The sequence below is a fragment of the Streptomyces sp. NPDC048483 genome (assembly GCF_040651455.1).
In the GTDB taxonomy this organism is placed as follows: Bacteria; Actinomycetota; Actinomycetes; order Streptomycetales; family Streptomycetaceae; genus Streptomyces.
The window spans coordinates 1-94,974 of the sequence record NZ_JBEZJZ010000025.1; the positions used below are offsets into that span (position 1 = coordinate 1).

The 94,974-nt window shown below is 70.2% G+C and carries 88 protein-coding genes, 1 tRNA gene, 6 pseudogenes and 1 riboswitch; of the genes and pseudogenes, 42 read left to right on the forward strand and 53 right to left on the reverse strand.

The genetic code is table 11. From position 1 onward, the window contains the following. Together AB0D04_RS15740 and AB0D04_RS15745 are read left to right on the forward strand one after the other, a co-directional pair. Positions 1-1,392, forward strand: a 1,392-nt coding sequence (locus AB0D04_RS15740; protein ID WP_362703181.1) for a SulP family inorganic anion transporter, incomplete at its 5' end; no start/stop codon positions are given. 209 nt (positions 1,393-1,601) lie between these two features. Next, complete coding sequence (locus AB0D04_RS15745) at positions 1,602-2,048, forward strand: nitroreductase family deazaflavin-dependent oxidoreductase (protein ID WP_362703183.1); 447 nt, start codon at positions 1,602-1,604, stop codon at positions 2,046-2,048. Positions 2,049-2,074: 26 nt separating this feature from the next. Here AB0D04_RS15745 and AB0D04_RS15750 read toward each other — a convergent pair whose 3' ends face one another. The 3 genes from AB0D04_RS15750 to AB0D04_RS15760 all read right to left on the reverse strand — a co-directional run bounded on the left by AB0D04_RS15750 (position 2,075) and on the right by AB0D04_RS15760 (position 5,570). Next, on the reverse strand, positions 2,075-4,039 hold the full coding sequence (locus AB0D04_RS15750; RefSeq protein ID WP_362703184.1) for an ABC transporter permease: 1,965 nt from the start codon (positions 4,037-4,039) through the stop codon (positions 2,075-2,077). A gap of 114 nt (positions 4,040-4,153) precedes the next feature. After that, positions 4,154-4,945, reverse strand: a complete 792-nt coding sequence (gene modA / locus AB0D04_RS15755; RefSeq protein ID WP_362703185.1) for a molybdate ABC transporter substrate-binding protein — start codon at positions 4,943-4,945, stop codon at positions 4,154-4,156. Between the two features lie 229 nt (positions 4,946-5,174). Further along, positions 5,175-5,570 carry a helix-turn-helix transcriptional regulator gene (locus AB0D04_RS15760; protein WP_362703187.1) on the reverse strand — a complete coding sequence of 132 codons (396 nt, stop codon included), beginning with the start codon at positions 5,568-5,570 and terminating at the stop codon, positions 5,175-5,177. 259 nt (positions 5,571-5,829) lie between these two features. Here AB0D04_RS15760 and AB0D04_RS15765 point away from each other — a divergent pair, with 259 nt between their 5' ends. Next, complete coding sequence (locus tag AB0D04_RS15765; protein ID WP_362703189.1) at positions 5,830-6,249, forward strand: TOBE domain-containing protein; 420 nt, start codon at positions 5,830-5,832, stop codon at positions 6,247-6,249. Positions 6,250-6,289: 40 nt separating this feature from the next. Here AB0D04_RS15765 and AB0D04_RS15770 read toward each other — a convergent pair whose 3' ends face one another. The 3 genes and pseudogenes from AB0D04_RS15770 to AB0D04_RS15780 form a co-directional block, all read right to left on the reverse strand. Beyond that, on the reverse strand, positions 6,290-6,853 hold the full coding sequence (locus AB0D04_RS15770; protein WP_362703190.1) for a molybdopterin-dependent oxidoreductase: 564 nt from the start codon (positions 6,851-6,853) through the stop codon (positions 6,290-6,292). A gap of 169 nt (positions 6,854-7,022) precedes the next feature. Then, positions 7,023-9,903 (reverse strand): annotated as a pseudogene (locus tag AB0D04_RS15775) (molybdopterin cofactor-binding domain-containing protein). After that, positions 9,900-10,751, reverse strand: a complete 852-nt coding sequence (locus AB0D04_RS15780; RefSeq protein WP_362703192.1) for an FAD binding domain-containing protein — start codon at positions 10,749-10,751, stop codon at positions 9,900-9,902. Before AB0D04_RS15780 ends, AB0D04_RS15775 begins: the two are co-directional and overlap by 4 nt. A gap of 218 nt (positions 10,752-10,969) precedes the next feature. Here AB0D04_RS15780 and AB0D04_RS15785 point away from each other — a divergent pair, with 218 nt between their 5' ends. Further along, complete coding sequence (locus AB0D04_RS15785; protein ID WP_362703194.1) at positions 10,970-12,556, forward strand: PucR family transcriptional regulator; 1,587 nt, start codon at positions 10,970-10,972, stop codon at positions 12,554-12,556. A gap of 57 nt (positions 12,557-12,613) precedes the next feature. Beyond that, complete coding sequence (locus AB0D04_RS15790; RefSeq protein WP_362703195.1) at positions 12,614-13,204, forward strand: alpha/beta hydrolase; 591 nt, start codon at positions 12,614-12,616, stop codon at positions 13,202-13,204. A 49-nt stretch (positions 13,205-13,253) separates the two neighbouring features. On the opposite strand, the gene AB0D04_RS15795 is transcribed toward AB0D04_RS15790, so the two are convergent. Continuing rightward, positions 13,254-13,664 (reverse strand): TOBE domain-containing protein, encoded by a 411-nt coding sequence (locus AB0D04_RS15795; protein ID WP_362703196.1) that lies wholly within the window; start codon positions 13,662-13,664, stop codon positions 13,254-13,256. Positions 13,665-14,024: 360 nt separating this feature from the next. Between AB0D04_RS15795 and AB0D04_RS15800 the strand changes: the two genes are divergently transcribed. The 5 genes from AB0D04_RS15800 to AB0D04_RS15820 are packed head-to-tail and all read left to right on the forward strand — an operon-like array spanning position 14,025 to position 17,933. After that, positions 14,025-14,210, forward strand: a complete 186-nt coding sequence (locus AB0D04_RS15800) for a hypothetical protein (RefSeq protein WP_362703197.1) — start codon at positions 14,025-14,027, stop codon at positions 14,208-14,210. A gap of 51 nt (positions 14,211-14,261) precedes the next feature. Next, positions 14,262-14,921 carry a hypothetical protein gene (locus tag AB0D04_RS15805; protein WP_362703198.1) on the forward strand — a complete coding sequence of 220 codons (660 nt, stop codon included), beginning with the start codon at positions 14,262-14,264 and terminating at the stop codon, positions 14,919-14,921. Beyond that, positions 14,918-15,931 (forward strand): hypothetical protein, encoded by a 1,014-nt coding sequence (locus AB0D04_RS15810; protein ID WP_362703199.1) that lies wholly within the window; start codon positions 14,918-14,920, stop codon positions 15,929-15,931. Before AB0D04_RS15805 ends, AB0D04_RS15810 begins: the two co-directional genes overlap by 4 nt. Then, the gene (locus AB0D04_RS15815) at positions 15,928-16,860 is read left to right on the forward strand and encodes a hypothetical protein (protein ID WP_362703200.1); all 933 of its coding nucleotides are present in this window, start codon (positions 15,928-15,930) and stop codon (positions 16,858-16,860) included. The genes AB0D04_RS15810 and AB0D04_RS15815 overlap by 4 nt, the downstream gene beginning before the upstream one ends. Then, positions 16,857-17,933, forward strand: coding sequence for a serine hydrolase domain-containing protein (locus tag AB0D04_RS15820; RefSeq protein ID WP_362703202.1), 1,077 nt, complete (start codon positions 16,857-16,859; stop codon positions 17,931-17,933). Before AB0D04_RS15815 ends, AB0D04_RS15820 begins: the two co-directional genes overlap by 4 nt. On the opposite strand, the gene AB0D04_RS15825 is transcribed toward AB0D04_RS15820, so the two are convergent. From AB0D04_RS15825 to AB0D04_RS15845, 5 genes are all read right to left on the reverse strand, one after another. Continuing rightward, positions 17,930-19,960: an NB-ARC domain-containing protein gene (locus tag AB0D04_RS15825; protein ID WP_362703203.1), complete on the reverse strand. Its 2,031-nt coding sequence runs from the start codon at positions 19,958-19,960 to the stop codon at positions 17,930-17,932. The two genes, AB0D04_RS15820 and AB0D04_RS15825, sit on opposite strands and share 4 nt — an antisense overlap. 471 nt (positions 19,961-20,431) lie before the next feature. Then, entirely contained in the window at positions 20,432-21,748 is a 1,317-nt protein-coding gene (locus AB0D04_RS15830) for a condensation domain-containing protein (protein WP_362703204.1), read from the reverse strand. A 50-nt stretch (positions 21,749-21,798) separates the two neighbouring features. Beyond that, complete coding sequence (locus AB0D04_RS15835) at positions 21,799-22,521, reverse strand: SDR family NAD(P)-dependent oxidoreductase (RefSeq protein WP_362703206.1); 723 nt, start codon at positions 22,519-22,521, stop codon at positions 21,799-21,801. 254 nt (positions 22,522-22,775) lie between these two features. Continuing rightward, positions 22,776-24,602, reverse strand: a complete 1,827-nt coding sequence (locus AB0D04_RS15840) for an alkyl sulfatase dimerization domain-containing protein (RefSeq protein ID WP_362703207.1) — start codon at positions 24,600-24,602, stop codon at positions 22,776-22,778. Between the two features lie 162 nt (positions 24,603-24,764). Then, complete coding sequence (locus tag AB0D04_RS15845; RefSeq protein ID WP_362703208.1) at positions 24,765-25,805, reverse strand: methyltransferase; 1,041 nt, start codon at positions 25,803-25,805, stop codon at positions 24,765-24,767. Positions 25,806-26,050: 245 nt separating this feature from the next. Between AB0D04_RS15845 and AB0D04_RS15850 the strand changes: the two genes are divergently transcribed. Next, the gene (locus tag AB0D04_RS15850) at positions 26,051-26,260 is read left to right on the forward strand and encodes a hypothetical protein (protein ID WP_362703209.1); all 210 of its coding nucleotides are present in this window, start codon (positions 26,051-26,053) and stop codon (positions 26,258-26,260) included. 47 nt (positions 26,261-26,307) lie between these two features. Here AB0D04_RS15850 and AB0D04_RS15855 read toward each other — a convergent pair whose 3' ends face one another. Together AB0D04_RS15855 and AB0D04_RS15860 are read right to left on the reverse strand one after the other, a co-directional pair. Further along, the gene (locus AB0D04_RS15855; protein ID WP_362703211.1) at positions 26,308-26,748 is read right to left on the reverse strand and encodes an SPW repeat protein; all 441 of its coding nucleotides are present in this window, start codon (positions 26,746-26,748) and stop codon (positions 26,308-26,310) included. Between the two features lie 126 nt (positions 26,749-26,874). Beyond that, complete coding sequence (locus AB0D04_RS15860; protein WP_362703213.1) at positions 26,875-27,438, reverse strand: histidine phosphatase family protein; 564 nt, start codon at positions 27,436-27,438, stop codon at positions 26,875-26,877. 115 nt (positions 27,439-27,553) lie between these two features. Next, positions 27,554-27,721, forward strand: a riboswitch (cobalamin riboswitch). Between the two features lie 44 nt (positions 27,722-27,765). On the opposite strand from AB0D04_RS15860, the gene AB0D04_RS15865 reads away from it, so the two are divergent. Continuing rightward, entirely contained in the window at positions 27,766-27,984 is a 219-nt protein-coding gene (locus AB0D04_RS15865; protein ID WP_362703214.1) for a CbtB-domain containing protein, read from the forward strand. A gap of 14 nt (positions 27,985-27,998) precedes the next feature. Then, the gene (locus AB0D04_RS15870; RefSeq protein ID WP_362703216.1) at positions 27,999-28,760 is read left to right on the forward strand and encodes a CbtA family protein; all 762 of its coding nucleotides are present in this window, start codon (positions 27,999-28,001) and stop codon (positions 28,758-28,760) included. Positions 28,761-28,812: 52 nt separating this feature from the next. On the opposite strand, the gene ribA is transcribed toward AB0D04_RS15870, so the two are convergent. After that, the gene (gene ribA / locus AB0D04_RS15875; RefSeq protein WP_362703218.1) at positions 28,813-29,466 is read right to left on the reverse strand and encodes a GTP cyclohydrolase II; all 654 of its coding nucleotides are present in this window, start codon (positions 29,464-29,466) and stop codon (positions 28,813-28,815) included. 112 nt (positions 29,467-29,578) lie between these two features. Here ribA and AB0D04_RS15880 point away from each other — a divergent pair, with 112 nt between their 5' ends. Further along, positions 29,579-30,361 carry a creatininase family protein gene (locus tag AB0D04_RS15880; RefSeq protein WP_362703219.1) on the forward strand — a complete coding sequence of 261 codons (783 nt, stop codon included), beginning with the start codon at positions 29,579-29,581 and terminating at the stop codon, positions 30,359-30,361. Continuing rightward, positions 30,354-31,196: a RibD family protein gene (locus AB0D04_RS15885; RefSeq protein ID WP_362703220.1), complete on the forward strand. Its 843-nt coding sequence runs from the start codon at positions 30,354-30,356 to the stop codon at positions 31,194-31,196. Before AB0D04_RS15880 ends, AB0D04_RS15885 begins: the two co-directional genes overlap by 8 nt. On the opposite strand, the gene AB0D04_RS15890 is transcribed toward AB0D04_RS15885, so the two are convergent. From AB0D04_RS15890 to AB0D04_RS15915, 6 genes are all read right to left on the reverse strand, one after another. Then, positions 31,077-32,072: a lysylphosphatidylglycerol synthase transmembrane domain-containing protein gene (locus AB0D04_RS15890; RefSeq protein WP_362703221.1), complete on the reverse strand. Its 996-nt coding sequence runs from the start codon at positions 32,070-32,072 to the stop codon at positions 31,077-31,079. The genes AB0D04_RS15885 and AB0D04_RS15890 overlap by 120 nt on opposite strands. Then, complete coding sequence (locus AB0D04_RS15895) at positions 32,069-32,959, reverse strand: class I SAM-dependent methyltransferase (protein ID WP_362703222.1); 891 nt, start codon at positions 32,957-32,959, stop codon at positions 32,069-32,071. Before AB0D04_RS15895 ends, AB0D04_RS15890 begins: the two co-directional genes overlap by 4 nt. Continuing rightward, complete coding sequence (locus AB0D04_RS15900) at positions 32,956-34,071, reverse strand: glycosyltransferase family 4 protein (protein WP_362703223.1); 1,116 nt, start codon at positions 34,069-34,071, stop codon at positions 32,956-32,958. Before AB0D04_RS15900 ends, AB0D04_RS15895 begins: the two co-directional genes overlap by 4 nt. Continuing rightward, positions 34,068-34,466: a 6-carboxytetrahydropterin synthase gene (locus tag AB0D04_RS15905; protein WP_362703224.1), complete on the reverse strand. Its 399-nt coding sequence runs from the start codon at positions 34,464-34,466 to the stop codon at positions 34,068-34,070. The genes AB0D04_RS15900 and AB0D04_RS15905 overlap by 4 nt, the downstream gene beginning before the upstream one ends. Positions 34,467-34,544: 78 nt before the next feature. Next, a complete protein-coding gene (locus tag AB0D04_RS15910) occupies positions 34,545-35,537 on the reverse strand; it encodes a zinc-binding alcohol dehydrogenase (protein ID WP_362703225.1) in 993 nt (330 codons plus the stop codon). A 17-nt stretch (positions 35,538-35,554) separates the two neighbouring features. Then, a complete protein-coding gene (locus tag AB0D04_RS15915) occupies positions 35,555-35,683 on the reverse strand; it encodes a hypothetical protein (protein WP_362703226.1) in 129 nt (42 codons plus the stop codon). 74 nt (positions 35,684-35,757) lie between these two features. On the opposite strand from AB0D04_RS15915, the gene AB0D04_RS15920 reads away from it, so the two are divergent. Continuing rightward, positions 35,758-36,435 (forward strand): CDP-alcohol phosphatidyltransferase family protein, encoded by a 678-nt coding sequence (locus AB0D04_RS15920; RefSeq protein ID WP_362703301.1) that lies wholly within the window; start codon positions 35,758-35,760, stop codon positions 36,433-36,435. A gap of 26 nt (positions 36,436-36,461) precedes the next feature. Here AB0D04_RS15920 and AB0D04_RS15925 read toward each other — a convergent pair whose 3' ends face one another. Genes AB0D04_RS15925 through AB0D04_RS15935 form a run of 3 tightly spaced genes read right to left on the reverse strand, consistent with a single transcriptional unit; the run spans position 36,462 to position 37,500 of the window. Continuing rightward, positions 36,462-36,848, reverse strand: coding sequence for a hypothetical protein (locus AB0D04_RS15925; RefSeq protein ID WP_362703227.1), 387 nt, complete (start codon positions 36,846-36,848; stop codon positions 36,462-36,464). A gap of 32 nt (positions 36,849-36,880) precedes the next feature. Next, on the reverse strand, positions 36,881-37,303 hold the full coding sequence (locus AB0D04_RS15930; protein WP_362703229.1) for a metalloregulator ArsR/SmtB family transcription factor: 423 nt from the start codon (positions 37,301-37,303) through the stop codon (positions 36,881-36,883). Further along, positions 37,300-37,500: a hypothetical protein gene (locus AB0D04_RS15935; RefSeq protein WP_362703230.1), complete on the reverse strand. Its 201-nt coding sequence runs from the start codon at positions 37,498-37,500 to the stop codon at positions 37,300-37,302. Before AB0D04_RS15935 ends, AB0D04_RS15930 begins: the two co-directional genes overlap by 4 nt. Before the next feature lie 239 nt (positions 37,501-37,739). On the opposite strand from AB0D04_RS15935, the gene AB0D04_RS15940 reads away from it, so the two are divergent. After that, positions 37,740-38,114, forward strand: coding sequence for a VOC family protein (locus AB0D04_RS15940; RefSeq protein ID WP_362703303.1), 375 nt, complete (start codon positions 37,740-37,742; stop codon positions 38,112-38,114). Positions 38,115-38,190: 76 nt separating this feature from the next. After that, entirely contained in the window at positions 38,191-38,484 is a 294-nt protein-coding gene (locus AB0D04_RS15945) for a hypothetical protein (RefSeq protein WP_362703231.1), read from the forward strand. Between the two features lie 177 nt (positions 38,485-38,661). On the opposite strand, the gene AB0D04_RS15950 is transcribed toward AB0D04_RS15945, so the two are convergent. Together AB0D04_RS15950 and AB0D04_RS15955 are read right to left on the reverse strand one after the other, a co-directional pair. Next, positions 38,662-39,552, reverse strand: coding sequence for a siderophore-interacting protein (locus tag AB0D04_RS15950; RefSeq protein WP_362703305.1), 891 nt, complete (start codon positions 39,550-39,552; stop codon positions 38,662-38,664). 2 nt (positions 39,553-39,554) lie between these two features. Then, positions 39,555-41,963, reverse strand: coding sequence for an excinuclease ABC subunit UvrA (locus AB0D04_RS15955; protein ID WP_362703232.1), 2,409 nt, complete (start codon positions 41,961-41,963; stop codon positions 39,555-39,557). 73 nt (positions 41,964-42,036) lie between these two features. Between AB0D04_RS15955 and AB0D04_RS15960 the strand changes: the two genes are divergently transcribed. The 4 genes from AB0D04_RS15960 to AB0D04_RS15975 all read left to right on the forward strand — a co-directional run bounded on the left by AB0D04_RS15960 (position 42,037) and on the right by AB0D04_RS15975 (position 45,127). Further along, positions 42,037-42,840 carry a TetR/AcrR family transcriptional regulator gene (locus tag AB0D04_RS15960; RefSeq protein ID WP_362703234.1) on the forward strand — a complete coding sequence of 268 codons (804 nt, stop codon included), beginning with the start codon at positions 42,037-42,039 and terminating at the stop codon, positions 42,838-42,840. Between the two features lie 172 nt (positions 42,841-43,012). Beyond that, positions 43,013-44,365 carry an SGNH/GDSL hydrolase family protein gene (locus AB0D04_RS15965; protein WP_362703235.1) on the forward strand — a complete coding sequence of 451 codons (1,353 nt, stop codon included), beginning with the start codon at positions 43,013-43,015 and terminating at the stop codon, positions 44,363-44,365. A gap of 8 nt (positions 44,366-44,373) precedes the next feature. Further along, the gene (locus AB0D04_RS15970) at positions 44,374-44,679 is read left to right on the forward strand and encodes a hypothetical protein (protein ID WP_362703236.1); all 306 of its coding nucleotides are present in this window, start codon (positions 44,374-44,376) and stop codon (positions 44,677-44,679) included. Continuing rightward, on the forward strand, positions 44,639-45,127 hold the full coding sequence (locus AB0D04_RS15975) for a glutathione peroxidase (protein ID WP_362703237.1): 489 nt from the start codon (positions 44,639-44,641) through the stop codon (positions 45,125-45,127). Before AB0D04_RS15970 ends, AB0D04_RS15975 begins: the two co-directional genes overlap by 41 nt. 109 nt (positions 45,128-45,236) lie before the next feature. Here the strand turns inward: AB0D04_RS15975 and AB0D04_RS15980 are convergent, their stop codons facing one another. Then, positions 45,237-45,620: an STAS domain-containing protein gene (locus AB0D04_RS15980; RefSeq protein WP_362703239.1), complete on the reverse strand. Its 384-nt coding sequence runs from the start codon at positions 45,618-45,620 to the stop codon at positions 45,237-45,239. A gap of 273 nt (positions 45,621-45,893) precedes the next feature. Continuing rightward, positions 45,894-46,661 carry a methyltransferase domain-containing protein gene (locus tag AB0D04_RS15985; protein ID WP_362703240.1) on the reverse strand — a complete coding sequence of 256 codons (768 nt, stop codon included), beginning with the start codon at positions 46,659-46,661 and terminating at the stop codon, positions 45,894-45,896. 111 nt (positions 46,662-46,772) lie between these two features. Here AB0D04_RS15985 and AB0D04_RS15990 point away from each other — a divergent pair, with 111 nt between their 5' ends. Then, the gene (locus AB0D04_RS15990) at positions 46,773-47,279 is read left to right on the forward strand and encodes a helix-turn-helix domain-containing protein (protein ID WP_362703242.1); all 507 of its coding nucleotides are present in this window, start codon (positions 46,773-46,775) and stop codon (positions 47,277-47,279) included. A gap of 31 nt (positions 47,280-47,310) precedes the next feature. Here AB0D04_RS15990 and AB0D04_RS15995 read toward each other — a convergent pair whose 3' ends face one another. After that, a complete protein-coding gene (locus AB0D04_RS15995) occupies positions 47,311-48,123 on the reverse strand; it encodes an ATP-grasp domain-containing protein (RefSeq protein ID WP_362703244.1) in 813 nt (270 codons plus the stop codon). Positions 48,124-48,360: 237 nt separating this feature from the next. Between AB0D04_RS15995 and AB0D04_RS16000 the strand changes: the two genes are divergently transcribed. The 3 genes from AB0D04_RS16000 (at position 48,361) to lnt (ending at position 52,461) form a co-directional block, all read left to right on the forward strand. Further along, positions 48,361-50,313, forward strand: a complete 1,953-nt coding sequence (locus tag AB0D04_RS16000; RefSeq protein WP_362703245.1) for an ABC transporter ATP-binding protein — start codon at positions 48,361-48,363, stop codon at positions 50,311-50,313. Between the two features lie 72 nt (positions 50,314-50,385). Next, a complete protein-coding gene (locus tag AB0D04_RS16005) occupies positions 50,386-50,898 on the forward strand; it encodes a nuclear transport factor 2 family protein (protein ID WP_362703247.1) in 513 nt (170 codons plus the stop codon). Between the two features lie 30 nt (positions 50,899-50,928). Further along, on the forward strand, positions 50,929-52,461 hold the full coding sequence (gene lnt, locus AB0D04_RS16010; protein WP_362703248.1) for an apolipoprotein N-acyltransferase: 1,533 nt from the start codon (positions 50,929-50,931) through the stop codon (positions 52,459-52,461). Here the strand turns inward: lnt and AB0D04_RS16015 are convergent. Beyond that, positions 52,430-53,338: a Gfo/Idh/MocA family oxidoreductase gene (locus tag AB0D04_RS16015; protein ID WP_362703249.1), complete on the reverse strand. Its 909-nt coding sequence runs from the start codon at positions 53,336-53,338 to the stop codon at positions 52,430-52,432. The genes lnt and AB0D04_RS16015 overlap by 32 nt on opposite strands. 51 nt (positions 53,339-53,389) lie before the next feature. After that, positions 53,390-54,610 (reverse strand): FAD-dependent monooxygenase, encoded by a 1,221-nt coding sequence (locus AB0D04_RS16020; RefSeq protein WP_362703250.1) that lies wholly within the window; start codon positions 54,608-54,610, stop codon positions 53,390-53,392. A gap of 80 nt (positions 54,611-54,690) precedes the next feature. On the opposite strand from AB0D04_RS16020, the gene AB0D04_RS16025 reads away from it, so the two are divergent. Beyond that, positions 54,691-55,284 (forward strand): TetR/AcrR family transcriptional regulator, encoded by a 594-nt coding sequence (locus AB0D04_RS16025; RefSeq protein WP_362703252.1) that lies wholly within the window; start codon positions 54,691-54,693, stop codon positions 55,282-55,284. Positions 55,285-55,337: 53 nt separating this feature from the next. Here AB0D04_RS16025 and AB0D04_RS16030 read toward each other — a convergent pair whose 3' ends face one another. The 9 genes and pseudogenes from AB0D04_RS16030 to AB0D04_RS16070 form a co-directional block, all read right to left on the reverse strand. After that, positions 55,338-55,808, reverse strand: coding sequence for a hypothetical protein (locus AB0D04_RS16030; protein ID WP_362703254.1), 471 nt, complete (start codon positions 55,806-55,808; stop codon positions 55,338-55,340). Positions 55,809-55,922: 114 nt separating this feature from the next. Further along, positions 55,923-56,642 (reverse strand): uracil-DNA glycosylase, encoded by a 720-nt coding sequence (locus AB0D04_RS16035; protein ID WP_362703255.1) that lies wholly within the window; start codon positions 56,640-56,642, stop codon positions 55,923-55,925. Between the two features lie 99 nt (positions 56,643-56,741). Next, positions 56,742-57,705 (reverse strand): annotated as a pseudogene (locus AB0D04_RS16040) (aldo/keto reductase). Positions 57,706-57,974: 269 nt separating this feature from the next. Further along, a complete protein-coding gene (locus AB0D04_RS16045; RefSeq protein ID WP_362703257.1) occupies positions 57,975-58,745 on the reverse strand; it encodes an SDR family oxidoreductase in 771 nt (256 codons plus the stop codon). 29 nt (positions 58,746-58,774) lie between these two features. Continuing rightward, a complete protein-coding gene (fabG, locus tag AB0D04_RS16050) occupies positions 58,775-59,536 on the reverse strand; it encodes a 3-oxoacyl-ACP reductase FabG (protein WP_362703258.1) in 762 nt (253 codons plus the stop codon). A gap of 204 nt (positions 59,537-59,740) precedes the next feature. Beyond that, positions 59,741-60,136: a DUF3037 domain-containing protein gene (locus tag AB0D04_RS16055; protein WP_362703260.1), complete on the reverse strand. Its 396-nt coding sequence runs from the start codon at positions 60,134-60,136 to the stop codon at positions 59,741-59,743. Next, a complete protein-coding gene (locus tag AB0D04_RS16060; protein ID WP_362703262.1) occupies positions 60,133-60,957 on the reverse strand; it encodes a HipA family kinase in 825 nt (274 codons plus the stop codon). The genes AB0D04_RS16055 and AB0D04_RS16060 overlap by 4 nt, the downstream gene beginning before the upstream one ends. Before the next feature lie 106 nt (positions 60,958-61,063). Further along, entirely contained in the window at positions 61,064-62,308 is a 1,245-nt protein-coding gene (locus AB0D04_RS16065; protein ID WP_362703264.1) for a tyrosine-type recombinase/integrase, read from the reverse strand. 49 nt (positions 62,309-62,357) lie between these two features. Beyond that, positions 62,358-62,699, reverse strand: coding sequence for a helix-turn-helix domain-containing protein (locus AB0D04_RS16070; RefSeq protein WP_362703265.1), 342 nt, complete (start codon positions 62,697-62,699; stop codon positions 62,358-62,360). Between the two features lie 1,223 nt (positions 62,700-63,922). On the opposite strand from AB0D04_RS16070, the gene AB0D04_RS16075 reads away from it, so the two are divergent. Then, positions 63,923-65,131 carry a tyrosine-type recombinase/integrase gene (locus AB0D04_RS16075; RefSeq protein ID WP_362703266.1) on the forward strand — a complete coding sequence of 403 codons (1,209 nt, stop codon included), beginning with the start codon at positions 63,923-63,925 and terminating at the stop codon, positions 65,129-65,131. Positions 65,132-65,144: 13 nt separating this feature from the next. Here the strand turns inward: AB0D04_RS16075 and AB0D04_RS16080 are convergent, their stop codons facing one another. From AB0D04_RS16080 to AB0D04_RS16095, 4 genes are all read right to left on the reverse strand, one after another. Continuing rightward, a complete protein-coding gene (locus AB0D04_RS16080) occupies positions 65,145-65,699 on the reverse strand; it encodes a GNAT family N-acetyltransferase (RefSeq protein ID WP_362703268.1) in 555 nt (184 codons plus the stop codon). Continuing rightward, positions 65,696-66,967, reverse strand: a complete 1,272-nt coding sequence (locus AB0D04_RS16085; protein ID WP_362703270.1) for a Tat pathway signal protein — start codon at positions 66,965-66,967, stop codon at positions 65,696-65,698. The genes AB0D04_RS16080 and AB0D04_RS16085 overlap by 4 nt, the downstream gene beginning before the upstream one ends. Positions 66,968-67,226: 259 nt before the next feature. Continuing rightward, entirely contained in the window at positions 67,227-68,393 is a 1,167-nt protein-coding gene (locus AB0D04_RS16090; protein ID WP_362703272.1) for a helix-turn-helix transcriptional regulator, read from the reverse strand. A gap of 6 nt (positions 68,394-68,399) precedes the next feature. Then, complete coding sequence (locus tag AB0D04_RS16095) at positions 68,400-68,834, reverse strand: NUDIX hydrolase (protein ID WP_362703273.1); 435 nt, start codon at positions 68,832-68,834, stop codon at positions 68,400-68,402. 171 nt (positions 68,835-69,005) lie between these two features. On the opposite strand from AB0D04_RS16095, the gene AB0D04_RS16100 reads away from it, so the two are divergent. The 6 genes and pseudogenes from AB0D04_RS16100 (at position 69,006) to dnaE (ending at position 75,546) form a co-directional block, all read left to right on the forward strand. Next, positions 69,006-69,800, forward strand: coding sequence for a TauD/TfdA family dioxygenase (locus AB0D04_RS16100; protein ID WP_362703274.1), 795 nt, complete (start codon positions 69,006-69,008; stop codon positions 69,798-69,800). Beyond that, the gene (locus AB0D04_RS16105; RefSeq protein ID WP_362703276.1) at positions 69,800-69,976 is read left to right on the forward strand and encodes a hypothetical protein; all 177 of its coding nucleotides are present in this window, start codon (positions 69,800-69,802) and stop codon (positions 69,974-69,976) included. The genes AB0D04_RS16100 and AB0D04_RS16105 overlap by 1 nt, the downstream gene beginning before the upstream one ends. Before the next feature lie 82 nt (positions 69,977-70,058). Next, entirely contained in the window at positions 70,059-70,319 is a 261-nt protein-coding gene (locus AB0D04_RS16110) for a hypothetical protein (protein ID WP_362703278.1), read from the forward strand. Beyond that, positions 70,316-70,534 carry a hypothetical protein gene (locus tag AB0D04_RS16115; protein ID WP_362703279.1) on the forward strand — a complete coding sequence of 73 codons (219 nt, stop codon included), beginning with the start codon at positions 70,316-70,318 and terminating at the stop codon, positions 70,532-70,534. Before AB0D04_RS16110 ends, AB0D04_RS16115 begins: the two co-directional genes overlap by 4 nt. Positions 70,535-70,742: 208 nt before the next feature. Further along, a complete protein-coding gene (locus AB0D04_RS16120; protein WP_362703281.1) occupies positions 70,743-71,462 on the forward strand; it encodes a DnaB-like helicase N-terminal domain-containing protein in 720 nt (239 codons plus the stop codon). Between the two features lie 536 nt (positions 71,463-71,998). Continuing rightward, a pseudogene (dnaE, locus tag AB0D04_RS16125) lies at positions 71,999-75,546 on the forward strand (DNA polymerase III subunit alpha). Between the two features lie 66 nt (positions 75,547-75,612). Here the strand turns inward: dnaE and AB0D04_RS16130 are convergent. The 4 genes from AB0D04_RS16130 to AB0D04_RS16145 form a co-directional block, all read right to left on the reverse strand. After that, positions 75,613-75,686: transfer RNA gene (locus AB0D04_RS16130), tRNA-Met, on the reverse strand. Between the two features lie 868 nt (positions 75,687-76,554). Beyond that, positions 76,555-77,409 carry an immunity 49 family protein gene (locus tag AB0D04_RS16135; protein WP_362703282.1) on the reverse strand — a complete coding sequence of 285 codons (855 nt, stop codon included), beginning with the start codon at positions 77,407-77,409 and terminating at the stop codon, positions 76,555-76,557. Next, positions 77,406-78,257 (reverse strand): immunity 49 family protein, encoded by an 852-nt coding sequence (locus AB0D04_RS16140; RefSeq protein WP_362703284.1) that lies wholly within the window; start codon positions 78,255-78,257, stop codon positions 77,406-77,408. The genes AB0D04_RS16135 and AB0D04_RS16140 overlap by 4 nt, the downstream gene beginning before the upstream one ends. A 12-nt stretch (positions 78,258-78,269) precedes the next feature. Continuing rightward, positions 78,270-79,865 (reverse strand): hypothetical protein, encoded by a 1,596-nt coding sequence (locus AB0D04_RS16145; RefSeq protein ID WP_362703285.1) that lies wholly within the window; start codon positions 79,863-79,865, stop codon positions 78,270-78,272. A gap of 136 nt (positions 79,866-80,001) precedes the next feature. On the opposite strand from AB0D04_RS16145, the pseudogene AB0D04_RS16150 reads away from it, so the two are divergent. Continuing rightward, a pseudogene (locus AB0D04_RS16150) lies at positions 80,002-80,151 on the forward strand (carboxypeptidase regulatory-like domain-containing protein); the annotation flags it as partial. Between the two features lie 65 nt (positions 80,152-80,216). On the opposite strand, the gene AB0D04_RS16155 reads toward AB0D04_RS16150, so the two are convergent. Further along, entirely contained in the window at positions 80,217-82,439 is a 2,223-nt protein-coding gene (locus tag AB0D04_RS16155) for a germacradienol/geosmin synthase (RefSeq protein ID WP_362703286.1), read from the reverse strand. 479 nt (positions 82,440-82,918) lie between these two features. After that, positions 82,919-83,437 (reverse strand): hypothetical protein, encoded by a 519-nt coding sequence (locus AB0D04_RS16160; protein ID WP_362703287.1) that lies wholly within the window; start codon positions 83,435-83,437, stop codon positions 82,919-82,921. A gap of 106 nt (positions 83,438-83,543) precedes the next feature. Here AB0D04_RS16160 and AB0D04_RS16165 point away from each other — a divergent pair, with 106 nt between their 5' ends. Together AB0D04_RS16165 and AB0D04_RS16170 are read left to right on the forward strand one after the other, a co-directional pair. Beyond that, positions 83,544-84,263: a DUF6333 family protein gene (locus AB0D04_RS16165; protein WP_362703288.1), complete on the forward strand. Its 720-nt coding sequence runs from the start codon at positions 83,544-83,546 to the stop codon at positions 84,261-84,263. 163 nt (positions 84,264-84,426) lie between these two features. After that, positions 84,427-86,832, forward strand: coding sequence for a hypothetical protein (locus AB0D04_RS16170; RefSeq protein WP_362703290.1), 2,406 nt, complete (start codon positions 84,427-84,429; stop codon positions 86,830-86,832). Positions 86,833-87,525: 693 nt separating this feature from the next. Here AB0D04_RS16170 and AB0D04_RS16175 read toward each other — a convergent pair. The 3 genes and pseudogenes from AB0D04_RS16175 to AB0D04_RS16185 all read right to left on the reverse strand — a co-directional run. Further along, positions 87,526-88,076 (reverse strand): annotated as a pseudogene (locus AB0D04_RS16175) (IS5 family transposase); the annotation flags it as partial. A gap of 225 nt (positions 88,077-88,301) precedes the next feature. Continuing rightward, positions 88,302-89,165, reverse strand: coding sequence for an NAD(P)-dependent oxidoreductase (locus tag AB0D04_RS16180; protein WP_362703292.1), 864 nt, complete (start codon positions 89,163-89,165; stop codon positions 88,302-88,304). Positions 89,166-89,361: 196 nt separating this feature from the next. Continuing rightward, positions 89,362-90,090, reverse strand: a complete 729-nt coding sequence (locus AB0D04_RS16185) for an HNH endonuclease signature motif containing protein (RefSeq protein WP_362703294.1) — start codon at positions 90,088-90,090, stop codon at positions 89,362-89,364. A gap of 378 nt (positions 90,091-90,468) precedes the next feature. Here AB0D04_RS16185 and AB0D04_RS16190 point away from each other — a divergent pair. The 5 genes and pseudogenes from AB0D04_RS16190 to AB0D04_RS16210 all read left to right on the forward strand — a co-directional run. Further along, positions 90,469-90,621, forward strand: a pseudogene (locus tag AB0D04_RS16190) (helix-turn-helix domain-containing protein); the annotation flags it as partial. Between the two features lie 206 nt (positions 90,622-90,827). Further along, positions 90,828-91,604 carry a hypothetical protein gene (locus AB0D04_RS16195; RefSeq protein ID WP_362703295.1) on the forward strand — a complete coding sequence of 259 codons (777 nt, stop codon included), beginning with the start codon at positions 90,828-90,830 and terminating at the stop codon, positions 91,602-91,604. 158 nt (positions 91,605-91,762) lie between these two features. Then, positions 91,763-92,641, forward strand: a complete 879-nt coding sequence (locus tag AB0D04_RS16200; RefSeq protein ID WP_362703296.1) for a polyprenyl synthetase family protein — start codon at positions 91,763-91,765, stop codon at positions 92,639-92,641. 344 nt (positions 92,642-92,985) lie between these two features. After that, positions 92,986-94,053, forward strand: a complete 1,068-nt coding sequence (locus AB0D04_RS16205) for a hypothetical protein (protein ID WP_362703298.1) — start codon at positions 92,986-92,988, stop codon at positions 94,051-94,053. 550 nt (positions 94,054-94,603) lie between these two features. After that, on the forward strand, positions 94,604-94,974 hold a 371-nt coding region (locus AB0D04_RS16210; protein ID WP_362703300.1), incomplete at its 3' end, for a cupin domain-containing protein.

The following is a 94,974-nucleotide window of genomic DNA, read 5'->3' on the forward strand; positions in this document are numbered from 1 at the left end:
GTCCCGCTGTGTGTCGGGGTGGCGGTCGCCTCCGGCGTACCGGCCGAGCTGGGGCTGGTCACCGGCATCGTCGGCGGACTGCTCACCGGTCTGCTGCCCGGCAGCAGCCTCCAGGTCAGCGGCCCGGCCGCCGGACTGACCGTGCTCGTCTTCGAAGCGGTCAAGGAATACGGCCTCGGCACGCTCGGTGCCCTGGTGCTGGCCGCCGGTGCCCTGCAACTGGCCATGGGCGCCCTCCGGCTCGGACGCTGGTTCCGGGCCATCTCGGTCGCCGTCGTCCAGGGCATGCTGGCCGGTATCGGCCTCGTCCTGATCGCCGGGCAGGTCTACGCCCTCACGGACGCCAAGGCACCGGGCAGCGGCCTCGCCAACATCGGCGCGCTGCCCGGTCTGGTCACCGCCACCGCGCGGTCCGGCCCGGCGCTGACCGCCCTCGCCATCGGTGCCGGCACCATCGCCGTCCTGGTGCTGTGGCCCCGCTGGCGGCGCGCGGCACGGGTCCTGCCGGCCCCGCTGGCCGCCGTGGCCCTGGCCACCACCGCGGTGGGGGTGCTGGATCTGCCGGTCACTCGCGTCAAGGTCAGCGGGCTGCTGGACGCGATTCAGCCGCCCGGCCTGGCCGATCTCGGCCATCTCACGGAGATCGGCGTCCTCGGCACGGTCCTGGCCTTCGCACTGATCGCCTCGGCGGAGTCGCTGTTCAGCGCGGCCGCGGTGGACCGGCTGCACGACGGGCCACGGACGGACTACGACAAGGAGCTGATGGCCCAAGGCGCCGGCAACGCGGTGTGCGGGCTGCTCGGGGCGCTGCCGATGACCGCGGTGATCGTCCGCAGCGCCGCCAACGTCCAGGCCGGGGCCAGGACCAAGGCCTCCCGTGTGCTGCACGGCTGCTGGCTGCTGCTCTTCGCGGCGGCGTTCCCGGCGGCCCTGGGGGTGGTCCCGGTGGCCGCGCTCGCCGGCATCCTCGTCTACTCGGGGTGGAAGCTGATCCCGCTGCGCGACCTGCGCCCCATGTGGCGCGAACACCGTGGCGAGGCCGTTGTCCTGCTCGTCACCGCGCTCGCCATCGTCACGGTCAATATGTTCGAGGGGGTCCTGATCGGCCTCCTGCTGGCCGTCGCCAAGACCGCGTGGGAGACCTCCCATGTCCACCTGGAAGTCGACACCCCGAAGGACGGCGGACCGATCCTCGTACGGGTCCTGGGCAACGCCACCTTCCTGCGGCTTCCCAAGCTCCTCGACCAGCTGGAGGCGCTCCCTGAGGACCGGGACGTCGAACTCGACCTCAGCGGCCTGCGCCACCTCGACCATGCGTGCGGCGCGGCGCTGACGAACTGGGCCGAGCAGCACCGGCGCAGCCGCGACCGTTCGGCCGAGCTGGTTTCCTGACCCTCGGGCGGTTTCTGATACCGCGTCGGTCCCCGGCCCGCCCGCTGTGCACGACAGTGGGCGGGCCGGGGCGCGTTCCCGACACGACGGTGCGGCCCGGAATGATTGCGTGGTCACGGTCGTTGAGCGAAGGTCAGGGCTACCGCGGGCCGCGCGGCGGCCGTCGTGCGGACGATGTCAGACGAGTCTTCGAGGATGGGACGCACAGCATGCCTCTTGAGGGTGAGTACGAGCCGAGTCCGGCGCAGTGGGTGCGCGATCAGGTCGAGTTGTACGAGAGCTCGGGCGGCAAGGAGGGCACGACGATGCGGGGCATGCCCGTGGTCATCCTGACGACGCGCGGCGCGAAGAGCGGCAAGATCCGCAAGAGCCCGCTGATGCGGGTGGCGCACAAGGGCACGTACGCCGTGGTGGCCTCCTTGGGTGGTGCCCCCAATCACCCGGTCTGGTACCACAACATGATCGCCGACCCCCACGTGGAACTCCAGGACGGCCCGGTCCGCCAGGACATGGCGGCCCGTGAGGTCACGGGGGAAGAGAAGGCACTGTGGTGGGACCGCGCCGTCGAGGCGTTCCCTGATTACGCCGGCTACCAGAAGAAGACGGAGCGCCGGATCCCGGTGTTCGTGCTGGAGCCGGTGGCCGCCGACCGCTGATCGACGCGCCCCGGGCGCGTCCTCGCTCACAGGCTGACGAGCGTCACCTCAGTGGCCTTGACGCTGGTCCAGATGGCGGCGCCGTCCGCCAGGCCGAGTTCGAGCGCGGCCTGCGGGGTGACCTCGGCCACCAGGTCGGGGGCCTCGTGGGAGGTGACCAGGATGCGCAGCCGGCTGCCGGCGGAGGTGATTTCGGCGACCGTGCCGGGCCAGACGTTCCGAGGGCTGCCCGCGGGCTTGTCGAGATGGACGGAGACCGCCTCGGGGGCGATGATCGCCAGCGCCTGGGCGCCGTCGGCGAGGCGGTCGGCGACGACGAGATGACCGCCGCCGACGAGCGCGATGCCGTCGGCGGTGGCGGTGCCGGGCCAGGCGTTACGGCCCAGCATCCGGGCGACCCAGGGTGAGCGGGGGTGGCGGGTGACCTCGGCGGGCGGGGCGTCCTGGAGGGCGCTGCCCTGGTCAAGTACGAGCACCCGGTCGGCCAGCGAGACCGCTTCGACGGGGTCGTGGGTGACGATGAGGCAGACCCCGCCGAAGCCCGCGAGATGACGGCGCAGGGTGTGCCGGACATGGGCGCGGGTGGTCTGGTCGAGGGCGGCGAGCGGCTCGTCCAGCAGCAGCAGTCGGGGCCGGGCGGCCAACGCCCGTGCCAGGGCGACGCGTTGGGCCTGGCCGCCGGAGAGCTGGGCCGGTTTGCGCTGGGCGAGGTGGCCGACGCCGAGCCGGTCGAGCCACTGCTGTGCGGCGCGCCGGGCGTCGGCGCGCGGGGTGCCGTGGGCGCGCAGCCCGTACGCGGTGTTGGCCAGGGCGCTCAGGTGCGGGAAGAGCGCGCCGTCCTGCGGGACCCAGGCGACGCCACGGCGGTGCGGGGGCAGCGCGCTGACGTCGGTGTCGCCGAGGCGCAGCGCGGCGCGGGCGCGCGGGGTGAGACCGAGGAGGGCGCGCAGCAGGGTGGTCTTGCCGGCGCCGTTGGGACCGACGACGGCAATGGTGGTGCCCGGTTCGGCGTCCAGGGTGAGCCGGTTGAAGCCGGTCACGTCGGCGTGCAGCGGCCAGCGTTCCTGGGGGGCGGTGGGCCGCTCGGGGCCGGTGATGGGCGACGACGGGAGGTCGTTGTCGTCGGTGCGTACGGGGCGGCGGGCCGGGCGGTCGGCCGTACCCCCGGTCCAGCGGCCGCGCAGGGCCACCAGCACGGCCATGGCGATGACGAGCAGCAGCAGGGAGACCGAGGTGGCGGCCTCCGGGGAGTCCTGGAGCAGCAGATAGACCTGGAGCGGGAGGGTCTGGGTGGTGCCGGGCAGGTTGCCGGCGAAGGTGATGGTGGCGCCGAATTCGCCGAGCGCGCGGGCCCAGGTCAGCGCGGCGCCGGCGGCGAGGCCGGGGGCGACCATGGGGAGGGTGACGGTGCAGAAGACCCGTGCCGGGGAGGCGCCGAGGGAGGCCGCCGTCTCCTCGTAGCGGGGGCGCAGTCCGGCGAGGGTGCCCTCCAGGCTGATGACCAGGAACGGCATCGCGACGAACGTGGCTGCGACCACCGCGCCGGAGGTGTGGAACGGCAGGGTGAGACCGAAAGTCTCCTCCAGCCAGGGGCCGAGCAGTCCGCGGCGGCCGAAGCCGAGGAGGAGGGCGACACCGCCGACGGTGGGCGGCAGCACCATCGGCAGCAGCACGAGCGAGCGCACCAGCGCCTTGCCGGGAAAGCTGACCCGGGCCAGCAGCCAGGCCAGCGGCACCCCGAGAAGCAAGGAGAGCCCCAGCGCACAGAAGGAGACCAGCAGCGAGAGGTGGAGCGCTTCGGTGACGCCGGGGAGGGTCAGATGGGTGGCGAGGTCGCCCCAGGTGGTGCGGGCGAGGATGCCGATCAACGGCATGAGCAGGAATGCGACCGCGAGCAGCGCGGGCACGCCCAGCGCGAGGGGCGTGCGGGCAGGGGGCTTCGCCGACCGGGACGCCGCCGGCGGCCAGGGAAGCAGGCGCAAACGTGTCATCGCGGTTCCAGGGATCGGGGCCGTCCGGGCAGGTCGGGCGGCATACGGCGCGGGCGCCGCACGGGGCCGTCCGCTCCCCCGAGCCGGACGGACCCCTGCGGCGCCATGGGGCGGTTACGGCTTCTGGAAGCCCGCGTCCCGCAGGATCTTCTGCGCCTCGGGGCTGCTCAGCCACTTCACGAACATGGCCGCGTCCTTGGCGTGCTCGGAGGTCTTCAGGGTCGCGGCCGGGTAGGAGGCGACGGCGTTCTGCGCGTCGGGGATGTCGATCGCGTCGACCTTCTTCGGCGCGGTGGCGGCGTCCGTCTTGTAGACGAGGCCGGCGTCGGCCTCGCCGAGCTCCACCTTGCTGAGCACGGCGCGGACGTTGGGCTCCTGCGAGACCGCCTTGACCGTGAGCTTCTGGGCGTCCAGGACCTGCTTGCTGTAACGGCCGACCGGAACCTCGGGGGCGGCGAGGACGACCTTCAGCTTGCTGTCGCTGAGGTCCTTGAGGTTCGCGATCTTCTTCGGGTTGCCCTCACCCGTGGCGATGACCAGGCGGTTCTTGGCGATGACGGTCGGGGTGCCGTGGTCCGCCTTGGACAGGCCGTCCATGGACTTGGTGTCGGCGGTGACCAGGGCGTCGGCGGGGACGCCCTCCCTGACCTGGGCGGTCAGTTCCTGCGAGCCGGCGAAGGAGAAGGTGACCTTCGTGCCCGGGTGCTCCTTCTCGTAGGCCTTGCCGGCCTTGTCGAAGACATCGGTCAGCGACGAGGCGGCCAGCACGGTGAGCTTCACCTTCGGGGTGTCGCTCGACTTCTCACCGCTGTCCTTCTTGTCGTTGCCGCAGGCGGCGAGGGGGACGAGGAGGGCGGCGGTGACGAGTGCGGCCGCGGTGCGGCGCGGGGTGACGACACGGGACATGAGGCGGGGACTCCTTGAGACGCGGGGCGGCAGATGCCGACCTGACGGATAGGAACAAGCCGCGCCGATTGGGGTCTCCCCCGCTCGAGGACGTTCGAGAGCCAGGGGAAGGGCGACGCCGCTGGAGTGAGGCGCCCGACCGGTGGGGGACGGTGGGTGCGGTGCGGGGAGAGCGGTTACCGCGGTGGGTCAAGAGCGATGGGTCAAGAGCGGGGTGTCCCGCGGCGGTTCAGGTGCGGTCGATGTGCACGCTGGTGGACTTCACGCGGGCGGTGGCCTGCATGCCGACCTCCAGTCCCAGTTCCTCGACGGCCTCCCGGGTCAGCAGGGACACCAGACGGTGCGGCCCTGCCTGGATCTCGACCTGCGCCGCCACATCGCCGAGTTTGACGGCGGTGACGATGCCCGGGAAGGCGTTCCGGGCCGAGGTGTACGAGGCGTCGTCCTCACCGGTGCCGTGCTGGGCGACCTCGATGGAGAACGCGGCCAGGTCCCGGCCGTCGATCAGGCGCCGGCCGCCCTCGTCGCGATGGGTCGCGACCTTGCCGGCATCCGCCCAGCGGCGGGCGGTGTCCGGGCTGACGCCCAGCAATCGCGCCGCCTGGCCGATTGTGTAGGACTGCATGTGCGACAAGATATGCGGCGTTGGCTGGCATTTGCAATTCTTTTGGCGCATGTATATAGCAGCCGCAAGGCGCATTGGAGGAAATGCCAAGGTCACCTTCTCGCCATTTCCTCGCCTCTGCTTTGCCAGGCGAAGGCGCCTGCCGCCCTGGCGCCTGCAATGCGTGTCCGGATCACTGCGCAGAGTGTGGTTAGAGTGCAAAGCGAAGCGACATGACAGGGCAAACCTATACATTCGACTCCGCAAATGAGGCGCCACCGTGAGCATGAGCATGCGCAATCAGATTCCCGGCATCGTCACCTCCGTCACCACCGGCGAGGTCATGGCGACCGTCAAGGTCCGTCTGGACGGCGGTCAGGACCTCACTGCCGCCATCACCCTGGAGGCCGCCCAGGAGCTGGGCCTCGCGGCCGGTTCGGCGGTCCGTACGCTGATCAAGTCCACCGAGATCGCCCTGGCCACCGGGCCGGTGGAGGGGCTGAGCATCCGTAACCAGGTCCCCGGCACCGTGGAGGGCGTCGCCACCGGTGGAGCGATGGCCAGCGTGAAGATCAGCGTCGCAGGGGGCGAGCTGACCGCGGCGATCACCAAGGATGCGGTCAACGATCTGGAGCTGACCGCCGGTTCACCGGTCATCGCGCTGATCAAGTCCACCGAGATCGCCCTCGCCACCGCCTGAGCGCGGTACGGATTTCCGGTACGGGTTTCGGATACAGGCTTCAGGTGCGGCTGTCCGGCACGGGTGCGGCGCGCTCCTCCGGCACCGCATACGTACCGACCCAGATCCCGGTGATCGCGCTGATGTACCGCGCCCCGCAGCGGTCCGACGGCACCACCAGCTGGCTGCCCGCCTCGTCCAGCCCGCGCCCGTCCATCGCCGTGGCCAGCAGAATCGGCGCATCCCCGAAGTCCTCGTCCAGCTCCGCCCAGGACAGCACCGTGTGATGCCCGTCCCCGCCGCTGACGGCCAGCAGGAAGCGGGAGCGGTCCTTGCGCCGCCGGGCGTCGAAGGCCGGGCCCGCCTCGCCGATGACCTCCCGCAGCAGCGGCCCTTCGAAGGTGTGGTGCTGCGGCCCGTTGGTGGCGCAGTCGAAGACCACCTCGGCGCGCCGCTGCGCCCATCGTTCCCGTAGATCCGCGACGGTCAGCGCGAGCGGACGGTGCAGCTGCCCCCGGATCACCAAGCGCCGGGGACCGGCGGATACGGCATCCGACGGCGCCGGGCGGACAGGAGGCTCCGGGCGTACGGCGATGGGGTGGGGCGGCGGGCTGAGTCGGCTCATTCGAGTCCCCCTTGATGCTGTTCGCGTGGCGACTGCCCCCTGTGATGCCCGGCCATTCCGCCTCTGAACCACGAATGCCACCCGCATCTTCCCCTTTACCTCGCTGGTGTGAGGCAAAAGGGGCCATGCAGGCGGCATGTCCGGGGCAGGCGTCAGGCCCTGGCCGCGCTCACACCGACCCTTCGCGCGACGGATGCGCCCCGGCCGGCCGGCCGTCGACCGCTCCCTGGGCCCGATGCTCCTCGAGGGCCAGCCACACCTTGTCGCGCAGCAGCGGCACCTCCGTGAAGCGCACCCCGGTGGCGTCGCGCAGCGCATTGGCGAAGGCGGGCGCGACCGGGTTGAACGGGCTCTCGCTCATCGACTTGGCGCCCAGCGGCCCGATCGCGTCGGAGGTCTCCATGAAGTGCACCTCGGTGCGCGGGACATCGGCGTAGGCCGGCAGCCGGTAGCGGCGGAATGCGGGGGTGACCACCTTGCCGCCGTCGTCGACGAGGACCTGCTCGAAGAGGGTCGCGCCGAGCGCCTGGGCGACGCCGCCCTCGACCTGGCCGCGGCACTGCATGGGGTTCATGACCTTGCCCGCGTCGGCCGAGTGCACGCTGCGCAGGATCTTCATCTCGCCGGTGCCGGGGTCCACGGCGATCCGGAACCACTGCGCGTTGAAGGCCACCGAGCGCGGCGAGCCGCCCCAGTGCCCGGCCGCCGCCAGTTCGACGTTCTTGCTGCGCGCGGCCTCGTGGAGCTCCTTGAGCGCCACCGGCCGCCCGTCGCACTCCACCGACTCCGCCGTCAGCCGGCACAGGCTGCGCGGCACCCTGACATGCTCCGCGGCGAACGTCAGGATCCGCTCGGCGAGGCCGTTGGCCGCCTTCATCACGGCCTTGCCCGCGACGACCGTCCCGGCGGAGCCGAACGCGCCGGTGTCGTGGCGTACGACGTCGGTGTCGGACTGCCGGATGGCGATCCGGTCCACCGTGGTGCCCAGTGCCCCCGCGGTGATCTGTTTGTGCACGGTGGTCGTTCCGTTGCCGAATTCCGCCGTGCCCACCGCGATGTCGTACGTGCCGTCCTCCAGCAGCGTCACCGTGGCGTCCGCGAAGTGCCCGCCGGGCGGGCCGGTGGCGATCATCGACATCGCCGTGCCCTGCCCGACGAGCCAGCCCTCCGGGGCGTCGGCGGCGCTGGTGTCCTCGGCGATGGCGTCCCGGACGACCTTCAGACACTGGTCGAGGCCATAGCTGGCGATATGCAGGTCCTCCTCCTCGCCACCGGGGCTGATCATGTGCTCGCCGGGGCCGATGATGTTGCGTTCCCGCAAGACCAGGGGATCGATGCCCAGCCGGCGGGCCAGCTCGTCCATCGCCGACTCCACGGCGAAGGTGACCTGCCCGAGTCCGTAGCCGCGGAAGGCGTCGGCGGGGACGCAGTTGGTGTAGACGGAGTATGCGTTGACCTTCTTGTGCGGGGCGCGGTAGACGGCCATCGACTCGCCCACGCTGTGGAACATCACGGCGGGGCCGTGGTTGCCGTACGCGCCCGTGTTGGAGACCACCCGGAGCTGGAGCGCGGTGAGCGTGCCGTCCTTCTTCGCCCCGGCCTTGATCCGGATGCGGAAGGGGTGCCGGGTGGTCGCGCCGAAGAACTGCTCGGCCCGGGTGAACTCCAGCTTCACCGGCCGCTTCAGCCGCATCGCGGCCAGCACGACGATGTCCTCGGTGAGCTCCCCCAGCTACCGCTGGGAGGTGCCCCCACCTGCTTGCCGCCGAACCCTCCCCCAGTCTCGGCTTCGCTCGACCAGGGGGACCCCCATCGACCCGGCCCGCGACCACCCGGACCTTGTCCTCCGGCAGGTCGTAGAGCGCGCAGAGGGCGCGGCGCGTCAGGAACGGGACCTGGGTGCTGGAGCGGACCACGATCCGCTCCTCCCCCTCGTCGCCTTCCTCGAAGTAGGCGACACAGCCGTGCGTCTCCAGGCTGGCGTGCTGCACCCGCTGGGTGCGGAAGCTCTCCTCGTAGACGATGTCGGTCTCGGCGAAGCCCTCCTCGACGCTGCCGATCTCGCCGTGCACCTCGCCGACGACGTTGTTCTCCGGGCGAGCGATCCGCGACGTGTCGGCGCCCTTGGGATGGATCACCGGGGCACCGGGCCGCATCGCCTCCTCCGGGTCGACGACATACGGCAGCTCCTCGTATTCCACGACGATGCGGCGGCAGCCCTCCTCGGCGGCCCCCTCGGTGTCGGCTATCACGGCCGCCACCCGCTGTCCCACGAAGCGGACCACATCGTCCAGCACCCGGGTGTCGTCGGGGTCCTCGGTGGGGTGTTCGTGCCGGGCCGAGGAAAACAGCCGCTCGGGGGCGTCGTAGTGGGTGAGGACGGCGTGCACGCCGGGGACACGGAGCGCGGCGGAGGTGTCGAGGGAGACGATCCGGGCGTGCGGGTGCGGGGAGCGCAGCAGCTTCATATGGAGCAGGCCGGGGACGTCGATGTCGAAGGTGTAGCGGGCGGTGCCGGTGACCACCTGCGGCCCGGCCGGGGCGCCCAGGTTGCGGCCGACCGCCTGCCCCGCGCACGGCTCCTCGACGTTCTTGACCCCGCGTACGGCGTCCTCGATCGCCCGGTAGCCGGTGCAGCGGCACAGGTTGCCCTTGAGGGCGCGCGGCAGATCGGCCAGCTTCCCGTCGTCGTGCTCGCTGCCCTGCTCGGCGACCAGTGCCGATGTCGTCATCAGGAATCCGGCGGTGCAGAAGCCGCACTGGAAGCCCTGGGCGTCGAGGAACTTCTGCTGCATGGGGTGGAGCTCGCCGTCGGTGCGGGCGAGGCCCTCGACGGTGGTGACGCGGCGGCCCCCGGCGCGGACGGCGGGGTAGATGCAGCTGTGTACGGGCTCGCCGTCGACATGGACGGTGCAGGCCCCGCAGTCGCCGGCGTCGCAGCCCTTCTTGACCCCGAACCAGCCGCGGTCGCGGAGGTAGGTGCGCAGGCACTGGCCGGGGCGCGGCTCCGCGTCGAACGGCCGCTCATGGACGTGTATGTCGAAGCTCATCGCCCGGCCTCCCGGCCCAGTTCCTGGCGGATCTCCTCGGAGAGCCGCAGCGTCATGTGCCGGCGCCAGGCCGACAGTCCGTGGATGTCGTCGAACCAGTCACCGTCGCCGACGGTCCACTCGATCGTGTCGCGCAGTTCCCTGGCGTCCGGCGCCGTCGGGAACCAGAGGCGGAACGGCCGTACGGTGGCGGCGGTCACGGTCACTGCCAGCGAGCCGTCCAGTGGGTCGAGGGCGCCGGTGACCAGCGCGCCGGAGCGGCCGAGTCCGTACAGGGACGCCTGGCGGAATGCCGTGCGCGCTGCCAGGGTGCGGGCGGGCAGGGTGACCGAGCGCAGCAGTTCGCCCTCGGCGAGGTCCTTGCGGCCGGCGCCGGTGATGAAGTCCGCGACCTTGGTGCGGCGCAGCGTGCCGTCCTGGGCCTGGAGCAGAGCGGTGCCGTCGAGGGCGGCGGTCAGCGAGATCATCGGGCCGGCAGGCAGGCCGTTGCAGAGGTTGCCGCCGACGGTCGCCATGTTCCAGATCTTGAATGAGGCGAGGAAGGCACGGCAGCACTGTTCGAACAGCGGCGCCGCCGGGGCCCGGAGGGTCCGCGCGAAGCGGGAGAGCTGGGCGATGGTGCAGGTCGCCGCGATCTCCAGCGAGCCGTCCGGCTGCCGGGTCAGTGGCTCCCAGCCCATCCGGCTCAGATCCACCAGGCGTCGTAGGTGCGGCTGCGGCTCGGAGAAGAGGTAGGTGCCGCCGCCCAGCCAGGCGTCGCCGGTGCGCCAGGGGGCGCTCCCCCAGCTAACGCTGGGAGGTACCCCCAGCCGGGCGTCTCGCACCTCGAGCACCGTGTTGAGATCCATGCGACCGAGTGAAGCAACGCGGCGGCGCCTCGCACGACTGGTGCGCAACACGGAAAAAGACGAGCGCGAGGCCCCCGAACTGGATGATCAACCAAGAGGCATACCGGCCGAGAAGGCTGGCATTTACCATGGCTGCACTCACATTCGCCTCGTGAATGTGAGATGCCGGGTCCCCTCTCCGTCCGTCCTCCCCCGGCAGCCGCCCAAGGAGCCAGCACATGCACGTCGAAGATCTCCTCCAGCTCGATTCCCTCGATCTGAACCTGCTGTGGGGCGAGAGCGCCCTGCTCGCCCGGGAAGTCAGCGGGGTGACCGCCACCGACCTGGGGGACCCGGCGCGGTTTCTGCAGCCGGGCGAGCTGGTGCTCAGTGGGCTGGTGTGGTGGACGCCCGGCGACGGCCGCGCCAAGGTCGACCGCTTCGTCTCCGCGCTGCGCTCGACCGGGGCGGCGGCGCTGTTCGCGGGCGAGGAGACCCATGGCGCGGTGCCCGAGGTCCTCGTCGAATCCTGCCGCGAACACCGCATCGCCCTGATAGCCGTCCCCGCGCACACCACCTTCCGCGCCATCACGGAGGCGGTGTATCTGCGCCAGTGGGGCGACCTGAGCCGACGCCCCACCGACCACTACGCGCTGCCCGAGAACGTCCGCACGGAACTGGCCGGCCTGCTCGCCGGGGACGCCGCGCCGGATGCGCTGCTGGACCGCGCGTTCGCCCACCTCGGCGGGCCCGCCTGCTATCTACTGACGGCGACCGGGCGGGTGATCGCCCGTACCCCGTCGGCCCCGTTCCTCTCCGCCCAGCAGGCCGCCCGCGATCTGGCCGGCGCGGTCGGCACCAGCCTGCGGATCGACGGGGACTTCGGCCCGTACGACAGCTGGCATCTGCATCTGCGGGGTGCGGCCGACGCCCCGCCGCGCGTCCTGCACGAAATCGCCGATGTGATCGCCCAGTACCGCCATCACGCCGACCGCCGGCAGGCGGCCTGGCGCCGGTCCGCCGACGAACTGATGGCGCTGGTCGGCGCCGCACAGGCCGACAGCGCGGCGCTGGACTCCGCCCTGCACGCCGCGGGCCTGCCCGCCTCCGGCCCGTACCGCGTGGTGGTGGCCTCCGTGGACGGTGACGACAGCGGCCGGGCGATCGGCGCTCTGACCGAGGCGCTACGGCACTTCCCCACCGAGCCGTTCGCGGCCGGCCGCCTCCCGGGCGGCGAGGCCGCCGCCGTGGTGTACGCCGACCCCGCAGCCCCGGCCGCCGACGGCCCGGCCCCGCCGGCCCCCGCCGGTCCCGACACCTCCGTCCTCGGCGCCCAGGCCGCCCTCACGGCGCTGAGCGACCTCTGGCCGACCCTCCACGCCTGCCACTCCGCGGCCCCGCTGCACGCCGGCATCAGCTCCCTCGCGGCCACCCCCGACGGCCTCAACTCCGCGCTCTCCCAGGCCCGTTACGCCCTGGCCGCGGCTCGGGCCGACACCCCCAAGGCCGCCGGGGTGACCTTTGTCGAGGACCTCACCACCCTCGGCACCCTGCTCGCCGGGGTCCCCGTCGAGGTCCGTGCGGCCTTCAGCACCCGCGTCCTGGGCCCGCTCGCCCGCGGCGGCAGCACCTCGCACCGGATGCTCCTGGAGACGCTGGAGGTCTTCCTCGCCCAGCACGGCTCCTGGGCCCGTACGGCCGAGACGCTGCATCTGCACGTCAACACGGTCCACTACCGCATCCAGCGCATCGAGGCGCTCACCGGCCGCGATCTGTCCCGCCTCGACCACAAACTGGACCTGCATGCGGCGCTGTTGTGCCGGTAGCTTCCGGCGCGCCAGGTGCAGCCCGCGGCGACGGCCTCGGTTTGTAGGGTGCGGGGCATGTGGAACCGTAGCTTTCTCCTCCTTCATGGCGTGGAGAACCGGCGTCCGGCCGGGCACTGGCAGTACGACCTTGCGCAGCGGCTGAGGGAACGCGGGGAGCGGGTCTTCTACCCGCAACTGCCCGATCCCGACCGGCCGGCGCTCGCCGACTGGACCGAGGCGATCGAGGCCGAGCTGGGGATGATGCGCGGGGAGCGGGTCGTGGTCTGCCACAGCCTGGCCTGTGCGGCGTGGTTCCATGTGGCGGCGGGGCGGGGTGGAGCGCCTGCCGCCGACCGCGTGCTCCTGGTGAGCCCGCCGGGGCCGGCGGCGTACTCATGGGACGTCATCGCCGGGTTCTCCCCCGCGTCCCTGGATCTGACCGGGCTGAAGCTTGCCGCGGCGACGCCTCGGCTGGTGTGCTCCGACAATGACCCGTACTGCCCGGAGGGCGCCGCCGAGGTCTACGGCCGGCCGCTCGGCTGCGAGGTGGATCTGCTGGCGGGCGCCGGACATGTGACCGTCGCGGACGGGTACGGGCCGTGGCCATCGGCGCTGGACTGGTGCCTGGATCCCCTGACGCGGCTGACGGTCAACTCGCCCGACTGACGGCCGACTCCTCCCCCGTCGTCGGGGGAGCCGGGCCGCCGCCGCCCGTTCATTGCCCGCGGTCGTCGGGCCGGTCGACGTGCACATTGGTGGACTTGACCCGGGCGGTGGCGGTGACGCCGACCTCGATGCCCAGCTCCTCGGCCGCCTCCCGGCTGACCATCGACACCAGCCGGTGCGGCCCCGACTGGATCTCCACCTGGGCGACGACATCGTCCAGGACGACCGCGGTGACGATACCGGCGAAGGAGTTCCGTACCGAGGTGCGGACCTCGCCGGGCACCGGATGCAGCCCGGCGGCACGGTCCTTGGCGAACGCCGCGAGACTCACACCGTCGATCACCCGGTTTCCCGAGCCGTCCCGGTCCATCCGTAGCTGACCGCCGTCGGCCCATCGGCGGACGGTCTCCGAACTCACTCCCAGCAGCCGGGCTGCCTGACCAATGCTGTACGACGGCACCCCCGCACTCTAGGGCAGCGCTCACCCCCGCCCGTCACCGCCTCGCGCGGTGGCGCCCGGAGGGGCGTGCCCTGGCCCGTACTTGCCGGTAGTAGCTCCCAATGGAGCAGCCCGATCCGGTGCCGGGCGAGGCCGTCCGGGCCGTTCCGTCCGCCGTCCGGGAGTGTGCAGGACTCCGTCAACAGCCCGATGCATCAAGGGAGTTGGGGTGTGGGGTGGGTGGACCGGCCAGGCAGCGGGCCACTTGTGGTGAGCACCCGGCCCGACACCGAGGAGGCGCGTGGACCACTGCTTCCCGATTGCGGGTGATTTGGGCGGATGTAAGGCTGGATTCCGTCCGCCGCACAAGGAGGAAAAACTATGGTTACGGATCGCACAGCTTCGACCAAGACGACCACCCTGGCCGCCGAAGTCGAAGGGCTCCTGGACTGCGCCGAACCCCACGGCGTGTTCCGCGACACCCGCGAGTGCGGAGCAGGCCTGCTGCTTCTGGCACTGCTGCTCATCTCGCCGCCCACTCCCCGTCCGAAGACGGACGCGCGGTAAAAGGGGCATGCGTTGGCTGAACAGGCGCAGGGCGCAGTACCACTGAGCGCTGTGATTGCCGATGCCGCAACCGGGGTCGCCCTCGCCCTTCGGGGTGAGGGCGACCCTTACGCCCTGTCGCACATTCTGCGGCAGGGGGATGCGGTATCGCTCGCGGCACTACGGGTACTGGGCGCCGACGCGCTCGCACCGTATGCACTGGACCACCGGGTATGCCCCGGTGGCGATGACGAGAGGGTGGTACGCGAGGCACTCGCGGCCTACCCGCCGGGAGCGGATGCCTCGGAGGTGTCGGTATGGAGCTACCGGGGCCTGGTCGAGGCCTCGCACTCGTATCTGCCCGGCGGCGCCGCGCACTGGCCGCAGCCGCCACCGGCCGGAGCCGACTGGGTGACGGCCGATCCCTGGCCCAAGCTCACCCACCGGGCATCGCAGCTGGCCGCGCTCGCCCTGCCGGGGCTGGCGCCGGGTCTCGCCGAAAGTCTCACGGCCCGTACGGATGACCTGGCGCGCGGCTTTGTGCGCGCGGTCCGCCGTCGGGACTGGCTGCAGGCGGCCGGCGTGGGCCGCTGGCTGGCCCGGATGCCCGAAGTGCCGCAGTCCCTGGGGCTGGATGCCGGGCTTGCTTTCGTACGGCAGATGAGCGGCGGTGACGCCCGGGTGGCGCTGCATGTGGTGGCCGCCCAGCGGTTCTACGGGCGGGGTTGGTGACCGGCGGCCGGGGCGCCCCGGGGCTGCTGGACCGGATGGTCGAGGACAGCCTGGGGTGGCTGGACCGGGCGCGGCCGTTCTTTCGCCTGCCCGCGAACGTGACCACGGACGCCGATCCGAACCTGACGCTCAAACCGCTCGGCGAACTGGCCGAACTGACGCATCTGATCGGCGAGTTGCACCCGATCGGGGACATCCGCCAAGTGGCGGACGGGCTGTTCACGTACGCCTGGGGTGAGACCCGTGACGGGGAGCTGTTCGCCGAGCTGATCCACGGTGAGCCGCATGCCACCTATCCGGTGGAGATCTATGGGGTCTTCGCCCAGGCCGGGTTGCGCAATCCGGCCGTCGACGCGCTGTTGTCGGCGACGACGCGGCTGCGGGGCTGGCGGGTGGCGCGCGAGGATCACACCCGTACGCTCGGTGTACTCAATGCCGAGCGGCGGATCGGCCTGCGGCAACACGCCGACTTCGACGTGGTGTTGGGGCATACGGGGCTGGGCCGGCTGCCGGAGCCCTGGACGCTGGACCGCAAGGCGGCCTACGGCGTGACCCATGACGTTTTCCACCTGACGGAGTGGGGGCGCAGGCCACAGCGGCTGTCCGCCGAACTCGCCGGTTATCTGCGGCTCTGGCTGCCCTCCTGGCTGGAGAGCTGGGCGGAGGAGCAACTCTGGGATCTGGTGGGCGAGTTGCTGGCCGTGAGCGCCTGCCTGCCCGAGGTTTCGTACGACGGCTCCCCGGCCCGGCACGGTGGCGTCGCTCCGTACGATGCCGCCGCCTGGCAGCGGCTGGCCGACGCGCAGGCCGCCGACGGCAGCGTGCCGGAGACCGGCGACCGGCCGCGCCCGGACGACCCCGCCGAAGCATTCACGGCCTGCTACCACTCCACCCTGGTGACCGCGTTCGCCGGCACCCTCGCCCGGATCGCCCCGGACAGGACGGCGACGACGGTTCAGCGGGCCCCCTACGACACCAGCGAAAGCTGCGAAAGCGAGGCAATCCCGTGACGGTGACGGCCGCACCCGCTCCCCCCGCACTGCTGCACGGCGTCGGGGACCAGGCCCTGACCTGGCTCGACAACCACCGCGACTTCTTCCGGCTGACCGACGAGGACCGCGCCACCGGCGGCACCCTGATCGAACGGCTCAAGCCGATCGGCGAGTTGGCGATCAATATGCAGGTGCTGTTCCGGGAGGGCGTGGCCGGTTCACGGCAGCACACGCGCGCCGGGCAGCTGCTGGACTTCGTCTGGCGGGAGCTGCTGGACGGCGGCAATGTACTGGCCTCGCTCCAGCACAAGGAGCCACTCTCCCCCGTACCCCTCGAGGTCTATGCGACCTTCCACGAACTGGGGCACCGCCATCCCGGGCTGGAGGCGGCCGTGGAGATCTGCCGGCACACCGCCACCTGGACGGCGCTGGAGATGGCGCCCAACCGGCGGCTCGGCGTCCTCAACGCCGAACGGAAGATGAAGCTGGCGCCCAGCGCCGACTTCGACGAAGCGCTGGGGGCCACCTGGCTGGGCCGCATGCCCGAGCCATGGACGGTGCAGTACCACATCGCGTACGACCTCACGCACACCGTCTTCCACCTCACCAACTGGGGCGAGGCACCGGACCGCGTCCCTCCGGCCGTTGCCGACTATCTCGCGCGGTATCTGCCCGTCTGGATGGACGACTGGGCGGACCTGGAGCACTGGGATCTGCTCGGCGAGCTGCTCGTCGTCGATGCCTGTCTGCCGCAGCCCTCTCTGGACGGTGCGATGTGGGAGCGGTACGCCGCCGCGCAGTCCGACTCCGGGGCGATGCCCGTTCAGCGCGGGTTGCCGGCCGGCGATCCGCAGGACGTCTTCGATATCGTCCACCACCCCACCCTGGTGGCGGCGTTCGCCTCCGCCATGGCCACCTCCCGCTCGCTGTCCGCCGACGCCGGATGAGCCTCGACCGCCCCGGTGGCGCCCTCGCTGACCGTCTCGCGGAGGCGGTCACCCTCATCGACGCCCCGGACATCGTGCTGGCCGTCACCCACCGGGGCCGGCGGACCGTCATCAGCGGGGGCACGGCGCTCGCGCCGGCCACGCCCCGGCACGCGCTGCGCTATGAACTCGGCTCACTGTCCAAGACGTTCACCGTGCTGCTGCTCGCGCAGCTGGCCCGGTCGGATGTGCTCTCCCTCGACGACCGGCTGGCCGACCATCTGCCCGCCCTGTATCTCCCGCACGCCGCCTCGCGCCGGATCACGCTGCGCCATCTGGCCACGCACACCTCCGGGCTGCCGCGGATCCCCGTCGACCTGGTGGCCGGCGCGCTGGTTCACCCGTACCGCAGCGGCTACGCCCGCTACGACACCGGCCGCCTCCTGGACACCTTCGCCCGGACCCGGCCGCGGTACCGGCCCGGCACCCGCTGGCGCTACTCCAACTTCGGGATGGCGCTGCTCGGTCCGGCCATGGAGTGCGCCGCGGGAGCCGACTACGGCACCCTGCTCACCGAGCGGGTGCTGCGGCCCCTCGGACTGACCGGCACCACACTCGGCGCCGGCACCACCGGCACCGACGCCATCGGGCACCGGACGAACGGCAGAACACCGGTCCCCAGCGCCGACATGGGCGGCTTCCGCGCCGCCGGAGCGGTGCACTCTCCCCCGGAGGACCTGCTCACCTACCTGGAGGCGCACCTCTCCCCCGGGGACACACCGCTGAGCGGGGCGCTGCGCGATGTCCAGGTCCCGCTGCTGCGCCGCGGCCGGCGGCACCGGCACACCCACACCCTGACCTGGTTCCAGCACCCCGCCCCGCGCGGACCGCTGCTCTTCCACGGCGGGGCGACCTTCGGCCAGCAGGCGTTCCTCGGCTTCCACCCGGTGTCCGGCACGGGCCTGGTGGCGGTCGCCACCCGGCGCGGGCGCACCTGCCACATGGTGGACACCGCTTACGAGCTGCTGTACGAGCTGACCGGCGAGCCCGGAGCCGACCCGGAGACCGAGCCCGACGCCCAGGGCGTGCCCTAGAGATCGCCCGCCAGCACCTTGGCGAGGGAGGCCTCGGGACGTGCCTCGGTGCCGCGGCGGAAGGCGGCCGCGTATGCCTTGTCGCCGATTGCCGCGCGGGCCCGCTGCTCGCACTGTTCGCGTACGGCGCGTAGTTCCGGTGTGCCGCGCTGCGGGTGGCCGACGGTGCGCCAGTAGGCCTGGCCGGTGCCGTAGACGACGGCGGCGCTTTCGCCGTTGCCCTGTGCGGCCACCGCGGCGGCCAGCAGGTCGAGGCCGAGGGCGATGCCGAAGTTGTCGCCGATGCCTTGTTTGGCGGTGAGCATGGCGCGGGCGTGGTCGGCGGAGTCCTTGGGTCGGCCCTGGAGGAGGGCGATCAGGGAGAGTTGGTAGTCGGCGTAGGAGCGGGCCCAGTATTCGCCGTGCGCGACACAGTCGCGGCGCAGTTCGGTGGCCTCGTCGCGTGCCTCGATGAGTTTGCCGAGACCGGTGAGGGCGAAGATCCGGATGATGTGGCAGCGCAGCCGGCTGGCGGAGTCGAAGGGGACGTCCGGCATGGGACCCAGCACGTGGTCGGCGACCGTGTACGCGGCCAGCGGCCGACCGGCCATCAGGTGGGTGAGGCCCACCAGGTAGCCGGCCGCGAGCAGCGCCTCCGCGTCGCCTGCCTCGCGGGCCGCGCGTGAGCACTGGCGGCCCAGTTCGTCGGCGGTTTCCAGGTCGCCCTGGAGCAGCAGGGCGACGCCGAGCATCCACAGCGCACGGGTGCGGGCCGGGCTGGGGGCCAGGTGGGCGGCGAGGGCGCGTTCCAGATAGCCGCGGGCCTCGTGCAGATGGCGGCAGCAGCTCCAGAAGAAGCCGACGCAGGCGCTGAGTTCCTGGGCGCGTTCGGGGTCGGTGACCAGGAGGTGGTCGAGGGCGGTGCACAGGTCCACATGCGCCTCGGCGACCCGTCCGTACCATCTGACCTGGTCGGGGCTCAGCCAGCCGGTCTCGGCGCGGCGGCCGAAGGCGAGGAAGTGCTCGGCGTGCCGGTCGGCGAGCTGCGTCACCTCGCCCAGTTCGGCCAGCCACATCCGGCCGTACTCGCGCAGCGTGTCGAGCATGCGGAAGCGCCGGCCCTCCCGGCTGACCACTGACTTGGCGGCGAGGGCGGCCAGCGCGGTGTGGACGCCCTGTGGGGTCAGCGGGCCGCCGGCGCAGACGGACCGCGCGGACTCCTCGTCGAAGGTCCCGCGGAAAACGGACAGCCGCGCCCACAGCAGGCGCTCGAGCGGCTCGCAGAGCTCGTGGCTCCAGCCGATGGCGGTGCGCAGGGTGCGGTGGCGCGGGGGCCGGGCCGGGCTGTCGCCGTCGAGGGCGTCGAAGCGGGAGTTGAGCCGTTCGGCGACGCGGGCGGCGGTGCTGTGGGCCAGTTGGGCACCGGCGAGCTCCAGGGCGAGCGGGATGCCTTCGAGGCGGTGGCAGATGGCGGCGGCGGCCGTGGCGTTCGCCGGGTCGGTGAGCCGGATGCCGGGGGCCGCCACCCCTGCCCGCTCGCTGAGCAGGGCCAGCGCGTCGCTGTCGCCCTCCACCGGCAGCGGTGCGATCTCGGTGACCCACTCGCCGACCACATCCAGCGGCTGCCGACTGGTGATCAGTACGGCGACCAGCGGCGCGGCCGTCAGCAGATCGCCGATCAGATCCCGGCAGGCGTCGACGAGATGCTCGCAGGAGTCCAGCACCAGCAGCATCCGTTTGTCGGAGAGCCAGTCACACAGTGCCGCCACGGGCATCCGTGCCGTGTGGTCGGAGAGCCCTACGGCATCGCAGACGGTGGCCGGCAGCAGCCGGTCGCCCTGCAGGGGCCACAGGTCGGTCCAGCGCACCCCGTCCGGATGGCGCGGCACCGCGGCGCTCGCGGCCCGCATCGCGATCCGGGTCTTGCCGACGCCGCCGGGGCCGGTGAGGGTGATCAGCCGGTGCTGCGCCAACTCGATGTTGAGTCGGCGCAGTTCGTCCCTACGCCCGACGAAACTGGTGGATTCTTCGGGAATGTTGCTCGCCACTGGCTCAGTTTGCCAGTCCGCTGCGCTTTGCCTGAGCCGACATCTTCGGGTTTCCCTCCGTGGGGGGGGCGCCGTTTCGCTGCGGTTTGCCTTGGCCCCACGTTGTCGGCATTCCCGCCGTGGGGGTTTGTCGCCGTCGCGCCTGCGGCGGGCGTGGTGTTGTCGGGTGCGGTGACGGCCCTACACGGCTTCGCCGCTACGGTCCGTCCCCTCCCGTGGGTGGGTGGTGAGAGGCCGGTGGGGGCGTGCGTGGTGCCTCCAGTGCCCCATGACTGGGTCCACGGACTGCACTTGACCACGGACGTACACCCCCACCGGTCTCCACCACCCCCAACGGGGAGGGGCCGGGCCGCAGGACGGAGTCCGGAGGCCCGGCGCCGCAGCCGAACAGCCCCGCGCAAGCGGTACCGCCCGCCGCTGGGGGGACCTCCCACGCCCTTTGGGCAGTGGGGGAGCAACGGAGAGAAACCCCTACGGCGGGAAAGCCGAAGACGTGGGGCCAAGGCAAAGCGCAGCGGAGACGTGTCCGAGCAGGTCCAGGAACCGGTCCTGGTGGGCGGCGAGTTCGTGCTCCGTGTAGAGGGCGGGATTGGCGTCGTGGTCGATCCGCAGGCCGTCGTCGGTGCGGGAGTGCAGGGTGAGGGTCAGGTCGTCGACGGCACCCGCGGAGAGGTGGTGGATCTCGGAGGGCGCCCCGGCGAAGGCGGGCGCGTCGTCGCAGAGCAGGAGGTTGACCTGGGGGCCGACCAGCGGGCATCCGGTGCTGGCCAGGCCGAGGTCGTGGCGGAGGTCCTCGTGGCGGTAGCGCTGGTGGCGGCGGGCGGCGCGGATGCCGACGACGACCTGGCGGGTGAGTTCGGCGAAGGTCGCCTCCGGGGGCGCGGCCAGGCGCAGCGGCAGGACATTGCGTACGGTGCCGGGGACGCGGAGCGCGGCGGCGCCCATCCGGCCGCGCAACGGGAGGCCGAGGACGACCTCGGGGCTGCGGGTGGCCTGCGCGACGTACCACGCCTGGGTGGCGATGAGGACGTCGGGCCAGGTGGCGCGGACGGCGCCGGCCAGCGCGTCGATCCGTTCGGTGAGTTCGGTGCCGAGCCAGGCGGTGGTGCGCAGCGCGGTGCGCGAGGCGGGGGCGGTGCGGCCGGCGAGGGTGGGGGCCTCGAGGCGGCCGGCGAGGGTGTGGCGCCAGTGGGTGCGGTCGGTGTCGTACGCCTCGCTCGCCCGGTACGCGGCCTCCTCGGCGGCGAGGTCCGCGAAGCGTCCGAAGGGGCTGGGCCCGGCCTCCTGGCCCGCGGCGAGGGTGGTGTAGGTATCGGCGACGCGGCGGATGACGAGCGCGCGGCCGTAGCCGTCGAGGGCGATGTGGTGGACCCGCTGGTACCAGAGCCAGCGGCGGTCGCCGACCCGGAACAGGGCGTTGCGGAAGAGCGGTCCGGCGGCGAGGTCGAAGGGGCGGGCGAGGTCGTCGCGCATCCAGGCGCCGGCCACCGCGTCGGGATCGCCCAGGTCGAGGAGGTCCGCGGCATGGAGCGCGAAGCCGTGTCCCGGTGGCTCGATCGCGAGCGGGAACTGCCGTGGCCCGTCGGGCGTTTCCTCGATACGTACGCGCAGCGCATCGGTCTCGCCGACGGTCCGGTGCAGCGCCTCGGCGAAGAGCACCGGGTCGAGCGGGCCGCGGATCTCGGTGCAGGCCGCGGTGTTGTGGGCCGGGCTGTCCGGGTCGCGGGCCTGCGCGTGCCACAGGGCCAGTTGGGCGGCGGTGAGCGGAGCGGAGAGGGGGCGCGGCATGACGGGGCCTTTCGCGGGGACGGGAGGCGAGGGGTGCGGGGACGGGCCGCTCAGGCGTACTGCGTCGCGCCGCCGTCGACGTAAAGGTCGTGCATGGTGATGTGGCGGGCGCGGTCCGAGACGAGAAAGGCGACGGCCTCGGCGATGTCGAGGGGTTCGGCGATCCGGCCGAGGGGGGTGTCGAGGTGCGGGGGCTGGAGGTCCCCGTAGGTGCAGCCGGGCGATACGACGTTGCAGCGCACGCCGCTGCCCGCCAGTTCCAGGCCGAGGGATTTGGTGAAGAGGGTGGCGGCCGCCTTGGAGGCGGCGTAGGCAGCCAGTCCGGACCGCGGTACGCCCGCCGCATGGGAGCCCACGGTGATGATGCTGCCGGACCGGCGGGCGGTCATGCCGCGGGCCACGGCGCGGGAGAGCCGGAAGACGCCGGTGGTGTTGACGGCGAAGGTGTCGTCCCAGTCCTGGTCGGTGAGGTCGACGACGGACGCGGTCCGCAGCACACCGGCCACATTGACGAGGATGTCCAGGGGGCCGACGGTGCGTTCGGCCTCGTCCACCAGGCCGTCGACGGCGGCGCGGTCGGTGATGTCCACGGCGCGGGCGGTGATCCGCGCGCGCCCGTACGCGGCCTCCAGGGCTGCTATGCCGTCGGCGTCCCGGTCGACGGCGATCACCCGCGCGCCCTCCTCGGCCAGCAGCCGCGCCACGGCCTCGCCGATGCCCCGTCCGGCGCCGGTGACCAGCGCCGTCCGCCCGGAAAGCTCGGAATCCCACACGCCACAATCCCCTCGCCTCGATTTACTTAGGCAAGCCTAACCTAATATGCGGCGCGGGTCTCCTCCCCCTCGATCCCCTCCTGAGCTTCCCTGGGAACCTCCCCCTGCGCCTTCACCAGCGCCTCCCCCGCATTCGTCCGGAAAGGGAGAACGGACGGCCCCGCGCGCCGCCGCCCTCGCCGGCCATGGCGGCGGCGCCGGTCACAGTGGCGTCCGGTCTGCCACCGGCCCCGTACCCGCCACCGACCTGCCCATCACGGCGTGACAATGGGGAAGTTGGGGTCCGGCTCGACGAGCAGCCCGAGGAGTTCGTTCAGCGCCCCGGTCTCGCCCTCCTGGGCGACGTCGGCCGCACCCCGGCCCGCAATGAGGTCGAGCAGCTGCGGCTTGGTGAGGGTGAGGGTCAGGTCCGGGTGGCACTTGGCGGAGGCGTTCGGGGGGCCGGGGGAACTGAGGTAGGTGAGCGCCCCGTTGGAGAGCGTGAGATGCCAGGTGCGGTCCTCGTCGGCGAGGTACCAGTCGAAGGAGCGGTCGGCCGCCCAGGCGCGGGGGCCGTCGATGCGGATGGCGAGCGAGTCGAGGAGCTGGTCGACGGTCAGCGCCCTGGCCATCTCGGGGTTGGCGGTGTCCACCCGGACCTCGGCCAGGGTGCCGCGCAGCTCCATGGCGCCGGTCAGATAGAAGTTGCGCCAGGTGCCGTTCTCGCAGCCGTGGCCCAGCCGGTCGTAGACGATGGCCAGTTCCTGGCGGGCGGCGGTGTGGCCGGGGTCGGCGAAGACGGCGTGGTTGAGGAGGGTGGCGGCGAAGCGGAGGTCGCCGTCCGCCGCGTACCGCCGGCCGGTCTCGACCGTGGCGTCCACGCCGCCCAGGGCCTCGACGTACCGCTTGGCCTGCTCGACGGGCGGGTGTTCCCACAGGTGCGCGGGGTTGCCGTCGAACCAGCCCATGTAGCGCTGGTAGACCGCCTTGACGTTGTGGCTGAGCGAGCCGTAGTAGCCGTGGCCGGACCAGGCCCGCTCGAGGCTCGGCGGCAACCGCAGCTCCTCGGCGATCTCGGCGCCGGTCAGGCCCTGGTTGAGCAGCCGCAGCGTCTGGTCGTGCAGATACGCGTACAGATCACGCTGGTTCGCCAGCAGGCTGCGGATCCGGTCGTTGCCCCAGGTCGGCCAGTGGTGCGAGGCGAAAGCGATCTCCGCGTCCGCGCCGAACAGGTCGAGCGCCTCGTTGAGGTAGCGCGCCCAGTTGCGGGCGTCGCGGACGACCGCACCGCGCAGGGTCAGGATGTTGTGCATGGTGTGGGTGGCGTTCTCGGCCGTGCACAGCGCCTGGTGGGCGGGGAAGTAGAAGTTCATCTCCGCCGGGGCCTCGGTTCCCGGAGTGAGCTGGAAGACGATACGGACCCCGTCGACGATCTCCTCCTGGCCGGTACGGGTGATGTCCACGGTCGGCGGGATGAGGGTGGGGGTGCCGGTGGACATGGTGGCGCCGAGACCGCAGCCGATCTGGCCGGCCGGGCCCTTGGGGAGCTCCGAGCCGTACATGTAGACCGCGCGCCGGGACATCGCCGTACCCGCGTAGACGTTCTCGCTGATCGCATGCTCCAGGAAGCCGGCGGGCGCGAGGACCGGCACGGTGTTGTGTCCGTGCGGCAGGACGCCGCGCCCGCCGCCGAAGTGATCCATGTGCGAGTGGGTGTAGATCAGCCCGGAGACCGGCCGGTCACCGCGGTGGTTGCGGTAGAGCTCGAGTGCGGCGGCAGCGGTCTCGGCGGAGATGAGCGGGTCGATGACGAGGACGCCCTGGTCACCCTCGACCAGCGTCATGTTGGACAGGTCCAGACCACGGACCTGATAGATACCGTCCGTGACCTCGTACAGGCCCTGTCGGCTGACCAGCCTGCCCTGCCGCCACAGGCTCTCGTTCGCGGTGTCGGGGCAGTTTCCGGCCAGGAAGCTGTACGCCTCGGCGTCCCAGGCCACGCGCCCGTCCGCCGTGGCGACCTGGGGCGGGTAGAGGGCGGCGATGAAGCCCCGGTCGGCATCGGCGAAGTCTGCGTGGTCGTCGACGGGCGGAACAGTCACCGGGCACCCCCTCTCCGAGCGGACGGGACGGCGGGACGGTCGTCCGGCGGGTCACGACCCACACCATCGATTTAACCCAATTTGGCCGCATACCGCATAAGCGGGCGTGTCCGCCGGCCCCGCCCGGCCCGGCGCCCGCCCCCCCGGGCGCCCGCCCGGGCGTCACACCGGCTCGGCCTCGATCAAGGAGAAGCGGTTGGGCCGGGGAAGCGGCGTGACGGACCGCAGCGCAAAGCCCGCGCCCTGGCACAGGCGCTCGAAGTCCTCCCGGGTGCGCTCCCGGCCCCCGACGTTGACCAGCATGTTCAGGTCGGAGATGTAGACGACGCCCGCGGTCGCGGGGTCCACGACGGGCGGCAGCACCGGCTCGATGATCAGCAGCCGGCCGTCGTCGGGGGTGACCCGGCGGCAGTGACGGAGGATGTCCGCGCACTGCTCGTCGTTCCAGTCGTGGAGCACGCTCTTGAGGAGATACAGGTCGGCGCCGTCGGGGGCGGTGCTGAAGAAGTCCCCGTTGACCAGGGAGCAGCGGCCGTCCAGCCCGTTCCGCGCCAGGGTGTCGGGGGCCTGGGCGAGGCCCTCTCCGAGGTCGAAGAGTATGCCGCGCAGCGCGGGATGCGCGGTCAGGATCGCGGCGAGCAGCGTGCCGTCGCCGCCCCCGATGTCGGCCACGGTCGCGAAACGGCCGAAATCGAAGGCCGCCGGGACCAGCGCCGCCGTATCGCGGGTGGCCTGCCCCATCGCGGCATGGAACAGGGCGGCGAGTTCCGGCCGTTCGGTGAGATGACCGAAGAAGTCGCTGCCGAAGACCGCGTCGAAGGCCGGCTCGCCGGTCCGCACACTGTCGTCCAGGCGCTCCCACGAGCGGAGCATGGCGGGCTCGGTGAACATCCGGACGAAGGAGTACAGCGAGTCGGGCCCCTCGCTGCGCAACAGGGCGCCGGCCGGGGTGACGGCGAACCGCCCCGGGGCGCTCTCGGCGAGCAGCCCCAGCCCGGCCAGTGCCCGCAGTAAGCGGCCCATCGCCTGGGGCCGGGCCGCGCACTTGGCCGCCAGTTCGTCCGCCGTGGACACGCCGTCGCCGATCAGATCGACGACACCGAGGCGGGCGGCGGCGCCCACGGCGTACGACGCCATGGCGCCGTAAGCGATCCGGGTCACTACCTCGCGGGCCTCGTCCACGGGCCGGTTCTCACGGGACATGGGGAACACCTCTCTGTTCAACGGCATTACGGGCAGGGCCCCTTGTGTTACGGGCAGGGTCACGGAGGGCACAACAACGCCTGTGGCGTGGCGGCCGCCCGTTCACCCACTCCCACCCCGGTTAGGCGACCCTAAATTCTTTTGGATCACCGGGGCAACGCCCCCTGCGATCCGCCGTACGACGCGACCCCGCCGGATCCCTCCGGCCCGTTGCGACATCACCCCTGGGAGAGGAGGGACGCCCCATGCCCCCCGACGACGACCGCCAACCCGGCCACCGCGCCAGGCGGTTCCGGCGGATCGCCGCCTGGCTGCTGCTGACCGCCGCACTCGGCGGCCTGGGCGCCGGTATCGCGCTCGGGCAGGGCCTGCCGATCGCGGGTGGGCTGGTGCTGGCCGGGATCTCCGGGCATCTCCTGGCCCCGGACGGCCGCCGGCCCACCCACCCCCGGTGAGGGCGGACGGGCCGGCGTTCTGTCACACGCCCCGACGGGGGCATGCCTCATGTTGTGCGGCGGCTCCTTGCGGCCGCACCGATGCACATCGCCCCCAGCAGGAACGTGAGGGCTCCGATGACGATGTTGTTCCAGATCACGCCCGCGTCCGGGCCACTGCCGACGATCCAGGGCGCCACGATCAGCCAGACGCCCATGGCGCACATCGCGCCGCTCAGGCCGTACATGCGGTCCGGGGTGACGGTGAACCCGATCGCCAGCAGGGAAATGGCGATGCCGAAGATCAGGTTGTGGGTCAACAGAGCGGGCTGTGAGGCCGCGTAGTGGACGATCCACGGCGACGCTGCGCAGTACAGGCCGACAAGGAACACCGGTCCGTCCACGAGGATCACGTCACGCCCGCCGAGCACACGCTCGTATCGCTCCTGCATCTCGGTCACATCGGGGTGACCTGCGAGATCGCCCCTGTGGTGTGAGACGTCGGCCATCCGACTCGCCTCCTTCACTCTGCGAAGCCTGGCCGTCTCGCGGCATAGGAACCGCGCTCCTTTATTCTGCGCTTATGTCGCCTTTATGTGTAGATGAGGGACGGGTCGAGTTTGCGGGCCCGACCGTCAGCCCTGCGGCAGCGCCCGCCCCAGCCCCAGGTTCCAGCGCCCGCCCCGGCCGCTGAGCTCGGTCACGGTGAGCGGCGGTACATCCAGCCGCCAGAACGCTTCCTCGGGCAGCCGCAGGGCGGCCACCACGGCGGCGCGCACGACATCCACCTCCACCACCGCGACGATGCGGCCGGAGGTCGCGGCCAGCCGCGTGAGCCAGTCCTCCGTCCGTCCGCAGAGCGCGCGCAGCGACTCCCCGCCGTGTCCCGCGAAGCCGGGGTCCGACAGCCAGGCGGACACCGCCTCGGCCTCGGCCGCTGCCACCTCGGCCAGGGGCCGCCCCCGCCAGCGGCCCATCGCACAGCCCGGCGGCCCCGGCTCGGGCGCGGGATCCGTCGGCAGCCCGAGTTCCTCGGCCGTACGGCGGCACCGGGCCGAGGGCGAGACGACAACCCGCCCCGCGGACGGCAGGTTTCCGGCCACGGCGCGGGCCCGCCGCAGACCGGCCTCGCTCAGCGGCCCGTCATCGTCGAAACGCACCTCGCGCTGCGCATCGCCGGCCGCCGGTGAGATCAACATCACTCGAGTTGTCATGCCCTCTGCTCTCAATCCGCATATACCACGCCAACAGCCGCCAAAGGAAAAGGAGTTGTCCGGAAAACGCGCCCCTCCTTGCCCCTCTCCGCCCCCTCTATGACCTTGGCCCGCCGGTCGGTTCGCGGTACCTTCCCGATGATATTGACGACGACATGACGGAAGCCGGTGGGATCCCGGCGCGGTCGCGCCACTGTATGTCCGGTTTTGACGCAGCCCCAGGGGGCCGGGACCGGGCGAGCCAGACCCGGCATGTCGTTAGCACTCCCGCAACTAGGGACGCGAGTTCCCCCTACCAGGAGGTCCCCTGCCATGGCTCAGACCATCGCACCCCCGGCCACCGGCACCATCACCCCGGCCCCGCTCCCCCTCAAGGCGATTGCCCCCTGGGCGCTGTTCGTCGGCGTCCTGATGCTCGTTCTGCTGTACTTCGTCGGCGCCGAGCAGGGCGCCACGTCGCTGCTCTCCGGTACGGACGTCCACGAGTGGGTCCACGACGGACGCCACCTGCTCGGCTTCCCCTGCCACTGATCGGGCGCCCTTCCATGAACTCCGTCACCATCAGAAATCTCCTGGTGCGCGGCATGCTCGCCGGTCTGGCAGCCGGTGCACTCGCCCTCGTCGTCGCCTATCTTCTGGGCGAGCCGCACGTGGACGCCGCCATCGGGTTCGAGGAAAGCCACAGCCACAGCCACGGCCACGGCCACGAGGAGGTGGAGGTCGTCAGCCGCGCGATGCAGTCCACGGCGGGCCTGGCGACCGGTGTGCTGGTCTACGGCGTGGCGCTGGGCGGGATCGCCGCCCTGGTCTTCTGCTTCGCGCTGGGCCGGATCGGCCGCTTCAACGCCCGTACCACCGCCGCACTGCTGTCCGGCGCGGCGCTGGTGGTCTACCTCGTACCGTTCCTGAAGTACCCGGCCAACCCGCCGGCCGTCGGTAACCCTGACACCATCGGCCAGCGCACCGCCCTGTACTTCCTGATGATGCTGCTGGGCATCCTGCTGGCCGTCGGCGCGACGATCCTCGGCCGGCGCCTGGTTCCCCGGCTGGGCACGTGGTACGCCACGGTGGCAGGCGGCACCGCGTTTGTGGTCGCCGTCGGCATCGCGTATGCCTTCCTGCCGTCCTACGACAATGTGCCGCACGGATTCCCCGGCACGCTGCTCTGGGAGTTCCGGCTGTCGACGCTCGCCGTCCAGGCGGTGCTGTGGGCCGGCTTCGGCCTGCTCTTCGGCCATCTCGCGGAGCGTGTCGTCGCACCGGCCCGCGAGGCCGTGGCCGCCGAGGCGGCGCCTGTGGCGACCTGACGGTCATCTCAAGGGGCCCGCGACGTCTTCGGCGTCGCGGGCCCTGCCGTATTCAGGACAGGCCGGGAATGCCGTCCAGGTGGGGCAGGTCATGGTCGAGCCGTTCCCGTTTCGCGCGCAGATAGCGGATGTTCTCCACGCCCGGCGGCATCAGCAGCGGGACCTGTTCGGCGACGGCGATGCCGTGCCGCAGCAGCGCCGCCCGCTTCCGCGGATTGTTCGACAGCAGCCTGACGGACCGGACCTCCAGGTCCCGCAGCATTCCGGCCGCGACACCGTATTCGCGGGCATCGACCGGCAGTCCGAGCGCGATATTGGCATCGACGGTGTCCAGCCCGGCCTCCTGTAGTTTCATCGCCCGGAGCTTGGCGAGGAGCCCTATTCCCCGCCCCTCATGGCCCTGCAGATAGACGAGAACTCCGCGCCCGGCCGCCACGATCGCGGCCAGCGCCGCGGACAATTGATCGCCGCATTCGCAGTGCGCCGACGCAAACACATCGCCGGTCAGACACTCCGAATGCACCCGGGTCAGTACCGTCTCCCCCGCCACATCGCCGTGAACCAGGGCCACCTGCTCGGTCCCGGTGCGGATGTCGCGATAGCCGACGGCGAGGAATTCGCCGTGCGCCGTAGGGAGACGGACCTCCACCACCCGTTCGACCAGGCCGTCGTCAGCAATATGGGTCTCGGCATCGAGGTCCGTCATGGCGCGATGGTACGTGAACGTCTTGGCGCGGGCAGGAAGTTGGCACGGAATATCAAAATGCCTAAGCTGCGACGGCCCGGCGAGTGAGCGCGACGAAAGGCCGCACCCCACCATGACCCCATCGGCACACCGGTTTCCGGCCCACGGACTCCTCCCGGCGGACACCACCGAGGAGGTGCGGGCCCGGCGGCCGCAATGGGCCCTGTTGCCCATCGGCAGCTTCGAACAGCACGGCCCCTTCCTGCCGTTGACCACCGATACCGTCATCGCCTGCACTCTCGCCGAACAGATCGCCGCCGCCCATCCCGTACACCTTTTGCCGCCCCTGACGCTCTCCTGTTCCCACGAACACGCCGCCTGGCCGGGAACGGTCAGCATTTCGGCCCGGACCCTGCACGCCGTGGTGACGGACATCGCCGATTCACTGCGGCGGTCGGGCATCCACACCCTGATTCTCGTCAACGGCCACGGCGGAAATTACGTACTGCGCAACGTGGTTCAGGAATCCGCCGGAACGGGGATGCGTATGGCGCTCTTCCCCGGCTCGGCCGACTGGGACGCGGCGCGCAGGCGGGCGGGGGCGGAGACGTCGACGCACAGCGATATGCACGCGGGAGAGGTGGAAACCTCCATCCTTCTGCATGCTCATCCCGATTTGGTGCGGCCCGGTTATGAATCGACGGAATCAGAGGAATCGGCGGAATCAGCGGATTGGATAGCCGATGAGCGGAAGCATCTGCTCACGCTCGGCATGTCGGCCTATACGGAATCCGGGATCATCGGGCGCCCCTCCCTGGCCTCCGCACGGAAGGGCCAGGAATTGCTGGCCGGGCTGGTCGAGGCATTCGGCGAGTATGCGGCGCTGTTCGGGACGCGGACGGAATCCCATGGCTGAGGCACTCGACGCGGCGGCGGTCTGGGACCGGCTGCGCCGCATCCGTACGGCGGAGGACGCCGAGGCCGCCGGGCTGGTGCCGGGCTCCGCATCCGGATACGCCTCGCCCGGGGCGACGCAGCTGGCCGAGCGCTATCTGCCGCTCTGCCTGGCCGGGGCCCATGTCGCGTGTGCGCAGCTCGGACAGAGTCTGGACGGGTTCATCGCCACCCGTACCGGCGATGCGGACTTTGTCACCGGGGAGGAGGACCGACGCCATCTGCACCGGCTGCGCGCGCTGTCCGACGCGGTGATCGTCGGGGCCGGGACCGCCGTGGCGGACGATCCGCGGCTGACCGTGCGCGCCTGTGCGGGCGACAACCCGGTGCGTGTGGTGCTCGATCCGCGCGGCCGGGTGCCGCGGCGGCGGCAGGTGTTCACGGACGGGGCGGCGCCGACGCTGTGGGTGGTGGGCCCGGAGGCGGCCGTCGCCGAAGGGGCCGGCCTCGACGTCCTGGTGCTGCCGGACGCCGAGGCGTTCGCGCCGCACCGTGTCCTGGCGGCCCTGGCGCGGCGCGGCCTCGGCCGGGTGCTGGTCGAGGGCGGCGGCGTCACCGTGTCGCGGTTTCTGCAGGCGGGGGCGCTGCACCGGCTGTATGTCACCGTTGCGCCGGTGCTGCTCGGCGACGGCGTGCCGGGGCTGCGGTTCCCCGGTACGCCGGTGATGCGGGACGCGCTACGTCCGCCGGTGCGGCGCACTCTGCTCGGCGAGGACACGCTCTTCGAGTTCGCGCTGGGGACGCCCGGCGCGCGGCCCGGCGGCCCAGCGGACGATGAGCACACCGGCGCCCGGTAGGCCGGCGGCGAAGGCGAGGACCCCGTAGACGACGGCGGTGGTGAGCCCCTGCGCCGCGCCAAGCCCGGCCGCGCCGAAGGCCCAGGCCGCGACGCCTTCCCGGGGGCCCCACCCGCCGACGTTCAGCGGCAGCGCCATCGCCAGCAGCGCCAGCACGACCAGCGGCACCAGCTCGGCCAGTGACGCCGTGACTCCCGCCACGCGGGCGGCCAGCAGAAACATCCCGAGATATCCCGCGAGGACGACCACGGAGGAGAGCGCCACCCCGGGCCAGCTGCCGCGGGCGAGCAGGGCCGTCCGCGCCTCGGCCAGCATGGCGCGGACGGCCCGCGCGCCACGTGAGGCGCCCCGGCTCCAGCGGGCGACGCCGACAGCCACTACGCCCACCACGGCCACCGCGACCAGCGCGCCGGGGGCGCTCAGGAGGCGGCCTGCCTGCGCGAGGACCGGGGACGGCCGGACCAGCAGCACCACGGCGCCGGCCACGCACAGGACGAGCTGGCCCGCGGCCCGTTCCAGGACCACGGCGCGGACGCCCCGCCCGAGGTCGCGGGCGCTCTGGCCGTGCCGTACCGCGCGGTGTACGTCACCGAGCACGCCTCCGGGCAGCGCGGCGTTGAGGAACAGGGCGCGGTAGTAGTCCGCGACGGCCCGGCCGAGCGGCAGGTGCAGGCCGAGGCCGCGGGCCACCAGACACCAGCGCCAGGCGCTGAACACGGTGGTGAGCAGGCCGATGCCGAGCGCGGCGAGCAGCGTGCCGGCGTCGATCCGGCGCAGCCCCTCCAGGAAGGCGCCGGACCCCAGATGCCACACCAGCACCACGAGGATGCCCAGCCCGCCGAGCATCCTCAGCCACGCCCAGAGGGACCGTTTCATCGCACGGCCCCTCCGGGCGTGGATTCGGCACCGGGGCGCGGCCCGGGCAGCGCCAGCAGATCCGTGTGCTGCACGGTGACGCTCAGCTCCCCCGCCGCGCAGGCCGCCAGCCGCCGTCCCAGATACGCGTCCGCGCGGGCCCCCAGCGCCGGCCGCTGCTCCCGCGCGGCGCCCACCCAACCGCGCAGCCAGGCGGCGGTGAGCGGGGCCTCCGGGCCACCGAGCCGCCAGGGGCTGGGCCGCGTCATGACGGTCGCGCCCCGCCGCGCGAACGCCGCCGTGGCCACCGCGACCGCATCCGGCCCGAGCAGGCGCCGGCCACCGTCCGTCCGTCGCTGATGGTCGTTGAAGGCGGCGCCGATCTCGTCGTCGAGCGGATCGTACGGAGCGAGTTCGACGTGCCCCGCGACGGAGAGTGCCAGCAGCGCGGGGCAGCCCGCGCCGGTACAGGCCCCGGCGAGCCCCTCCACCTCCTCGCGGGTGAGCAGGTCCAGCAGCGCGGAGGCGGTGACCAAAGACGTTCCTGCGAGCGCAGCGGCGGTCAGCCGGGCGAGGTCTCCGCGCTCCGTGGTGGCCGTGACGCCGCTTCCGTCGGCGGCCGCCGCGGGCATCCGCTCCTGCGCCCGGGCGAGCAGCGCGGGGTCGAGGTCGTACAGGATCCAGTGCTGCGGGCCGGGCAGCCGAGGGGCGAGCCAGCGCCCCATGGAGCCGGTGCCGCAGCCCAGATCGCGGATCACCGTCCGGTGCGGGCCCCCGGCCGGGGCGGCGGCCGGCGCCGCGCGCAGGGGGTGCAGCAGTTCCGGCGCACGGGCGGCGCCATCGGCGGGCTCCCGCAACTCCAGCCACTCCGGAGCGAATCGGGGTCGCTCGGCCCCGGCCGCGCTCACCGCGCGGTCCCGGGCTCGCGCCGAAGCCGTTCCAGCACCCCGGCCAGACTGTGCGACGTCGTCTCCCATCCCGTCAGCATGGCACGCCGCCCGCGCGCCGAAATCTTCAACCGGTGCCGCAACGCCGGACTCCCGAGCCAGTCCCGCAGCGCGCCGGAGAGCGCCGCCGCGTCGTCGGACGGTACGAGGAGACCCGGCACGCTGCCGTCCGGGGCGCGCCCGACGGCCTCCGGGACGCCGTCCACCGCCGTCGCCAGTACGGGAATCCCCCGCGCCAGCGCCTCGGTGACGACCATCCCGTAGGTCTCGGCATACGACGCGAGCACCAGCAGATCGGCGGCCGCATACCGCTCCTCCAGCTCCGCACCCGCCCGCGGCCCGGCAAGGCACACCCGGCCGCCGAGCCCCCACTCATCGACCTTTCGCCGCAGTTGGGCGACATAGCCGGGATCGCCGCGCATTCCTCCCACACACTCGCAGCTCCAGGGCAGGTCGGCGACGGTGGCGAGGGCGTCCACCAGGCGGTGCTGGCCCTTGCGCGGGGTGACCGCGGCGACGCACAGCAGCCGGGTGGCGCCGTCCGTTCCGTGCGCGAGCGGCGCGGGATCGGCTCCGGGCATGGCCACCTGGACCCGGTCCGGGGCGAGCCCGTGCTGTGCCACGAGCCGCCGGGCGGCCCACCGGCTCGTGGCCACCACCGCCCGTACGCCGTGCAGGACCCGGCGCTCCCGGGCGTCCAGGTCCCGGGCCAGGTCTGGGGCGAGCCCGGTCTCGTCGGCCAGCGGCAGATGCACCAGGACCGCCATCCGCAGCCGTCCGGCCTCGGGGGCGATGATCTCCGGGACGCCGCAGGCCACCAGCCCGTCCAGGAGGACGACGGCCCCGTCCGGCAACGCGCCCAGACACCGCGCCAGTTCCCCGCGGGCTCCCGGATCCGGCCGCGGCCAGCTCCCGCGTACGGCATACGGGCGCACCTGCCAGCCGGCCGCCGGGAGGCCTTGGCGCACCAGGCGGTCGTAGGTGTTCCCGCCGCTGGGCGCGGCCGGGTCGTCGACATCACCGGGCAGGACGAAGTGCACCACGCGCGGCGCTCCGGGCCCGGTGTCGGTCACAGGGCGCGCTCGTAGGTCGCCCAGGCGATGTGTGACTCGTGCAAGGTGACCGATATGCCGGCCAGCTCGCGGGCGCTCTCGCCGAGGTTTCCGGCCTGGATGCGGTCGGCGAGCCGGTCGGCGATCACCTTGGCCAGGGCCTCCGTCGAGGTGTTGATGCCGGCGAACGCGGGCTCGTCGTCGAGGTTGCGGTAGTTCAACTCGCCGATCAGCCCGCCGAGTTCCTGTCCGGCCAGACCGATGTCGACGACGATGTTGTCCGCGTCGAGCTCGGCGCGGCGGAAGGTGGCATCCACCACGAACGTCGCGCCGTGCAGGCGCTGCGCGGGCCCGAAGACCGCGCCGCGGAAACTGTGGGCGACCATCAGGTGATCGCGGACGGTGATGCTGAACAAGGCGGTCCTCCAGTGTGGTGACGGAGTGGGGGGTGGAGGGCTGGGGGCGGGGCGGTGCGGTGCGGCCCGCGGTACGGGCTACTCGCGGGCCGCCGCGTCCCCGTACCGGATGCGATGGCACAGCGCCGGAAGCTCACCCGTGGTGAGGCGGGGCAGTACCTGTGGCAGGTCCTCGAAGGCGGATTCGCCGGTGATCAGCGCATCGAAGGCGGGGTCGGCGAGGAGGTCGAGGGCGAGCGCGAGCCGGTCGGCGAAGGTGCGGCGGGCGCGCCGGGCCGGCGAGACCGCGCCCACCTGGCTGCTGCGCACCACGAGGCGGCGGGAGTGGAAGGCTTCCCCCAGTGGCACGCTGACCGGCCGGTCGCCGTACCAGCTCAGCTCGATGACCGTGCCCTCCGGGGCGAGCAGTTCGAGCGAGCGGGCCAGCCCGGCTCCGGTGGCGCTGGCGTGCACGACCAGGTCGCAGTCCCCCAGCGCATCCTCGGGCAGCGCGAAGGCCACCCCCAGCGCCTCGGCCGTCCGGGCCCGTACCGGGTCCGCGTCGACCAACTGCACCCGGACCGCCGGATAGCGGGCGAGTACGGCGGCGACGCTGCACCCGACCATCCCCGCACCGACCACCGCAATCCGGTCCCCCACCAGCGGCGCCGCGTCCCACAGGGCGTTCACCGCGGTCTCCACCGTCCCGGCCAGCACGGCCCGCGCCGCGGGGACCGCATCCGGCACGGGGACGACGGCGCTCGCCGGGACGACATAGTGCGACTGATGCGGATAGAGGCAGAAGACCGTACGGCCGAGCAGCGCGGCGGGCCCCTCCTCGACGACGCCGACGCTGAGATAGCCGTACTTGACGGGCCCCGGGAACGCGCCGTCCTGGAACGGCGCCCGCATCACGCCGTACTGGCTCTCGGGCACCCCGCCCCGGAAGACCAGGCACTCCGTCCCCCGGCTCACACCGGAGCACACCGCACGCACCAGCACCTCGTCCTCGCCGGGCCTGGGCAGTGCGACCTCACGGATCTCACCGCGGCCGGGAGAGTCGACCCAAAAGGCCCGGGCGACGCGCGACATCAGAACCCTCCTGGACGCTACGGCGATGGTTCATGAATGCTGGGGACGTGCACGGTGGGGCGGAACTTCATGGTGGGGAACTGCCTGCCGATGATCACCGGCCTGCCGGCGATCATGACGACGCCGTCACGATACGCGGCGGCCATCGACTCCGCCAGACATCCCAGGAGGCCGGGTGACCGTACAAAACCCGTACGACACAAGGCCATTCGGCCAGGACATGACGGCCGGTCTCGGCGTGCAGCTGCTGGTGCTCGAAATCCTGTGCCGGGCGGCCGGCCTGGGAACCGCGGGCTGGCTGACGGGCTCCACGTTCGCCGTGGTCACCTGGGCCGTGCTGATCATGGCGCTGCGCCGGTCCTGGACGGGTCCGTTCGGCCCGGCGAACCGCGTCACGCTGGCCCGTACGATCCTCGTCGGCGGCGTGACGGCACTGGTGGCCGACTCCTTCGCCCACCGGGCCCCGGTGGCGGTGCTGGTCGCCCTGGCCACCGTGGCACTGATCCTGGACGCCGTCGACGGCCATGTGGCCCGGCGCACCGGAACGGCAACGACTCTCGGCGCCCGCTTCGACATGGAGGTGGACGCCTTCCTCATCCTGGTGCTGTCCATCTATGTCGCGATGCCCTTGGGCGCCTGGGTCCTGGCCATCGGCCTGATGCGCTACGCCTTCGTCGCGGCGTCCTGGGCGCTGCCGTGGCTACGCGGTGCCCTGCCACCGAGCATGGCCCGTAAGGCCGTTGCCGCGCTCCAGGGCATCGTCCTGGTGGTGGCCGGCGCCGGGATCGTGCCGGGGGTGTGGGCGTTCGTCGCCGTGGCGGGGGCCCTGGCGCTGTTGATGTGGTCGTTCGGGCGGGACGTCGCCTGGCTGTGGCGGACCCGCGGCGCCGCCGTATAACGCCGGCCGGCCGCACCGCGCAGCCGCTACGTCCCCGCGTGCCGCCCCAAGTACACGACCAGCGCCAGGAAGACGATCAGCAGCTGGCTGATGAGGATGGTGAGCAGCACCCGTCGCCACACGCTGTGTTGCATCGTGCGATGCGGTACATGGACCGCGCCGGGCAGCCGCGCCAGCTGGCGGCCGGGGCGGACGGCGGTGGTGCCGCCCCGCCTGCCGCCGCAGCGCGAGGACGTGCGGCGACGGGAGGCGAATTCCGGGCAGCCGTGGCCGGGGGCGGTTCTTACGGAGCCTCGTTCCTGGCGGCGGCCGCGGCAGGGACGGGCGGTGCCCGGCCCGGTGGCCGACGGTATGCAGGTGCGGGAGCGGACCGCCCGCCAGGGCGGCGGCCCTTTGCGTCTCGCCGGAGCCATGTGCGATCACCCCTCGGAGCGGCGCGCGTACGTCACGACGCCGCCCCCACGCTGTCGCCGGCGGCCACACTGCCCGCTGCCGCCACACTGCCGGCCGCCGCCACTCCTCCGGCGCCGGCTTCGGCCTCCCGCAGCTCGGCGAGGAGCGCATGCCGGCCGGTGAGCACATCGGTCAGCACCCGGCGGGCGGCGCGCAGCAGCTCCGCGACATCGCCGCCGGCCAGCTCATAGACGACGGTGGAGCCGCAGCGGGTGGCCGTCACGATGCCCGAGCGGCGCAGGATCGCCAGCTGCTGGGAGAGCGCGGACGGCTCCACCTCGATCGCGGAGAGCAGGCTGCGCACCGGCAGCGGCCCGTCCTGGAGCAGTTCCAGCACCCGGATACGGACCGGGTGTCCCAGCATCCGGAAGAATTCCGCCTTCGCCTGACAGAGCGGGACCCACGCGCCGTTCACTGCGGCGCCCCACTCCCCGGCCCGGCCGCGGTCCCGCCGTCCGGGTCGATGCCGACGTTGCGCGCCACCCGCAGCGCATCGTCCAGCTCGTCCTCCGCCACGGCGAGCGCATAGGCGTCGTCCGCCGTCCGTGCCGCCTCGACGGCGGCGCGCGCAGCATGTACCCGTTCCCGTACCGACTCGGCGAAACCGCCCACGCATGCCCTCCGCGTCCAGGCCGACCGGCCGTCGCGTCATCTGTTGAATTGCGGAATTCTGCAACTGTAGACGACGGGGGCGGGCCGCCCCTATGGGTGGGGCGAACAAGAATGCATCGAGGGCGAGCGGCGGGGCGGCGTCTGGAGTGGCTCACCGCTGGGCGCGCCGCGGCGGGCGAGGGCCACCGGCACGGGGAACCCGGTGGACTCCCGCAGCCGTCAACCGCATAGTGACGCGCATGGCTTCCCTCGTACGTCACATCACGGTCGACTGCACCGATCCCTGTCGTCTGGCGCAATTCTGGGCGGAGGTGCTGGACGGATCCCTCGCCGAGGACGATTTCCCGGGCGATCCGGAGGCCTCGGTGATCACCGGGGGAAGCGGGCTGCTGTTTATCGCGGTGCCGGAGAAGAAAACCGGGAAGAACCGGCTGCATCTGGATCTGCAGCCGCAGGACCGCAGCCGGGACGAGGAGGTCGCGAGGCTGCTGGCACTGGGCGCGAGCCTGGTGGCCGATCACCGGCGGCCGGACGGCACGGGGTGGGCGACGCTGGCCGATCCCGAAGGCAATGAGTTCTGTGTGGAGCGCAGCGCGGCCGAGCGGGTGGGCTGAGGGCGGACCGCTCGATGAGGGCCAGGGACTGCCGTGTGGATCGGCTCATGAGGTGATCGACCGCGTGGAGTGCTTCATGTACGACGTCGTGGGCGGGACGATCGACAGCCCCGATGCGGAGACGATGCGGCGGGTTCTGGACGGGCTCGCGGAGGCGGACGACGAGCATCCTGATGTGTCGTTGTCGCATGAGAGCGGGTGGTGCCTCAGCGCCTACGCGAGCGGCCTTCTGGTCTGGGAGAACGCCGAGGACAACACGGTGCACCCGGGCGAGATGCATGAGGTCGGCCGCGACGAGATCCTGCGGCTCTTCGGGCTTCTTGCGGCCGGCGACATCGGCGCACTCGACGGGCTGCCTTGGCGCAGATAGCCGGCGGCGGTCGCACGGCCGCATCCACGGGAAGATCACTGCGACGTGGAGCGGCGCGGGGGCACTCCCGGCCGCTCGCCGAGAGCACGCGGCTGCGGCGCCTGGTCGCGGACCTGGCGCCGCTCGGCCGCTCCCGGTCGGCCGAACGGCATCTGACGCCGGCTCGGCCCGGCGCCGCTACTGGGTGTATGCCTGGGCCGCGGCTATCTTTTCCTGCGCCTCGGCCAGGTCCTCGTCCGTCGGGGCGTCGTCCTGGGTGAGCTTGCGGCGCCAGTAGCCGGTGAAGTCGATCCGGGACTTGGCCAGGCCACGCTCCTCGACGAGGTGGCGCCGTAGTGCGCGGACCGCGCCCGCCTCACCGGCCAGCCAGGCGAACGGCGTACCGGGCGGGAACGAGGCGTCGCGGACAGCGCTCAGCAGAGCATCGCAACGCGCGGCGGCGCCGGTGCGGTGCACCCAGTGGACGGTGAGGTCGGCCGGGGTCGAGAAGGGCTGTTCCTCCGCGGCGTCGGCCACCTCGATGTACGCCAGCGCGCGGGCGCCCTCGGGCAGCGATTCCACCAGCGAGCCGATGGCCGGCAGCGCCGTCTCGTCGCCGGCCAGCAGCAGCCAGTCGGCGGTGTCGAGGGGCAGCGGTCTGGCGTATATGGCTGCCGGGCCGTAGCGGGCGAGGGTGTCGCCCACCCGGGCGTGGGCCGCCCAGCGGGTGGCCGGACCGGCGTCCGCGTCGTCCTGCGGCGTGGCCGCCGCTGCGTGCAGGACGAAGTCGACGCTGATCCGGTGGCGTTCGGCGTCGTAGGACCGCACCGTGTAGCTGCGCATCCACGGCCGTTCGTCCTCGGGGAGGGCGAGGAACGCCTCGTACCAGCGCATCGCATCGCCGTCCGCGCCGGTCCCGGGGAGCCGGGGCGCGGGCTGTCCCGGTCTGGGGAAGAGGAGTTTGAGCTGCTGGTCGGGCCAGGTGGGGAAGTCGTCGAGGCCGTCTCCGTCGAAGGTGACGCGGACCATGTGCGGGGTGATCCGCCGGACGTCGGTGACCTGGATGAGCGCGACGGGCACGTCCGTCATGGTCATGGGTTCCTCCATCGGGTGGGGGGTGGGGTCGGGTGCGGGGCCTCGACGGCAGCCGTGGCGTCCATCAGCTCCATGGGCCGTTGTGCCGCGGGTGGTTGGAGGTATGTCCGCAGGTGACGCGCCGTCAGTGAATCGCTGTGGGCGACGAGGTCGGCCGGGGTGCCGGTGAACACCACGCGGCCGCCGTCGTGGCCCGCGCCGGGGCCGAGGTCTATCAGCCAGTCGGCGTGGGCCATCACGGCCTGGTGGTGCTCGATGACGATGACGGTGTTGCCGTCGTCCACCAGCCGGTCGAGCAGGCCCAGGAGCTGGTCCACATCGGCGAGATGCAGGCCGGTGGTCGGCTCGTCCAGGACGTAGACGGCGGCCTTCTCGGCCATGTGGAGAGCGAGTTTGAGGCGCTGACGTTCGCCGCCGGAGAGGGTGGTGAGCGGCTGGCCGAGGCCGAGGTAGCCCAGGCCCACGTCCATCAGGCGGTCGAGGATGGTGCGGGCCTGCCCGGTGGGGAAGAACTCGCGGGCCTCGGCCACCGGCATGGCCAGCACCTCGCCGATGTTCTTACCGCGCAGGGTGTAGGTGAGCACCTTCGGCCTGAACCGCCTGCCCTCGCACTCCTCGCAGACCGAGGCCACGCCCGCCATCATCGCGAGGTCGGTGTAGACCAGCCCGATGCCCTTGCAGTGCGGGCAGGCTCCCTCGGAATTGGCGCTGAACAGCGCGGCCTTGACGCCGTTGGCCTTGGCGAAGGCCGTACGGATCGGGGTGAGCAGCCCGGTGTAGGTGGCCGGATTGCTGCGGCGGGAGCCGCGGATGGCGGACTGGTCGGCGACGATCACGCCGTCCCGCTGAGGCAACGAGCCATGGATCAGGGAGCTTTTGCCGGAGCCCGCGACACCGGTGACGACGGTGAGCACGCCGAGCGGGATGTCGACGCTGACGTCCTTGAGGTTGTGCCGGTTGGCACCGGTGACGGAGATCCGGCCGCTGGGCTGCCGGACCGTATCGCGCAACCGGGCACGGTGGTCGAGATGGCGCCCCGTCAGGGTGCCGGAGCCGCGCAGGGCGGCGACATCACCGGTGAAGCAGATCTGCCCGCCGGCGGTGCCGGCTCCGGGGCCGAGGTCGACGACATGGTCGGCGATCTGGATCGTCTCCGGTTTGTGCTCGACGACCAGGACGGTGTTTCCCTTGTCACGCAGCCGCAGCAGGAGGTCGTTCATCCGCTGGATGTCGTGCGGGTGCAGTCCGACGGTCGGCTCGTCGAAGACATAGGTGACATCGGTCAGGCTGGAGCCGAGATGGCGGACCATCTTCACCCGCTGGGCCTCGCCACCGGACAGGGTGCCGGACTCGCGGTCCAGGCTCAGATAGCCCAGTCCGATCTCGACCAGCGAATCCAGGGTGTGGCAGAGGGCGTTGCACAGCGGCGCCACCTGGGGGCACCCGGGGCCGGAGGCTGAAGGGTCGTCGATGCTCCGGACGAATGCCGCCAGGTCGCTGATCTGGAGGGCGGAGCATTCGGCGATATTGCGACCGGCGATACGGGAGCCGAGGGCTGCGGGGTTGAGCCGCGTACCTCCGCAGTCGCCGCAGGCGGTGAAGGTCACCGCGCGGTCGACAAAGGAGCGGATGTGCGGCTGCACGGACTCGCGGTCCTTGGCGAGATACAGCCGTTGCACCTTCACCAGCAGGCCCTCACAGGTGATGTTGAAGGTGCCCTGTCTGGTCTTGGTGGCGGGCTTGTGCAGGAACTCGTCCCACTTCTCGGGGGTGTAGTCCTTCAGCTTGACGTCGGGGTCGAAGAAGCCGGAGTGGGCGAGGGTCTGCCAGTAGAACGAACCGACGGTGAAGCCGGGTGCGGTGATCGCGCCTTCGTTGAGGGAGAGTTCGGTGTCCACCAGCTCGTCGACATCGACCGTCGAGACCCGCCCCAGCCCCTCGCAGGTTGGGCACATCCCCTCGGCGCTGTTGAAGCTGAAGGCCGTCGAGGTGCCGACATGAGGCGCGCCGAGGCGGCTGAAGATGATCCGCAGCATGGTGTAGGCGTCGGTCGCGGTGCCCACCGTGGAACGGGAGTTGGCCCCCATCCGCTCCTGGTCGACGACGATCGCGGCGCTGAGATTGCGCAGCGCATCGACATCGGGCCGCGCCTGGCTCGGCATGAAGGACTGGACGAAGGCCGTATAGGTCTCGTTGATCAGCCGCTGCGACTCCGCGGCGATGGTGCCGAAGACCAGGGAGGACTTCCCGGATCCGGAGACGCCGGTGAAGACCGTGAGTCGGCGTTTGGGGATGTCGAGGGACACGTCCCTGAGGTTGTTCTCCCGCGCGCCGCGGACCTCAATCACGTCGTGACTGTCGGCCGCGGAGCCTGCAGACCGCTCGCCGGATCCCTGGAACCCCATCCCGCCCCCTGATATCTTTACGTCGTAAAGAGTTCTCCCGACGAGATTACTTTATGCCGTAAGGAGATGGCAAGTGGTTCTCTTCGCCGGCCAGGGCGACGCCCGCCGTTCGATGTCCCTGCTGTGGCGCGCCAAGGACAAGGAAGCGGCCGGGAAGCGCTCGGCGCCCGGCCCCAAACCGGCGCTGAGCGTGGACGCGATCGTGGACGCGGCGATCGAGGTCGCCGACGCCGAGGGCCTGGCCGCGCTGTCCATGCGCGCGGTCGGCGAGCGCCTCGGGCGGACCGCGATGGCGCTGTACACCTACGTCCCCAGCAAGAGCGAGCTGGTGGACCTGATGTACGACCGGGCGCTGGCCGAACTGCCCGCCGACTACGACCTCGCGCCGGGCTGGCGATCCGCCGTGACGTCCTGGGCGGAGGACACCTGGGAGTTCTATCTGCGCCACCCCTGGGTGCTCCAGGTCTCCCAGGTCCGGCCGGTGCTCGGGCCGAACGAATACGGCGCGCTGGAGACGCTGGTACGGCTGCTGTACGCCACCGAGCTGGACTCCGCCGTACTGCGCCGCATCGTCGGCGCCCTCTTCCACTTCGTCCGCGGCGCCGCGCAGACCGTCACCGAATCGCGGCTGGCCGCGGCGGCGACGGGAGTGTCCGACGAGGAGTGGTGGCAGTCCCGCTCCACCGTGCTGGGCGAGGTCGTGCCCGACTTCCAGCACCGCTTCCCGCTCCTGGTCCGCCTCGAGACCGAGGGCGCCACACCGCACTCGGGCAGCGCGGAGCCGTACATGGAGCGCGAGGCGAAGACCACCTTCGAGGTCGGCCTGGCCGTCATCCTGGACGGGATCGCGGCGACGATGGAGAAGACCGGCCGGTGACGGCGGCCTGACGCCGCGCCGGCCGCGTCCCGCTCCTCCCGCGCGCCCTGCCGACAGCCACTCGGGTGCCGCCAGAAGGACGAGAACGGCGTGTACGAAGCCGGCCGGGCCCCCGTCCGTGGACCATGACCAAGCGCCGGCCCGCGAAGTGACGGACAACAGGAGGCACGCTGTGCGTGGACGGTCCCTGCCCCGCAGATCACTCCTGGCCGGCACGGCATCACTCGGCATCCTGGGAGCCACCGCGACACCGGCGTCACCCGCGGCCGCGACCCGCCACTGGGTCGGCGGGTGGGCCACCGCCCTCACCCCGCCCGCCCGCAGGGGCCGGTCCGTCCACGGATTCGCCCACCGCACCCTCCGCCTGGTCGTGCACCTCTCGGTCGGTGGCGACCAGGTCCGGCTGCGCCTGTCCAACCTGTACGGCACCCGGCCGCTGGACCTGGGCGCGGTGACGGTCGCGCGACGCGCCAAGGGCGCGGCCACCGTGCCGGGGACGCGGCGCCGGGTGACCTTCGCCGGGCACCGCTCGGCCACCGTCCCGGTGGGCGCGGAGGTCGTCAGCGATCCCGTACGGCTGACCGTCCACGCCGACCGCGACCTGGTGGTGAGCATCCATCTGCCGATCCCGACCGGACCCACCACCTGGCACGGCATGGCGAAGCAGACCAGCTACCTGTCCACACGGGGCGATCACACCGCCGACGACAGCGGCTCGGCCTTCCACCACCGGACGCTGTCCTGGTTCTTCCTGGAAGGCGTGGACGTCGCCGCGGCGACCGCGGACCGTACGGTGGTAGCTTTCGGCGACTCCATCACCGAGGGCGACAAAATCCCCGACGACATCAATCTGCGCTGGCCGGACGTGCTGGCCCGGCGGCTGGCCGCGGCCGCACAGGACGGCCACGGGCTCTCCGTCGTCAACGCGGGCATCGGCGGCAACCGGTTGCTGAGCGACGTAGGGACCGGGGCCGACGGGCGGATCCACCTCGGGGTCAACGGCGAGGCCCGGTTCGCCCGCGATGTGCTGCGGCAGACGGCCGTTTCCGACGCGATCGTGCTTCTTGGCACCAACGACCTGGGGGCGGGCGCCGGGGTGCACCGGGGCTCCCGGGTGACCGCCGGCCAAGTGATCGCGGGGCTGGCCTCGCTGGCCCACCGGGCGCACGCCGCCGGGATCGCGCTGCACGCCGGCACCATCACCCCGAACGCCCTCCTGGGCCCGGCGGGCGAACGGATGCGGACGCAGGTCAACCACTGGATCCGTACCGGACGGGCCTTTGACGGCGTGGTCGACTTCGATGCGGCCCTGCGCGATCCGGCCGCGCCCCGGCGGCTGCGGCGCACCTACAACAGCGGCGACGGGGTGCATCCGAACACCGCCGGCATGCACGCCATGGCCCATGCGGTGGACCTGTCGGCACTGGGCCGCGCGGGAACGTATCTTCTGCCCGTCACCGGCTCAGGCACATCTCGCGGCCGTCCCGCGTGCGCACCGCAACCAGGGCAGCGCTCTCCCGGTTGAGTCCGGACATGGACACCAAAAAGACTACGGGTCATATTTTTCAGCGCCTCTCCCTCTCGCCCCCGTATGCCCGCCGGTCCCCCGAAGAGCCGACGCCGATCTTCGACCAGCTGCTCAGGGAGTGGCGCGCGGGCGCGCTCCAGCCGGTGGTGTCGTGGCCGGTCGACGATTCCGGGAAGATCAAGCCGGGCGCCGCTGTGGGAAGCGAAGATGGCCGTCACTATCCGCGGAACCGCAGGGACGATCCGCGAAACCGCATTGAGGAGCTTGACCGTGAACCTGTACGACATTCCGCTGCGCACCCTGACCGGTGAGCCCGCTTCGCTCGACGACTACCGCGGCCGCGCACTGCTGGTGGTCAATGTGGCGTCCAAATGCGGGCTGACCCCGCAGTACTCGGGCCTGGAGCGGCTCCAGGAGCGCTACGCCGACCGCGGCTTCAGCGTGCTGGGCTTCCCCAGCAACCAGTTCGCCGGCCAGGAGCCGGGCACCGCCGAGGAGATCGCCACGTTCTGCTCGACGACCTACGGTGTCAGCTTCCCGCTGTTCGAGAAGACCGATGTCAAGGGCGCCGACCGGCATCCGCTGTACGCCGAGCTGACCGGCACCGAGGACGCGGAGGGCGCGGCCGGGGACGTGCAGTGGAACTTCGAGAAGTTCCTGATCGACCATCAGGGCGAGGTCGTGGGCCGGTTCCGGCCACGCACCGAGCCGGAGGCCGATGAGCTGGTCGCGGCCATCGAGGCGGCCCTGCCGGCCTGATCCACCACGGCCCCGCCCCGGGCCGGCCGGCACCAGCGGCCCGGCCCGGCGGCGTACGGCCCTCCGCCGCCTCCATCGCCCTTCCCACCATCCGTCGGTCCTGCACCGGTCAGACGGCCACGCAGTCGGCCAGGCAGGTGGCCCCCGCGATCGCCTCGGCCACCACCTCGAACTCGCCGGCCATCGAGGCCATCCGCAGCAGTCGCGCGACCCACCCGTCGTCCGTGACCCCGGTCAGCCGCAGCCGCCCGCCCCGGCGCCGCGCCCGGTACCGGGCGCGGCAGAGCAGGCCCAGCCCGGCGCAGTCCATGAAGGTCACCCCGCTCACGTCGAGGACGAGATCGGGGCGCTGCGAGCCGGTCAGCGCGTCCAGCCGCTCGGCGACCACCGACACGGCGAGAATGTCCCACTCCCCGCGGAGCTCGAGCACGATCGTGCCGCCCGCCTCGCGGATGTGGCCGACGAATTCTTGGTAGTTGTGGCTCTCGGCCATCAGCCCGACCCACTTTCATGCCAGGGAGCGAACAGCGCCACGCAGGTGGCGAAGGCATACAGGAAAAGAGGGAGGCGCCCGGCGCGATCCGGGCGGACGCATCCGTATCCGGTCGTCGGCTGTGCCCTGACGTCGCTGCTGTGCGTGACGTTCTACGGCTTACCCGCCTGTCATGGTGTCAAGTCCTGGTCAGAGCCACGTAATGAGGTTGTCTCAATTGCGGCGGGCCTGTTCACAGGGCTGCTCGGCGCCCGGCCGCCGGGCCGGCCGCACTCACGCGGTCCGCGCGTAACCGAGATAGGTCACCAACGGGTGGGTTCCCGGGGCGAGTTCGAAGCCGACCACGCCCGCGATCTCGTCGTCGGTGATCCGGCCGCGGCGGCGCCCGAGGACCGCCGCCAGCAGACTCCGTACGCTGCGTGGCTTGAAATGGCAGATGTCGTCGTTGCGCAGACCGTGGCGCGCCAGGAGGGCGACGACCTCCGCCGGGGTGCGGAGCCGGCGGGCGGCGTAGCGGCCGGCGGGTACGACGCGGGTCATCGGCAGGCGCTGGAAGGCCACCAGATAGACCAGGCGGGAGACCGGGGTGCGGTTGACGGTGTCGTAGACGAGGACGCCGTCGGGCTTGAGGGCGCGGGCGGCCTGCTCGATCACCCGGTCGGGGTCGGCGGTGATCTCCAGCGTGTCGGCGAGGTAGATCAGATCGAACGCGGCGGCGGAGAGGCCGGGGTCCTCCGCGGGCGCGGTGCGGTGCGCGATCTCGAGGCCGTCCCGTTCGGCGGCGGTGCGCGCCATCGTGGTCGCGGTGGGGGACGGGTCCACGGCGGTGACGTCGAAGCCGAGCCGGGCCAGGCCGCGCGCCAGCAGGCCGCGGCCGCTGCCCACGACGAGGGCCCGCCCGGAGGCGGCGCGGCCGAGGCCCTCGAGGACGGTGGCGGTGTAGGCGAGCCGTACGTCCTGGAAGGCAGCGGCGCGGATCTGGCGGCCGTCGACGGCCTCCGGGTCGGTGGAGTCCAGTGCGATCAGTGGGGCGCTGCCCATGGCGTTTCTCCTCTGTCGGACCGCCCGCGCCGGCGTCCCCGGAGCGGCCGAGTTCCCTCAGGGAACCTAGCATCGCCGGGTCTCCTGAGGGAACTCGGATAGCCTCGAAGGGTGACCCGCACTCCCCTCTCCGACGTGGCCTGCTCGATCGCCCGCGCCACCGATCTGTTCGGCGACGCCTGGACGGCGCTGATCATGCGGGACGTCCTGACCGGGATCGGCAGGTTCGACGCACTCGCCGAGGACCTCGGCATCTCCCGCAAGGTCCTCACCGCCCGGCTGTCGCGGCTGGTCGAGGAGGGCGTACTGACCCGCGAGCGCTATCAGGAGCGGCCGCCGCGCGAGCACTATGTCGCGACGACCAAGGGCAAGGAGCTCTATCCGGTGCTGCTGGCGCTCACGGCCTGGGGCGACCGCTGGTACGCGGGCGAGGCGGGCCCGCCGGCCCGCATCCATCACCTGACCTGCGACCGGGACACCACGATGGTGGCCACCTGCGCGCACTGCGGCGAGCCGCTCACCGTGGACAACACCACCGCGCTCCCCGGGCCCGGCGGCCGGGTCGGCCCCGGAACGCGGCTGATCGGCCCGCTGATCGCAGCGCGGCAGGCCCCCTGAGCGGCCGCGGCTCACGGCGGGGCGGTGCGCGTCACCGTGCCGCCGCCCTGACGAACGGCAGATCGCGCGCCGGCACCCGCTCCACCGGGCCCGCGGCCCGCAGCACCGTGTCCAGGGCCAGGTCCGGGTCGCTGGTGTAGCGGCCGCTCGCCCAGGCCGCATTGGCCTCGATGACCGCCCAGTGGCCGTCGAGGCGGCCGATGTCGACGACGATCGCGGAGGGCAGGCCGGCGCCGCGGCGCCCGAGGAGTTCGGCGCCGAAGGCGGCCGCGTCCGGGATGAGCGGGCCGGGGCTCAGGCGCCCGTCCTCGGCGTAGCGGCTGCCGGTGCGTACCTCGCCGTCCAGGAGATAGAGGCGGTATTCGACGGCGAAGGTCACGACGTCGGAGACCAGTACGAGCGTGTCGGGGTCGACGGCGTCGGGGCCGGGCAGCCGGGAGCCGTCGGCGTAGACCATGGCGCGGATGCCCTTGTCGTTGGGTGACTTGACGAAGACGGGCCGGCGCAGGGCGTACGCCTCACGGACCGGGAGGGCGCGGATCTCGCGCCGTACGAGGTCGCGGGGCAGGTCGGCGAGCCAGTGTGCGGGGGCTTCGAGCGGGGCGATGCCGAGCGGGGCGGCCACCGCGTCGGCGAACGCCGGACCGGCGTGCACATGCGAGGCACGCAGCCCGTGCGGGAGGGTGAAGGTGGGCAGCTGGACGGTGTGCAGTCCGCGCCGGCGGGCGGTGTCGCGCAGTTCGGTGGCCGATGCGGTGAGGCGCGGCGGCAGGAGGAGCGTCGCGGCCGAGCCGTCGTCCGTCCGTGCCGTCTGCGTGGCCGCCGCCGCTCCCCCGTGTCGCATGCCGGTCAGCCTAGGGCCTGTCCGGCCCTGACCCATCGGGCAGGCCCTGGCCACGGCCGCGGCGGATTCCCGATGGTTTTCCGGCCCGGCAGGCGTCCTTAGAGGGGTCCGCACGGGCCCTTGAGGGTGACCGTACGGGAATCCCTTGACCTCAATATTGGTTGAGGTCCTAGGTTCCTTTTATGTCGCCGGTCCTCACGGCGATCCCGTGACGACCCCGACAGACAGGAGTCCACCATGGACATGGAAGTCACCGCCTGGCATGCGCTGCACAGTTCGATGACCGCCCAGCAGGGCAACGGGCGCTTCTCCCGCGGGACCCTGCGCCGTATCGCGGCCTTCGCCCGGCCGCACCGGCGGCGCCTGGTGTGGTTCCTGGTGCTGAGCACCGTGACCGCGATGCTCGCGGTGGCCACCCCGCTGCTCGCGGGCCGGGTCGTCGACGCGATCTGGAACCACGATTCCGCCACCGTCGTGCTCGCCCTGTCCGGGCTGATCGCCGTCATCGCGGTTGCCGAGGCGGGGCTGGGCCTGCTGACCCGGTGGCTGTCGGCGAGCCTCGGCGAGGGGCTGATCCTGGATCTGCGGACGACCGTGTACGACCACGTCCAGCGGATGCCGATCGCGTTCTTCACCCGCACCCGCACCGGAGCGCTGGTCAGCCGCCTGAACAACGATGTGATCGGCGCACAGCGGGCCTTCAGCGACACTCTCTCCGGGGTCGTCAGCAATATCGCGACGCTGCTGCTGACCCTCGTGGTGATGCTGAGCCTGTCCTGGCAGATCACCCTGATCGCGCTCGTCCTGCTGCCGGTGTTCGTGCTGCCCGCCCGGCGGGTCGGCCGACGGCTGGCGGCGCTGCGGCGCGAGGGTGCCGACCACAACGCCACCATGGGCACGCAGATGACGGAACGGTTCTCCGCGCCGGGCGCCACCCTGGTGAAGCTGATGGGCCGGCCGTCCCACGAATCCGCCGAATTCGCCACCCGCGCCCGTCGGGTGCGCGACATCGGGGTGCGTTCGGCGATGGTGCAGACGTACTTCGTCACCGCCCTCACCCTGGTCTCCGCGCTGGCACTGGCCGTGGTCTACGGGCTCGGCGGCTTCCTCGCGCTGCGCGGCCACCTGGAGCCCGGGGCAATCGTCTCGCTCGCCCTGCTGCTCACCCGGCTCTACGCCCCGCTGACCGCCCTGTCCGGCGCGCACATCGAGGTGATGAGCGCGCTGGTCAGCTTCGAGCGGGTCTTCGAGGTGCTGGACCTCAAGCCGCTGATCACCGAGAAGCCGGACGCCCGCGGGGTGCCCGAGGGCCCGGTGTCGGTGGAGTTCGACTCCGTACGCTTCGGCTACCCGTCCGCCGACAAGGTCTCCCTCGCCTCCCTGGAGGAGGTCGCCACCCTGGACACCCGGGGCGGCGAGCAGGTCCTGCACGGCATCTCCTTCCGTGCCGAGCCGGGCCAGATGGTCGCCCTGGTCGGCTCCTCGGGCGCGGGCAAGTCGACCATCGCGCAGCTGCTGCCGCGGCTGTACGACGCCGATGGCGGCGCGGTCCGGCTGGCCGGTGTGGACGTCCGCGATCTGACCGCCGCCTCGCTGCGCGAAGCGCTCGGCATGGTCACCCAGGACGGGCACCTCTTCCACGACACGATCCGCGAGAACCTGCTGCTGGCCAGGCCGGAGGCGGCCGAGGAGGAACTGTGGGGCGCGCTGCGACGGGCCCGCCTGGAGGAGCTGATCCGCAGCCTGCCCGACGGCCTGGACACCGTCGTCGGTGAGCGCGGCTACCGGCTCTCCGGCGGCGAACGCCAGCGCCTGACGATCGCCAGGCTGCTGCTCGCCCACCCCCGCGTCGTCATCCTGGACGAGGCCACCGCCCACCTGGACAACACCTCCGAGGCCGCCGTCCAGGAGGCGCTCACCGAGGCCTTGGACGGCCGGACCGCGCTGGTGATCGCCCACCGGCTGTCGACCGTACGGGCCGCCGACCTGATCCTCGTCGTGGAGGGCGGCCGCATCGTCGAGCGCGGCACCCACGAGACGCTGCTGGCGGCCGACGGACGGTATGCCGAGCTGTACCGGACGCAGTTCGCCTCGGAGGGCGACCGGGCGGATGCCGAAACGGCCACCGGGGCGGATTCCGGCCAGGATGCGGGCGAGGGGTCCGACGAGGACACGGTGCTGGTGGGGTGATCGTGGGGTGAGACCTCGCCGCATGGCCCCCGCTCTCTTGGCGGGGGCCTCCGTATGCCGAAAACTGAGGCAATGACGCAGCGCGCGGAACACTCGACTGTCATGGACCGCCTCGCGATCGACGATCTGGTCACCGGGTACGCGATCGCCCTCGACGACGGGGACTGGCCCGGCTACCGGGCCCTGTTCACCAACGACGGCCGGGCCGACTACCGCTCCGCGGGCGGCATCGAAGGCAGCACCGCGGAGATCGCGGACTGGCTCACCGAGGTGCTGCGCCACTTCTCGATACGACAGCACCTGATCGTCAACCGCCGGATCACTCTCGCCCGGCGGGACGGCGCACCGGGCGACACGGCCACCGTCCAGGCGGACTACCTCAACCCGATGCGGCTCGACGACGGCGTCTCGGGCGCAGCCGAGGGCTCAGGGGAGGCCGCGGAGTCCGGTGACGCCGCCACCACCCCCAATTACACCTGTGCCGGCCGGTACGCCTTCGCCGCCCGCCGCACCCCCGACGGCTGGCGGCTGACCGAGGTCGTCGTCCACGAGAAATGGCGCGAGGTGGTGTCGGCCGGGGAATGATCCACTCAGGTGCCTGCGGAGGGAGACGGGATGCACGGACCGCTCGGCGACCGGGCGCGATGGCTCGGCTCCCCCTGGTGGCGGGGCCTGGCGGCCGCGCTGGCCGGGGCACTGCCGGTGCTCGTCTTTCCGGCGCCGTCCTGGTGGTGGGCGGCGTATGCCGCGCTCGTCCCCTGGCTGCTGCTGGTGCGCTCGGCGCCGACCGTACGGCGTGCGGCCCTGGACGGGTGGCTGGGCGGCGCCGGATTCATGCTGGCCGTCCATCAGTGGCTGCTGCCGAACCTGCACGTCTTCATTCTGGTGCTGGCGCTGCTGCTGGGTGCGCTGTGGGCGCCGTGGGGGATCCTGGTGCGCGCGTTGCTGGGGGGTGCGCCGGGTGCCGGGCGCTGCGCCGCCGCGCTGGTGCTGGTGCCGTCGGGCTGGCTGATGGTGGAACTGGTCCGTTCCTGGGAGTACTTGGGCGGCCCCTGGGGGCTGCTCGGCGCCAGCCAGTGGCAGGTGCCGCCCGCCTTGCGGCTGGCGTCGATCGGCGGGGTGTGGCTGCTGAGCCTGCTGATCGTGGCGGTGAACACCGCCCTGGCCGAGCTGATCGCCCGGCCCGCGGCATGGCGGCCGGCCGTCACCGGGCTGCTGGTGTGCGCCCTGGCGGGTAGCGCGGCCTGGTTCTGGGCGCCGGTGCCCAGACCCGCCGGCACGGTACGTATCGCCGTCGTCCAGCCGGGCCTCACCGGCACGCCCACGGAGCGGCTGGCCCGGAGCGAGTCGCTGACCCGGTCGCTGGCGGGCCGCGGCGTACGCCTCGTCGTCTGGGGCGAGAGCAGCCTCTACCAGGATCCGGCCGAGCATCCCGCGCTCGCCGCCCGGCTCGCCGCGCTGTCCCGGCAGACCGGCGCGGACCTGCTGGTCAACGCGGATGCACGGCGCAACGGCCGGCCGGGTATCGAGAAGAGTGCGGTACTGATCGGGCCGCACGGGCCGACCGGCGACCGCTACGCCAAGATGCGGCTGGTGCCCTTCGGCGAGTACATACCGGCCAGGTCCGTCCTGGGCTGGGCGACGCGGGTGGGCAGGGCCGCGACCACCGACCGGATCCGCGGCACCCACCAGGTGGTGATGCCGGTCGCCACCGCGGGCGGCCTCCGCATCGGCCCGCTCGTCTGCTTCGAGACCGCCTTTCCCGACATGAGCCGCCACCTGGCGCACGACGGTGCCCGGGTACTGGTCGCCCAGTCCTCCACCTCGACCTTCCAGGAGAGCTGGGCACCGGCCCAGCACGCCTCGCTGGCCGCGCTGCGCGCCGCGGAGAACTGGCGCCCGATGGTGCACGCCACGCTCACCGGGATCAGCGCGGTGTACGGCCCCCGGGGCGAGCCGGTCGGCGAGCGGCTGGGCACCGGGCGCAGCGCGGCGGCCGTCTACGCGCTCCCGTTGGCCCGGGGCACCAGCCCGTACACCCGGCTGGGCGACTGGGCACTGTACGGGGCGATGGGCGCGCTGGTGCTCGCCGGTGCGTACACGGGTCTGCGGGCGCTCAGCCTGCGGCCTGCGCGAGAGCCTCGGTGACCACCCGTTCGCACAGCTCATGGGTGCGCAGCGCGTCCGCGGCCGACGGCTGCCGCCCGGCCCGTACGTCGTCCAGGAACGCCAGCACGATCTGCTCGATGCCGCGCTGCCGGGCGACCGGCACCCAGTCGCCGCGTCGCCGCACGCTCGGCTGCCCCTTGTGGTCGATGATCTCGGCGAGGTTCACGACCTGACGCTTGGTGTCCTGGCCGGAGACCTCCAGGATCTCCTCCGCGGAGCCGCTGAGCCGGTTCATGGTGCCGATGGCCGTGAAGCCGTCGCCGGAGAGCTGGAGCACGACATGTTCCATCAGCCCGTCGCGCATCCTGGCCCGTACGTCGATGTGGTCGATCTCGCGGGGAACGAGGAACCGCAGGGTGTCGACGACATGGATGAAGTCGTCCAGCACCAGGGTGCGCGGGTCCTCGGGCAGGCCGACGCGGTTCTTCTGCATCAGGATCAGATCGCGGGCATGCTCCCGGCACTGGGCGTAGGCGGGCGCGTAGCGGCGGTTGAAGCCGACGGTCAGCCCGACGCCCCGGTCCTCGGCGAGCCGCACGATGCGTTCCGACTCGGCGAGTTCATAGGAAATCGGCTTGTCGACATAGGTCGGTACGCCGGCCTCGATGAGCCGGGTCACGATCTCGGGGTGCACGGCCGTCGGCGCATGCACAAAGGCCGCGTCCAGGCCCACGGAGAGCAGCGAGTCCAGGTCCGTGTGCAGTTCCCGGCCGGTCAACCGGTAGGTGCCGCCGACCCGTTGGAGGGTGGCCGGAGTGCGGGTCTGCAGGTGCAGCTCGACGCCGGGCTGCGCGCCCAGTACGGGGAGATACGCCTTCTGGGCGATGTCGCCGAGTCCGATGCAGCCGACCTTCACACGTACTCCTTGGTCTTCCCCGGTTGTTCTTCCTGGGCCTTCTCCGGAAGCTTACGTGGCGGCCGGGGGACGCCAGTCGGCGATGCCGTCCAGGGAGCGCAGCGCGAGATCCGGCGCGGTGGGGGTCCCCCCTGGACGGAGTCGTCGGAGTCCTTGGGGGAAGGCGGTGGCGGCCATCAGCGCCGCGCGGAGCGCGCACGCGGGCCGGGCCCGCCACGTCGTCAGCCGGCCGATCCGCTGCGCCCGGCGCACCACCTCCATGGTGCGCGGCAGCCGCTGCCGGGTGTACAGGGCGAGCGCGGCGCCGAGGTCGCCGTCCGGGGCGGCCTCGTGGGCGAGCACGACGGCGTCCTCGATGGCCTGGCAGCCGCCCTGGCCGAGGTTGGGTGTCATGGGGTGAACGGCGTCGCCGAGCAGGGCGACCCGTCCCTGGTGGAAGGCGGGCGGCGGGGCGGCCGCGGTACGGACGTCGTTACGGAGGACGGCGGCCGGGTCGGCGGCGGCGAGCAGCGCGGGCACCGGGTGGTGCCAGTCGCCGAAACGGCGCAGCAGTTCGGCCCGTTCGTCACCGTCGGCGGCCCGCCCGCCGGGCGGCAGGGCCGCGGTGGCATACGCGTACACCCGCCCGTCGTGCAACGGCTGCGAGCCCCATAGGCCTCCGGGTCCCCATGTCTCGTGCGGCGTGAAGGGTGCGTCGGGCGCGGGCACCACGAAGCGCCAGGCGGTGAATCCGGCGTAGCGGGGCTCGGGGTGGCCCGGGAAGAGGGCGCGGCGGACCGCGGAGTGGATGCCATCGGCGCCGACGACGAGGTCCGCGGCGCACTCCTCCGCGCCGATCCGCACCCGCGCGGGGCGGCCGCCCGGGGCCGGGTCGCCCTCGTCGACGAGCGTGGCGGCGGCACCGGTGCGTACGGCGCCCGCGGGCAGCCGGGCCGCGAGCAGGGCGACGAAATCGGCGCGGTGGGCGACGACGACCGGGCCGCCGAAGCGCCGGACGGCCGCGGCGCTGTCCGTACGGGCCAGCCGGCGGCCGCTGGGGAGGCGGAGTGCGCCGACGGTCTGGCCGGCCGCGATGGCGCGCACGGCGTCGCCCGCGCCGAGGGTGTCCAGGGCGCGCTGGGCGTTGGGGGCCAGCCCGATACCCGCGCCGACGGGTTCCAGCGCGGCGGCGCGCTCGAGGACGGTGACCGCCCAGCCGCGGCGGTGCAGCGCCACCGCGGCGGTGAGTCCCCCGATCCCTCCACCGATCACGATTGCGGTGTGCTCGCTCATGGCCCGCTCCCCTCACCCTCCAACTACACCTGTAGTGCGAGGCTACTACACCTGTAGTCGACGCGATAGGCTCACCTGCCATGAACGCCCGCAGCGCCGCCCCGCGTCATGAGCTGATCGCCGACACCGCCCTGGCCCTGCTCGCCGAACGCGGGATGCGGGGCCTGACCCACCGGGCCGTCGACGAGGCGGCGGGGCTGCCGCAGGGCTCCACATCGAATCTCGCGCGCACCCGCGCGGCATTGCTGGAGACGGCGGTACGGCGGCTGACCGAGCGTGAGGCGGCGGTTCTCACACCGCGCGAGATGCCGCAGGCCACCGGCGGTGCGGAGCCGTCGGCGATCGCCGACGCGCTCTCCCTGGCCCTGCACCGCTACCTCACCCGCCACCGGCAGCTGCTCGTCGCCCGCTACGAACTGGCCCTGGAGGCGACCCGCCGGCCCGAGCTGCGGGCCCTCTACGACCGGGCCGGTGCGGCCTTCCGGGCACCGATGACCGCGATGCTGACGGCGGCCGGCTCCACCGCCCCCGAGCGGCACACGCTCGGCCTGATCGCCTGGTGCGACGGGGTGCTGTTCTCCTGTACGGCGGGGCAGTTCCACACCGCCGTACCCACCCGGGCCGCGCTGCGCACCTCCTGCGCGGAACTGCTGGACGGGATGCTGAGGGGATGACTCCCGGGGACGGCTCCTGAGCGCGGCTCCCGGGCGCGGCGTCCAGGAGGGCGCTATTGCTCCAGCCGGACCGCCAGCCGGTCGATGGCCTCCCGCAGCCCCTGGCGGTATTCGCCGTCGGCCAGCCCATGGGTCGAGGCGCGGGCCCGTAGCAGCTGGGCGCGGGCGTCGGCCGGGCGGTTCAGGGCGACATAGTCGGCGGCGAGGTTGAGGTGCAGGGAGGGGAAGAAGGCGCGCAGGGCGCCGGTGTCCGTGTCGTCGGCCCGTTCGGTGACACAGCCCTCGGCCGCGTCGAGGGCGCGAAGGTCCCAGTCGAGTTCGTCCCGCGGGTCGTCCTGGGTGTCCGCCATGTAGTGGGCGAGGGCACAGCGGTGGTAGGCGTCCCCGTACGGCCCGATCTCGTGCCACAGCTCGGAGAGACGGTTGCGCGCCTCTTCCCGGTCGCCGGCACGATGCAACATGATCGCCTGACCGATCCGGATGAGCACGCCGTCCAGGGGCGCCTCCTCCCGCTGGTCCTCCACCGCACTCACCCCGCATCGCTCGCCACCCCAGGGCGTGGCCGCCCCGGCCCTTCCCCCGACGCTAACCGCCGGGGGAAGCCTCCGCGCGGCGTGGGCGGCGCGCGGAGGGCCGGCTCAGCCCTGCTTCAGGTCGGGGATGCGCCAGTCGATCGGGGCGTGGCCCTGGGCGGCGATCGCCTCATTGATCTGGGTGAAGGGGCGGGACCCGAAGAACTTCTTCGCCGACAGCGGGGAGGGGTGCGCCCCCTGCACCACCGCATGCCGCTCCTCGTCGATCAGCGGCAGCTTCTTCTTGGCGTAATTCCCCCAGAGCACGAACACCGCCGGGTCGGGACGGGCGGCCACGGCTCGGATCACCGCGTCGGTGACCTTCTCCCACCCCTTGCCCTTGTGGGAGTTGGCCTCGGCCTCGCGGACCGTGAGCACGGCGTTCAGCAGCAGCACGCCCTGCTTGGCCCACGGCATCAGATAGCCGTTGTCCGGAACCGGGTGGCCCAGCTCCTCCTTCATCTCCTTGTAGATGTTGCGCAGCGACGGCGGCGTCTTGACACCGGGCTGCACGGAGAAGCACAGGCCATGGCCCTGGCCCGCGCCGTGATACGGGTCCTGCCCGAGGACCAGCACCTTCACCTGGTCGTACGGCGTGGCCTCCAGCGCCGCGAAGACCTCCTCACGCGGCGGGTACACCGGGCCGTTGGCCCGCTCCTCCTCGACGAAGTCGGTCAGCTCCTTGAAGTAGGGCTTTTCCAACTCCTCGCCGAGGACCCCGCGCCAGGACTCGGGCAGCATGTCGGTCACCACGTCAACAACCTCCGTTGTGCGTTCCGTTCTCATCATGAGAACTTACCGGCGACCTCTGACAACGCGGCCCGCGGGCGGTGGATCTCGGCCCCGGTGCGGGGCAGTGGGCGGCAAAAGTGGGGCGACGGCCCCTCAGGCGGTGTCGAGCCGGGCCCGCTGGTACGGATCCAGCGGGAGATCGAGCGCCGCCAGGCACTCGTCCAGCTGCCCCACCGTACTCACCCCGAGCACCGGCACCACCGGCACCGGCCCGCCCATCAGCCACCAGCACCACCTGGTTGTCGGTGGCCCCGCACTCCGCCGCGACCTCCGCCAGCACCCGCAGCCGCGCCACCGACCCCGGATGGTCGTATCGCTCCGGCAGCGGCTTGTCGGCGCGGGTGTAGGCGCCCGCCATCAGGGTCGAGTAGCCGAGCAGGGTGAGATCGGGATGCGCGGCCGCGTAGTCGAGGAGCTCCTCGTCGGTCTCCCTCTGGAGGCCGTCCGGCAGGCCGCGGCGCGGTCGCAGATAGGTGTGCCGCTGTTGTACGGCCCGGAAGCCGGGCAGCCCGCGCCCGGCGGCGGCCTGCCGGGCCTCGGCGAGCCGCCAGGTCGGGTGATTGCTGATGCCGACGGTGCCCACCCGGCCGTCCCGGACGAGCCCGGCCAGCGCCTCGACGGTCTCCTCCAGCGGGACACGGCGGTCCTCGATGTGCGCGTAATAGAGATCCACCCGGCCGGTGCCCAGGCGGCGCAGGCTGCCCTCGAGCGCGGCCCGGAGGACGGGCCCGGCCAGCCCCTCGGCGTTGGCGGGCCACTCGGCACCGCGGGCCGGGTCGGGGCGGGCGCCCGCCTTGGTCGCCACGACCGTACGGCCGGCCGCGCCCCGGCTGCGCAGCCAGCGGCCGAGTAGCAGCTCGCTCTCGTCGCCGGTGGCGCCGGGCACCCAGCAGGCGTAGTGGTTCGCGGTGTCGAGGAAGGTGCCGCCGGCCTCGGCGAAGCGGTCCAGGATGGCGTACGAGGTCCGCTCGTCGACCATGGTGCCGAACGGCAGCGTCCCCAGGCACGCGGCGCTGATCCGAGGCCCCTGATCACCGCCGAGGGTGCGGTAGTGCATGGCATGCCTCCGTGGCAGGTCCGCTGATGCCGGCCCCGGTAGGGACCGGCGCCACGGACTCTGCCTCTTGGAGCGCACGCAAAGGCAAGGCTTTCAGGGGCCCGCCGGCCACCCATCTATGGGCCGGCTGGCCACCCGCTATGGCCCGCCGCCCACCCACCGTTATTTTTTCCCCGCCGCCCACCCCCCTTCGGGGGGGTGGGCGGGTGTATGTCAGCGGGTGCCGTCGCGCACGTCGGCGGGTGCCGTCGCGCACGCCGTCGCGTACGTCAGACCCCGGCGTTGAGGAACAACCCGCCGTCGACCACCAGCGTCTGCCCGGTGATCCACCCCGAGGCGTCGGACAGCAGGAAGGCCGCGGCGCCGCCGATGTCCGCCGGGACGCCGAGCCGCGCCATCGGATAGCCGGCCGCCGCCTCCTCCTCACGGTCCTCGTACAGCGCGGCCGCGAACTTGGTCTTGATCACCGCGGGCGCAATGGAGTTGACCCGGGCCACCGGCGCGAACTCGTGGGCGAGCTGCTGCGTCAGGTTCACCATCGCGGCCTTGCTCATGCCGTACGCGCCGATGAAGGGCGAGGCGTTGAGGCCGGCGATGGAGGCGATGTTGACGATCGCGCCGCCGTTGTCCTTCTGCCAGGCGTGCCAGGTGCGCTGCGCAAATCCCAGCGCCGAGACGACGTTGGTCTCGAACACCTTGCGCGCGACACCCAGGTCAAGGTCGGCGATGGGGCCGAACACCGGGTTCGTACCGGCATTGTTGACGAGGTAGTCGACCCGGCCGAAGGCCTCCATCGCGCGCTCGACGGCGACGGCCTGGTGGGCCTCGTCGTGCGCCTTGCCGGCGACGCCGATCACCCTGTCCGCGCCCAGCTTCTCGGCGGCCTCCTTGAGGGCGTCCTCATTGCGTCCGGTGATGACGACCCGGTCGCCGCGGGCGATCAGGGCCTCGGCGATGCCGTAACCGATGCCGCGGCTGGCGCCGGTGACCAGCGCCACCTTGCCCGAGAGCTCGGGGAACCCGCTGTCCTGCTCAGTCATGTCTCGTACTCCTGGAGTCGGTGGGGCGGTCAGTTGAGCGGGCCGCCGGCGACATACATGACCTGGCCGGAGACGAACCCGGCCGCCTCGCCCGTGAAGAAGGCGATGGCGTTGGCGATGTCCTCGGGCCGGCCGACGCGCTGCACCGGGATCTGGGTGGCGGCCGCGGCCTGGAAGTCCTCGAAGCCCATGCCGACGCGCTCGGCGGTGGAAGCCGTCATGTCGGTGACGATGAAGCCGGGGGCGACGGCGTTGGCAGTGACGCCGAACTTGCCGAGCTCGATGGCCAGGGTCTTGGTGAAGCCCTGCAGTCCGGCCTTGGCGGCGGAGTAGTTGACCTGGCCGCGGTTGCCGAGCGCCGAGCTGGAGGAGAGGTTGACGATCCGGCCGAACTTGGCGTCGACCATGTGCTTCTGACAGGCGCGCGACATCAGGAACGCGCCCCGCAGATGCACGTTCATGACCGTGTCCCAGTCGGTCTCGCTCATCTTGAACAGCAGGTTGTCGCGGAGCACGCCCGCATTGTTGACGAGCACGGTCGGCGCACCGAGCTCGGCCGCGACCCGTGCGACCGCCGCCTCCACCTGCTCCGCGTCCGAGACGTCGCAGCCGACGGCGATGGCCTTGCCGCCCGCCGCGGTGATCTTCTCGACGGTGTCCTTGCAGGCCGCCTCGTCGAGGTCGAGTACGGCGACGGCGCGGCCTTCGGCGGCCAGGCGTACGGCGGTGGCCGCGCCGATACCGCGGGCCGCGCCCGTCACGATGGCGACGCGCTGCTCGGTGGTGGACATGCGGGTTCTCCTCACCTCGAAACCTCGAAAGCGGCTCGCCGCACCGGCCGAACAGGTGAGCAACCGCTTAGTAGGGCTGACGCTAGAAGCCCGGCCACCCGCTGTCAACGCCCCGCCGCCGCGCCGTAACCCACCTCACCTGACACAACGGAGCCGGGCCCGTCCCAAGGACCGCCCCGGCGCCTGTAGTGATGTTCCGGCGGCTCAGCGCACCAGCAGCTCCAGCAGCCGCTTCGCCTCGGCGGCGGGGTCGGTGGTCAGACCGGTGTGCACCGGGCCGGGCTGGACGATCGTGCTGCGCGGTGCGATCAGCCAGCGGAAGCGGCGCCCCGCGTCGTCCCCGGCGGCCTGTCCGGCCGCCGCGCCGCCCTGGCAGATGCCCTCGACGGCGGCCAGCGCGGCCCGTACCCCCTCGACGTCGCACGAGGGGTCCAGGGCCAGCAGCCGGGCCTCGTCCAGATAGGTGCGGGCCTCGACAAAGCGCCGGGCGCGGCAGTACACGATCACGCCGGCGTTGATCATCTCGCCCCGCTCGACCCGCGGCACGACCTTCAGCAGGGCGTACTCGAAGACATCGCGCCCGTTGTGCAGACCGCTCACTTCACTACCTTCCGCGGCGGCTTTCCCGCCAGCCATTCCGGTGCCTGCGAGGGGTGGTCCTTGGTGCGGTCCCCGATGGTGATGTGGTCGCTGATCATCTCGGCACGGGCCAGCAGCGTCCGGACATAGGCCCGGCGCACGTCGTCCGGCGCGTCGAAGCCGGGCTCGTCGACGAGCCATTCGTCCGGGACCTCGGCCGCTATCCCGGTGAGCAGTTCCTCGGTGATACGGGGCGCGAACTCGGCGGCGGCCGCGGCGATGTCCGGCGCAAAACCGGCCAGCACATGGTCGGAGGCATTGAAGGGCTTGACCGCGGCCTTCTCGGCGCTGGGCCAGTTGTGGTGCCAGATCATTGTGGCGCCGTGGTCGATCAGCCACAGTTCGCCGTGCCAGACCAGCATGTTGGGGTTGCGCCAGGACCGGTCGACATTGTTGATCAGCGCGTCGAACCACACGACGCGGCCCGCCTCGCGGGAGCTCACCTCGAAGGCGAGCGGGTCGAAGCCGAGCGATCCGGGGAGGTAGTCCATCCCGAGGTTCAGTCCGCCGCTGGCCTTGAGGAGCTCCTGGACCTCCTGGTCGGGCTCGCTCAGCCCGATCACCGGATCGAGCTGCATCTGCACCAGATCCGGCACCCGCAGGCCCAGCCGGCGCCCCAGCAGCCCGCAGATGATCTCGGCCACCAGGGTCTTACGGCCCTGGCCTGCACCGGTGAACTTCATGATGTAGGTACCGAGATCGTCGGCCTCGACAATTCCCGGGAGCGAGCCGCCCTCACGCAAGGGCGTGACATAGCGGGTCGCCGTGACTTCTGTCAGCATTTCCCCAGGCTATCCGACCCAGTGGCCTTACAATCCATGATTAAGTCCAGACGCGCACAAGTGGGGAATCCGCCGCGATCAGCCCTGGGGAGAATCTGGGGAGTTTCTACCGGCACGGTGGATCCCCCTTCCTCTCGAGCAGCCCGTCAATGGCGGTGCGCCCCTTGCTTCCGGCCTCTGGCATGAAGTGAGCATAGTAACCGAGCGTGACAGCCGGCGAGGAGTGCCCGAGCCACCGCGCCACAGTCACCACGGACTCCCCCGCCTCCAGCATCATCGAGGCGTAGGTGTGCCGCAGAGCGTGGAATCCGTCCTTCGGTGCCGCCTCCCACTGCCACGGCTTCGCCCCTTCGGGGCGCGGCGGAATAATGTCGGCCTTGGCCAGCGCGGGTTTCCACGTGTAGGTGTTCCACGTGTTCGCGGCCACGGCGTTGCCGAATCGCGTGGTAAGCAGAAGGGAGAACTTCCTTCGCGGTGTGTCCGCCCCCGGCTTCCCCCACGGGAGCTCAACCTCTATCGGTGGGAACGCATTGTCATGGCGCTTCAGCTCCTGGGCCACCGAGCGGGGCATGTCGACGGTACGCGTCTTCGCCCCCTTTGGCAGGGCGAAGTACAATCTTCCGTCGATCGCCTGAACTTGGCGGCGAACGTGGAGTATGCCTCTCGCATAGTCGATGTCCTCCGGGCTCAGCCCGAACACTTCGCCCTGACGAAGCCCGCATCCCAGACCAAGTACGACGGCTACTCGATGCCGAGGGCTGATCACGTCACGAACTCGGAGCGCGGTGTCCAGGGACCACGCCTCTCGGCGCTCCCGCGATGCCTTGGGCCACCGCACGGATTTCGCGTGCATGGGATTCCTGGCGAGCCGCTTGTCGTCAACGGCCCCTTCCAAGATGCTGGACAACTCGGACAAGATTCCGCGCCGGTAGTCGACCGAGGAGACCGTGGCCTCCAACCTCGCCGTGTACGCTCGCAATTCCGCCGCCGTGATGCTCCTTAGCGGGAGTTGGCCCAGATGCGGAATGATGTGAAGCCGCGCTCTCCGTTCCTGGTTCTGCTGGGTCTTCGGAGTACCTCCTCTGCCCGGAGCCCAGTGCATCGCGATGTAGTCGGCCAGGGTGACGGACCCGTCACGCGGGTCCGTGAACTCCCCGCGCTCCTCGTCCGTGGCAGCCCGACGAAGCCACGCTTTGGCGTCCTCCAGGGTGTCGAAGGAACGAGCCCGGATCCCGGGGATACCAGCGACCTTGTATCGCTTCCCCTCCCCGTAGCGAGCAGTTCTTTCTCTTTTGCCCGTTGCCGGATCCTTCTTCTTCTTGATCCAGCGATCTTCTATGTAGCCGGCCAAATGGTCTCCTTGTCGAAGGGGGAAACGGCGCTCTACGACATATGGCGCGTCAGATGCCGACTGTGCGGCCGGACCGATACTGCGGAGCGGCGCTCAGCGGGCTCAGGGTCGTGTTGGAGCGGGAGTCGGCCTGTTCTTGTTCACGGATCCAGGCATCCAGAGCTTCCTTCCGGTACATGACGCGACCGCGTGGGCCCATACGGAAGCTCGGCGGTCCCTGCCGCCGATGCCGCCAGACGTAGAGCGTGTGGGGCGATAGGCCGAGGTACTCCGCAGCGTCTTTAACGGTTAGGAAAGCTGAGAGTGCCGCACGGGGAGGCTCAGACGGCGTTACAGGTGGGCCTAGCGAGCCGGACTGAATGAGGGCATGAGGCACCGGGGATCGGCACATGAATGGGGAGTTCCTTGCTCAGAAGACGAAGAGCGACAGAGCGGGATCGACAGCACCGACACCACACACGGCACGTGCAGGGATTGCCACCTATCACCCAGACGGGGCTGGCCATGACAAAAGCACAGGCCAGGGCCGCGCTATGCCTCCTCTCGAAACGCAGCGCTGCCCTGCGTCCGTATACCACTCCACCGCCAAGCGCAGTCGAATGCGAACACCCTCGATGGTCGCGACGATCGCCGGTTTGGCCAACCGGCGATCGTGGTCTATGTTTCGCTCGCGTCCGACTGGGAGGCTCCCTTGGACGCCGGCCACGGCATCAGCGGATACGACCTCTAGTGCTCGATCCCCTTCTGGCTGCGAGCAGTAGCTCCGCCTCGCAGAGGTGCTGGAGCCTGGCAGCAACAACACGTTCCTTCCTACCAACCTGCTCTGCGATCAATCGGCTTGCCCACCCGGGTTTCCTGGCCACATAGGAAAGAATGCGGCGATCGAGGCGATACCCACGCTGCACCAAGTTCCATCCGAAAGGGTCAGCCGCACAGACGCACAAACAGACGGCCGTGGAGAGCGCCCTCGTAGTCAGATTGGACGTGCGCAGTCCACACATTAAGTACGCCCAATATGAAGAGGACAGGTTCAGTAAGTTGGACAGATCGGAAGTGCATCGGCAGAAGAGACTCCTCATCGGGTCACTCGGCAGGCCACTCACCGGCCTTGATTTTCCGTGGTGTTGTACGTTGACATAGCCGCGGAGTGGGTTCCAGTCTTTCGAGATTCATTCTCGTCTGCCGTGGGCGAATGCCGAGACGGCGACCGCATGCGGACGGTGATCCACCAAGGCGGAGCCGCGCACCCGACTGGCTCCGCTCCCGGCGCCGGGCCGCTCAACGCCCGTCTCGCAGGACTCCGTTAGGTCCGGCTGGACCTTGGTGGCCTGTGGGCGTGTCTGGTGGTTGGCAGAGTTCGGTCGCAGGTGGTGCAGACGCCGGTCCAGCACCTCAGTACGCCCTCGACGGCTGACGGAGTCAGTGGCCCGATCGAGCGACGCTCTGGCGCCCCGCTCGCCTCGTACTGACCGGCTCTCGTGCGGTGACGGGCAGGGCGCCGAGCCACGCGCCCCATCGGACAGGTCCTGCAGATGAGTTACCTGGGGGTAGCCGACGATAATCAACATTGTCGTCGGTAATGTGTGATCCACATTGCGATGACCAGGGGGATTGATGAGCGCGGGGGTTGAACTCGCTGAGATGGTGGACGCCGAACTCGTTGTCGACAGCGCGGCCTTGACGTCCGCCAACGCGACCGGACGGCCGCTCGTCGACCACAACACCGTGCTCCGGCCCGGTGAGAAGATCCCGACCGCGGCGAACGGGCCCCGCTACACCGAACGGGACCTGTACGTCTCCGAAGAGACCGCCCAAGCGCTGGACGAGGCCGGCGACGACGAGTCCGGGCCACGAGGGACGGCGATGCACGGCTTCCGGAAGTGGTGCGCCAAGGAGGGGCGCATCGCCGTCCCCTGCACCACAGCCACGTACACCGAGTACAGCCGGCACCTGATGGCCCGGAAGCTCAAGGTCACCACGATCCGCAACTACATGTCGCTGATCCGCACGTCTATGCCGGTGGGCAAGCAGCCCGACAACAGCCTCTACCTGCATCTCCTCAAGGACTACCGGGCCAAGAACAAACGGGCGTCGCGCAAGAAGCAGGCGTTCCCTATCACCTTGCCGTACCTCGTCGCGATGATGTCGGCCGCAGAAGCCGACGACAGGCCGATCGGCTGGCGCGACAGCGCCATGTTCGCCTTCGGTTACCGCTTCCTCGGTCGCCGGATAGAGGACGCCGACCTGGATATTGAAGACCTCACGGTCCTCGACGACCGGATCGTGGTGTGGCTGCTGAAGGACAAGACGCACCAGGAGGAGGAACAGACCCTGATCCTCCACGACCGCCTAGACCTGCGCCTGGTCGCCAGGATGCGCCGTTGGCTCGGCCACCTCGCAGCCCAAGGCATCGCGAGCGGTCCCCTCTTCCGTCATCTGCTCAAGGACGGCACTGTCGCCTCCACGGAAACCCGGCAGAAAACGGCCACCGTCCGGGGCGACTATCTGCGCGGCCACACCGTCAACGAACGGGTGCAGTTCTGGTTCCAGAAAGCGGGCCTGGTCACCGATGGGCGACCCGTCTCCGCGCAGGGCCTACGTGCCGGCGGCGCTACTGACCTCGCCGAAAACGGCGCCACCGACGAGGAGTTGGAAGAGGCCGGGCGTTGGGCGAAAGGATCCCCCATTCCCCGCCGCGTGTACGTACGGCCCGCGCAGAAGAAGAAGCGGGACCCCTTCGCGAAGGTGCCGATGTACGGACGGACCCCCACCAACCAAGGCGAAGCCCAGGCCGTGAGCCAAGTTGCCCTTCTCTTGGAGTGAAGGGATAGCAGCTCTACGCCTGCTTCACGGCCCGCAGCATGACGGCGTAGACCGGGGAGTCGGGGAATGGCCTCTGCTGCCCGACTTCCCTATAGCCCCATGCCTCGTACACGGCCTGTACGGCGCCGTCACCGTTGGCCGGATTCACCAGCAGCGTCACCCGCTCCTCCGACCGATGAGTCAGCCATGCCTCATGCAGCTGCCACGCGATGCTCCGACCGCGCCAGGGCTTACGGACCACGATCTCGTTCAAGGCGACAGTGCGGGTGCCGTCCTCCGTGGTCATCTCCTCGGGAAGCGGCGACGTCATATCGTCCCACCACTGGGTGTTCACGCCGAGGCTCGTCCCGAAGCAGAAGCCAACGGGCCGTCCTTCCTCGAATCCAACCACCGCGGTCCAGCCGGGTCGAGAAGAGTAGGCGGATAGCCGCTCGTCGAAACGCTCGACCTCGTAGAAAGGCCCCGTGAGCCCGAAGTCGCGATGCCTGACCTCGACATGAATGTCGAGGATCTGCTGTCGGATCTCGGAGAGGTCCGCGGCAACGTAGTGCTTGACGTCAACCGTCACAGTTCCTTCTTTCCTTCGGCGTAGCAGTCCGCCCACTCGACTGCGGAACGGGTTCCGGGAGCCACCTGTTTCAGCATGCGGTCGAACTGCCGCAGAAGGTCGCTGGTACGCCCTCCCAAGGGCTCCTCTCCCGGTACAGGGAGAAGAGAAATTGCGGTTGCGACAGCCTGCTCCGCCTCTCCCTGGGCGAGCTGAGCAAGTGCTAGGTGCACGCTGTAGTAGATCCGGTTACGCCGGTAGTCCGGCCTGAGTCGCGCCAGGGTGCGGTGCAGGTGAGCCTCGGCCTCATCGTGCCGGCCTAGGTCAGACATGACGAGTGCGGACAGCCCGTCCAGTTCGGCGCGATCATAGAAGGACACCCATGCTGGCCGTTCCTGCTGGAGGTCCGCACGCTCATAGGCCCTCTCGGCGCTCTCCAGGCTTCGCAATGCCGCCAAGTCGTCCCCCACGGCAGACAGGACTCCGGCCACCCGAGCATTGGCGAGCGATCGGAACAGTGCATCATGCCGACTGACGCGAGTCCGTCGCCCTGCCTCTGCCGCGGCCTGGGCGTCGCTCGTGTGTTTCTGCTGGAACAAGAGGATCGCCGCGTGTCCCCATAGGCGCATCTTCATTTCGCTGCTGTCCGCCAATCCGGCCAGTGTCATGGCGCGATGGAGATGCCCATGCGCTCGTTCGGGTTCGTGGGCCTCGATGGCTGTCCAGAGAGCCGTCCCAGTGAATGCGGCGGCAAGGTAGTACAGACGGGAGCGGACGCGCGAACTGGCATGTCCGATGGCCTGCAGATCCAGGGCGTGCTGCGCGTGGGCCAGGGCGCGGGTCTCCAGCCTGATTCCGGACTTGCCCTTGTTGTCATCGTCAACCAAGGAGGCGAAGTTTCGTTCGAGGCGGTCGGCATCGCTCATGCCGACGTGTGATGAGCCACTTGACGGGGTCGAGGGCAGCAGCGCGGCTGCCGTGATGGATGCGGTCGCGCTGGTGAAGGTACGTCGCAGCACTCGGTCCTCCGATGGTTCTCGCTCTCGTGAAGCGGGAGCGACGAAGCCAAGGCTCACCGCTGTGGTGCCGAATTCTGCTTCGAGAACGACGCGCTGTCTCTTCTGGGGCCAGCGAGTTTTTCCGGTTAGCCAGTTGCGGACGTGCCGGTCAGTGAGCTTGCCGGGCTGGCCAGTTAAGGCGCCGATCCGTCTGTTGAGCCGGCCTGCAAGCTCAGCTTGGCTGAGGCCCCTGCGGTCCATCCAAGCTGCCAGGTGTGGGTTCCCCGTCATGTATTCCAAGGTAGAGACGATTGCCTCGCCTCTCACCCCCGAAGGTAAAAATTTCCGGGGTTACGCACCCAGACTCCTCGCGGAATTGCCTGTCCAGCGTTGGTAGTTCAGCGGTTACCTGAGTGCGGCGTCACTCACGTGATGCAGCTCAACAGTTGGGCTGTCGCCGCCCCCGTCGGGACGACATCCCTTCGCCCCTCCGATCAAGCCGAGGCCGCTCATGACGACGAGCCAGAGCATCACCCCCCGACCCGGATGGCTAAGCAGCCATCTCCTGTCGCATCCGGTTGAGCGCCTCTTCAGCAGCGCCCCGGACCTCCGGCAGCCCCTCTCCGGCGGCGCGCACTACGCGTTGGAGCTGGTGCGGAAGGCGCTGCCTGACCGCTTCTTGGACTGCGGTGTTCAGCGACTCACGGGCCCCGCCACGGTCCTGGGCGAGCAGCCGGACGTGTGCGACCGTCACCCGTTCGATGACTCGCCACTGCGGTGCGACAGCTGTGGTAGGGGCTGGGCTGCTCTCCGCGAGCCTTATGGCGAGGTTGAGGCGCTCGGTGTCGATCAAGCCGCGCAGCCGGATCTCGTGCAGGGCGAATGGGTTGAACAGGCTGGTGTGCTCGGCACGTTCGAGCAAACGGTCAGTCTCGCTCATCACCCGGTCGAACAACGGGCCGTTACCGAGCGAACCGGCAGCACGTGCGAGGAGCGGCAGCACCGCAGCACGAGCATCACTATCCGGAGCCAATGCGGCGGCACGGGACAGGCGCTCGACGGCGGCTCCGCGAAGACGCGCTTTGCGCAGTTCATTGCCGTGCATCCGCAGGACGTAGGAAGTGAAGCCCGGTTCCTCGAACACCTCGGTGATTTCCAGGCTCTTGGCCGTCCAGTGCGCTGCCGTACTCAGCCGCTCCTCCGGGAGAACGTTGCCGAGAGCGACACCGAGGCAGACCCGGGCGCGGGCGAGCAGGCGCAGTACCTCGCGTTCGGCATTCCCGTCCTCTGCGCGGGCTTCCAGGCGTGCGACGAGTGGCCACAGCTCCGCGACCGCTTCGGAAGCGTGGCCGGACTGGCGAGCGATCTCGGCGAGGCGAACCGTGGACTCGCCGAACTGCAGCATGGCGCGGTGATCAGCGTCCGCGACGTCGGTGACGCCAAGGATATGTGCCGGCAGGTGAAGCGTCTCGCACAGGCGACGCCGGGATCCGATGTCGTCGACGGTGCGCTTGTGCAGTTCCAGGGCGGAGACGTAGGTCTTGTCGTAGCCGAGCAGGGCTCCGAGCTGGGTCTGGTTCAGGCCGTGGACGGCGCGGTAGAAGCGCAAGATCGCGCCGAGGTCGCGGGTGGCCAGGATCGTCTGCGCCTGGGGGGTCGCCCAGCGCCAGGCGACATGGCTGCTCGCCGGGCGAAGTGCGACGTGACCGACGCCCATGGTCGGCTACTTCCGCCCGTACCACGCTGCGATCGAGTGCTTGTAGCCGTCGGGCATGGCCAGGCCCGGCACCTCTTGTGCGGTGAACAGTCCGATTTTCTTGTGCTCGTGGCTGAGCACCGGCTCCTGCTCGGGGTTGAGCACCGTGCAACCGTAGGTGACGATCAGAACCCGCCGGCCGGGGATCGGCTCGTAGACCCACACCCCACCGTCAATGAGAGCGCCGGTTTTGACCTTCCAGCCGGTCTCCTCCAGCAACTCGCGCTCGACGGCGCTCTCCGGACTCTCGTCGGCTGGCTGGCCGGATTGGGCGACGATCTCCAGTCGCCCGCCCGGGAGCTCCCACTCTCCGCGCTCGTTCTCCAGCAGCAGGACGCGCTCCTGGACATCGCAGGCGACGCCCTTGACAGAAACGGGCCACAGCGGCGGCGTGTACGACATGACGGTCCTCTTGCAACGGACGACGACCCGGACCCTCGGAACGTAGCACGCAGCGATCGGCCAGCGGCCGCGATGGGCGAAATGCCCGAGTCGACAATCCGTCGCTTTACGCAGCCACCAGCATCTCTCGACAGTGAGGACATCGGCCGTCCGTATCAAGGGAGTTCGGCTATGCGATGTGTCAGCGCGACCTCAGCCCGCGACCTCTTCAGGGCCTGCTACCTCGACGTGCGTGACCACGACGGTGCGCGTGCCGTCGAGGAGCAGATCAGCGAAGTCGGCCTCGTGACCTTCGACGGCCTCGATTCTCGCGATGCCGTGCTGGATATCGCTACCCGGTACCTGAACATCAGCACGCACCGCGACAGCGACCCAGACGGACTGACCGTCATCCGTGACACCGGCCGACACACACACCGAGCTGGATTCGGAGGACTCGGTCGCGGCGAACTGGCACCGCACACCGATCGCTCCAGCCTCCCTGCGCCCCCGCGCTTGATGCTGTTCGTCTGCGCTCGGCCCGCTGAACAAGGCGGCATCTGCTTGCTGACCGATGGGCAAGCAGTGCACTCAGACCTGCAAGCAAACCAGCCGGATGCCCTGGCCACACTCATCGAGCAGCGGGCCGCCTTCTTCGGGCGCGCCGACGGCGTCTTCGCACCGGTTTTCGACCACCTCCCAGGCGGTCGGCTCTCGATACGGCTGCGGCAAGACGACCTTGTGCGCTGGCACCCGTTCACGCGCGCTTACGTGCCCCATCTCCGCACCGCCGCCGTCCGGCACCAGCAACCGCTGGAGCTCGATGCCGGCGAGGGCTACCTACTGGACAACCACCGATGGCTCCACGCGCGCACGGCCTTCCTCGGTCCGCGCCGCTGCTACCGGGCCCTGGGCAACCCCCGCTTCCGCCTACCCCGCGGATTCGCACCTCACGGTGCGACCGCAATCCCCCTGGAGACCCGCTGATGACTACACAGAACCAGGAGCAACGCCGTACGAATACCACCAGGACCGCCCCGCCCCCGGTCACCACCGGGCCGATAGACGCGGCAGCCCGCGCCTACCGCGCCTCCAACGGTGACCCATCCCGGTGGACCGCTCGGCAGCACGAGGTATATGCGGAGTTGGGAGGCATCCAGTGAGGATTCCCGCCACTGCACCGTCCCCACGCCCCCGAGGGGGACGGGGTCACACTCCCACCCGCCACGAGCGATGGGGGCCGAGATGACCACACACAGCACCTTCCAGGACCAGCAGATCGCCATCACCTACCCGCCGGGTACCGTCGTCTACGACGTCGTTGCGCAAGCGGTCGGCCGGGTGGCTGATCCTGAGGCATACCCGCCCGGATGCCTGGGGTGCTCCTGTGTCTTGGTGGTGCCTCTCGCCGGCAGCGACCCGGCGTGGCAGGCCGAGCCGGGCGCCTTGCGCCGGGCGGTCCGTGACGAGATCGAGGCCGCGCTCACCGACGAGGCCGCGCGGTGAACAGCACGCGCCCGGAGGTCGGCGACCTGGTCGCCGAGGTGGGAACCAATGAGAAGTGGGTGTGCACGGACATCGTCGGTGCGTCCAGCAAGCGCCCGGTGTGGGTACTGCGTCCGGTGCACGCGTCTTTCGGGTATGGGACGGTGAAGGTGGATCACCACGACATCGTCGGGTACTCGGTGACCGCACGCCGCGGCTCCTGGAGGTTCCCGTGAGTGGCGCCCACGCCCGCCCCCGGCCCGAACCACCCTGCCGCCGGCCTGAGTCGCCCCTCTGGCGGCCCTTCCTCTTCCTCGCGCTCGTCGGCATCGGACCGCCCCTGGCGATCGTCGGTGACACCCTGGATGCCCGTGCGGCCCCCGCTGCGGCCAGCGTCCCAGACAGCGTCACGCCCGCCGGACACTGCGTGAACACGCCGATCGGATGTGCCAGTCCGCCACCGACGCGACGCTGCCGAACCCGGCCGTGACCGTCCTCACGCAAGCCGACGCCCTGAGCCGCTACCTCGACGAACTCGCCACCCAGTTCGCCCCGCACCCCGGCTCCCTGCCCCGCACCCCCCTACCGCCGGCACCACCCCCGGAGACCGGAGAAGAAGCCCTCGACGAGGAACGCCTGCTGCTCGCCACCGCGACCGCGCACCCACAGGACCTCAACGCCATGCGGTGGCTGCAGCCAGACGACTTCGCGCTGCTGCTGCACGGACAGCTGTACCGGTGCCTGACAGCCCTCGCCCGCCGCGGCGATCCCGTCGATGCCGTGACGGTGTTGTGGGAGGCCCAGCACCGAGCGCTGCTCACCGCGGACATCGCACCGGCCGATCTGATGGCCCTGGTATCCACTCCGGTCGGCTCACCCGAGTACTGGGGCGAGCGAATCCTGCGACGAGCACTGCTCAGCCACGCCCACACCGTCGGCCTCCGTCTGCACGCGTTCACCAACGACCCCACCAACACCCCACACCAGCTCATCACCGGAAGCCGCCGCGCCCTGGCCGACCTCACCGCCCTACGCACCCGCTGGCAGAGCGCCACCGTGCAACCACAAGCGCTGAACACCCCTCGTGCCGCCCGGACACCGGCCCTCACCCGCGCCGGCCCTCCTCCCCTCACCACCACCCCCGGCGCCCGCGCAGCCCGATAGACACCACACCCCCGCTCCGGCCGGGCCTCACGCCCGGCCGGAACCGGAATCGAAGCCCCTTTGCCCCACCCGGCTACCGACGCCCACGTCCACCTCGCAGGCCGCCCGAACACTCCTCCGCGGGCATCGCCACCATCACCGGCTCCGGCACCCACACCGCCCGCTCCCTGCGGACCCGCCCCGTAGGCGCAGCCCGGAAGGCGGGCAGGCGTCCCCACAGCGTGCGGCACCGGCCAGGTTTCCGTCACGTCTGCCCGCAGGGGACGCGCCCTGCGAGCGGTGCGCTTGCGCTCGCCTACTCAAGGTTCGCGATCGGAGTGGCGTGACCAAATTTGCCGAAGAGATTCATCGGCCCTCTGACCTTGCCCTTCCTGCTAGAGAGGCCATCTGACCTGCGCAGACGTGGCCAGAGGCGTGCTGCGAGGGGTGCGTGCATCGCGGCGGTGGCGGTCTAAGGTCAAGGCAGACCGCAGCTCCAGCACCCCTCCCGCAGGGGTGCTTGGCATGCCCGTATGCCCTCTCCGAAAGGCCCGCCGGTGACCGAGAAGCCGTTCACGCACCTTCACGTCCACACGCAGTACTCCCTGCTCGATGGTGCGGCCCGGCTCAAGGACATGTTCAAGGCGTGCGACGAGATGGGCATGACGCACGTGGCGATCACCGACCACGGCAACCTGCACGGCTCCTACGACTTCTTCCACCAGGCCCAGGCCGCCGGCATCACCCCCGTCATGGGCATCGAGGCATACCTCGCGCCGGAGTCCCGCCGCTTCACCCGGCCGGTCAAGTGGGGCGCGCCGCACCAAAAGCGCGACGATATCTCCGGTGCCGGCGCCTACACCCACATGACGATGTGGGCCCGCAACGCCACCGGCCTGCACAACCTCTTCCGGGCCCAGTCCCGCGCCAGTTTGGAGGGCTTCTTCCGCAAGCCCCGCATGGACCGCGAACTGCTCACCGAGCACGCCGAGGGCATGATGGCCTCCACCGGCTGCCCCTCGGGCGAGGTCTCCACCCGCATCCGGCTCGGGCAGATGGACGAGGCGCTGAAGGCCGCCGGTGAGTACCAGGACATCTTCGGCAAGGAGAACTTCTTCGTCGAGCTGATGGACCACGACATCGACATCGACCGCCGCGCCCGCGATGGCCTGATGGAGGTAGCGCAGAAGATCGGCGCGCCGTTCGTGGTCACCAATGACTCGCACTACACCTACGAGCACGAGGCCGCGGCCCACGACACGTTGTTGTGCATCCAGACCGGCTCGAACCTCAGCGATACGGACCGGTTCAAGTTCGACGGGGCGGGCTATTACCTGAAGTCGGCCGCCGAGATGTACGCGATCGACTCCTCGGACGCGTGGCAGGAGGGATGCCGCAACAGTCAGCTGCTGATCGCCGACCGGGTCGACACGGCCGGGATGTTCGAAAAGCGCGACCTGATGCCGAAGTTCGACGTGCCCGAGGGGTTCACGGAGATCTCCTGGTTCCAGGAGGAGGTCAAGCGCGGCATGGCCCGCCGCTACCCGGGCGGTGTCCCCCAGGACCGTCAGGACCTCGTCGAGTACGAGATGGGCATCATCATCCAGATGGGGTTCCCGGGCTACTTCCTCGTGGTCGCCGACTTCATCATGTGGGCGAAGAACAACGGCATCGCGGTGGGCCCCGGCCGAGGCTCCGCGGCCGGTTCAATCGTGGCGTACGCGATGGGCATCACCGACCTCGACCCGATCACGCACGGCCTGATCTTCGAGCGGTTCCTCAACCCCGAGCGCATCTCGATGCCGGATGTCGACATCGACTTCGACGAGCGCAGGCGCGCCGAAGTCATCCGCTACGTGACGGAGAAGTACGGCGCCGACAGGTCGCCATGATCGGCACCTACGGCACCATCAAGGCCAAGAACGCGATCAAGGACTCCTCCCGGGTCCTGGGCTACCCCTACGCGATGGGCGACCGCATCACCAAGGCCATGCCGGCCGAGGTGATGGGCAAAGGTATCGACCTCAAGGGCATCACCGACCCCAGCCACCCCCGCTACAGCGAGGCCGGCGAGGTGCGTGGGATGTACGAGAACGAACCAGACGTGAAGAAGGTCATCGACACCGCCCGCGGCATCGAGGGCCTGGTGCGGCAGATGGGCGTCCACGCCGCCGGTGTCATCATGTCCAGCGAACCCGTCACCGACCACGCCCCCGTCTTCTCGCCCAAGAACGACGGCCAGGTGGTGACGCAATGGGACTACCCGAGCTGCGAGTCTCTCGGCCTGCTCAAGATGGACTTCCTGGGCCTGCGCAACCTCACGATCATGGACGACGCCGTCAAGGCCGTGAAGAAGAACAAGGACACCGACCTCGTCCTCCTCGACCTCACCCTGGATGACTCCAAGACCTACGACCTGCTGCGCCGCGGTGACACGCTGGGTGTCTTCCAGTTCGACGGCGGCCCGATGCGCTCGCTGTTGCGGCTGATGAAGCCCGACAACTTCGAGGACATCTCCGCCGTCGGCGCCCTCTACCGGCCCGGCCCCATGGGCATGGACTCCCATACCAATTACGCGCTGCGCAAGAACGGCCTCCAGGAGATCACCCCGATCCACCCGGAGCTGGAGGAGCCCCTCAAGGACGTCCTCGGCCTCACCTACGGCCTGATCGTCTACCAGGAGCAGGTCCAAAAAGCCGCCCAGGTCCTCGCCGGCTACACCCTCGGCCAGGCCGACCTCCTGCGCCGCGCGATGGGCAAAAAGAAGAAGGAGGTCCTGGAGAAGGAGTTCGTGCCCTTCCAAAAGGGCTGCCGCGAACGCGGCTACTCCGACGCGGCGATCCAGGCCGTCTGGGACGTTCTGGTCCCCTTCTCCGGCTACGCCTTCAACAAGGCGCACTCCTCCGCCTACGGCCTGGTCACCTACTGGACCGCCTACCTCAAGGCCAACTACCCGGCCGAGTACATGGCCGCGCTCCTGACGTCCGTCCGGGACGACAAGGACAAGATGGCCCTCTACCTCAACGAGTGCCGGCGCATGGGCATCAAGGTCCTGCCCCCCGACGTCAACGAATCCGACGCCAACTTCACGCCCCGCGGCGACACCGAAATCGTCTTCGGCCTCACCGCAGTGCGCAACGTCGGCCAGAACGTCGTCGACGGCATCATCCGCTCCCGCAAATCCAAGGGAAAGTTCTCCTCGTTCACCGACTACCTCGACAAGGTCGAAGCGGTCGTCTGCAACAAGCGCACCACCGAGTCCCTGATCAAGGCCGGCGCCTTCGACGAAATGGGCCACACCCGCAAGGGCCTCTCCGCCGTCTTCGAGCCGGTGATCGAAAACGTCGTCCAGGTCAAACGCAAAGAAGCAGAGGGCCAGTTCGACCTCTTCGGCGACCTCGGCGACACCGGCCCCGACGCCGGCCCGGGATTCGGGATGGACGCGCCGATCGGAGAGGTGGAGTGGGACAAGCAGTTCCTCCTCGCCCAGGAGCGCGAGATGCTCGGCCTCTACGTCTCCGACCACCCGCTCTTCGGCATCGAGCACGTCCTGGCCGAGAGAGCCGACGTCGGCATCTCCCAGCTCACCGGCGGCGAGCACTCCGACGGCTCCATCGTCACCGTCGGCGGCCTCATCACCGGCCTGCAGCGCAAGATGACCAAACAGGGCAACGCCTGGGCCATCGCCACCGTCGAGGACCTAGCCGGCTCCATCGACTGCATGTTCTTCCCCGCCACCTACCAACTCGTCTCCACCCAACTCGTCGAAGACTCAGTCGTCTTCATCAAGGGAAGGCTCGACAAGCGCGAAGACATCCCCCGATTGGTCGCGATGGAGCTCATGGTGCCCGACGTATCCAACGCCCACACCGACGCACCCGTCGTGCTGACCATTCCCACGGTGAAAGTCACCCCGCCACTGGTGACCAAGCTCGGCGAAGTCCTCACACACCACCGCGGCAGCTCCGAAGTCCGCATCCGCCTCGAAGGCCCCCGCAAAACCACCGTCCTGCGCCTGGACCGACACCGCGTCAAACCCGACCCCGCGCTCTTCGGCGACCTCAAGGCACTGCTGGGGCCGGCCTGCCTCCAGACCACTGCATGACCGAGCGAGTGTCAGCGGGCCCGGACGCAGTGAAGGCCCGGCGGATGCCGGGCCTTCACATGTGAGTAGCGGGGACAGGATTTGAACCTGCGACCTCTGGGTTATGAGCCCAGCGAGCTACCGAGCTGCTCCACCCCGCGTCGGTACTGTGAACTGTACGGCACCGCCCCGCCTATGCCGAATCGACTTTCGCCTGGAGGCAGGGCCGCCTCTGTGAGCACTGTCGATCGATCACGAGCACCATCCGAGTCTCGCCCCAGGCCAGTAGACGCGACACTGGGACCTTCAGGCGGGCCATCAACCAGTTGGTGCGGGCGTGTACGCGGACCTGGGACGGGAATCCCTCACCCGAATGCTCATGATCGACCGACACGGCCACTGCTCGCCCAGTCCGGATTCTGGCGTTCCCGCAGGAACCAGTGCTCACAGAAACGCAGACCCTGCAGCGAGCACGGGTGACGGCCAGGAGTGGTGCGTCACCTGCGACCGACGCAACACGTCTGTAATCGGTGCCCTTATCTCCCCCACCACACAGGCGGACTCGGTTTCCTGTTCAACGCTGGGCGCGTTCGGTCCGACGGCTCCGGCACTGGGTTCGCATCGTCACGTCCAGCTCAGACACGCACGCCCTGGCCTCACCGTCCAGGACCCGCTGACCGCGACGGTGCAGTCTGTTCGGCTCGTCCTCGAAACGAGCACATAAGAAACCTGAGGCACCGCGAGGGCGTCCACAGGTCGTCGGAGCCTAGTTGCCACGGCATCCCGTCGCCGTCGATCAGACAGGCTCTAGTGTTCATCAACGGTGCAGCGACCGGCGCCGACCGGGCGGAACGCCACTGGTGCGAACACCACGGTCGGCGCGAGGTACGGCACCGCTCCCGGAAGGCCGAGGTGTCGTCAGCCGCGCCTGAGCCGGGAGAGTTTCGTCCGTGTGCCCGCCGGCGCCGGGGATGGTTGTCGACCGTGGAGCCGTCCGAGAGACCGTTCCGCCGCTGATGGCCTGCCTGCTTACGTGGGGAACTCACCGCACCAGTTGCGCCCCAGGAGGGTGGCGGGCAGGTACTCGGACTCGACCTCGATGGAGATGCCCGCGTCGTGGGCGAAACAGGCGATGGCGAGCGGCGCGAGCGCGACGAGGCCCGGAATAGTGGCGGCTCGGTCCTCCTCGCTCCAGTACTCCTTGTGCCACTGGAGGGCGGCGACGAGCGCACGGTTGAAGCCGGCGTGGTCCTTGCGGACGATCCGGTGGAACATCTCCATCGGCGGGTACATTAGCTTGCCCACCGCCTCCGGGTCGGTGACGGCTTCCCGGTCCGTGCCATCCACCGCGGCCACCAGCTTCTGGCCGAGGTCGGGGCCGCCGAGCCAGTAGGTCTGGAGGGTGTCGATCCAGGCGAACTGGAACTCGTCGAAGCGCGAGCCGTTCTCACGCAGCAGGGACAGCGGCACCTGGCACAGGGCCGTGATCCGGTCCCGTTCCCGGCACACCACTGCCAGGTAGAAGGCGGTGAGCCAGGTGTTCGGGTGCACATACCACTGCGGGCCGGTGGCCTGGAGTATCCGATCTTTGTGCGCAATGCGGCACTGAACTCGTGCCTCGGTTGTGGTCGCGGCAGCGAACACGGCGGAGCCGACCTGCATCGCGTTAACCCAGGCATCCCACGTGGGGAAGATCGAAGCCCTCGGGTCCATCAGGCAGTGCGCCTTGGCCAGGGTGAGCGTGGTGCCCACGGCATCGCCCAGCCTGGTGGAGCGAGCCTCCAGGCCGTCGATCAGCTCCTGCGCGTTCTCCTGGAGAACAGCGAGGCCCGCTTCTGCGTTCCCTGTGGGGAAGGGATGGCGGGACACGCTCGTGCGTCTCACGTGTCGAACTCACCCAGCCAGGAACGATCCAGGAGCCGGATGGGCAGGTACTCGGATTCGACCTCGATCGGGATTCCAGCATCGTAGGCGAGGCATGCCATGGCCAGTGGTCCCAGGGCGAGGTAGCCGGCGATGTCGTCGGAGCGGTCCTCCCGGCTCCAGTACGCCTTATGGAGTTCGAGCGCCTCGGCGAGCGCTTGGTTGAAGCCCTCGTGATCCTTGCGCATGAACTGGTAGAAGAGGCGGATCGGTGGATACAGGATGCACTGGAGGAGGTCGCGGGGCGCGATCGTCGCGATGTCCGGGTCGGACATTTCGATCGCCGCTGTCAGCTTCTCGACGAGCCCCGGCTCCTCGCGCCAGTATTTCTGGAGACTGTCGACCCAGTGGTAGACGTACTCGTCGCCCTCTGCCCCGGACGCCCGCAGGAGATCGAGCGGCACCTGGCACATCTTGTCCATACGGGCCTGGTCACGGCAGATGATGACGAACCAGAGCGTGGTCAGCCAGTTCCCGGCGTTCGCGTAGAACTGCGGTCCCGTCGCCTGGATAGTGCGCATTTCGTCCATGATGCGTGCCTCGATCGGCCCCTCGGCCGTCGCGGCAGCGAAGGCTGCCGTACCGACCTGCATCGCGGAGACGGTGGCCACCCAGGTCGGGAGTCGGTTACCCCGGGGGTTGAGCGCCTGGTGCACCTGCACTTGCAGAAGCGCCTCGTTCAGCGCCATGCCGAAGACGGCCGGCGACGCATCCAGGCTCCGGACACTGTCCGCAAGCTCGTCGGCCAGGCGCTCGACAACCCCCTCGTCGACCGAGGGGCTATCGTGTCGCGCCACCGTCACCGTCACCAAATTCTCCTGTCACTGAAGTTCGAAACCGAAGTCATCTTCTTTGAACTTCCCGATATTGGCTCGCCGACTCTTGAAGCCGCCATAACTCGGGCCATCGGAAACACCCTTGACCAGGATGTAATGTACGTTACCTTCCTTCAGTGCGCGTTTTAGATCAGTATACAGCTGCAGTTCCTTCGCGTTGTCGTTGGCCCCCCTCTTCCACATTTCATTCATGATGTCGAGGAAGTATTCGCGCGACGCCTGCTCGGCCTTGTAGCCGCTGGGGAGCGTGCGTTCGTTAATTTTTGTACGGACGTCACTCTTAGCTTCGATAACTGTGAACCCGTCGTCGTTCTTCCACCTCCAAAGCTGATCGAACTGGTCATTGCCGTTCTTCGGCCCTGCGAGCGACTCCCTTTTGGCGCCAGCATAGAATTCCGAGATCACGTGATGCTGGGCGACCGCTTCACCGTACGCCTCGGTGTGCTTCGTCATCGCCTCATGGAACGGTGCGTGCTGCCTCTTCAGTGCCTCGTATGCAGCCTTGCTCTCAGGAGTGCCATCCGTTTTCCAAGCCTTCTTGGCCTCACTGACAGGGTCGTGCCAAGGAACGTCCTTCCTGATGGACTCATGACGCTTGACGGCCTTGTCGTCGAGAATCCTGTGCGCATCGGGATCGGTCAACTGCGTCGCAGTACGCCCGCGGTCCCAATCAGGCATGTATTTTGCGGGGAAGGGTGGCGGAGCGCTGTCCTTGGGGATCCATGCCTTCAGGTTGGCGGGATCCTTAATCAACTGCGGAGGTGGGTAGCCGCTTTCGTCCACGGCGTCGGTGTCGAGCCGTTGGGCGTGATTCGGGTGCTTCGCGTAGTGCTCCTTGAAATACCCGTCCTCATAGTTGGCCCGGTATACCTGGATCTCTTTGATCTGTTCCGGCGTGAGCGAACCGGGTGGACCGTAGGGGTTGTCGCCGTGCCGCATGAAGCTCGGGGGACCGGGGATTCGGTCGGGACCAGGGGACCCACCGCCCGGCGTGGCCGCATCGTTGCCGGCACTGATACCAGCACCATCGTCAGCTCCGTGGGCCGCGTCGTCTAGGCCGCCCGTGCCCGGTGCCTCGGGGTGGGCGGAGCCGAGGAGGTCGTTGCGGGCCGTGGTGCCGCCGGAAAGGTCTTGGCTGCCGCCGCCCGGGAGGTCGCGGACACCGCCGCCGCCCGTGGTCGGGGGGTCGGTGCGACCGCCACCACCGGCTGGGGTGTTGTCCAGGTTGTTCGTGGGCATCTGGCTGCCCACGCTGCCGCCTGGGGCGTTATGGTCGCCGGCACGGCCCATGGGAGTGTTCTCTCCCGGGCCGGTGTCGCCGTGGCCCGCGTTGTCGCCCGCATGGGCCGGGTCGGGTATCTCCGAGCCGACGCGTGTGAAGTCGTCGCCCCGTCCGCCGACGCCGGCCGGGACCCGCTGTTCCTGGCGGACCGGGGTCTCGGTCTGTGGGTTGTCTGCGCCCTGGGCGGGTTGGGCGGGCTTGTCTTTGGGGGCGTCCTCGGCGCGCTGGAAGAGGCTGCCGTCCTCGTTGTAGAGGTCACCTCTGCCGCTCATGTACTTCCCGTTGGACGGGTCCTTCACCGTGTCCGGTGGGAAGGTGATCCCGGTCGATGTCGGATCAGAGTCGGATCCGACACGGAGTTGAGACTCACGGGTCGTGACCGCTGCTCGTTCAAGTGAAGCCGTGAAAGGTTGCTCCCGTCGGTGTGCCGACCTCGCCCTCCCGCCCGGCACGGGCCGACTTCAGGCCACTGCCACTCTGAGCGGGGTCAGCGCGATGAGCGAGCAGATCGACATCACCGTGGTGGGCTCGGTCGCCGCGCAGCCGGACACGGTGTCGGACTGTGGGGGCGGTCGGTTCTTCTGACTGCGTGTTCCCCTGTCTTGACGTAGTCGCAGGCAAGGTGGCGGTGCCCGCTCTGCGGCCGGGATTCAGTTCGCAACGGGCCGGCCGGTTCGCCGCATACCTAGCGGGAACCTGGCCGCCGATGTCCCCAGCCCGACCGGGCCGCGCAGCAGCGTGGCGACCGGTGTGGTCCGGGTGCGGAAGTCGGTGTAGCGGCTCGTGCCGAGGGTCCAGTGGAAGAATCCGGCCATCCACTCCTCCATCTGGCGTAGGTGGTCGGCCAGGCTCGCGCGCTCTTCCTCGCCCAGTTTCAACTCGGCGGACAGTTCGGGGAGTTCGGTGTCGCGGAGGTGCTCGAACTCCTGCAGGCGGGCGGTGAGCAGCCGGTTGACCCCGTCGACAGCCTCCGGCAGGTCGCTGCCGAGGAATCGGCGCAGTGCCAGTACGCCGTTGCTGAGGTCGTCCTCGTACTCGATCTCCACCTGGTACGAGATCACGTCGTTGAGCCAGCCCGCCCAGTCTCCGACCGCCGCTGCAAGTCGGCGCATTGGCCGGCTGCGCATGACTGCGTCCGGGATGGTCTCCTCCGATCCGTAGCCGAACAGGTCCATGATGACCTCGGCCCCCAGGCTCAGCCGTCGCATCTCCATGTGGTCGATCAGCTCCGGTACCCGGTTGTGCACGAGGTTGAAGATCTCCCACAGGCCCGACCGGATATGGGCCACCCAGCTTGCGGCGAGCTTGCGGCGCAGTCCGTCCGAGACGGCCGGTGCCGTGCGCAGCCACAGATCCGCCAGTCCCTGCTCCGGGGGATTGGTCGGCACCGGCATGGCGAGCGTGTCGACCGGGAGGAACCGCGCCAGCCGCTCCAGATACGCCTTCGCCCCCGGTAGGTCACGGCGGCGCTTGAACACCTCCAGCAGGTAGTCGTCCTGGATGAACCCCCAGGTGTACCAGTCGTTGAACAGGTCCAGTTCGGCGATTTTCGCATCGGGGAACGCCACCGCGCCGAGCAGCGGGTAGTCCGCCGCCTGAATGCTCGCCTCGTTCCAGATACCGAGTCCGGGAGCGCTGGTGATGCCGGTGCCGCGGATCCAGTCGTTGCCGTGCTCGCGCGCGACGGGCAGGAGGGGGTTCACCCGAAGCTGGAACGGCATGTAGAAGTCGGGCAGGTCGATCTGCTCGCGCGGCTGCCGGGGAAGGTTCCGATAGCTGCGCGACCGGCGGCCCACCTGGTGAGGGGCGAGCCCGAGCCTGGCCGCCGCCGTGCCGAGGCCGGTCGGACCGGGCACCGCCGGCCCTTCCGCCACGGCGTCACCGGACCGCTCCGGCAGGTAGCGGCCACCGGGGCGCAGCGCCCATTCGAGGTTGCCCGCCATCCAGTCCTTCAGGCCCTGGACGTAGCGCAGCACCTGAGCCCGTTCGACCGGGCTCAGCAGGTACTCGTCGAACGCGGGCGCCAGTTCGGTGGCGCAGGTGTGCTCGAACTGCTCGATCCGGTCGGTGACGAGGTCATTGACGAGGCCAGCCGCGTCCTGCGCATCGCGGTCCAGGAAGTGGCCCACCACCGTCACGGCGTTGTTGACCTTTCCCTCCGCCATGTCGATGTCGTAGGAGATGAGATCGTTCTGCAGGCCCTCGGCATCGGCGAAGGCCGCGTTCAGCAACTTCAGCTGCCGGGCATCAAGCAGCCGCTGCGGAAGCTCCAGCCCATAGGCGTGCTCGACGAGTTGGGCCGACCAGAGAATCCCGCCAACCGAGCGCCGGACTTCGAGGTACTCGATCGGGTCAAGCACCCGGCACTCGTTCCGGCTGAGGTTGGACAGTTCACGCATCGCCTCCTGCGCCATGTCCTGGACGATGGCGACATAACGACGCAGCCACGCACGTGACTTCCCGGGCACGGTACGAACCCAGAGGTCGACCAGGCCGCGCTCCAGAGGGTTCTCCGGGGTGAGCTCGCTCGGCTTCCCGTCGGTGGGCATGAACGCGAGCAGCCGTCCCAGGTACTCCCTGGCGGCGCCCACATCCTCCGCCCCGGTGTAGGTCTGCGGGAAGTAGTCGACGACGTACCAGCCCCAGATGTACCAGTTGCTGAGGAGGTTGAGCTCCTCAGGCGGTACGTCGGGGTGGGTCCAGGCGGCGAACAAGGCGAAGTCCATCGCCGTGAACCGTTCTTCGTCCCAGACGGGTTCGAGCATCTCCATCCGCCGTACCCAGACGAGACTCTGCGCGCGGGCCTGCTCCAGGTTGGGATTCAGCCGGGCCGGCCACGGCATGTAGAAATCGGGCAGAGCGATGGACGTCATGATGCGCATTCCTTCCACGGTGACAACACCTGGGACGGGCGACCGTCCACCGGCTCCCCGCACCTCGACAGCGCTCCCCCCAACAGGCACAACGCCACGGGATTACCCGTGAAGTCCGTCGACGAGTCGGTCGCGCGGAAGCGAAAGAGGGCGTGCGGGCCAGCACGTGCGGCGGGTTGTGCATGTCTGCGCCGATGGCTGGCAGACCTCCGCGGCGAGGAATACGACATGGCCATGAGACGCAAGCCGCACAACATGCCCGTGAGACTGCCGAAGCGCACCAGGCCAGCACCCCGGCGTACGACATGAGCCGCGAGTCCCTACAGCCGACACCCTGCCCCCCGCACAACGACGAAGGCCCCCGCCGGTGACCAAACCGGCGGGGCCTTCTGGGGCCACGGGGAACGAGCAGACTACAACAGCACTTAGCGCTCACGCACCCCATGCGTCCCGCCAACACCAGGACCCAGCACCGCAGTTCACCCCGCCTTGGGCCGGTCGATGCCGTCGTCGGCCTTCACCGGCCGCCATGCGGGGTCCTTCTCCCGCTGCGCGTCCGCGGCGATCTGCATCCATCCGTGCTCCTCGGCGAACATCCCGCCGGTGCCGTCGCTCAGGGCGGTGCGGACGATGTCGCACACGGCAACCGGACCGGCCTTGTGCACGGGGTCGACGATCACAACGGGGTCTTCCCCCTCGTCCTCGGATCGGTCCCAGTACCCGCCGGCCGTGAACAAGATCGCCTCACCCAGGTAGGCGCCCAGGCCACGGATGTAGAGGTCGATGCGGGATGCGTGCCCGGGCTGGTCCTGATATTCGAGGGCGGCGGCTTCCAGGACGGGCAGGCTGGCGGGGCTGTAGTCGAACACGAAGCCATCGGGCACCGGCATACCGTCACGCACTTCGAGCTTGCCGATCTCGATGCCGAGCTCATCCAGCCATATGTTCTGGGCCGTGCTGTCACTGTGCGGGTATTCCGGGTATTCGATCGGGGGCATGCGGGCCAGCCTAGGCGGCAGGGCTGACCATCACGGATCCTCTCTGCGCGGGCAGTTCACGCATGGTGTCGCCTCGAAGAATGCTGATCCCTTACGGTGGTCGACCATGACCGACAACAGCATGTGGGAGCACCCGCCCGAGGCCCGGATACTGCGCCATGGCGGCTACACCCTCACCGTCATCGACAACCCGACCCCGCACGCCTTCGGGTCCCTGCCGCCCAACGACCACGCTCGTGCCCGCCAGGTCGCCGAATCCCTGCTGAGCGTCGAGAGCGTGGGCGTCGAGCTTGGCCCGATGCGCGCCTCCGACATCGGCATCGTCCCGCATCACACCCGTTCCGATCTCGAACAGGTCCACATCGGATGCTGGGGCCCGGTCATCGAGATCACCGATGCGGCCCTGGTCGACCGTATGGGCTCCTTCGCTCTGCGGGACCAGGCCGAGGAGCTCGCCAAGGAGTACCCGAACGCTGCGGTCATCGGCTCGGCCTCCATCGACTTCTCCATCGACTACAGCGCCTACGTCGTCATCCACCCCACCGGGGTCCGGCTGTGGGCGGACGGCTACACGGGAGAGGAGACCTGGGACGTGCGCGATGACAGCGTCAGCGACGTCATCGCCGCCTTCTGCGCCTCCGCCGAGCTGCCCCCCGGCTTCGACTTCGACGTCGACCCCCAGGACATGAACTACGCCGCAGCCCTTGAAGCATGCCTGAAGGCCGTGGTGCCCTCCCAGCGGCACCACCTGACGCTGTCCTCGTTCCGCGTCACCCGTACCGAAGAGGCCATCGGAGATCTCGAAGAGACCTGGCTCGACGAGTAACGATCGTGCATACACCACAAGTTGGAGTGCCCACGCCGGTTTTACCGCTCCATGACTGCGAGTTGACTGGCTATGGTGAGAGCGTTTCGCGGCGTCACACAGACCACGGGGGCCCCTGCCGCCGCGAACGTACTCACCCCATGGGCCCCCGACGGGGAACACCGTGAAACCTTCCATACGTCCGCGGCGCATGGCCGCGCTGCTGCGCACGGCCGTCGCTGTGGCCTGCGCCTCGATCATGTCGCTCGGCGCCCTGACACCCCTTGCGCAGGCCGCGCCGCGCCCGCCCAAGCCCCTCGACCCGGGTATGCCGTGCTTTGAGTACTACGACCTCCTCGAAGACATGGCCGGCATCGTCGACCTGCCCGATGGCGACCACGCGCGCCCGGAGTCGCAGCGCGACAGCTACGAGTACGAGAACCCCGCCAAGAAGTGGGACGGCCTGGGACCGCCCTCCCCCGAGGAGGAGGCCCGCCTCGGGAAGCTGAAGCGGAAACCGCCGAAGTCCAAGCCTCTCGACCGGATTTACTGGACGTGGATCAACGCGAAGAAGACCCCCAAAACCAGGGTGTGGGACGACTGGTCGCACTGGCGCGACGCCCGGTTGATCCGCAACGCGGGCAACGACCCGCGGGGTAAGGCGTTCGAGAAGAAGTTCATCAAGGACCACGGGCTGACCAGCAAGAACTGGCTGTGTCAGAAGGAGGTGATCTTCACCGACCCCGACACCGGTCTCCCGCACCGTCGCCAGCTCGATGCGTACAACGAGAAGGCCGGGAAGATCATCGAGATCAAGTCCAACGGCAAGATGAGCAAGGATCAGATGCCGAAGGACCGGGCTTGGGCGAAGGACCCCAAGTGGAAGGGCACGTCCTGGCAGAACGTTTTCGCCGAGCCCCAGAAGGGCGAGACGGTCACCTTCATCGAAAAGCAGAAGGAGATCGCCAAGGCCAACGGCCGCACGGTCAGCACCTACGACTACCACTCCGACCAGATCGAAAAGGCCCCCGCCGGCTGCACCCCAAGCACCGGTACCGGCACCATGACCCTCGCCGCAGCCCAGAAGCCGTGCGGGGTGCGCTACAAGTCGAAGGACATGCAGGCCCCCGGCCGTCCCGGCATCGCCGGAGGCGGAGCCAACGACGCGATCCGCGAGTCGAGGCCCACGCCGAAGGACATGCAGGAGTACCTCAAGCGCAAGAACCTCGCCAACCCCGGACTCTCCCCGCGGGGACCGGGCGGCGTGGACTTCACCAGCCTGGAGCTGCGCTACGTCGGCAAGCCCGTCAAGGGCAAGGGCCTCGACTACAGCTACTCCGCGAAGGAAGACCCCTCCGAGCAGTCCGGATGGGGCGGCAAAGCCAAGTCGCAGCTCATTTCCGACTCCTTCCTGACGTGGCTGTCCCTGTCGCCGGAAAAGTTTTGGGTCAACCTGAACCCGGACCAGCCCGACAAGATCATGGACACCACGTTCGGCAAGACCGACGCCGGCCGGGTCCTACTGGAAGCCGACCTGGCGCTGAAGAAGGACTTCGCGCAGGCCGCAAACCCCACCAAGTACCCGGGCGCGGACACCTATTGGAAGTCGCTGCCCCGCAACGGCAAGGGTGAGCCCTGCTGGTTCCAGGTCCGCCAGTGGATCGAGCCGAAGGAAGCCGTCGTCCGTGAGGAAAAGGGCGGCATCCACATCCTCGACACGCCCCTTGCGGTCAAGGCCCAGTACCTGAAGATCAACAACATGCCCGGCAACGACAGCGTCTACCTCTGCGACTTCAACAAGGCGCAGACCAAGGCCACCGAACGCCGCATGAACCGGCTGATCATGCCCGAGATCGAAAAGCGCGTGAACACCCTGCCGCGCTACGCCGACCTGCGCCGCGTCTACACCGCACGCGTCGCGGCCGAGTTCATCCGCCAGCAGGACGCGATCACCCCCACCGACTACCACAAGCTCATCAACAGCAACGACATCACCGCGACGCCGCTGCGCGCCCCCAACCAGGACTGGACGCGTCAGAAGGTCTACGACGCGTACATAGAGTCGCTGAAGAAGGGCGAGGAGACCTGGGAGCATGACGCCGGAGGCGGCCGGTACACGTTCACCGTCGGCGGCGTGGACTTCTCCAAGCAGCCCAAGCGGAACATGGGCCCGGTCCGGTTCCGGGTCGAGCACCGCGACCTGCCCAAGCAGACCCACACCTCCGTCAAGACGCTGACGGACAACGCCAAGAGCAACGACGGCAACCTCCTGCTGCTGGGCGGCAACACCGCCACCAACGACGGCAGCACCGGCGGCGGCGGGGGCGGTGGGGACAAGCCCACCCCGACCCCGAAGCCGACACCGACGGACAAGCCCACCGGCCACCCGTCGACCCCGGCCCCCGACCCGTCCACCCCGGGCGGTGGTGACCACAGTGGGCCGCCGGCCACCAAGGACCCTGACGGCGACCTCGCCCACACCGGATCCGACACCCCGATCGGACTGATCTCCGGCATCGCCGCCGCCGTCGTCGCGGCCGGGGCCGGACTCGTGTGCTGGATGCGCCGCCGAAAGACCGCGGACCAGTAGCACCACCCCGAACACGACTGCGCCCCGCCGGAACCTTCCGGCGGGGCGCAGTGCTGTTTCGCCCCGCCGGAAGGCGTGAACGGCCGTCTGATAGAAGGAAGATCGTGATTAAGAAGCGTATCGCCGACATGGCCGCCCTGATGATGGGGGGGCGCTCGACTCCTGGCGCGGCGGTATGCCGACCTTCGCCGTCCTGTATGCCGGATGGGGCTCCGAGCACGTCCTCAAGGCCGTTCTCTGCCAGGCCAATCCCCTCCTGATCTCCGACAAGGGAGACCAGTCCCTCAAGTTCCACGCCCTCGGCCTTGAAGACCAGCCCGGCGTCAAGCCGCTGACCCAGGCCCGCACCATCGGCATGGCCGAGGCGTTCAAGCTCGCCGAGAAGGTCATGAGGGGCAAGATGCCCATCACCTTCGACCAGTTCACGCCCGTGATGGACTCCCGAAACGGCATCGCCCACCTCGCCTACTACGAAGGCCACACGGACGAAAAGATCGTGTCCGTCGCCGTCCAACTCGCCGAAGCCGCCCGGGCCGAACTCAGCGTCACTGTCGCCGACTTCTGGGGCGACTACGCCGAGACCTTCACCGACCTGGCCAAAGTCGCGGCCATGGCCACCAAGGAGGCAGAGGAGAGCGAGGAGGCAGAGGACGACGGCGTAAGCCTGGAGGAGGCCGTCATGGCCCTCGCACAGGGCCGGTGCACTCGAATGCGGTCCATGACCGGGATGAGCTGCGGGGCGTCGCCCCACTGGCCCGGGGTGACAAGCATCGCGAGCGGGCGCAGGCCGCCTTCCCCGGCGAGGTGGATCTTGCTGGTCAGGCCGCCGCGGGAGCGTCCGAGTCCCTCGTCGGGGCGCTGGTTGCGAGGCGTTGTTCTTTTCCCGGCACCCGCGGGCGGCTTCGGCGGGCTCCAGCAGCGTGCTGGTGGGCCCGGCAGGAGGTGGAGTCCACGCGCACCATCGACCAGCCCACACGGCCTTCGGAATCGGCGTCGGCCAGGACGGCCGCGAAGATCCTGTCCCACGTGCCGTCCGCAGACCAGCGTCTGTGCCGTTCGTACACGGTCTTCCGCGGGCCGAAACGCGCAGGTAGGTCGCGCCATGGCACCCCCGTCCGCTGCCGGTACAGGATCCCGTTGATGATCCTTCGATGGCTCGCCCAACGACCGCCCCGCTTGCCGGACTTCGGCAGATGCGGCTTCAGTCGGGCCCACTCCGCGTTCGTGAGATCTCCCCGCCCCATGGACACGTCAACGAGCTCGGGGCGACGAGGTCACATGATCCGCCGAACCTGGCCCTAGGCAACAAGAAGGCCCCCGGCCTGTCCCGCGAAGGGACGGCCGGGGGCCTTTTCGTGTTTCCTCTGGGAATCTCATCGTCATCGATCGGCAACTTCATACCGACGATCTCGGCGACCGTGCCCTCAAGCTCGTCAGCACGGTCCCCTACCTCAGCGGTCTGCCCCTCGTCACCGCGGTTGCTGTTCCGCGATGACCGCCCAGTCGTCCGCCCCGTGACCGTCGGCGATGGCCTGATCGAAGACAGCCCGCAGCAACTGGCCGATCGGGAGCGGAATGTCGTGGTCGATCGCCGCATCGAGCGCGAGGTGGAGGTCCTTGCGGCCCAGGACTGTGGTGAAGCCGGCCGGCTGGTAGCGCCGTTCGGCGACCATCGACCCGTAGCCTGCGTAGACGGCTCCTGGGAAGAGGGTCGAGGTCAGCAGTTCGACGAACTGCCCGGAGTCGACACCGGCACCTTCCGCGAGGCTGACGGCCTCGCCTAGTGACTGAATTGCGCAGGCGATCAGATAGTTCCCGAGGATCTTCACGATGTTGGCCTGCTCCGGACGGTCGCCGAGGCGCCACGTCCGCGAGCCGATCACATCGAAGAACGGCTGCGCGCGGTCGATCAGCAAGTCCTCACCGGCCGCAAGGATGTTGAGTGCCCCGGCTTCGGCGACCGGAACACGGCCGAAGACCGGTGCCGCGACGTACCCGACACCGGACTCGGCGTGCGCTGCGCCGACCCGGCGAGCCAGGCCGGCACTCACCGTGGCGAGGTTGACGTGAACAGTCCCGGCCGGGATCTGGGAGAGGACACCGGAGTCGATGAACGTCTCGGCGACGGCCCGGTCATCGGACAGGACCGAGAAGACCACCGGCGCGTGCATGGCCTCTGCGACCGAGGCGGCACGACGGGCACCCGCTGCAACGAGTTGCTCCGCAGGTGCGTCGGAGCGGTTCCACACCACGACGTCGTGGCCGGCCTTCAAGAGGTTGTGTGCGATGGGCCTCCCCATCGCCCCCAGACCGATGACCGCGATGCTGCTCATGCAGAGCACGCCCCTTCCATTGAACCGTCTAAGACGGCTCAAGGATGCCAGGTCAAGAAGTCACGGCTCGCCGCGAGCTGACCCGACAGCGCCGCGATCAGAGCCGTCAACAACGCGGAGCGTTGGCAACCGACGACAACGCCGCAGATGGGCGTGCCAGACCACCGCGTCCCAGGCATGATCCGCCGGACAGGCCCTAGCCCTGCACTTCCCAGACGAAGTGCCGGTGAGCGTTCTTGCATTCCCCGGCCCCGTCGAGAACGGTGCCACACGGGATCTCATGCAAGAAGATGCCGTCTTCCCTGGTGACGCTGGCCGAACACCGATCCTCGGCCAGGTACCGCGCCGTTCTCCCCTCCAGGCGCTTCCGAGCCTGCTGAGGCGTAGCCCTGCGGCCGTCGTTCGACCGGTCCGCGTTGCAAAACCGGTGCGTGAGCGCCACGTTGTCCAACGTGTCGGAGCCCCCGTCGGCAATCTCCCGGATGTGGTCGATCTGCGGAGCACGCGGGTCGCGCGGCCCGGCCTGCCGCGGCACCGCGGTAAAGCAGTGCGCACACTCGCCACCGTCACGCTCGTACACCTCCGCCAGGGTGTACCGGTCCCGAGGCTGGGACGCGATCCGTGACCGACGCCGGCGCTCCTGCTGCCGCTTACGGAACCGCTGCTCGGCCGCCCGCTCCTGCTCGCTCATCTCGTGAGCACGAGCAATCATCACGTGCAGGCGGTTGCGGTACTCCTGGCCGTCCATGCACCCGGGCCGCGCGTCCATCGCGGCCAGCGCCGCGAGCGGGTCACCGAACCCAAGAACCTGGTCTTCCCGGATGCCGATGTACTGGCCCAGGGTGCCCGCCTCGTACTGCTCCCTCAGACGCGCCTGATTCCTGGCACGCAGTTCGGCGATACGGGGTGAGACAGGGCGGGGCATTGCGGTTCCCTCCACTAGGTAGCGACCGCCCAATTTTGCATGCCCGTTGGGCATTCGGATAGCTGAAGGCCCCGTGCTGGCAGCGCGGGGACACCGATCGGGCCCCGTTTTCTCATCTGTTCAACTAGTGCTGGATTCCTCTTTCACTGGGTAGATGTCCTGGTGGCGGGGTGGTTGCGGGGCTCGGGGTGGGTGCTGGGCGATGGTGTTACGGGCACGGCCGGGGCGTGATGATGACGAGCTTGCGGTGATCGGTCGGTTGGCGCGGGCACGGAAGGCTCCGCGGGATCTGGTGACGCGGGCGCGGATGGTCGAGTTGAGCTGGGCTGGTCTGCGGTGCCGGCGATCGCGGACGAGGTGGGCTGCGGGCAGAAGACCGTGCGCCGCTGGTTTCACCGCTTCAACCGCTGTGGCCTGGAGGGCCTGGAAGACCTCGGTGGCCAGGGACGCAAACGGCGGATCGGCGATATGGAGCGTTCGCGGATCATCGCCCTGGTGAGAACGCCGCCGGAGTGGACGCTCGATGCGCTTGCCGCACTCGCCCGCCGAAAGGGGATCGAGGTGAGCCGGTCCCACGTCCGCAGGATTCTGCCGGCCGAGGGTGTCCGCTGGCGCCGCACCCGATCCTGGACTCGATCGAAGGATACGGACTTCGAGGGAAAAGGACGCGGATCATCGGCCTGTACACCTGCCCGCCCGACGGCGCGACGGTCATCTGCGCCGACGAGCTCGGGCCGGTGGTCCCACGCACCTTCCCACCGGCGCCGGGCTGGTCGCCGGACGGCCACCGCATCAAATCCGAAGTCGACTACGGCCGCGGGCCAGAGAAGACCTGGGTCTACGGCGACCTGCGGGTACGGGACGGACAAGAGATCACGATGACCGCCGCCTCCCGCAACAGTGCCTTCTACCAGCAGTTTCTACAGAAGGTCGAGGCAGCCAACCCGGCCGGGGACATCTACGTCGTCACCGACAACCTCTCCTCGCACAACAGCCTGTCCACCCAGACCTGGAGGACCACGCCCGCATCCACCACGTCTTCATCCCCTTCGGAGCCTGCTGGCTCAACTTCCAAGAAGGCTGGTGGCGCACCTTCCGCAAGGCCGCCCTCGCAGGCCAGTCATTCGCCGGACCACCAGAGATCGAACAAGCCACCCGCCTGGCGACAGCCCAGCTCAACACCCGGGCCCGCCCATGGATATGGGGCGGGCCCGCACCACCAACTCGCCTACTACGGCGCCGATATGTGTACACCGTTTGAGGAATCCAGCACTAGGTCGCCGCGCACCTACGGCGCGGGGCGGGGTTTGAGCGCCGGAGGCGCGCAAGAGGCGCTGTTGTCCTGCGCAGTAGCCACAGAGTGCATCGTGTCGATCCGCGCTCCCTGCGAGTGGCGTTGTCACTGCTGGTCTGCAGGTATGCGATGGGACGTGCAGACCGGGGCGCCGGTCCGGTGGTGTGCGGACGGTACAGCTGGCTGTGGCCTGGCGGTCGGCGGGGGGTATCCAAGATGACGGTGGCGTCCTCGGTGCAGCCGGTGCGCACAGCGCGGCAGGTTCTCCTCGATGCGGGGGCCGTTACGCTTCCTGCGCTGCGGCAGGCAGTGGATGGGCTGCCGGGCCCGGTCCAGCACCTAGTGGGTGTCCATTTCGGGTGGTGGGATCGGGCAGGCGTGCCGCTGGCCGGGAGTTCGGGGAAAGCCGTACGGCCCGCGTTGGCGCTGCTGGCGTGCGAGGCGGTGGGCGGGGAGCGGTTACAGGGGGTGCCGGCGGCGGTGGCGGTGGAGTTGGTGCACAACGCCTCGCTTCTGCACGACGACATCATCGATGGTGACCGGCTGCGGCGGGGGCGGCCGGCGCTGTGGGCCCTGCTGGGGGTGCCGGCCGGGATCCTGGCCGGGGACGCTCTGTTCTTCCTGGCCGTGCAGGTTCTGGCGGATGCCCCGCCGCCGCTGGATGGGAGGGGAGCGAGGCAGCTGACGGCCGCGGTGCAGGAACTGATCGGAGGCGAGTACACCGACGCCCTGCTGGAGACCCGGTCGGCTGTGTCGCTCGCGGACTGTACGGCGATGGCGGCCGACAAGACGGGCGCGCTGATCGCGGCCTCCTGCGCCCTGGGCGCCCTGGCGGGCGGTGCGGGCATGACGCGCGTAGGGCATCTGCGGGCGTTCGGAGCGCATGTGGGGGTGGCGTTCCAACTGGTCGATGACCTGCTGGGGATCTGGGGCGACCCTGCGCGTACCGGGAAGCCCGCCAGGTCGGACCTGGCCTCGCGCAAGAAGTCCCTCCCCGTGGCGGCCGCTTTGGCCAGCGATGGGGCGGCAGGGCGGGAACTGAGCCGTCTCTACGACCGCCGGGAGCCGTTGTCACAGGCCCAGTTGGAGCGCGCAGCGGAGCTGGTGGAGGCGGCCGGGGGGCGGGCTTGGGCGGCTGGTGAAGCCCGGCGTCATATCGGTGCGGCCCTGGACAGCCTGCACGCCGCCGACCCGGCCCGCACTCCCGCGCAGGAGCTGACCGCGCTGGCACAGCTGATCACTGACCGGGACCTCTGAACCCACCGCGACGAGGTGAACGCGATGCCCGCCCAACACCCCTCATTCCAACCCCTGTCTCATCCCCCGTCCTACCCGCCGCGCACGGCCCCGTGCCCAGGCCGGTCGCGGGCACCGATGCCGCCGGTGCCGCATCGGGTGCCGGTTCAGTCCCCGGCATCGTCCGGCGGGTGGCGCTGCGCTCCTTCTGCGCCGGGGTACGGCGGGCCGTTAAGACCGTCGCGCGTCTGTTGGATCAATGCGCCCAGCAGCTGTCGGACCGTCATCACACCACCGTGTCGCAGTTGCCCACCGTCCTTCCCCGTTCGCTCACCGTCTATGAAGCCGACGGAGAAAGGATCACCATGACGCTCAGCGACATCACCGAAGAGATTGACGCGGGTCTGTTGACCTTCTACTGCCCCCTGCCCGCGCAGGAAAGCCCAGAGGCGGTGCTGCTGCAGCAGCGCACCTTGGAGTGGGCCGAGAAGTTCGACCTGGGATGTGGGGACCCCGAGCGGACTGCCATGCTCGCCTCGGTCGGGGCTGCTTACACCATCCATGTCACCCCGCATGCTGCCGGGCCGACGGCGCAGGCCCTGTGCGACTACAACGCCTGGGCGTGGGCCGCCAACGAGCGGGTATCAGCTTCCCGGCAGGCCAGTGAGTTCATCGTCGACGCGGGCCGCTGGGAACGGATCATGCGCTCGCCCCATTCTTGGCCTGACGCCACCGACCCGATGGACGCGGGCCTGCGGGACGCGTTCACGCGGCTGCGGAACTTCCTCACCCCGGTGCAGTGGGAACGCTTCGTCGCCGGCCAGAGCCATTGGATCTCGAGTATGGGCTGGGAGGCAGCCGTCTGGGAACAAGGGGGAAGCCGCACTCTCAACCACTACCTGGCGGTACGGCTCGGCTCCGCCGGATCCTACTCCGCAGCCGCTTTCCTGGACGCAGTGGAGCGCATCGAGCTGGGCGAACGTGAGTGGGCCCACCCCACGCTCCGCGCAGCCGTCGAGGCCGGCATGCTCGCCGCCATCCTGGACAACGACCGCTACTCCTACCCCAGGGAACGCCGTCTGAGGATCGGGAAGCACAACGTGTTCGACGTCCTGCGCCGTGAACACCCCGAGTATTCCCTCGGCCAGGCTGTGACCGAGGGCATCACCCTGCGGGACCGCCTCTTGACCCTGTACCTCCAGCTGCGGGACCAGCTCCTCACGGACGCTGGAAACGACCTGCGACGCTACCTCACCGGACTCGACTGCATCATCAGCGGCAATCTCACCATGGCAGCGACCGCCGTGCGCTATCTCTCCCCCGACACTGCCCACGCCTTCCAACGCACCAGCACCCCACCCTGCGACCTCCCGACCGGCCCGCCTCCATCGAGTCCCACGATCGCCTGGTGGTGGGACCAACTCGACACCTGACAGCCACGCACGCGCAGTGCGGCGAAGTGTGCCCGCCGCCAGCACCAGGGCCAGCAGGAGAAATCGACTTCGCACGCCCAGATCTCTCAGCACGGGGATAACACGAACTCCTCAGAACCAGTGGGGTCGGTAAGCGCGACCCTGGCGGGTCGGTTCGCCATTCCCGTGAAACCCCGTAGGGATTACCCGCGGGAGGCCATCGTGTCCGTTGTAGGCGAGCCGCGCCGAGAGGAATGTGAGGCAGTGGTTCGGTGGTACTACGGCGCGGGAAAGATGCTCCGGTGACGGTCATCCGCCGCATGGGTAGTGGGGCGCGACCTGCGCTTGATTCGGAGCTTGCGAAGACCAAGAGTCCTTCGACGCATGGCAATCAACACTCCGAGTTCGACTTCAATGACCACGGGACGGCACTGCCCGTGTGCATCTGGCGGCTGCCCATCGGCTTGGGCTACGGCATGAGCGGGGCGGCCATGCCTGCGTCGTCTACGGTGCGGTCGGCCGGGCTCCCGCGTCGCTCTCCTTCAACGCCATCGAGAAAAGGAGCGGCCCCATGGTGAAGAACGCCCACGTGCGCCACAGCGGTGGCGGGAAGGCATTCTGGATGCTGAACGGCCTCTACGAGGTCAAGGCGTCGAGCGACGAGACCAACGGCGCGATGACCGTCATGGAGATGACCTTTCCGGAGCGGATGGGCCCGCCGCCCCACACCCACCCCGGAATCGAGAGTGTCTACGTCATCGAGGGGACGCTGCGCTACCACATTGGCGACGAGACGGTCGAAGGCCGCCCCGGGTCCTTTATCCATATCCCTGAGGGCACATTGGAACGGTTCGAGCCCACCAGCACGGTGCGGCTCCTGATCACCTACACGCCGGGCGGTATCGAAAAATTCTTCGCCGAAGCGGGTGAACCGGCCCAGCG

Bases quoted from the DNA above. Each gene is read 5' to 3' on its own strand.
- AB0D04_RS15745 (WP_362703183.1), top strand. From the start codon at position 1,602: ATGCCTCTTGAGGGTGAGTACGAGCCGAGTCCGGCGCAGTGGGTGCGC.
- AB0D04_RS15750 (WP_362703184.1), bottom strand. From the start codon at position 4,039: ATGACACGTTTGCGCCTGCTTCCCTGGCCGCCGGCGGCGTCCCGGTCG.
- modA (WP_362703185.1), bottom strand. From the start codon at position 4,945: ATGTCCCGTGTCGTCACCCCGCGCCGCACCGCGGCCGCACTCGTCACC.
- AB0D04_RS15760 (WP_362703187.1), bottom strand. From the start codon at position 5,570: ATGCAGTCCTACACAATCGGCCAGGCGGCGCGATTGCTGGGCGTCAGC.
- AB0D04_RS15770 (WP_362703190.1), bottom strand. From the start codon at position 6,853: ATGAGCCGACTCAGCCCGCCGCCCCACCCCATCGCCGTACGCCCGGAG.
- AB0D04_RS15780 (WP_362703192.1), bottom strand. From the start codon at position 10,751: ATGGATCTCAACACGGTGCTCGAGGTGCGAGACGCCCGGCTGGGGGTA.
- AB0D04_RS15785 (WP_362703194.1), top strand. From the start codon at position 10,970: ATGCACGTCGAAGATCTCCTCCAGCTCGATTCCCTCGATCTGAACCTG.
- AB0D04_RS15790 (WP_362703195.1), top strand. From the start codon at position 12,614: ATGTGGAACCGTAGCTTTCTCCTCCTTCATGGCGTGGAGAACCGGCGT.
- AB0D04_RS15800 (WP_362703197.1), top strand. From the start codon at position 14,025: ATGGTTACGGATCGCACAGCTTCGACCAAGACGACCACCCTGGCCGCC.
- AB0D04_RS15820 (WP_362703202.1), top strand. From the start codon at position 16,857: ATGAGCCTCGACCGCCCCGGTGGCGCCCTCGCTGACCGTCTCGCGGAG.
- AB0D04_RS15830 (WP_362703204.1), bottom strand. From the start codon at position 21,748: ATGCCGCGCCCCCTCTCCGCTCCGCTCACCGCCGCCCAACTGGCCCTG.
- AB0D04_RS15845 (WP_362703208.1), bottom strand. From the start codon at position 25,805: ATGTCCCGTGAGAACCGGCCCGTGGACGAGGCCCGCGAGGTAGTGACC.
- AB0D04_RS15850 (WP_362703209.1), top strand. From the start codon at position 26,051: ATGCCCCCCGACGACGACCGCCAACCCGGCCACCGCGCCAGGCGGTTC.
- AB0D04_RS15855 (WP_362703211.1), bottom strand. From the start codon at position 26,748: ATGGCCGACGTCTCACACCACAGGGGCGATCTCGCAGGTCACCCCGAT.
- AB0D04_RS15860 (WP_362703213.1), bottom strand. From the start codon at position 27,438: ATGTTGATCTCACCGGCGGCCGGCGATGCGCAGCGCGAGGTGCGTTTC.
- AB0D04_RS15865 (WP_362703214.1), top strand. From the start codon at position 27,766: ATGGCTCAGACCATCGCACCCCCGGCCACCGGCACCATCACCCCGGCC.
- AB0D04_RS15870 (WP_362703216.1), top strand. From the start codon at position 27,999: ATGAACTCCGTCACCATCAGAAATCTCCTGGTGCGCGGCATGCTCGCC.
- ribA (WP_362703218.1), bottom strand. From the start codon at position 29,466: ATGACGGACCTCGATGCCGAGACCCATATTGCTGACGACGGCCTGGTC.
- AB0D04_RS15880 (WP_362703219.1), top strand. From the start codon at position 29,579: ATGACCCCATCGGCACACCGGTTTCCGGCCCACGGACTCCTCCCGGCG.
- AB0D04_RS15885 (WP_362703220.1), top strand. From the start codon at position 30,354: ATGGCTGAGGCACTCGACGCGGCGGCGGTCTGGGACCGGCTGCGCCGC.
- AB0D04_RS15890 (WP_362703221.1), bottom strand. From the start codon at position 32,072: ATGAAACGGTCCCTCTGGGCGTGGCTGAGGATGCTCGGCGGGCTGGGC.
- AB0D04_RS15910 (WP_362703225.1), bottom strand. From the start codon at position 35,537: ATGTCGCGCGTCGCCCGGGCCTTTTGGGTCGACTCTCCCGGCCGCGGT.
- AB0D04_RS15915 (WP_362703226.1), bottom strand. From the start codon at position 35,683: ATGGCCGCCGCGTATCGTGACGGCGTCGTCATGATCGCCGGCAGGCCG.
- AB0D04_RS15920 (WP_362703301.1), top strand. From the start codon at position 35,758: ATGACGGCCGGTCTCGGCGTGCAGCTGCTGGTGCTCGAAATCCTGTGC.
- AB0D04_RS15925 (WP_362703227.1), bottom strand. From the start codon at position 36,848: ATGGCTCCGGCGAGACGCAAAGGGCCGCCGCCCTGGCGGGCGGTCCGC.
- AB0D04_RS15940 (WP_362703303.1), top strand. From the start codon at position 37,740: ATGGCTTCCCTCGTACGTCACATCACGGTCGACTGCACCGATCCCTGT.
- AB0D04_RS15945 (WP_362703231.1), top strand. From the start codon at position 38,191: ATGTACGACGTCGTGGGCGGGACGATCGACAGCCCCGATGCGGAGACG.
- AB0D04_RS15950 (WP_362703305.1), bottom strand. From the start codon at position 39,552: ATGACGGACGTGCCCGTCGCGCTCATCCAGGTCACCGACGTCCGGCGG.
- AB0D04_RS15955 (WP_362703232.1), bottom strand. From the start codon at position 41,963: ATGGGGTTCCAGGGATCCGGCGAGCGGTCTGCAGGCTCCGCGGCCGAC.
- AB0D04_RS15970 (WP_362703236.1), top strand. From the start codon at position 44,374: ATGGACACCAAAAAGACTACGGGTCATATTTTTCAGCGCCTCTCCCTC.
- AB0D04_RS15980 (WP_362703239.1), bottom strand. From the start codon at position 45,620: ATGGCCGAGAGCCACAACTACCAAGAATTCGTCGGCCACATCCGCGAG.
- AB0D04_RS15985 (WP_362703240.1), bottom strand. From the start codon at position 46,661: ATGGGCAGCGCCCCACTGATCGCACTGGACTCCACCGACCCGGAGGCC.
- AB0D04_RS15995 (WP_362703244.1), bottom strand. From the start codon at position 48,123: ATGCGACACGGGGGAGCGGCGGCGGCCACGCAGACGGCACGGACGGAC.
- AB0D04_RS16000 (WP_362703245.1), top strand. From the start codon at position 48,361: ATGGACATGGAAGTCACCGCCTGGCATGCGCTGCACAGTTCGATGACC.
- AB0D04_RS16005 (WP_362703247.1), top strand. From the start codon at position 50,386: ATGACGCAGCGCGCGGAACACTCGACTGTCATGGACCGCCTCGCGATC.
- lnt (WP_362703248.1), top strand. From the start codon at position 50,929: ATGCACGGACCGCTCGGCGACCGGGCGCGATGGCTCGGCTCCCCCTGG.
- AB0D04_RS16020 (WP_362703250.1), bottom strand. From the start codon at position 54,610: ATGAGCGAGCACACCGCAATCGTGATCGGTGGAGGGATCGGGGGACTC.
- AB0D04_RS16025 (WP_362703252.1), top strand. From the start codon at position 54,691: ATGAACGCCCGCAGCGCCGCCCCGCGTCATGAGCTGATCGCCGACACC.
- AB0D04_RS16035 (WP_362703255.1), bottom strand. From the start codon at position 56,642: ATGAGAACGGAACGCACAACGGAGGTTGTTGACGTGGTGACCGACATG.
- AB0D04_RS16045 (WP_362703257.1), bottom strand. From the start codon at position 58,745: ATGACTGAGCAGGACAGCGGGTTCCCCGAGCTCTCGGGCAAGGTGGCG.
- fabG (WP_362703258.1), bottom strand. From the start codon at position 59,536: ATGTCCACCACCGAGCAGCGCGTCGCCATCGTGACGGGCGCGGCCCGC.
- AB0D04_RS16060 (WP_362703262.1), bottom strand. From the start codon at position 60,957: ATGCTGACAGAAGTCACGGCGACCCGCTATGTCACGCCCTTGCGTGAG.
- AB0D04_RS16070 (WP_362703265.1), bottom strand. From the start codon at position 62,699: ATGTGCCGATCCCCGGTGCCTCATGCCCTCATTCAGTCCGGCTCGCTA.
- AB0D04_RS16075 (WP_362703266.1), top strand. From the start codon at position 63,923: ATGAGCGCGGGGGTTGAACTCGCTGAGATGGTGGACGCCGAACTCGTT.
- AB0D04_RS16085 (WP_362703270.1), bottom strand. From the start codon at position 66,967: ATGACGGGGAACCCACACCTGGCAGCTTGGATGGACCGCAGGGGCCTC.
- AB0D04_RS16090 (WP_362703272.1), bottom strand. From the start codon at position 68,393: ATGGGCGTCGGTCACGTCGCACTTCGCCCGGCGAGCAGCCATGTCGCC.
- AB0D04_RS16095 (WP_362703273.1), bottom strand. From the start codon at position 68,834: ATGTCGTACACGCCGCCGCTGTGGCCCGTTTCTGTCAAGGGCGTCGCC.
- AB0D04_RS16100 (WP_362703274.1), top strand. From the start codon at position 69,006: ATGCGATGTGTCAGCGCGACCTCAGCCCGCGACCTCTTCAGGGCCTGC.
- AB0D04_RS16105 (WP_362703276.1), top strand. From the start codon at position 69,800: ATGACTACACAGAACCAGGAGCAACGCCGTACGAATACCACCAGGACC.
- AB0D04_RS16110 (WP_362703278.1), top strand. From the start codon at position 70,059: ATGACCACACACAGCACCTTCCAGGACCAGCAGATCGCCATCACCTAC.
- AB0D04_RS16120 (WP_362703281.1), top strand. From the start codon at position 70,743: ATGTGCCAGTCCGCCACCGACGCGACGCTGCCGAACCCGGCCGTGACC.
- AB0D04_RS16155 (WP_362703286.1), bottom strand. From the start codon at position 82,439: ATGACGTCCATCGCTCTGCCCGATTTCTACATGCCGTGGCCGGCCCGG.
- AB0D04_RS16160 (WP_362703287.1), bottom strand. From the start codon at position 83,437: ATGCCCCCGATCGAATACCCGGAATACCCGCACAGTGACAGCACGGCC.
- AB0D04_RS16165 (WP_362703288.1), top strand. From the start codon at position 83,544: ATGACCGACAACAGCATGTGGGAGCACCCGCCCGAGGCCCGGATACTG.
- AB0D04_RS16180 (WP_362703292.1), bottom strand. From the start codon at position 89,165: ATGAGCAGCATCGCGGTCATCGGTCTGGGGGCGATGGGGAGGCCCATC.
- AB0D04_RS16185 (WP_362703294.1), bottom strand. From the start codon at position 90,090: ATGCCCCGCCCTGTCTCACCCCGTATCGCCGAACTGCGTGCCAGGAAT.
- AB0D04_RS16205 (WP_362703298.1), top strand. From the start codon at position 92,986: ATGACGCTCAGCGACATCACCGAAGAGATTGACGCGGGTCTGTTGACC.